Source organism: Flectobacillus roseus (assembly GCF_030056595.1).
Taxonomy (GTDB): domain Bacteria; phylum Bacteroidota; class Bacteroidia; order Cytophagales; family Spirosomataceae; genus Flectobacillus; species Flectobacillus roseus.
In genome coordinates this window covers 230,687-346,029 of the sequence record NZ_JASHIF010000010.1, presented here as the reverse complement: position 1 = coordinate 346,029, position 115,343 = coordinate 230,687, and the positions used below count along the sequence as shown (strand labels likewise).

The 115,343-nt window shown below is 38.1% G+C and carries 85 protein-coding genes and 2 tRNA genes (1 of these 87 cut by a window edge); 37 read left to right on the top strand and 50 right to left on the bottom strand.

Features of this window, described 5'->3' with window-relative positions:
* The 12 genes from QM524_RS13895 to QM524_RS13840 all read right to left on the bottom strand — a co-directional run.
* Positions 1-91, bottom strand: the 5' portion of a protein-coding gene (locus QM524_RS13895; RefSeq protein ID WP_166576963.1) for a quinol:cytochrome C oxidoreductase. The gene continues 1,244 nt to the left of window position 1, outside the view; only the first 91 of its 1,335 coding nucleotides appear in the window; its start codon is at positions 89-91; its stop codon lies off the left edge, out of view.
* Between the two features lie 90 nt (positions 92-181).
* On the bottom strand, positions 182-799 hold the full coding sequence (locus QM524_RS13890; protein WP_095161135.1) for a c-type cytochrome: 618 nt from the start codon (positions 797-799) through the stop codon (positions 182-184).
* Between the two features lie 58 nt (positions 800-857).
* Positions 858-1,382, bottom strand: a complete 525-nt coding sequence (locus QM524_RS13885) for a DUF3341 domain-containing protein (protein ID WP_095161134.1) — start codon at positions 1,380-1,382, stop codon at positions 858-860.
* A gap of 84 nt (positions 1,383-1,466) precedes the next feature.
* Positions 1,467-2,873 carry an NrfD/PsrC family molybdoenzyme membrane anchor subunit gene (gene nrfD / locus QM524_RS13880; protein ID WP_095161133.1) on the bottom strand — a complete coding sequence of 469 codons (1,407 nt, stop codon included), beginning with the start codon at positions 2,871-2,873 and terminating at the stop codon, positions 1,467-1,469.
* Positions 2,874-2,947: 74 nt separating this feature from the next.
* Complete coding sequence (locus QM524_RS13875) at positions 2,948-6,001, bottom strand: TAT-variant-translocated molybdopterin oxidoreductase (protein WP_283345055.1); 3,054 nt, start codon at positions 5,999-6,001, stop codon at positions 2,948-2,950.
* 103 nt (positions 6,002-6,104) lie between these two features.
* Complete coding sequence (locus QM524_RS13870; protein WP_283345054.1) at positions 6,105-7,307, bottom strand: c-type cytochrome; 1,203 nt, start codon at positions 7,305-7,307, stop codon at positions 6,105-6,107.
* Positions 7,308-8,361: 1,054 nt separating this feature from the next.
* Positions 8,362-8,435: transfer RNA gene (locus QM524_RS13865), tRNA-Cys, on the bottom strand.
* A gap of 221 nt (positions 8,436-8,656) precedes the next feature.
* Entirely contained in the window at positions 8,657-9,124 is a 468-nt protein-coding gene (gene rpsG / locus QM524_RS13860) for a 30S ribosomal protein S7 (RefSeq protein WP_095161130.1), read from the bottom strand.
* Positions 9,125-9,274: 150 nt separating this feature from the next.
* Positions 9,275-9,697 (bottom strand): 30S ribosomal protein S12, encoded by a 423-nt coding sequence (rpsL, locus tag QM524_RS13855; protein WP_095161129.1) that lies wholly within the window; start codon positions 9,695-9,697, stop codon positions 9,275-9,277.
* Positions 9,698-9,979: 282 nt separating this feature from the next.
* Complete coding sequence (locus QM524_RS13850) at positions 9,980-10,921, bottom strand: purple acid phosphatase family protein (RefSeq protein WP_095161128.1); 942 nt, start codon at positions 10,919-10,921, stop codon at positions 9,980-9,982.
* A 265-nt stretch (positions 10,922-11,186) separates the two neighbouring features.
* Positions 11,187-12,374 (bottom strand): mannonate dehydratase, encoded by a 1,188-nt coding sequence (uxuA, locus tag QM524_RS13845; protein ID WP_283345053.1) that lies wholly within the window; start codon positions 12,372-12,374, stop codon positions 11,187-11,189.
* 140 nt (positions 12,375-12,514) lie between these two features.
* Positions 12,515-13,159 carry a pyridoxamine 5'-phosphate oxidase family protein gene (locus QM524_RS13840; protein WP_283345052.1) on the bottom strand — a complete coding sequence of 215 codons (645 nt, stop codon included), beginning with the start codon at positions 13,157-13,159 and terminating at the stop codon, positions 12,515-12,517.
* 111 nt (positions 13,160-13,270) lie between these two features.
* Here QM524_RS13840 and QM524_RS13835 point away from each other — a divergent pair, with 111 nt between their 5' ends.
* Positions 13,271-14,722, top strand: a complete 1,452-nt coding sequence (locus QM524_RS13835) for an aminotransferase-like domain-containing protein (protein ID WP_283345051.1) — start codon at positions 13,271-13,273, stop codon at positions 14,720-14,722.
* On the opposite strand, the gene QM524_RS13830 is transcribed toward QM524_RS13835, so the two are convergent.
* The 6 genes from QM524_RS13830 to rpoB all read right to left on the bottom strand — a co-directional run bounded on the left by QM524_RS13830 (position 14,719) and on the right by rpoB (position 28,256).
* Complete coding sequence (locus QM524_RS13830) at positions 14,719-15,726, bottom strand: sugar kinase (protein ID WP_283345050.1); 1,008 nt, start codon at positions 15,724-15,726, stop codon at positions 14,719-14,721. The two genes, QM524_RS13835 and QM524_RS13830, sit on opposite strands and share 4 nt — an antisense overlap.
* 154 nt (positions 15,727-15,880) lie before the next feature.
* Positions 15,881-17,332 carry a tagaturonate reductase gene (locus QM524_RS13825; protein WP_283345085.1) on the bottom strand — a complete coding sequence of 484 codons (1,452 nt, stop codon included), beginning with the start codon at positions 17,330-17,332 and terminating at the stop codon, positions 15,881-15,883.
* Between the two features lie 284 nt (positions 17,333-17,616).
* Positions 17,617-17,937: a DUF3467 domain-containing protein gene (locus QM524_RS13820; protein ID WP_095161123.1), complete on the bottom strand. Its 321-nt coding sequence runs from the start codon at positions 17,935-17,937 to the stop codon at positions 17,617-17,619.
* A 334-nt stretch (positions 17,938-18,271) separates the two neighbouring features.
* Positions 18,272-22,600 (bottom strand): DNA-directed RNA polymerase subunit beta', encoded by a 4,329-nt coding sequence (gene rpoC, locus QM524_RS13815; protein WP_095161122.1) that lies wholly within the window; start codon positions 22,598-22,600, stop codon positions 18,272-18,274.
* Positions 22,601-22,745: 145 nt separating this feature from the next.
* The gene (locus QM524_RS13810) at positions 22,746-24,392 is read right to left on the bottom strand and encodes a hypothetical protein (RefSeq protein ID WP_283345049.1); all 1,647 of its coding nucleotides are present in this window, start codon (positions 24,390-24,392) and stop codon (positions 22,746-22,748) included.
* A 3-nt stretch (positions 24,393-24,395) separates the two neighbouring features.
* Positions 24,396-28,256 carry a DNA-directed RNA polymerase subunit beta gene (gene rpoB / locus QM524_RS13805; protein WP_283345048.1) on the bottom strand — a complete coding sequence of 1,287 codons (3,861 nt, stop codon included), beginning with the start codon at positions 28,254-28,256 and terminating at the stop codon, positions 24,396-24,398.
* A 454-nt stretch (positions 28,257-28,710) separates the two neighbouring features.
* On the opposite strand from rpoB, the gene QM524_RS13800 reads away from it, so the two are divergent.
* A complete protein-coding gene (locus tag QM524_RS13800; RefSeq protein ID WP_095161119.1) occupies positions 28,711-29,154 on the top strand; it encodes a DoxX family protein in 444 nt (147 codons plus the stop codon).
* 215 nt (positions 29,155-29,369) lie between these two features.
* On the opposite strand, the gene rplL is transcribed toward QM524_RS13800, so the two are convergent.
* The 5 genes from rplL to pbpC all read right to left on the bottom strand — a co-directional run bounded on the left by rplL (position 29,370) and on the right by pbpC (position 34,450).
* The gene (gene rplL / locus QM524_RS13795) at positions 29,370-29,750 is read right to left on the bottom strand and encodes a 50S ribosomal protein L7/L12 (RefSeq protein WP_026997920.1); all 381 of its coding nucleotides are present in this window, start codon (positions 29,748-29,750) and stop codon (positions 29,370-29,372) included.
* Between the two features lie 115 nt (positions 29,751-29,865).
* Complete coding sequence (rplJ, locus tag QM524_RS13790) at positions 29,866-30,399, bottom strand: 50S ribosomal protein L10 (protein ID WP_095161118.1); 534 nt, start codon at positions 30,397-30,399, stop codon at positions 29,866-29,868.
* Between the two features lie 2 nt (positions 30,400-30,401).
* Entirely contained in the window at positions 30,402-31,100 is a 699-nt protein-coding gene (gene rplA / locus QM524_RS13785) for a 50S ribosomal protein L1 (protein ID WP_095161117.1), read from the bottom strand.
* Between the two features lie 108 nt (positions 31,101-31,208).
* Positions 31,209-31,646 carry a 50S ribosomal protein L11 gene (gene rplK / locus QM524_RS13780; protein WP_166551587.1) on the bottom strand — a complete coding sequence of 146 codons (438 nt, stop codon included), beginning with the start codon at positions 31,644-31,646 and terminating at the stop codon, positions 31,209-31,211.
* A gap of 479 nt (positions 31,647-32,125) precedes the next feature.
* Complete coding sequence (pbpC, locus tag QM524_RS13775; protein ID WP_283345047.1) at positions 32,126-34,450, bottom strand: penicillin-binding protein 1C; 2,325 nt, start codon at positions 34,448-34,450, stop codon at positions 32,126-32,128.
* A gap of 83 nt (positions 34,451-34,533) precedes the next feature.
* Here pbpC and QM524_RS13770 point away from each other — a divergent pair, with 83 nt between their 5' ends.
* Positions 34,534-35,934, top strand: coding sequence for an MBL fold metallo-hydrolase RNA specificity domain-containing protein (locus QM524_RS13770; protein ID WP_283345046.1), 1,401 nt, complete (start codon positions 34,534-34,536; stop codon positions 35,932-35,934).
* Positions 35,935-36,047: 113 nt separating this feature from the next.
* Here QM524_RS13770 and QM524_RS13765 read toward each other — a convergent pair whose 3' ends face one another.
* Positions 36,048-37,166, bottom strand: coding sequence for a trans-sulfuration enzyme family protein (locus QM524_RS13765; RefSeq protein WP_283345045.1), 1,119 nt, complete (start codon positions 37,164-37,166; stop codon positions 36,048-36,050).
* Positions 37,167-37,401: 235 nt separating this feature from the next.
* On the opposite strand from QM524_RS13765, the gene QM524_RS13760 reads away from it, so the two are divergent.
* Complete coding sequence (locus tag QM524_RS13760) at positions 37,402-38,877, top strand: Gfo/Idh/MocA family protein (RefSeq protein WP_095161113.1); 1,476 nt, start codon at positions 37,402-37,404, stop codon at positions 38,875-38,877.
* 397 nt (positions 38,878-39,274) lie between these two features.
* Here the strand turns inward: QM524_RS13760 and QM524_RS13755 are convergent, their stop codons facing one another.
* The gene (locus QM524_RS13755; RefSeq protein WP_095161112.1) at positions 39,275-39,574 is read right to left on the bottom strand and encodes a LytTR family DNA-binding domain-containing protein; all 300 of its coding nucleotides are present in this window, start codon (positions 39,572-39,574) and stop codon (positions 39,275-39,277) included.
* 306 nt (positions 39,575-39,880) lie between these two features.
* On the opposite strand from QM524_RS13755, the gene QM524_RS13750 reads away from it, so the two are divergent.
* The 5 genes from QM524_RS13750 to QM524_RS13730 all read left to right on the top strand — a co-directional run bounded on the left by QM524_RS13750 (position 39,881) and on the right by QM524_RS13730 (position 47,779).
* Positions 39,881-40,402 (top strand): cupin domain-containing protein, encoded by a 522-nt coding sequence (locus QM524_RS13750; protein WP_095161111.1) that lies wholly within the window; start codon positions 39,881-39,883, stop codon positions 40,400-40,402.
* Positions 40,403-41,009: 607 nt separating this feature from the next.
* A complete protein-coding gene (locus tag QM524_RS13745; RefSeq protein WP_283345044.1) occupies positions 41,010-41,612 on the top strand; it encodes a TetR/AcrR family transcriptional regulator in 603 nt (200 codons plus the stop codon).
* Positions 41,613-41,716: 104 nt separating this feature from the next.
* Positions 41,717-43,066, top strand: a complete 1,350-nt coding sequence (locus QM524_RS13740; RefSeq protein ID WP_283345043.1) for a TolC family protein — start codon at positions 41,717-41,719, stop codon at positions 43,064-43,066.
* A gap of 32 nt (positions 43,067-43,098) precedes the next feature.
* Positions 43,099-44,214, top strand: coding sequence for an efflux RND transporter periplasmic adaptor subunit (locus tag QM524_RS13735; protein WP_283345042.1), 1,116 nt, complete (start codon positions 43,099-43,101; stop codon positions 44,212-44,214).
* A gap of 208 nt (positions 44,215-44,422) precedes the next feature.
* Positions 44,423-47,779 (top strand): efflux RND transporter permease subunit, encoded by a 3,357-nt coding sequence (locus QM524_RS13730; RefSeq protein WP_283345084.1) that lies wholly within the window; start codon positions 44,423-44,425, stop codon positions 47,777-47,779.
* A gap of 465 nt (positions 47,780-48,244) precedes the next feature.
* Here the strand turns inward: QM524_RS13730 and QM524_RS13725 are convergent, their stop codons facing one another.
* Entirely contained in the window at positions 48,245-50,047 is a 1,803-nt protein-coding gene (locus QM524_RS13725; RefSeq protein WP_283345041.1) for a MutS-related protein, read from the bottom strand.
* A gap of 397 nt (positions 50,048-50,444) precedes the next feature.
* Between QM524_RS13725 and QM524_RS13720 the strand changes: the two genes are divergently transcribed.
* Positions 50,445-52,601, top strand: coding sequence for a glycosyltransferase family protein (locus tag QM524_RS13720; RefSeq protein WP_283345040.1), 2,157 nt, complete (start codon positions 50,445-50,447; stop codon positions 52,599-52,601).
* 251 nt (positions 52,602-52,852) lie between these two features.
* Here the strand turns inward: QM524_RS13720 and QM524_RS13715 are convergent, their stop codons facing one another.
* The 6 genes from QM524_RS13715 to QM524_RS13690 all read right to left on the bottom strand — a co-directional run bounded on the left by QM524_RS13715 (position 52,853) and on the right by QM524_RS13690 (position 64,150).
* Entirely contained in the window at positions 52,853-56,056 is a 3,204-nt protein-coding gene (locus QM524_RS13715; protein WP_283345039.1) for a S41 family peptidase, read from the bottom strand.
* A 230-nt stretch (positions 56,057-56,286) separates the two neighbouring features.
* On the bottom strand, positions 56,287-59,895 hold the full coding sequence (locus QM524_RS13710; protein ID WP_283345038.1) for a M4 family metallopeptidase: 3,609 nt from the start codon (positions 59,893-59,895) through the stop codon (positions 56,287-56,289).
* 73 nt (positions 59,896-59,968) lie between these two features.
* On the bottom strand, positions 59,969-60,721 hold the full coding sequence (locus QM524_RS13705) for a class I SAM-dependent methyltransferase (protein ID WP_283345037.1): 753 nt from the start codon (positions 60,719-60,721) through the stop codon (positions 59,969-59,971).
* A 44-nt stretch (positions 60,722-60,765) separates the two neighbouring features.
* Positions 60,766-61,167: a hypothetical protein gene (locus tag QM524_RS13700; protein ID WP_283345036.1), complete on the bottom strand. Its 402-nt coding sequence runs from the start codon at positions 61,165-61,167 to the stop codon at positions 60,766-60,768.
* A gap of 271 nt (positions 61,168-61,438) precedes the next feature.
* Complete coding sequence (locus QM524_RS13695) at positions 61,439-62,623, bottom strand: M20 metallopeptidase family protein (protein WP_283345035.1); 1,185 nt, start codon at positions 62,621-62,623, stop codon at positions 61,439-61,441.
* Positions 62,624-62,698: 75 nt separating this feature from the next.
* On the bottom strand, positions 62,699-64,150 hold the full coding sequence (locus QM524_RS13690) for a M61 family metallopeptidase (protein WP_283345034.1): 1,452 nt from the start codon (positions 64,148-64,150) through the stop codon (positions 62,699-62,701).
* Between the two features lie 272 nt (positions 64,151-64,422).
* Between QM524_RS13690 and rpmH the strand changes: the two genes are divergently transcribed.
* The 5 genes from rpmH to QM524_RS13665 all read left to right on the top strand — a co-directional run bounded on the left by rpmH (position 64,423) and on the right by QM524_RS13665 (position 68,285).
* A complete protein-coding gene (gene rpmH / locus QM524_RS13685) occupies positions 64,423-64,578 on the top strand; it encodes a 50S ribosomal protein L34 (RefSeq protein WP_095161102.1) in 156 nt (51 codons plus the stop codon).
* A gap of 84 nt (positions 64,579-64,662) precedes the next feature.
* Complete coding sequence (rnpA, locus tag QM524_RS13680; protein ID WP_283345033.1) at positions 64,663-65,049, top strand: ribonuclease P protein component; 387 nt, start codon at positions 64,663-64,665, stop codon at positions 65,047-65,049.
* Positions 65,050-65,240: 191 nt separating this feature from the next.
* Positions 65,241-66,905 (top strand): S41 family peptidase, encoded by a 1,665-nt coding sequence (locus tag QM524_RS13675; RefSeq protein WP_283345032.1) that lies wholly within the window; start codon positions 65,241-65,243, stop codon positions 66,903-66,905.
* A 137-nt stretch (positions 66,906-67,042) separates the two neighbouring features.
* A complete protein-coding gene (tsaB, locus tag QM524_RS13670; protein WP_283345031.1) occupies positions 67,043-67,738 on the top strand; it encodes a tRNA (adenosine(37)-N6)-threonylcarbamoyltransferase complex dimerization subunit type 1 TsaB in 696 nt (231 codons plus the stop codon).
* Between the two features lie 34 nt (positions 67,739-67,772).
* Entirely contained in the window at positions 67,773-68,285 is a 513-nt protein-coding gene (locus QM524_RS13665) for a DUF2480 family protein (protein ID WP_283345030.1), read from the top strand.
* Between the two features lie 145 nt (positions 68,286-68,430).
* On the opposite strand, the gene QM524_RS13660 is transcribed toward QM524_RS13665, so the two are convergent.
* Complete coding sequence (locus tag QM524_RS13660) at positions 68,431-68,946, bottom strand: HNH endonuclease (protein ID WP_095161099.1); 516 nt, start codon at positions 68,944-68,946, stop codon at positions 68,431-68,433.
* A gap of 538 nt (positions 68,947-69,484) precedes the next feature.
* A complete protein-coding gene (locus tag QM524_RS13655) occupies positions 69,485-69,703 on the bottom strand; it encodes a hypothetical protein (RefSeq protein ID WP_095161098.1) in 219 nt (72 codons plus the stop codon).
* A gap of 251 nt (positions 69,704-69,954) precedes the next feature.
* Between QM524_RS13655 and QM524_RS13650 the strand changes: the two genes are divergently transcribed.
* The 5 genes from QM524_RS13650 (at position 69,955) to QM524_RS13630 (ending at position 74,046) form a co-directional block, all read left to right on the top strand.
* Positions 69,955-71,403: a BatD family protein gene (locus tag QM524_RS13650; protein ID WP_283345029.1), complete on the top strand. Its 1,449-nt coding sequence runs from the start codon at positions 69,955-69,957 to the stop codon at positions 71,401-71,403.
* A gap of 56 nt (positions 71,404-71,459) precedes the next feature.
* On the top strand, positions 71,460-72,569 hold the full coding sequence (aroC, locus tag QM524_RS13645; protein WP_283345028.1) for a chorismate synthase: 1,110 nt from the start codon (positions 71,460-71,462) through the stop codon (positions 72,567-72,569).
* Positions 72,569-73,021 carry a nucleoside deaminase gene (locus QM524_RS13640; RefSeq protein ID WP_095161095.1) on the top strand — a complete coding sequence of 151 codons (453 nt, stop codon included), beginning with the start codon at positions 72,569-72,571 and terminating at the stop codon, positions 73,019-73,021. Before aroC ends, QM524_RS13640 begins: the two co-directional genes overlap by 1 nt.
* 231 nt (positions 73,022-73,252) lie before the next feature.
* The gene (locus QM524_RS13635) at positions 73,253-73,864 is read left to right on the top strand and encodes a superoxide dismutase (RefSeq protein ID WP_166552624.1); all 612 of its coding nucleotides are present in this window, start codon (positions 73,253-73,255) and stop codon (positions 73,862-73,864) included.
* A gap of 105 nt (positions 73,865-73,969) precedes the next feature.
* Positions 73,970-74,046: transfer RNA gene (locus QM524_RS13630), tRNA-His, on the top strand.
* Positions 74,047-74,087: 41 nt separating this feature from the next.
* Here the strand turns inward: QM524_RS13630 and QM524_RS13625 are convergent.
* The gene (locus QM524_RS13625) at positions 74,088-75,014 is read right to left on the bottom strand and encodes a serine hydrolase (protein ID WP_283345027.1); all 927 of its coding nucleotides are present in this window, start codon (positions 75,012-75,014) and stop codon (positions 74,088-74,090) included.
* A 97-nt stretch (positions 75,015-75,111) separates the two neighbouring features.
* Between QM524_RS13625 and QM524_RS13620 the strand changes: the two genes are divergently transcribed.
* From QM524_RS13620 to QM524_RS13585, 8 genes are all read left to right on the top strand, one after another.
* Positions 75,112-75,558: a DMT family transporter gene (locus QM524_RS13620; protein WP_283345026.1), complete on the top strand. Its 447-nt coding sequence runs from the start codon at positions 75,112-75,114 to the stop codon at positions 75,556-75,558.
* An 8-nt stretch (positions 75,559-75,566) separates the two neighbouring features.
* Complete coding sequence (locus tag QM524_RS13615; protein WP_283345025.1) at positions 75,567-76,079, top strand: NUDIX hydrolase; 513 nt, start codon at positions 75,567-75,569, stop codon at positions 76,077-76,079.
* Between the two features lie 132 nt (positions 76,080-76,211).
* The gene (locus QM524_RS13610) at positions 76,212-77,144 is read left to right on the top strand and encodes an SGNH/GDSL hydrolase family protein (RefSeq protein ID WP_283345024.1); all 933 of its coding nucleotides are present in this window, start codon (positions 76,212-76,214) and stop codon (positions 77,142-77,144) included.
* A gap of 96 nt (positions 77,145-77,240) precedes the next feature.
* On the top strand, positions 77,241-78,230 hold the full coding sequence (locus QM524_RS13605) for a sensor histidine kinase (protein ID WP_283345023.1): 990 nt from the start codon (positions 77,241-77,243) through the stop codon (positions 78,228-78,230).
* A 2-nt stretch (positions 78,231-78,232) separates the two neighbouring features.
* Positions 78,233-79,015, top strand: a complete 783-nt coding sequence (locus QM524_RS13600; RefSeq protein WP_283345022.1) for a LytR/AlgR family response regulator transcription factor — start codon at positions 78,233-78,235, stop codon at positions 79,013-79,015.
* Positions 79,016-79,163: 148 nt separating this feature from the next.
* Positions 79,164-80,735, top strand: coding sequence for a Na+/H+ antiporter (locus QM524_RS13595; RefSeq protein WP_166576928.1), 1,572 nt, complete (start codon positions 79,164-79,166; stop codon positions 80,733-80,735).
* Positions 80,736-80,804: 69 nt separating this feature from the next.
* Positions 80,805-81,044, top strand: coding sequence for a membrane protein insertion efficiency factor YidD (gene yidD / locus QM524_RS13590; protein WP_283345021.1), 240 nt, complete (start codon positions 80,805-80,807; stop codon positions 81,042-81,044).
* A gap of 189 nt (positions 81,045-81,233) precedes the next feature.
* The gene (locus QM524_RS13585; protein WP_283345020.1) at positions 81,234-82,313 is read left to right on the top strand and encodes a CobW family GTP-binding protein; all 1,080 of its coding nucleotides are present in this window, start codon (positions 81,234-81,236) and stop codon (positions 82,311-82,313) included.
* 199 nt (positions 82,314-82,512) lie between these two features.
* On the opposite strand, the gene QM524_RS13580 is transcribed toward QM524_RS13585, so the two are convergent.
* Complete coding sequence (locus QM524_RS13580) at positions 82,513-83,022, bottom strand: HPP family protein (RefSeq protein ID WP_283345019.1); 510 nt, start codon at positions 83,020-83,022, stop codon at positions 82,513-82,515.
* Positions 83,023-83,618: 596 nt separating this feature from the next.
* On the opposite strand from QM524_RS13580, the gene QM524_RS13575 reads away from it, so the two are divergent.
* From QM524_RS13575 to QM524_RS13555, 5 genes are all read left to right on the top strand, one after another.
* Positions 83,619-84,515 carry a glycerophosphodiester phosphodiesterase family protein gene (locus QM524_RS13575; protein WP_283345018.1) on the top strand — a complete coding sequence of 299 codons (897 nt, stop codon included), beginning with the start codon at positions 83,619-83,621 and terminating at the stop codon, positions 84,513-84,515.
* Positions 84,516-84,537: 22 nt separating this feature from the next.
* A complete protein-coding gene (locus QM524_RS13570; RefSeq protein WP_283345017.1) occupies positions 84,538-86,349 on the top strand; it encodes an alkaline phosphatase in 1,812 nt (603 codons plus the stop codon).
* Between the two features lie 286 nt (positions 86,350-86,635).
* The gene (locus tag QM524_RS13565; protein ID WP_283345016.1) at positions 86,636-87,325 is read left to right on the top strand and encodes an RNA ligase family protein; all 690 of its coding nucleotides are present in this window, start codon (positions 86,636-86,638) and stop codon (positions 87,323-87,325) included.
* Entirely contained in the window at positions 87,309-88,412 is a 1,104-nt protein-coding gene (locus QM524_RS13560; protein WP_283345015.1) for an AAA family ATPase, read from the top strand. Before QM524_RS13565 ends, QM524_RS13560 begins: the two co-directional genes overlap by 17 nt.
* A 96-nt stretch (positions 88,413-88,508) precedes the next feature.
* A complete protein-coding gene (locus QM524_RS13555; RefSeq protein ID WP_283345014.1) occupies positions 88,509-89,795 on the top strand; it encodes a sensor histidine kinase in 1,287 nt (428 codons plus the stop codon).
* Between the two features lie 173 nt (positions 89,796-89,968).
* Here the strand turns inward: QM524_RS13555 and QM524_RS13550 are convergent, their stop codons facing one another.
* Positions 89,969-91,111: an acyl-CoA dehydrogenase family protein gene (locus QM524_RS13550; RefSeq protein ID WP_095161079.1), complete on the bottom strand. Its 1,143-nt coding sequence runs from the start codon at positions 91,109-91,111 to the stop codon at positions 89,969-89,971.
* A gap of 172 nt (positions 91,112-91,283) precedes the next feature.
* Here QM524_RS13550 and QM524_RS13545 point away from each other — a divergent pair, with 172 nt between their 5' ends.
* From QM524_RS13545 to QM524_RS13535, 3 genes are all read left to right on the top strand, one after another.
* The gene (locus QM524_RS13545) at positions 91,284-92,045 is read left to right on the top strand and encodes an enoyl-CoA hydratase/isomerase family protein (RefSeq protein ID WP_283345013.1); all 762 of its coding nucleotides are present in this window, start codon (positions 91,284-91,286) and stop codon (positions 92,043-92,045) included.
* 151 nt (positions 92,046-92,196) lie between these two features.
* A complete protein-coding gene (locus QM524_RS13540) occupies positions 92,197-92,628 on the top strand; it encodes a hypothetical protein (protein ID WP_283345012.1) in 432 nt (143 codons plus the stop codon).
* Between the two features lie 240 nt (positions 92,629-92,868).
* Positions 92,869-94,986 (top strand): tetratricopeptide repeat protein, encoded by a 2,118-nt coding sequence (locus tag QM524_RS13535; RefSeq protein ID WP_283345011.1) that lies wholly within the window; start codon positions 92,869-92,871, stop codon positions 94,984-94,986.
* Positions 94,987-95,231: 245 nt separating this feature from the next.
* Here QM524_RS13535 and QM524_RS13530 read toward each other — a convergent pair whose 3' ends face one another.
* From QM524_RS13530 to QM524_RS13520, 3 genes are all read right to left on the bottom strand, one after another.
* Positions 95,232-95,441, bottom strand: coding sequence for a hypothetical protein (locus QM524_RS13530; RefSeq protein WP_095161076.1), 210 nt, complete (start codon positions 95,439-95,441; stop codon positions 95,232-95,234).
* Between the two features lie 191 nt (positions 95,442-95,632).
* Positions 95,633-96,736 carry a non-hydrolyzing UDP-N-acetylglucosamine 2-epimerase gene (wecB, locus tag QM524_RS13525; protein WP_310586452.1) on the bottom strand — a complete coding sequence of 368 codons (1,104 nt, stop codon included), beginning with the start codon at positions 96,734-96,736 and terminating at the stop codon, positions 95,633-95,635.
* Positions 96,737-96,842: 106 nt separating this feature from the next.
* Positions 96,843-97,979: a glycosyltransferase family 4 protein gene (locus QM524_RS13520; protein ID WP_283345010.1), complete on the bottom strand. Its 1,137-nt coding sequence runs from the start codon at positions 97,977-97,979 to the stop codon at positions 96,843-96,845.
* Positions 97,980-98,143: 164 nt separating this feature from the next.
* On the opposite strand from QM524_RS13520, the gene QM524_RS13515 reads away from it, so the two are divergent.
* Positions 98,144-101,146, top strand: a complete 3,003-nt coding sequence (locus QM524_RS13515; protein WP_283345009.1) for an ATP-binding protein — start codon at positions 98,144-98,146, stop codon at positions 101,144-101,146.
* Between the two features lie 6 nt (positions 101,147-101,152).
* Here the strand turns inward: QM524_RS13515 and asnB (QM524_RS13510) are convergent, their stop codons facing one another.
* The 10 genes from asnB (QM524_RS13510) to QM524_RS13465 form a co-directional block, all read right to left on the bottom strand.
* Positions 101,153-103,018, bottom strand: a complete 1,866-nt coding sequence (asnB, locus tag QM524_RS13510) for an asparagine synthase (glutamine-hydrolyzing) (RefSeq protein ID WP_283345008.1) — start codon at positions 103,016-103,018, stop codon at positions 101,153-101,155.
* Between the two features lie 3 nt (positions 103,019-103,021).
* The gene (locus tag QM524_RS13505; protein WP_283345007.1) at positions 103,022-104,122 is read right to left on the bottom strand and encodes a glycosyltransferase; all 1,101 of its coding nucleotides are present in this window, start codon (positions 104,120-104,122) and stop codon (positions 103,022-103,024) included.
* A gap of 24 nt (positions 104,123-104,146) precedes the next feature.
* Positions 104,147-105,214, bottom strand: coding sequence for a glycosyltransferase (locus tag QM524_RS13500; protein ID WP_283345006.1), 1,068 nt, complete (start codon positions 105,212-105,214; stop codon positions 104,147-104,149).
* On the bottom strand, positions 105,205-107,052 hold the full coding sequence (asnB, locus tag QM524_RS13495) for an asparagine synthase (glutamine-hydrolyzing) (protein WP_283345005.1): 1,848 nt from the start codon (positions 107,050-107,052) through the stop codon (positions 105,205-105,207). The genes QM524_RS13500 and asnB (QM524_RS13495) overlap by 10 nt, the downstream gene beginning before the upstream one ends.
* A 3-nt stretch (positions 107,053-107,055) precedes the next feature.
* Complete coding sequence (locus tag QM524_RS13490; protein ID WP_283345004.1) at positions 107,056-108,327, bottom strand: hypothetical protein; 1,272 nt, start codon at positions 108,325-108,327, stop codon at positions 107,056-107,058.
* Positions 108,300-109,586 carry an MATE family efflux transporter gene (locus QM524_RS13485; RefSeq protein WP_283345003.1) on the bottom strand — a complete coding sequence of 429 codons (1,287 nt, stop codon included), beginning with the start codon at positions 109,584-109,586 and terminating at the stop codon, positions 108,300-108,302. Before QM524_RS13485 ends, QM524_RS13490 begins: the two co-directional genes overlap by 28 nt.
* Positions 109,579-110,568: an NAD-dependent epimerase/dehydratase family protein gene (locus QM524_RS13480; protein WP_283345002.1), complete on the bottom strand. Its 990-nt coding sequence runs from the start codon at positions 110,566-110,568 to the stop codon at positions 109,579-109,581. Before QM524_RS13480 ends, QM524_RS13485 begins: the two co-directional genes overlap by 8 nt.
* 37 nt (positions 110,569-110,605) lie before the next feature.
* Entirely contained in the window at positions 110,606-111,541 is a 936-nt protein-coding gene (locus tag QM524_RS13475) for a glycosyltransferase (protein WP_283345001.1), read from the bottom strand.
* 271 nt (positions 111,542-111,812) lie between these two features.
* Complete coding sequence (locus QM524_RS13470; protein ID WP_283345000.1) at positions 111,813-112,865, bottom strand: Wzz/FepE/Etk N-terminal domain-containing protein; 1,053 nt, start codon at positions 112,863-112,865, stop codon at positions 111,813-111,815.
* Between the two features lie 100 nt (positions 112,866-112,965).
* Positions 112,966-115,251: an SLBB domain-containing protein gene (locus QM524_RS13465; RefSeq protein WP_283344999.1), complete on the bottom strand. Its 2,286-nt coding sequence runs from the start codon at positions 115,249-115,251 to the stop codon at positions 112,966-112,968.
* Between the last annotated feature and the right edge of the window lie 92 nt (positions 115,252-115,343).

Here is a 115,343-nt window from a genome sequence, read left to right as displayed (position 1 = left end):
TCATCGCAGTGATCACTCTCTTGCGTGCCTCCGGAGTAAATTCATAAAACTCCTCGACGTTTGCTGGGGAAAAATGTGAATGTCCCGCCATTATACTTATAAGTTTGTAAGTTTAATAGTATGAAAGATTGCATCAACATTGATGCTTTTTTGACTATGCGCAATAATTACAAATTGTAAATTACTGCTTTTGCAATTCGTGTACGTAAAGTACAATTTTCCAACGGTCTGCTGATGAAATTTGAGAAGCGTGTGACCACATACGTCCTTTACCATGAGTAATTGTATGGTAAATATGACCGTCGTTTACACTTTTCAAGGCATCCGATGAATAAACTGGAACCCCTTTGTACATTTTTGCTACTAAGCCATCGCCTTTACCAGCTTCACCATGGCAGTGTTGGCAATATCTTTCATATTGAGTCTTACCTGCTTCAATGTTTTCGGGGGTTGCTGGATATGGGTTTGACAACAACGCTTCAGAAGAAGCCATATCGTCTTTACCGATATTACGAGCAATCATATCCATTTTCATTAATTTGCTGTTTACTGTGTCTCCATCAGCAGCAGCAAATTTTTCGCGTGGTACTGTCCCTTTAACAGGAGTACGCATGTTCATACCGTAAGGGTTGATTGTATTCAACTCACCCTCAGTTTGAGTCATTGGTTCGTATGCAACCGAGTGATACATGTTTGGCGCAAACTCTGTCCCTGTATCATTATGGCTATCTTTACAAGAAGTTGCAGATAAAGCAACAACTCCCGATAAAAACAGACCTATGTATTTATTAGTTAACATATTTTTGATTTTAATTAGTCGTTGGACATTGCTTTAGGGTATTCCTAAGGTTCAATGCTTAGAATTGCTTTACATTCACTTCGATAGCACCAGAAGCCTTTAAAATTTCTTCGATCTCAGCTTCAGATTTCTTGTTAGTTCCCATGTTAATGGTCATGATGAACTTATCGTCAGTACTTCTTAAATCAAATGTTTTTGGCTTTTTACCTGGCCACAAGCTATTTGATACAAAGAAGGTAAATACCATACCAAATGCAGTGAACAATACCGTACCTTCGAAAGTAACTGGAATCCAGTCTGGTAATGCGAAGAAGTCTTTACCACCGATAATCATTGGCCAGTCAAAAACCATTGTATAGTTAATCAAGAACTGAGCACAAGTCAAACCTGTTAAACCAAACAAGAATGCAGCGATAGGAATTCTTGTACGCGGGTGACCGATAGCAGTATCAAGTCCGTGGATTGGGAAAGGAGTATATACTTCCTCAATTTTCACGCCTTTTCCTTTTACTTCAGTTACTGCGTGTAATACCTCGTCCTCATCGTCGTAAACTCCAACCAAGTATTTTTCTGTTGTATTCATTTTAATATTCGTTATGTCTTGATATTGATTTCAAAAGCTAGAATTGGTGCAGATTTGCACTGCACCATCTCTTTTGAATAATTATTAATGAGTAACTGATTCTTTTCCTCCTTCAGACTTCTTCTTGAATGGGTAGTTTGAAGAAACACCTTTCATTACAGATTTCACTTCTGCCATGTTGATTACTGGCAAAAACTTAGCGAATAAGAAGAATAATGTAAAGAATAAACCGAATGAGAAAATATAGTCACCAATATCGTACATCGTAGGAGAGAACATTGCCCATGAAGATGGAATATAGTCACGGTGCAATGAAGAAACGATGATTACAAAACGTTCGAACCACATACCTACGTTCACAACTACCGAAAGGATAAATGAGATAAGGATGTTTGTACGAATACTTTTGAACCAGAATAATTGTGGAGAGATTACGTTACATGTCATCATCATCCAATAAGCCCACCAGTAAGGACCAAATGCACGGTTAATGAAACAATAGCTTTCGTATTCTACACCTGAGTACCAAGCAATGAAAAACTCAGTTAAGTAAGCAATACCTACAACAGAACCTGTTACAGTGATAATGATATTCATCATTTCAATGTGTTCCATTGTGATGTAATCTTCCAACTTAAATACTACACGTGTTACCAACAACAAGGTTTGTACCATGGCAAAACCAGAGAAGATAGCACCAGCTACGAAGTATGGAGGGAAAATTGTCGTGTGCCATCCCGGAATAACCGAAGTAGCAAAGTCCATTGATACAATCGTGTGTACAGAAAGTACAAGTGGAGTAGAAATACCAGCCAAAATCAAAGACACATATTCGTAACGAGCCCAAGTTTTAGCAGAACCAGTCCAACCCACAGAGAACAAACCATACCAGAATTTAGAAGCCTTAGTTTGAGCACGGTCACGAATTGTAGCCAAGTCAGGAATAAGACCTAAGTACCAGAACACTAACGAAACAGAAAGGTAAGTTGAGATAGCAAATACGTCCCAAACCAATGGTGAGTTGAAGTTAACCCAAAGTGAACCAAAAGTATTTGGAAGTGGTAATGCCCAGTGAGCCAACCAAGGGCGACCCATGTGAGCCAAGATAAATGAAGCAGCACATAATACGGCGAAAATCGTCATCGCTTCTGCTGCACGGTTAATTGAAGTTCTCCATTTTTGACGGAACAATAACAATACAGCTGAGATAAGTGTACCAGCGTGACCGATACCTACCCACCATACGAAGTTTGTAATATCCCAAGCCCAACCTACGGTCTTGTTCAAACCCCAAACTCCAATTCCTTGCCACCATGTGTAACCTAAACAATAGGCACCATAGGCGAAAATCACACAAGACACAGAAAAGGCAATTTTCCACTCTTTCGTTGGTTCACCTTCAACTTGCTTGCAGATGTCTTGTGTTACATCGTGATAAGATCTACCACCTCCTACGAGGGTTTCTCTTATTGGTGATACTACGTGCGACATATTTTAAGATTTAATAGTTTTAAATTCGTTATTTTCTAATAGGAGAGGGCTTTCACCCTCTCTAAATTTCTTACTTATGCGTGTTCTTTCGCTTCGCCCTCAGCTTTTTTTCCTTCTCTTTCTTTGTTACGTACTTTTACTAAGTAAGAGATATTTGGCTTAACGTTAATTTCTTCAATCACACCGAACGAACGACCAGTTTTCTCAGCAGCAAGTACTTGTGAGATTTCTGATTCTGGATCATTCATGTCACCGAACGTAATAGCGTTTGTTGGACAAGATTGAGCACAAGCCACTTGGATTTCTCCATCTTTTGGTCTTCTCTTCTCTTTCTTAGCTTCCAATTTACCAGCTTGAATACGCTGAACACACATTGAACATTTTTCCATTACACCACGTGAACGAACTGTTACGTCTGGGTTCAACACCATACGACCTAAGTCATTGTTCAAATGGAAATCGAAATCGTCAGTTTGGAAATAACGGAACCAGTTAAAACGACGTACTTTATATGGACAGTTGTTTGCACAATAACGTGTACCGATACAACGGTTGTAAGTCATTTGGTTCAAGCCCTCTGTAGAGTGTGTAGTAGCCAATACTGGACATACAGTTTCACAAGGAGCATTGTTACAGTGTTGACACAACATTGGTTGGAATACAACTTCTGGGTTTTCAGAAGCTACTTCCAATCCTTTTAAGTCTTCAACATCTGCATCAGAAGAATAATAACGGTCGATACGCATCCAGTGCATTTCACGACGGTTAATAACTTCTTGACGACCTACAACTGGAACGTTGTTTTCTGCAGAACAAGACACAACACATGCACTACATCCAGTACAAGTGTTAAGGTCAATCACCATACCCCAAGCGTGGTTGTTGTATTTGTGACCATTCCACAATGAAATATCAGTTGCAGTTTTCTTGCCTTCAGCTGTTAAGATTTCTGGCTTGAAACGTCCTGCTTCTACATTCTTTTTGTATTCAGACAATACTGTTTCTTGAACAACAGCCTCACGAGCCATTACAGTATTGTGTGTTTGTGTTTGAGCAATTTTAACCTCTTCTCCAGTTGATTTGATAGCTACATCTCCAGTATTGAAGAATGCTAACGTACCATTAACAGTTGAGATGAAAGGATAAGCATTAGCACCTACTCCATCAGCTGATTTACCAGCTTTTGTACGTCCGTAACCGATAGCTACAGCGATAGTACCATTTGCCTGACCTGGTTGAACCAATACTGGCAATTTGATAGACTTACCACCAATAGTCAATTCAGCTTCTTTGTCTTGTTCTAATTTCAATTCAGCAGCTGTTTTTTGAGAAACTGCCAAATAGTTTGTCCAACAAGCTTTAGAAACTGGCTCAGGCAATTCTTGCAACCAAGGGTTATTTGCTTGAGAACCTGTACCCATACTTACTTTCTCATACACTGCTAATTCTAATTTATCAGAAGAAGCTTTGTAGTTCTTTGAGATAGCAGCGGTAGCATCAGCCAAGTTTACAGCAGGAGCAGCAGCACTAGCTGTTGAACCAAACTCATAAACGCCATCATGCAATACTTGTGACCATTGTACTTTACCAGCTTTTAAGATATTGCTAGTCCAGTTAGATTCCAAGTAAGCAGCATAATCAGCATTCAAACCAGCCCATGTTAATAAGCTAGATTGTGTTTGACGTGTTGCGTAAATAGTTGAAATAGTTGGCTGAGTCAATGAAAAATACCCTTTTTTAGGCTCAGCATCATTCCAAGACTCCAAGAAGTGAGAGTCAGGAGTGTTATATTTTACTAATGAAGCTGTTTCGTCAGCTCTATCGTTTGTTGCAATTGTTAAAGCAATCTTAGGAAGTGCTTCAGCCAATTCAGCACCACGAGGGTGGTTATAAACTGGGTTTGCGTTGTAGAAAATAACCGCAGCGATTGCACCAGACTTAGCTTCGTTGATGAACTGATTCATTTCAGCATCAGAACCTTGACGGTAGTTTGCTGGAGTTCCTAAATCAATTGTTGTACCATAAGCACCAACCAATCCATTGATTGCAGCTACCACAGCTTGAACTGAGGCGTCATTTGAACCAGATACTACGATTGAAGCACCTTTTGATGCAACTAAATCAGCAGCAGCTTTCTCCAAATACTCAACTTTTACAGCTGAAGTTGACAATGCAGGAGCACCTACTTTCGCAGCAACTGCATTGTAAAGAGCTGTTGCAACTAAACCTTCTTGAGATGGCTTGTATGTTGCACGGTAATCAGCGTTAGCACCAGTGTTAGACATAATTGTCTCAAACTGATAGTGACGAGACATTTCTTTGTTACCATCTTTTGCAGAAGATACACGACGAGTTTTAGCCCATTGTGCAGCAAATTCAGATGGAGAAATCCAAGTTCCTAAGAAGTCAGCACCCAAAGAAACGATTGTCTTTGCTTTACTGAAATCAAAACTTGGTAATACACCGTTAGCTGCTACTAAACCTGACAATGAGTTTGCATCGTAAGTAACAACCTTAGTAGTTGGGTATTTAGCGATAAAATCACCAATAACTTTCTTTGTAGTAGGAGACAAAATAGAGTTTGTTACAATTCTGATTTGTCCACCTTTAGCTAATCCAGAGATGATTTCTTTATCTATAGAAGCCCAATTAGCAGATTTACCTGCAATTTGAGGCCCTTTTAATTTTTCGTTATCATAAAGACTCAATACTGATGCTTGAGCACGTGCCGAAAGAGCACCTTTTGATACAGAAGAAGCTTTGTTACCTTCAATTTTGATAGGACGACCTTCACGAGTCTTTACCAAGATAGAAGCGTATTCTCCGCCATCAACAAAAGTTGAAGCATACCAGTTAGCGATAGTAGGCTCAACATCTTCTGGCTTATTTAAGTACGGAATCGTATTCTTAACTGGAGCTTCGCAAGCTGCCAACGCTACCGCTGACATACCGAATCCTAACACTTTTAAGAAATCACGACGATGAGATCCTGTACCATCAAAGATAGCACCTTCTTTTTCGTCTGCTGACGGGGCATCACCGAACTCACGGTCTGCATATTTAACGAACTCAGCATCGTTAGTTAACTCCTCAATTCCTCTCCAATACCTTTTTGTAGTATTTTCCATATATATTATAATAGTATAAACAGAAACTATTGAATATTAAAATGAAGTAACAAGTCAGAAGCAAGAAAAACGTTTTTGTTTTTTGCTTCTGACATTTGACTTCTTAGTAGTGACATTTTGAACACTCCAAACCTCCGATGTTAGCAACTTTCAAAGGCTCTTTGTTTTCTTTATTGTGAATTTCAACAAGCTTATCATAGTATGCGTTGCCTTTTGTATTTACGTCAGTTTTTCTGTGACAGTCAATACACCAACCCATAGTCAATGTTGAGCGTTGTTCAACTACTTCCATTTTCTGAATTTCACCGTGACAGTTTTGACATTCCAAATCAGCTACGTTTGTATGCTGTGCGTGGTTGAAGTATGCCAAATCAGGCAAGTTGTGAACACGAATCCATTGGATTGGCTCATCTTTCTCGATAGCACGGTAAATTTTTTGAATTTCTGGAGACTCACGCTTAATTGTGTTGTGACAGTTCATACAGATGTTTGGAGAAGGAACGTTAGCACCTTTACCTTTGTAAACACCTGTGTGGCAGTATCCACAATTGATTTGATAATCACCAGCATGAAGTTTGTGAGAGAAATGGATCGGTTGTTCAGGAGCATAGCCTTGGTGAATACCTACACCATAAGCTGCATCAATTGTAGCTTTACCAATCAATAAAGTAATCAAAAGCGCTGCACCTGTCTTGAAAGCATTATTTGCCGCTAATTTTTTACCATTTTCAGCAATTCTTTGTAACAATGGAATACTTTCAGCTTCCTCAGCCGACACTGATGCCAATTTAGAAAGCGTAGTAACAATTGACAACAAAGCAACCAATACCAACACCATCACGCCAAGAAGTGCGATTAGGATATACTGTAACATGCCGCCGTTAGATTCAGCTGCTGGAGCTGCTGCACCTGCCGCTGGAGCTGCACCTGCTGCTGGAGCCGCTGGAGCTGCGTTTTGTGCCTCGATGTAAGCAAGTACACTCTTAATTTGGGCTTCCGAATAATTCGGGTATGCCGTCATCTGAGCCTTACCAAACTTGTTGTAAAGATCGTTAGCATATTTATCACCACTGGCGATAACTGCCTGAGGGTTGTGAACCCACTTTACAATCCAATCCAACGGTCTTCTCTGACCTACACCTTGAAGGCCTGGCCCCACTAAAGGTTCTGCACTTGTATTGTGACAAGCCGCACAGTTGTTTTTGAAAATTTGCTCTCCTTCTGCTACATCCTGAGCATTTACTCTTACAACCGAGGCAAACATTCCCAGTAGCATTGTCAAAGCAACAATTTTCAAGCGTTTCATGGTTATCATAAGAATCTATAAACTAATTTTAATAATTAAGTACTACGCCAAACTATTTACCTAATAATCTGAGACTTCCATTTATTTTTAAACTTTTCAATCTAAAAACTAAGGCAAAAAACTAGAAGAAACACACTATTTCGGGTCACAAAAGTACAATCGGAATAATTACGAACCAATTTATTTATTATTGATTTTCAGCAAAATTAGTATAGTTGTGAACTATTTAGAATAATTCTAAGTTATTTACAATTTTGTTGAATATACGGCTTCAAAATATCCTACATAATTTCCACAAAATCAGCTAGTTCATTTTAATTCATTCAGCCTTACTTATTCGGCATTTATAAGACCATTTATCTTATAAATAAAACCTTCGAATTTAGCTCATTTTTTTGAATTCACCATCCTTGTCACTGTTCAATTTGTGTACTTCAGCATGATTTTTATCATTTTTTTTCTCGAATTTTATTCAAATGAAATAGCATAGTAATATGATAGATTTGATAATCTTTATGAAATACCAATTCTTGGAAAAATACTAAAACTACTTACTAATTGACATAGAAGAATTTAACGTTCGTTATGAAAAATAATGCCAATGAGGAAAGATAAAACTAAGCTTTTTTTACTCTTTGTACACGCTCGCTCTAAATTGGGAGAATTTCATGCAAGCGTTAAAAAGCTAGGCTTCTAGCTAAATTCATCGATGTTAGCTAACCATTTACAGAAGAGGCTAATGAGAGGAAGTACTTAGAAAGAAAGATGATTAAGTAATCGAGCAGAATAATATTTAAGTTATGTGTTTAGGGACAAGGCAACAGGCACAAGGCACAGAGTGTTAAAATGTTTTTATTAACCACAGCTATGCTTTTTTCCAAAGCCCACCGCCGAAAGCTGATACCTGAATGCCTTAGGCACAAAAATTAAATTCTATTTTGCCCACTAACTTAAGTATTAAATTGTTTTTCCAATCTACAATTTGACTTATCTGTTTTCTACTTTAGAAATCGTAGAACAAAAAAAGCGCAACTAGAATTACTAGTTACGCTTTTGGAGGTCTCGAGCGGATTCGAACCGCTGTACAAGCTTTTGCAGAGCTCTGCCTAGCCACTCGGCCACAAGACCCTTTTGTTTGGAATGCAAAATTAGGTATTCATAAGGCATTTACCAAACTTTTGAAGCAAAAAATCGCAAATACTTTATAAAACACTGATTTTCAAACAGTAATTACACCTAATACGATACTAGGTTTTTAAAAATTTAGCTTTATAACAAAAGCAAAGGCAAACCCATTGCTGAGTTTGCCTTCGTGTGTGTATCTCTGAGTGTTGTTAACTTGATTAGAATTAGAAACGGAAGTGTGAGAACGCTTTGTTCGCTTCCGCCATGCGGTGTGTATCGTCTTTTTTCTTAACAGCAGCACCTTCACCTTTAGCAGCAGCGATGATTTCACCAGCTAAACGATCTACCATTGTTTTTTCTCCACGCTTACGAGCATAAAGAATCAACCACTTCATACCTACTGACAATTTACGATCTGCACGTACTTCTGTTGGTACTTGGAATGTAGCACCACCTACACGACGGCTTTTTACTTCTACAGCTGGCATTACGTTGTTCAAAGCTTTTTTGAACGTTTCCAAACCGTTTTCTTTTGTTCTATCTTCAACTTTGTCTAATGCACCGTAAAAAATGTTGAATGCCGTTGATTTTTTACCATCGTACATCAAGTTGTTAACAAACTTAGTTACCATTACATCTCTAAATTTAGGATCAGGTAACACGTATCTTTTCTTTGGTTTTGCCTTTCTCATTGGATTTGTTAAGTTTTTTAATGATAGCCCAAGCTTCTGCTCTTAACTTAGCATACTGGACTGGTTGTTGAATTTGGAAATATGATAATCAGAAAAATTTGAAAACGAATTTTTCACATTCTCAAATTGACGAATTTTCAAATTTTCAAATTACTTTTTCTTACCGCCTTTTCCGCCTTTTACTGGAGCTTGAACCTGACCTGGCTTAGGACGTTTAGCACCGTATTTAGAACGACGCTGACGACGACCGTTAACACCTGCAGTATCCAATGCACCACGGATAATGTGGTAACGAACCCCTGGTAAGTCTTTCACACGACCACCACGAATCAATACGATTGAGTGCTCTTGCAAGTTGTGACCTTCACCTGGAATGTATGCGTTTACTTCTTTACCATTTGTCAAACGTACACGGGCTACTTTACGCATCGCAGAGTTTGGTTTCTTTGGCGTTGTAGTATATACCCTTGTACAAACGCCACGACGTTGTGGACAAGAATCTAAGGCTGGAGATTTTGACTTCCAAGTCATTTGCTCTCTACCTTTACGTACTAACTGTTGTATAGTTGGCATTTTGTCTTGTTGTTATTGAGAGATACACTTTCCTAATTTGAATGATTTCAACTGCACTTTTCTAAGAAATTCATTTGATAGTCGCTCAAATCAGGGGTGCAAAATTACGTAAAGTCTCTGATAAACAAAAGGTTTGATACAATTATTTTCTCAATACGTTTAATAATTATCTCAGAATTAGGGCTTTGTAACAATTAGCACATTTTCGTCATAAAAAAGCAAGGGGATTTTGTGACAATTGTAGCACAAAATCCCCTTGCTTTTGATTTAATCTTTTGAAGCTTATTTGGTAAGTTCTGTTGTGTAAATGACTTTCCCGTCTTGATTTACTACTTGAACGTTGAGTTTATTACTGGTCACCGAAAACACCATAAAGCCATATTCGTTGCTAGCTAACTTACTAATAGGTAATGTCCCAATAGCGGTACTTTCTGAAGCCGACCCTGACACAAAATAGTGTGTTTTATTGGGTGGTGGTAATAAATGTTGTAAGTCATGATCATGTCCACAGATATAGGCATCTACTTGATGCTTATCCAAAACACTTTTCAAAGATGCTCTTACGGCCTTGGTATCGTAACTTTCTCTTCGTTTTTCAGTAGCCGTGAACAAAGGATGATGCCCTACTACCAATTTCCATTTTACTTTTGGAGAATTTGTTGACAATACCTTATCCAACCATTTTTTTTGAGCTGTACTATCTTGGCTGATTACATTGGGACCATAATCTTTATTTTTATAAAAATCTGGAATCAATGGGTTCGTGTCTATAAATGCTACTAATACTTCGTTGCCTCCATCTATCTGAAAGGTTTTAGTATAGTAACGGGCTGGCATTCGCCAACGACGACTAATTTTTGAATAGGCAACTTGAGCATCTGGATTGCCACCGTAGTCATGGTTTCCCAAAACAGGATACCAGTCCCACTGCAAGGAGAAAGCTGTGTAGATATCCTCAAAAGAATATTTCCATAATGGGTCAAACTCACTTTGAACACCTCTTGGGTAAAAATTGTCACCCGTAGAAATGACAAACTCACTACCGATTTGTTTTGCAACTTTTCCCATCTGATCAGCCACAGGCTTTTGGTGGTCTTCACCAACACGTCCCCAATCGCCCATCACCAAAAACTTCAAAGCGCCATCAATCTTCTGCACTTCTTGTGCTTCTGCATTGGTAGCCAACAAACATATACTGGCTAGTAGGTAAAATACTTTTTTCATAATTTTTCAGAAAATTAAGTTTATGTACCTCGACAATCTACTTGAGAAAACACTAATATTCAAGCATTCTCACTGTCAATTGTCGATAGTACACAGATAATCTTAAAGTTGTACTCAATAGTCTATCAAAATTAGACTTCTATTGAGGATATTCTATGACTATCTGCAAGGATTTAACAATACAATATTATTAGAGTAATACAAATAGAGTTTTTCCCTAAATTTAGAATAAAAAAGCCTATGCTTTGGGCATAGGCTTAAGATTTTATAAACTTCTAGCGATTCCTAATTCTAATCCTCGAAGCTCAGCTAATCCTCGCAAACGACCAATGGCAGTATAACCTGGGTTGGTACGTTTTTCAGGATTTAAGTCATCTAACATACGATGCCCATGGTCTGGACGGAAAGGCAAACGATAATCTGTTCTACCTTCTGAAATGCGTTTGCGTTGTTCTAAAACCAGACCTTTCATGACACCATACATATCTACATCGCCATCGAGGTGGTCTGCTTCATAGAAATTGCCTTCGGCATCACGTTTGGTAGCACGTAAGTGAATAAAGTTGATACGACTTCCCAAGCGTTCAACCATACCCGCTAAATCATTATCTTCACGAACACCATAACTTCCTGTACAGAAACAAAGACCATTATTAGTACTTTCATAAGCTGCTAATAATTGTTGTGCATCGCTTTCGGTACTTACCACTCTTGGCAAGCCCAAAATAGGATAAGGAGGATCATCAGGGTGAATGGCAAGATTAATGCCTGCCTCTTCTGCTGCTGGAGTGATAGCTCTGATAAATTCATAAAGATTGGCACGCAACTCTGCATCTCCAACTTCATTGTAGGTTCCTAATACAGCAGCAAATTCCTCTACGGTAAAGCTTTCTTCACTTCCTGGCAAACCTGCAATAATATTACGAATAAGCTTGGTTTTGGCTGCTTCACTTGCTTGATTATACCAAGTGTGGGCTTTTTGCAATTGCGTTTCTGTATAACTTTCTTCTGCACCCTTTCTTTTTAGAATAAATACTTCAAAAGCTGCAAATTCGGTAGCATCAAAGCGTAGGGCGGTCGAACCATCAGCCAACGGATAATCCAAGTCGGTACGAGTCCAGTCCAATACAGGCATAAAATTGTAACACACAGTATCAATGCCTGCTTTGCCAAGGTTTAGCAAACTTTGTTTGTAATTTTCGATGTATTGCAAATAATTACCAGAACGCTTTTTAATGTCTTCGTGTACAGGAACGCTTTCGACTACAGAAAAATTAAGTCCTGCTTTTTCTATCTCGGCTTTACGAGTTAAAATTTCTTCCAAAGACCATACTACGCCATTGGGTAGATGGTGAAGTGCTGTTACGATACCTGTAGCTCCTGCCTGACGAATATGCGCCAATGATACAGGGTCTTTTGGACCAAACCAACGAAATGTTTGTTCTAAGGGCATTTTAAGATTGATTAGGATGAAAAGATGCGATTAATTTATAAAGGCAATCTTTGTTTTTTTTTACCCAATCATTCCCAAGAAAGATTTAAAGAATAGGAAAGAGGGCAACAAGTTGCCCTCTTTGATTTAGAGATTAAAGCTTATTTTTCACGAGAATAATTTGCTACATAATCAGGCACTGGTGTTTGATGACGCATAAGTGGATCTGTAATTGGGGCTTGCGCAACTTGCTTTAATGGTAAAACTCCCGCCCAAACTGGTAACTCATAATCTTCTTCATCGTCACTTGGATTCCCTACTCGTACTTTAGCCGAAGCTTTTTCCAACGAAAAGGCCAAAACCATAGTTTTCTTCATTTCGGAAGCATCTGGCTCACGAACTTCTGCCCAGCGACCTTTGATAACGTGTTCAGTAAAGGCTTCTAAAGCATCCCATGCTTCTTGTGCATCGGTGATAAGTTCAGCTTGTGCAAATACCACCACAGAGCGATAATTGACCGAATGATGAAAAGCCGAGCGAGCTAATACCAAACCATCCAACAATGAAACCGATAGGCACACCTCTCGACCATCTGCGAGACTTCGCATAAAATGACTCCCAACCGAGCCATGGATATAAAGTTTATTGCCTATTCGACAATATCCTGTTGGTATCATCATTGGTTTGCCATTTTCTACGTAAGCTACTTGACAAACCAATCCTTCGTCGAGGATACTGTAAATTTGATCGGAGTCATAGCTGGCTCTTTTTGCTAATCGACTTGGTTTTAAATTAACCTCTTCCATAAGTTCTTGTAAATGTGGATTGTTAACAGATATGTTGATAAATCATGTTACAAATTTCTATCTTTACTGGCTTAGTTCATTAGTCCAGTTATAAATAGCAAAACAGTCCAGATGCAAATTCCATATAAGTCAATTTTGGTGTTAGAGCGCAGTTCGGCAGTGCCTTTGTATGTACAGCTTGCCAATGCTTTTATTCAGCATATTCAAAGTGGTATTATTCCAAAAGGGTATAAACTTTTGGGTTCTCGTCCATTGGCTGATTTATTAGAAATAAATCGTCAGACCGTAATTCAGGCTTATGAAGATATACAATCGCAAGGATGGATTGAAATCTTACCGAAAAGGGGCGTTTTTGTGAGTAATCAACTTCCAATTGTTCAAGCAAAAGGATTTATTTCTACTCAAATAAGTGAAGCGAGCGAAAAGGATAGTATCCTGACCAACCGAGCTTCGGGATTATTTTTACCTAAATTAATTCAACATCGTCTTGCCTTCAACGATGGCTTGCCCGATCCACGTTTGGCGCCTCGAGAGGCATTGGCCAAACGTTATGCACATTATATAAACTACGCCGAACCAGCTCTATTAAATTATACAGAGGTTTATGGATTACGCCGTTTTCGAGAAAATTTGGCAGCATTACTCAATCAAACCAGAGGGCTTTCCATCACTGCCGAACATATCCTAAGCACACGAGGAAGTCAAATGGGAATTTATTTGGTGGCTCATGCTTTTATCCGTTCAGGCGACTTGGTTATGGTTGGTGAGCTAAGTTATCAAGCAACCAACTTGACTTTTGAGCATTTTGGGGCAACAGTGATGACAATCCCTGTGGATGAAGATGGTTTAGATACTATTGCCTTAGAAAAACTCTGTCAGAAGCATCCAATTCGGATGGTATATGTTACCTCACACCACTATCATCCGACTACTGTTACGCTCAAACCTGAACGTCGTTTGCATTTATTGCAACTCGCTGAAACGTATCATTTTTGGATTATCGAAGATGACTATGATTATGATTTTCATTATGCCAATCGCCCAGTGTTACCATTGGCAAGTGCTAATACACATGGAAGAGTTATTTATATTGGTTCGTTTACTAAGTTAATAGCACCAACTTTTAGAGTAGGATATGTAGTTGCTAACCCCGAAACTATAGAAGAATTAGGTAAAATAAGACGAATTATTGACCGACAAGGAGATACTATACTTGAAGCATGCTTGGCTGACTTATTGGAAAATGGCACACTCCGACGCCACGTAACCAAGGCGCTCAAAGAATATCGTGTGCGTCGAGATTTTACCTGTGAGTTATTTGAAAAAGAGCTTGGAGAAAAAGTCTCCTTCGAAAAACCGCAAGGTGGAATGGCAATCTGGATGAAGTTCTCGGAAAAATATCCTTTAGCGTTATTATCGGATAAAGCCCATAAAAAAGGCTTATACTTACCAAATGGAGGCGCATATAAGCCTTTAAATGCCTGTAGAATTGGTTTTGCCTCTATGAATCTTTCTGAGATTGAAGAATCTATGTCAATTCTAAAAAAAATAATGTCAGATTAACGTTTGAGTTTACCACTCACATCGCCTTTCACGACCATTTCAATTTCTTGTAAAGTAGCCAAATTAAAATCACCTTCCACAGTATGTTTCAAGGCTGATGCTGCCACACCATACTCTAATGCTTTTTGAATATCTTGAAATGTAATATAAGCATAAATAAAACCTGCCATAAAGGCGTCGCCACCGCCGATTCGATCTACAATATTCGGTATATCGATAGTTTTTGTTTTGATCATTTCGGTACCATTCCAACACTGCCCCGAAAGGGTATTATGCGAAGCTGAAATTTGACCTCTTTTGGTATTCAATACAAATTTTGCTTGAGGAAATTGGGTTAAAATCTGCTGACAAATAGATTTAAAACTACCCTTTTCATCATTTGGCGTAATCCCAAACATATCGTTGGCATCGCCTTTACTACAAATAATCACATCGCAATGCGAGATTAGCTCAGGCATTACCTCACTTGGCTTTTTACCCCACTGCCAAAGATTTTTACGATAACCAACATCGGCTGAAATAGTCAAACCCATCCGACGAGCTACCTTGACAGCCTGTAAGCACGCTTCAGCAGCCGAGGCAGATATAGCAGGAGATATTCCTGTAAAGTGAAACCATTGTGCATCAGCAAAGATTGTTTCCCAATCAAAATCAGCAGGATTTAATAGTGCAAAAGCAGAATCAAAACGGTCGTATATTACTTTTGATGGGCGCATAGCGGCACCATTTTCTACAAAATAGATCCCTATACGATTTCCTTTCATTTGCATAAACTCAGTACCAACACCGTATTTGAGATAGGTGGTGCGAGCAGCATAACCAAGGTCGTTATCAGGAAAAACTGTTACATGACTTGCAGGAATACCCATAATTGCAAGAGAAGATGACACATTGGCCTCGCCACCACCAAAGTTGATATTGAAAGCATCTGACTGTGAAAATCTTGCAAAATTAGGCGTAGTTAATCTCATCAAAACTTCGCCAAAGGTGATTACTTTTTTCATGATTCCAGATTCCTTAATGGTTATTAGACATAGCTTTCCGAAAGATAACAAATACGTTTCAGAAATCTTATTTTTAGGAATGTAAAAAGGCGTTCTAAACTCTTGATGAGATAGAACGCCTCTTTTATTTTAATATATGATAAACAAACAGTGCTTACAAGTATTTAGATACTGATTCTTCAAAGCCTGCTAGTTGAGTCAAATCTTCGCCCCAAAGGCTACGATTAGACAATACTTTGTGCAAATCAAAATTATCCCAAGCTTCGTAGAAATACGATGCATAGTTACAGTTAATCTGATAGTGCTCACCGTTACATTCTCCGTAATAGTTGCCATTTACCTCTTTTACAGCATGCATAAACTGCAAGTAAGCAGCAAAACCCATAGCAAATAGCTCTGGCGCACGACCAAATTCACGGTAATACTCCATCAAGATTGGTACATTACGCATACGCATTTTAGCAGAATACTGTACTGTAATATCCAATAACTTATGATTGATATATGGATTACGGAAACGATCCAAAACCATACGACCAAAACGATCTGCTGTCTTTGAATCTACTTTATATGGAATCGCCAACGACAACTCACCTAACATCAGATTGGTAATAATACGACTCATATAGCCATTAGCCATAACGTCTTTTACGTATTTAAAACCTAACAAATACGCCATCCCACACATAAGCGTGTGTGTACCATTGAGCAAGCGAAGTTTTAACTCACGATAAATTTCAATGTCTTTTTCAATAATAACACCTTCATCGACTTGAGCAAAACTCAATACCTTACGAACGTGCTCATCGCCTTGAATAGCCCACAAGCGATACACTTCAGACATAATTACTAGGTCATCTTGATAACCTAACTTTTGCAGGATTTCGGTTGCATTTTCTGGCTTTCCTGGTACAATTCTATCCACCAATGAATTACAGAAGCGATTATGCGTATCTATCCACTCTATAAACTCAGGCTCAAGTGCATTGCGGTGAGCTTGTTCTAAAACGATTTCTTGTAATTTATCACCATTACCAACAATCAGCTCAGTTGGAACAATCACCATTCCGCTTTCAGCAGAACCACCGAAGTGTTTCCATCTTTCATACAAGAATGCCAATAATTTTACAGGAAAAGATTGCGGTGGTGTCGACGTAACCTTGTCTGATTCAAGTAATGTAATACCTACCTCCGTTGTGTTCGAAATAATAATTTGCATTTCAGGGTTGCGTGCGCATTCCAAAATAGCACTCCATTCGTTACGAGCCGATAAGGTACGAGAAATAGCACTATTGATGATTGTTTCTTCAATCAACTTGCCATTTTCTAAGCCTTTTATACAGTGAGTATATAAGCCATCTTGTTCATTAAAGGCATCGGCATCTCCTTTATCAGTAGATTTTACCACAACGATTCTTCCGTTGAAAACACCTTGTTTGTTGGCTTTATCGATAAAATAATCGCATAAGCCTCTTAATAATACGCCTGTACCAAACTGTAATACTTTTTCAGGTAAAGAGAATAGCGTTTCATCAGGCACTTGTACTTGTCCTTTAAATTGGGCAGTAGCTGTCGACAAAAATGACTTGGTTAGTTTAAGATCCATCACACAACGAATATAATTTGTAAATACATACTTGACTAGAAAGTAAAATAAGGGGTTTATTCTACTCTATTTTAGAGATATTATTTCTTAAGGATGTTGATGTGTCCCAAACCTTTAGGTTGGAAAATTCGTGTACTACAGGTAGGAACTTGGTGCTCTCGGGTATGAGTTAAATAATCTGTAGAATAAACTCATTTGTTATTATATCTATCAATTGGCTCAAACCCGATAGATTTACCAAGCATATAGGATTATATTTTCATAGTAACTGGTCAAATCTCAGATTATGCCTCTCCGACTGGACCACTATAATTTGTTGGGAATTGGAAACCAATAGCGCCTTTCTCATCAGAAATGCTACCATAAGCATCCTCATATTTTGCGATGTTATCTTTCAATGCATTTAATAATCTGTAAGCATGATCAGGTGTCATTATTACACGTGATTTTACACGTGCTTTGGGTAATCCTGGCATCATTTTAATAAAATCAATTACAAATTCACTTTGTGAATGTGCAATCATTGCAAGGTTTACATACTCGCCTTCAGCCATTTCTTCTGTAAGCTCTACATTAATTTGTGTTTCGTCTTGTTGATTTGCCATAGTTTAAAAACGTAAAAGTTTGATTTTCAAATTTAATCAAAAACATTACCTATTCAATTATTCCAGCTTTTAATTAAAGTTTTTCTTTTGAAAAAATCATGCTAGTTAAGATATTTTAAAGTCATTCAAATCAAAAAATACACATTTTTTAAAAGAAAAACAGTAAAAAATACCCCACGAAAACTATAATTTAAAATCCTGTATATCAAATACTTACTGCCATAAAATCAACATTTATTCTATTTGAGATTTTGATATTTTTCATCAAAAAAGCCAAAGGCCCTTAGAACTGAATCTAAGAGCCTTTGAAAATATATTCAAAAAGAAGTTGGTACTAAACAATCCAACGAGCTTTACGATAGCCACCCACTTTTTGTTGAGCTTGCTGTTCTTTAGCTGTTTCGATTTGTTGTAACTCTTCTTTCGAAGTAATGATATAATCTTGGTATTTGCGAACACCTGTACCTGCTGGAATCAAGTGACCTACGATTACGTTTTCTTTCAAGCCATCTAAGCCATCTGATTTCGCTCTGATAGAAGCTTCAGATAATACTTTCGTTGTTTCTTGGAATGACGCAGCCGAGATAAATGATTCAGTACCCAATGACGCCTGAGTAATACCTTGCAAGTTTGGTTGAGATACCGCTGGTTGAGCGTCACGAACCTCTACTTTACGTAAGTCGCGACGTTTCAATGAAGAGTTTTCATCACGCAACGCACGAGTCGTTACAATCATACCAACCTTCATTTTGTCAGAGTCACCTGCATCTACAACAACTTTCTTGTCAAGAATATCATCATTTGCCAAACGAACTGCAAAACGATCTACATTCTGGTTGTTCAAGAACATGGTATCTCCAGAATCAACGATTTCAACTTTTTGCATCATCTGACGAACGATACATTCGATGTGTTTATCGTTGATTTTTACACCTTGCAAACGGTAAACGTCCTGAATCTCGTTTACTAAGTATTCTTGTACCGCTGTTGGTCCTTTGATAGCCAAAATATCTGATGGTGTAATTGCTCCATCTGAAAGAGGCACACCTGCACGAACAAAGTCATTGTTTTGTACAAGGATGTGTTTCGAAAGTGGAACTAAGTATTTACGTTCAGCACCATCTTTAGCTTTCACATAGATTTCACGGTTACCACGTTTGATACCACCCAATGTAATTACACCGTCGATTTCAGAAACTACGGCAGGGTTAGATGGATTACGAGCTTCGAACAACTCGGTTACACGTGGAAGACCACCCGTAATGTCACGAGTTTTACCAGCTGCACGAGGAATCTTAGCAAGAATCTGACCTGGTTTAATTACTGCACCGTTATCAACAGAAAGACGAGCAGCTACAGGTACGTTGAACGAAGTTTCTTCACCGTTTTTGTTAACAATTACGATTGAAGGGTTCTTAGTTTTATCCTTAGATTCGATGATAACTTTTTCTCTCAAACCAGTTTGCTCATCGGCTTCTTCCTTATAAGTGATATTTTCTTCGATTGAGTCGAATCTTGCAATACCATCTGCTTCAGAAAGGATTACGGCGTTGTATGGATCCCAAGCACAAATTTCTGCACCTTTAGTAATCGTTTGTCCATCTTTCACACGCAAGTAAGCACCATACGGAACGTTGTTGGTGATATAAACTTGGTTAGTAGCTGGATTCACAATTTGAACCTCACCCGAACGACCCATTACGATTTCTACTGGATTTCCTTCTGGATCTACAGAGGCTACAGTACGCATCTCTTCGAAACGGATGATACCATCAAATTTCGCTTTAATCGTCGCATCAAGGGTTACGTTTTGTGCAGTACCCCCAACGTGGAATGTACGAAGTGTCAACTGTGTACCTGGCTCACCGATTGACTGTGATGCAATTACACCTACAGCTTCACCAATACTTACCATACGACCTGTTGAAAGGTTACGTCCATAACACTTAGCACAAACACCATTACGAGTTTCACAAGTTAATACCGAACGAATCTCGATAGAATCGATAGCCGTATCATCTACACTTGTTGCCATCTCTTCAGTGATTTCTTCACCTGCAGGAATCAACAAATCTCCAGTAACAGGATCGTGTACATCGTGGATAGACACACGACCTAAGATACGCTCAGAAAGTGGTTCGATGATTTCTTCGTTATCTTTCAACGCAGCGATTTGGATACCACGTAATGTACCACAATCCTCTTCGTTTACGATAACATCTTGAGCAACGTCATGTAAACGACGAGTCAAGTAACCAGCATCGGCCGTTTTCAAGGCTGTATCGGCAAGACCTTTACGAGCACCGTGCGTTGAGATAAAGTACTCAAGTACGTCAAGACCTTCTTTAAAGTTAGAAAGGATTGGGTTTTCGATGATTTCACCTACCGAACCTTGTAAGTTCTTTTGAGGTTTTGCCATCAAACCACGCATACCACCTAACTGACGAATCTGCTCGCGAGAACCACGTGCACCAGAGTGCATCATCATAAAGATTGCGTTGAAGCCTTGCTGGTCATTTTCCATTTGCTTCATCAACGTATCCGTGATTTTCGAGTTTACTTTCGTCCAAATATCAATAACTGCGTTGTAACGCTCGTTATCGGTAATAAGACCCATCAAGTAGTTATCTGTTACAGATGCTACATCTTCAGTAGCTTTAGTAATCAAATCAGCCTTTTCTTCTGGTACGATAATATCACCGATACCCATTGAAAGACCACCTTTGAAGGCCATTTGGTAACCCAATTCTTTAATATCATCCAAGAATTTAGCTGTACGAGCTACTCCTGAAATTTTGAATACCTGAGAAATGATTTGTTGCAATTTTTTCTTAGTCAACAATTCATTGATATATCCTACTTCTTCAGGAACACAAAGGTTGAACAATACACGACCAGCAACAGTTTTCACCATTTCCTCAACCAATGTACCGTCTTCTTTACGAACCTTAGCTTTTACTTCGATATTAGCATGTTTCGAAACTCTACCTTCGTTCATACCAATTACTACTTCTTCAAAGCCGTAGAATTTCATTCCTTCACCTAGGATTGGGTACTCTGGTGTATGTCTACGTCCTTTTGTTACGTAGTACAAACCAAGAACCATGTCTTGTGAAGGTACAGTAATAGGAGCACCATTGGCAGGGTTCAAGATGTTGTGCGAAGCCAACATCAATAATGATGCCTCAAGGATAGCCTCTTGACCTAGTGGAACGTGTACCGCCATCTGGTCACCATCAAAGTCAGCGTTGAAGGCCGTACAAGTCAATGGGTGCAATTGGATAGCTTTACCTTCGATCAACTTAGGTTGGAAAGCTTGGATACCCAAACGGTGGAGAGTTGGGGCACGGTTAAGAAGAACAGGGTGTCCTTTCATTACGTTTTCCAAAATATCCCAAACCACAGGGTCTTTTCTATCAACGATTTTCTTAGCAGATTTTACCGTTTTAACGATACCACGCTCAATCAATTTGCGAATAACAAATGGTTTGAATAGCTCGGCAGCCATATCTTTTGGCAAACCACACTCGTGCATCTTCAATTCTGGACCTACTACAATTACCGAACGACCAGAGTAGTCAACACGTTTACCTAACAAGTTTTGACGGAAACGACCTTGCTTACCTTTCAACATATCAGAAAGAGATTTCAAAGCACGGTTACCTTCAGAACGAACAGCGTTAACTTTACGTGAGTTGTCAAACAATGAGTCAACAGCTTCTTGAAGCATACGTTTTTCGTTACGTAAGATTACTTCAGGAGCTTTGATTTCGATCAAACGCTTCAAACGGTTGTTACGAATAATTACACGACGGTAAAGATCGTTCAAATCGGAAGTTGCAAAACGACCACCATCAAGAGGCACTAATGGACGTAATTCTGGTGGAATTACTGGAACCATTTTAATTACCATCCATTCTGGTTTGTTCTCGATACGAGTACCCGCTTCACGGAATGCTTCAACTACTTTCAAACGTTTCAAAGCTTCAGCCTTACGCTGTTGAGAAGTATCATTAGCAGCCGAGTGACGAAGGCTATAAGAAAGGTCATCTAACGCAGTACGTTTCAACAACATTTCAAGTGCCTCTGCACCCATCTTAGCGATGAATTTTTGAGGATCTTCGTCAGGAAGCAATTGGTTTTCGCGAGGCAATTTGTCGATAATGTCCAAATACTCGTCTTCTGTTAAGAAGTCCATTTTGTTAACACCATCTTCCTCTTTGATACCCGGTTGAACTACCACGTATCTTTCGTAATAGATAACTTGATCCAATTTTTTCGTAGAAAGACCCAACAAATAACCAATTTTGTTAGGCAAACTACGGAAGTACCAGATATGCGCTACAGGCACCACCAATTCGATGTGTCCCATACGCTCACGACGTACTTTTTTCTCAGTAACCTCTACACCACAACGGTCACAGATGATACCTTTATAGCGAATACGCTTATATTTTCCACAGTGACATTCCCAGTCTTTCGTTGGACCGAAGATACGCTCGCAGAACAAACCACCCATTTCTGGTTTGTAAGTCCTATAGTTGATGGTTTCAGGTTGAGTAACCTCACCATGCGAACCTTCAAGAATTGACTCTGGCGATGCCAACGAGATTGTTACTCTCTGGAAGTCGCTATTTAATTTTCTATTTTTTTTGAATGACATTTTTAAATCTGTTTTTAATTTAAAATATCTAAGGGTTTGGAGAAATTAACACATGGCATTATTTCTCCTTGGTAATTGACTTTCAGAAAAACAACCTTATGATTTAGCGAGGATACTTAATCACTTATGAAAAAAGCTAATTATGTTATAAAACATTCCAAGTAAGATTTGTCTTATAATATTTTGCTTTTGACTCCTGATAATCACACAAGATTAACTCGTAAGATCCTTTGTACAGTTCGCTTTTTGATATAATCGTATTGTATTCTGAGCTTTGCAAATAAGGTTTTTTTGATGCCAACTGAACTCTACTTGGATTATATACAAATAAATGTTCTTTCGACTTCAACAGATAATAAGTTCCACTAAGTCCAGATTGCTCTAGATTATTACCGTCTAATGTCAATGTGGAATCTGTTACCACAGATTGCAAAGTCAAGGTTTCCTTCTCAAAAGTCGGTTTTTCAGCAAATGACTTCCATTCTTTGTGTAAAGGTGTTGCTGGAAAAACATAAGCTTTATAATGATTCATTAACGAATCGTTCGTCTTTTTGATAAAGTAGAATGGGTTATAATGTGGATGAGTAGGAGGAACACCATCATAATAATGATTAAATGTTACTGCAGCTAAAAGTTTGGCACGCGAGGACATTAGTCCCCAAAATTTTGCATATCCTAAAAAGAAGACTGCCATAGAAAATCCTAAAGCAATTTTAGCAAAATGTGCATACCTCACATTCATCACAAAATATCCATACACCAATGCCAGTGCCATGAAAGCATAATAACGATGATTGGAAACTAACATCGTAAATTCTGGATCACTTCCTGTTCGACCAAATGCGATTACACTGGTTGTGAAAAGCAGGTATCCAAGTGCATAAAATGTAAATGATGCTACAAAACGTTCAGTTTGGTCTTTTGCTCTCATATTGAGAAAAGACTTCCACAAAACAAAAAATACCAAAAGTAGAGTCAAAAACCCTGCTATACCTGGTACTGTAGCCTTCCAAAAACTCAATGCCGACAAGGATAAATCAGCCCATCCACCCCAAATGTACAAAAACCCTAAAGGAATATAAGTTGGATGCTCTTGAAACGTCTTAAGTCCTAATTCAATAAATGGTTGCTTTTGGTAACCATGAAAATAGAATCCGACTATTATCGCTGCATAAGCCAACCACGCTAATAGCAGCTTATATTTCTTTTCTACTAATAAAATGACAGCTCCCAGTGGTAGGGCAAAGATGCCACTACCAAAGGAAAAAATGCCCATTAATACAGTTCCAAATGCAAGATAATTCCACTTAGAATTTTTCTGTAACAATAGATATACTGTCCAAATGCTATAAAACAATGCCCATAAGTACTGACAAGAAGAGTTTGCCCAAGTAATAATGATATAAATATGTAAAGGAAACATAAGATATACCATTGGCAACAGCTTACTACTACTTTCAACTCTTCTGAAGGTACTATACACTACTAAATACAATCCTAACAATGAGAAGTCTCCTATATAAGGGTAATAGTTGAAATGAATCTGACCAAATACCTTGTATTGAAACATACTCATCAGCGTCAAAATAGGAAAACGATACTCATTGTGCTGTGCAAACAATGCGGTAAGTTTTTCGCTAAAAGTTGATGCTTTTAGTTCTCCTAAAAATGCTCCTGCAACCATCGTGTAGTCATCATATATCACAAGATTCTGTGTATGATAAAAACAGAAGTAGGCAAACATCAATGGAGGTATTATACCTAGTAACCAAACACCTAGTTTCCTTGTCATTTATTACTCTAACGTAATTTCGAGCGCTAAACCTCTTAGTTCGTGGATCAATACGTTGAATGATTCTGGAATACCTGGTTTTGGCATGTTTTCACCTTTAACGATAGCTTCGTATGCTTTTGCACGACCTACTACGTCATCGGATTTAACTGTCAAAATTTCTTGAAGGATATTAGCAGCACCAAATGCTTCGAGTGCCCAAACCTCCATTTCACCAAAACGCTGACCACCAAATTGTGCTTTACCACCAAGAGGTTGTTGCGTAATTAATGAGTATGGTCCGATTGAACGTGCGTGCATTTTGTCATCTACTAAGTGACCCAATTTCAGCATGTAAATAATACCTACTGTTACTGGTTGATCAAAACGCTCACCGCTAAGACCATTGTACAAGTATGTACGACCCCAAGCTGGTAATCCTGCTAATGTCAATTCGTGAGCAACTTCAGCTTCTGTAGCACCATCAAAGATTGGAGTAGCGTATTTCTTGTTCAATTTTTCACCTGCCCAAGCCAATACTGTCTCATAAATCTGACCGATGTTCATACGTGAAGGTACCCCTAGTGGGTTCAACACGATGTCTACTGGTGTTCCGTCTTCTAAGAATGGCATATCTTCGTCACGTACAATACGGGCTACAACCCCTTTGTTACCGTGTCGACCCGCCATTTTGTCACCCACTTTCAACTTACGTTTCTTAGCGATATATACTTTCGCCAATTTCACGATACCTGCTGGCAATTCGTCTCCAACTTCTAATACGAATCTTTCACGTTTGAAACGACCTACTAATTCGTTACGACGAACGTTGTAGTTTTTCACTAATTGTAACAACAATTTGTTGGCAGCATCATCATCGCTAGCTTCTTCCAAAATCAAGTCAGCCAATAAGTTAGCCTCTTCAGGAACGCTATATGAGCTATCGTCACGGTACAAGTTTTTAGCTGGGAACAATGCCTCTTCGATGTTACGAGCTGTAAACTTGATTCCTTTTTCAAGGATAACCGAACCGAATTTATGTTTGATACCGTTACAAGTTTTACCTTCTAACAATTCAACCATTTTGCCTATCATCGTAGCACGGATAGAAGTAAGGTCTCTTGACAATTGTTTTGACAAAATTGCCAATTCTTTCTTCGCTTTCTCACGCTCGTCTTTGTCTTTCTTAGGACGGCTAAACAATTTGGTATCGATAACAACACCTTTCAATGATGGTGGCGCTTTCTTAGAAGCATCCTTCACATCACCAGCTTTATCACCGAAGATAGCACGAAGTAGTTTTTCTTCTGGAGTTGGATCAGACTCTCCTTTTGGAGTGATTTTACCAATAAGGATATCTCCTTCTTTTACTTCAGAACCTACACGTACTACACCGTTTTCATCTAAGTTCTTCACAGTTTCTTCAGAAACGTTAGGAATCTCAGCTGTTAATTCTTCTTCTCCACGTTTTGTATCACGAACTTCTAGTTCGAATTCTTCAATGTGGATTGAAGTAAAGATATCATCACGAACAACTTTCTCAGAAATTACAATCGCATCCTCGAAGTTGTAACCTTGCCAAGGCATGAAGGCTACTTTCATGTTACGTCCAAGTGCCAATTCACCTTGTTGTGTTGCATAACCTTCACAAAGTGCTTCTCCTTTTTTCACACGTTGTCCTTTACGAACAATTGGCTTCAAGTTGATTGTTGTATCCTGGTTAGTTCTACGGAACTTAATCAATTTGTATTCTTTTGTATCACCTTCAAAGCTTACTAAATACTCATTAGGAGACATATCGTATTTCACAACGATTTTGATACTGTCTACATAAGCAATAACACCATCTGCTTCTGCCACAACCAATGTGCGAGAGTCAAGTGCTACACGTGCTTCAAGACCTGTACCTACGATAGGAGCTTCAGGGCGCAACAATGGCACGGCCTGACGTTGCATGTTTGAACCCATCAAGGCACGGTTGGCATCATCATGCTCCAAGAATGGAATCAAAGATGCTGCAACTGATACAATTTGATTTGGAGCAACGTCCATGAATTGAGCCTCTTGTGGGTCAACTCTTGGGAAGTCACCTTCAAAACGAGCTTTTACACGATCGCTTTCAAACAAACCATCATCACCATAAGAAGCATTTGCCTGAATGATGTTTTTACCATCTTCTTCTTCTGCTGTCAAATAATGAACTTGGTCTACCTGAACTTTACCTCCTTCAACAACACGGTAAGGTGTTTCAATAAAGCCCATCGAGTTGATTTTCGCGTGAACGCAAAGTGATGAAATCAAACCGATGTTTGGACCTTCAGGAGTTTCAATCGTACAAAGACGACCGTAGTGCGTATAGTGAACGTCACGAACCTCAAAACCTGCACGTTCGCGAGAGAGACCACCAGGTCCAAGGGCCGACAAACGACGCTTGTGAGTAATCTCAGCCAATGGGTTTGTTTGGTCCATGAACTGAGAAAGCTGGTTGGTTCCGAAGAACGAGTTGATTACTGATGAAAGCGTACGAGCGTTGATCAAATCAACTGGCTTGAAGTCTTCGTTATCACGAACGTTCATACGTTCTTTGATTGTACGAGCCATACGAGCCAAACCTACACCAAACTGAGCATATAATTGCTCACCTACAGTACGAACACGACGGTTTGATAAGTGGTCAATATCATCGACTACAGCTTTTGAGTTGATCAAACCGATTAAGTATTTAACGATTGAGATGATATCATCTTTCGTCAATACTTTTGTTTCCATCGGAATATCATGTCCCAATTTCTTGTTAATTCTATAACGACCAACCTCACCTAAATCGTAACGTTTGTCAGAGAAGAACAAGTTTTGGATAATATCACGAGCTGTTTGCTCATCAGGTGCTTCTGTGTTACGCAACTGACGGTAAATTTGCTCAACCGCTTCTTTTTCAGAGTTTGAAGAGTCTTTTTGTAACGTATTATAAATGATGTTATAATCGTTTACGTTCATATCTTCTTTGTGAAGAATGATTGTATCAAGACCTGCATCTAAAATTGTTTCGATGTCGTTAGCAGAAATAACAGAGTCACGTTCCAACAATACTTCGTTACGGTCGATAGATACTACTTCACCAGTATCCTCATCCACGAAGTCTTCTTGCCAAGTTCTTAATACCCTTGCAGCCAAGCGACGACCTACTGCTTTTTTCAAAGTAGCTTGGTCAGCTCTAACTTCTTCAGAAAGGCCAAACAAGTCTAAGATTTCTTTATCTGAACCGAAACCAATCGCACGTAAAAGAGTTGTTACAGGGAACTTTTTCTTACGGTCGATGTAAGCATACATTACGTTGTTTACGTCAGTAGCAAATTCAATCCAAGAACCTTTGAAAGGAATGATACGTGCTGAGTACAACTTTGTACCGTTTGTGTGACGGCTTTGAGAGAAGAATACCCCTGGAGAACGGTGCAATTGCGATACAATTACACGCTCAGCTCCGTTGATTACGAATGAACCACGCTCAGTCATGTAAGGAATATTTCCTAAGAATACTTCTTGCTCAATAGTTTCGAAATCTTCGTTGTCATCATCGTTACAAATCAAACGAAGTTTCGCTTTTAAAGGTACTGAGTAAGTAAGACCACGGTCGATACACTCATCTACCGAATATTTTGGAGGGTCAACCGAATAGTCAATAAATTCGAGAACAAAGTTTTCACGAGAATCCGCAATAGGGAAGTTCTCAGCAAAAACTTTAAATAGACCCTCGTCATTACGATTTTCAGCAGGAGTTTCCAATTGGAAAAACTCCTGAAATGACTTCACCTGAATATCCAAGAAATCTGGGTACTCAAGCAAATTCTTAACTTTGGCGAACGCGAGTCTGCCAGTGTTTGTCATGTGTGCCAAGGCTGTTACTGTTTTGAAGTTTACTGTAAAAGTTTACTGTTACCAGTTGGTATCAATGAGCAAAGAATGGTAAGCAAGGTTTTTCTTTGCAAAACTGATAAGTTTGGCTTTTGAGCCAAATGGAGCCTCGTAGATGTGAGTATCATTGTTTCCCTTTGCTAATCTTCCTACGAAAAAAGAAAAGTGTTTCGGAACCAAGTACTTATCAAATGGGATACAAAATCCGTAAAATCTTTGATAGCCTGCAAAATTATTAAATTAATCTTTGATTATCAAGTTTTTAGCAAGAAAATTTGGAGTTATGAGAAAAATGGATTATAACGCCAAAACTCGTTAAAAATGCCCTTGGTGACAGCTACCACCTGTTTGAAAGATTCATCTTCAGATATACTTGACATTATCATTTAATATATTTAACTTCCTCTAAATCAAACCTTTTACAACTATGTCAACTCTCGAACAAATTGAGCACTGGGGTGATACGCATCATCCAGCTTGGCTCGACATCGTACGTATTTTTTTGGGCGTTTTGCTTTTCATGAAAGGGGTCAGCTTTATAGGTGATACCACTTATCTTGCTACTTTAATTCAGGGATTACATTTTAATGCGTGGACAGTTGTAGCAGTGCATTATGTAGCATTTGCACACTTAGTAGGAGGGCTCATGATTATGCTCGGATGTCTTACCCGTACAGCATCAATCGCACAGCTTCCTATCATGATTGTAGCAGTTTTCTTCACTAACCTCAGAAATGGCTTTAGTTATTTAAACTCTGAGTTATGGTTATCGGTATTTGTTTTGATTATGCTTATGGTATTTTCAGTAATAGGTTCTGGAGGATTCTCTTTTGATGAGTTTGTCAAAAGGAATACACCCAAAAGGAATTAAAGATAAACACCAACATGAGAGATACCCGAATATTGGGGATATCGGATGTTTGATTTTAGATTAATCAGTTTTAGTGTACTAATCCAACATAATAGCAAACCTTTCTTACAAGTATTTCAAAATAGAAGCTAAAAGTCATCATTAAAAGTCTGTATAAAGCAAAAGAGCCATAACCTAAGGTTATGACTCTTTTTTTATACTGTATATTGTGTTAATTACTTAACTTCAACTTCAGCACCAGCTTCTTCTAAAGATTTTTTCAAGCCTTCAGCTTCTTCTTTAGAAACGCCTTCTTTGATAGCTTTAGGAGCGCCATCAACTACTTCTTTAGCTTCTTTCAAGCCAAGACCAGTTAAGTCTTTAACCAATTTAACTACTGCCAATTTGTTAGCACCAGCAGCTTTCAAGATTACGTCGAAAGAAGTTTTCTCAGCAGGAGCTTCAGCAGCATCACCAGCACCACCACCAGCTACAACAACTGCAGCAGCAGCAGCAGGTTCGATACCATACTCATCTTTCAAGATAGCTGCTAATTCATTAACTTCTTTAACTGTCAAGTTTACTAATTGTTCAGCGAATGCTTTTAAATCTGCCATTTTATTAATAGATTTTAATTGTTTACGATTTTGATTTACTAATATGCGTTATATTGTGCTTGGAAGCCTCTTTCAAAGAGTATGCCTTCAAGGAAGAATGACCAATGGTCGGTTATTATCCTTCTCTTTCTGACAAAGTTTTCAAGATACCTGCCAATTTGCCTCCACTGCTTTGAAGAGCAGAAACAACGTTTTTCGCAGGAGATTGCAACAATCCAATGATGTCGCCAATCATCTCTTGTTTTGACTTCACATTTTCAAGAGCTACTAATTGATCTTCTCCGATGAACAAACCACCTTCGATAGATGCTCCTTTGAAACGGATTTTATCTTTACCAGCTTCTTTTTTGAAGTCTTTGATTAATTTAGCTGGAGTTTTAGGGTTTTCTGGTGAGAAAATTACACCTGACAAACCTTTCAAAACTGTTCCATTGAAAGCACTGTAATCAACACCAGTTGTTTCAAGTGCTTTAGCAATCAAAGTATTTTTAACAACACGGTATTCTAAACCACGTTGAAAACAAAGTCTTCTGAATGCGTTTACTTCTGCAACGGTCAACCCGCCGGTATCAGTGATGTAGAAGTATGGAGTAGCAGCGAACTTTTCGCTCAACTCACCTATAATGACTGCTTTTTCTTCTCTCGTCATGATTACAAACCGTTAACTGTTGCTTTGTCAATTTGAACACCTGGAGACATCGTTGAAGACAAGTTGATTGACTGAACGTATGTACCTTTAGCTGAAGATGGCTTCAATTTCAACAAAGTGTTGATCAATTCTTGAGCGTTTTCAGCCAATTTAGAAGGTTCGAATGAAACCTTACCAATTGAAGTGTGGATAATACCAGTTTTGTCAACTTTGAAGTCGATTTTACCAGCTTTCACTTCTTTCACAGCTTGACCTACTTCCAAAGTCACAGTACCTGACTTAGGGTTTGGCATCAAACCACGTGGACCTAAAACACGACCTAAACGACCGATTTTAGCCATTACAGTTGGCATAGTAATGATTACATCAATGTCTGTCCAACCTTTTTCGATTTTTTGGATATATTCATCCAAACCAACGAAATCAGCACCAGCAGCTTTAGCTTCCTCTTCTTTGTCAGGAGTACAAAGTACTAATACACGTACATCTTTACCTGTACCGTGAGGCAACGCTACTACGCCACGTACCATTTGGTCGGCTTTACGAGGGTCAACCCCCAAACGAACGTCGATGTCTACTGAACTATCGAATTTCGTATATGAAATCTCTTTCAAAATCTGAGCCGCTTGCGTAAGTGAGTACGCTTGCGTCTTGTCGTATTTCGAAAGAGCCTCTTTTTGTTTCTTTGTTAACTTAGCCATTATTTCTTTTCAATTTGAAAATTTGAAAATGTGCTAATTTGAAAAAGTTTAGATTTTGAAATGACGTATTTTTCAATCTTCTCATTTCCAAATCATCAAACCTTCAAATTAGAAAGGTTTTTCTCCTGTAACTGTGATACCCATAGAACGAGCTGTACCTGCTACCATGCTCATTGCTGCTTCTACTGTAAAGCAGTTCAAGTCTGGCATTTTAGTTTCAGCAATTGTACGTACTTGGTCCCAAGTTACAGAACCAACTTTTTTCAAGTTTGGCTGAGCTGAACCAATTTTCACCTTAGCAGCTTCCAAAATCAAGATTGGAGCAGGAGGAGTTTTTACTACGAAATCAAATGATTTGTCTTTGTAGTAAGTAATTAATACAGGTAGGATAACACCTGGTTTATCTTGTGTTCTGGCATTGAACTGCTTACAGAACTCCATGATATTCAAACCCTTAGAACCCAAAGCAGGACCGATTGGAGGTGAAGGGTTTGCTGCACCACCCTTGCACTGCAACTTAACGTAGCCAGCTATTTCTTTTGCCATTTCTTTGTAATGTCTTTAAATGTTGGATTGTGACGCTAAACTTTTTCGCATAATTGCGAAATTTAATGCCAAGATTGACTCCTCTCTGCCAGTTGGGGTGGAAGCTTTCCCTACCTGATTGAAGTCGGGCGTTTGGGTAAGAAAATTTGTAACTGAACTTTCTGATTTACAGCATCTTGCTCTATCTCACAACAGGCAATCGTTGTGCTGCTACCGAAACGGACTGCAAAATTACGGCTTTCTTGTTAATATACAAATAGTTATAAAAAAAAATTAGAGGATTTAGCGTTTTTTCTTATTTCTGCGCCTTTTTTACTCAAATGATGTCTATTTAAAATTGTAAGTAAGTGTTAAGATTGGGTTGTTGAGCTTTAATATAGGCAATGTCATTAATCATGGTGTTGGGGAATATTCAAACTTGACTCGACTTTTAAGGAGTATTTAGTCTTGAATCATTGATACTGATTGGGCATGACAATCTAGCTCCTTTTAACTTGAATGTAGATATGCGAGGTACGCCCCTTGTCGTCGGTACATGAGATTTTTATTTTTCCTGCCTCTGGATAAAAAAACGTTTCTTGTTGAGGTGTACTTTTTTGATAGAGTTTATCATTGATGTACCAATAGATCACTTTTACGTCATTGCCCACTTGACAGCTCAGTTGTAGTTTTACCGCTTCATTGGGCTCTATCCAATATTCTGCACCATCATTAGGCGACGAAATGATAGGGGCGTTGTTATTGAAAACTCTGGTACATTGTGGATTATGAGGAGGTATTTGTTCGTATTGAATATGTCGTGTTTGATACCATGCAATTAACTCAGGGGCAAAAACAGGATATTGCTTTTGAATGGCTCCACTATCTGGCATACAAACAGCACAATAACTTATGGTAGCTGAGGGGTTTATCCAAACAGCTTTGGTATGCGCACAGCTTTGGGTATTAGATACCCCCATGATGTAATAATCTGTGATTTGATGATTGCAATGCTCGCTTGGAATAAAACCCGTTTCGGCACAAACTTTTCGCATAGCTAAGTTGGCACTTGGACTAAACCATTTGGCAGAAGAATTATAGTCAATCGTATTAAAAATATCGAGCAAAAGTGGCGTAGCAATGTTGGCACCCGAAAGCTCTGGAACGCCCTCGCCCGAAAAATTCCCAATCCATATTCCTAATGTATATTTGGCATTATACCCAACACTCCAAGCATCTTTTTTACCAAAAGAAGTCCCTGTTTTCCAAGCTATTTTGGGCATTCGATAAGTATATTCATAATTGTTGGGTAAATCAGGACGGGTGATTTGACTTAGAATTTGATTTATTAAAAAAGTAGCATCCTCAGACAGGATTTCAGTGGGTTTATTGGGATTTTCTTCTGCCAGTAAGGTAGCCTTAGTAAATGTTCCCTGATGGGCAAAACTGGCAAAAAGATTGGTTAATTCCTCCAAAGTAACACCACAACCTCCCAGTGCTAGCGACAAACCCAATTTCGACGCATTTTTCTTAATCGTTTGAAATTCAGCTTTCTTTAGTTTTTCAATCATACTAGCCGTAGAAATATCTTTCAACAGTTTTACCGCAGGAATATTCAGAGAATTAGCCAAGGCAAATTCGGCTGTAACTTTTCCATGAAATTGTTTGTCAAAATTTTCTGGTTCAAAGCCTCCAAAATTGCTTGGCACATCGTTTATGGCTGATTTTGGCGTAATAATTCCTTTGTCCAAAGCAATTCCATATAAAAGAGGTTTGAGCGTACTCCCAGGCGAGCGAATGGCTCGGATACCGTCTACTTGTCCTCCATCAATAGGATTATTAAAATCCGCTGACCCCACGTAGGCTTCTACTTGTTTGGTTTGGTTATTGATTAACAGCACTGCTGCATTGTGAATATTGATACCATATAATCGGTTAACGTAGTTTTGAACGATTTTTTCTAATGTTAGTTGTAAATTTCTCCGTAAACTAGAATGTATCGTTGGCTCATTAGGATAGGTAGTTTTGAGTCGATAGGCTAGATGTGGCGCTAATTTAGGCGCTTCGTGTCGTCGTACTTGCAAAGGCTCAGCCAAGGCATCGTCTATATCTTGGGACGCAAACAAATCTGCTTCCGCAAAACGCTGTAACCATTTATTTCTTTCCTGTAAAACATAGGTATTGTTTTTTCCCAATCGCAAGCTCGATGGTCGATTAGGAATAATGGTTAAGGCTGTCACTTCTGCCAAACTTAAAACATCAGGAGATTTTTGAAAATATAAAACAGAAGCAGACTTAAGTCCCTCGATATTAGACCCATAAGGTACAAGGCTCAAATACATTTGGAGAATTTCATCTTTAGAATAATGCAATTCAAGTTGTATGGCTCGAATCATTTCGGTGATTTTATGCCAATAGGTTCGCTCTTGTGGATAAAGTAAACGTACTACTTGCATCGTAATCGTACTAGCGCCAGAGGTACGTCTCCCCTTAATAATATTGTTGAAAAAAGCACGACCCACGGCTATAGGATTAATGCCAAAATGATAACGGAACCAACGGTCTTCTTTAAAGATAATGGCCTTTTCGAGAGTCGGTGTAATTTCCTTGAGTTCAGTTTGCATTCGCCATTTATCGTGGGGATTTAGGAAGGCATGCAATATTTTGCCATCAGAATCAGTAATTACTGTAGAATATTGAGGGTTAACTTTCACAGGAAAAGCAATATCTAATACCACCAATAGCAAAATTACCACAATGCTTATTCGCCCACTGCGTGATTGATAGAGGCGTTTTGCCCAATATTCTAGCTTTGATAGAGGCATTAAAAAAATGTTTTGATAAATTGTAAAAATAAGGCCTGTTTTATGAACAGCTAAGTAACTTAAAAATTCCTAGACTTGATAATATGAAAATTCAATTTCACGGAGCAGCACAACGAGTGACTGGCTCAAAGCACTTGCTAATTACTGAAAAAGGCACTAAAATTCTACTAGATTGTGGGTTATTTCAGGGTTTGAATACACAGGACATGAACCAAAAATTTGGTTTTGAGCCAGCCGAAATCGACTATGTCGTTTTATCGCATGCTCATATCGACCATACGGGCTTATTGCCTCGATTGGTTGCCAAAGGATTTCAAGGACCGATTTTTTGTACTTCTGCTACCAAAGATTTAGCTACCTTGTTGCTTGGAGACTCAGCAAGGATTCAAGAAAACGACTTGGCAAGAATCAATAAGCGTCGTGAAAAAAGGGGAGAAACTTTACTCGAAAATTTATATACGGAAGACGATGTGGCACAAACCATAGCGCAAATGCAGGCCGTCAATTTCCGTGAAGAAATTTCAATTTGTGAGGAAGTATCAGCCTTCTTTACCGATACGGGGCATATTCTTGGTTCGGCAGCCATTTCTTTAACAGTCAAAGAAGGTGAAAAATCCATTCATGTTTTCTTCTCAGGAGACATTGGTCGACCGCACGACAAAATTCTCAAAAGTCCAGAACCTTTTCCACAAGCTGACTATATCATTTGTGAGTCTACGTATGGTTCACGTTTGCATGAGCCCGAAGCTGATGTAAAGTCAAGCTTGCTCAAAATTGTAAAAAGAGTTTGTGTCGAACAAAAAGGCAAACTGATTATTCCTGCTTTTTCTATAGACCGTACTCAAGAGTTAGTTTATGCACTGGACCAACTCGAAGCAGAAGGGCATTTACCTAAAATCAAAGTATATGTAGACTCGCCACTTTCGGTGAGCGCTACAATGGTCATGAAAAATCATCCAGAATGTTTTAATCCTGAAATATTAGCTTATCTCGAAAAAGGCGATGGTGATGCCTTTGGCTTCCCAAATCTACACTACATAAGTTCAGTGGAAGAATCCAAAAAGTTGAATGATAGCCCAGAGCCTTGTATTATTATTTCGGCATCGGGTATGGCAGAAGCAGGACGTATCAAACACCATATCGCCAACCATATCAACGATGTACGTTGTTGTATCCTTTTGGTAGGATATACTTCTCCAGATAGTTTGGGAGGACAGTTAAAATCAGGGGCAAAACAGGTACATATTTTTGGAGAAAACCATGATGTTCGTGCAGAGGTTTTGGTGATGGACTCTTTCTCAGCTCATGCTGATTATCAAGAAATTATTTCTTATTTATCATGTCAAAACAAAGAAGAAGTCAAAACTATTTTCTTGGTTCATGGTGAACTAGATACTCAAGAAATATTCAAAGAAAAATTAGAAAAAGAGGGATATCAACACATCGAAATCCCTCAAATGCATCAAGAAATAGAGCTTAATTAAAAGTCTATTTCAAAAATAAGCTTTGAGCTATCAGCTATCGAGCAAAATCGATAAAATATCCTTTTTTGTTTTTATCTGAAAGTCGAATCCTGATAGCTCAAAGCTCTAATTGACTACTGAAGTGCCTGTGCCCAATCAGCTATCAAATCTTCAATATTTTCCAAGCCTACCGAAACTCGTAGCAAATTATCAGGAGTTGGACTTGTTGGACCTTCAACTGATTTGCGATGCTCGATTAAACTTTCGACTCCTCCCAAACTCGTTGCTGTAGTAAACAACTGTAATTTTCCCGTCACATTCATTGCATTGATGGCATCCCCTTTTACCTGTACTGACAACATGGCTCCAGCCTGTGACATTTGTTTTTGCGCAATAACATATTGCGGATGTGATGGCAAGCCAGGGTAATGCACCGCTTCTACTGCAGGATGTTGTGCTAGATATTCGGCTAATTGCTGAGCATTGGCCGTTTGCGCTTTTACACGCAACGACAATGTTTTGATTCCTCTTGCTACCAACCAACATTCGAACGGAGAAGGTACTCCTCCAGTCAACTTTTGGATTGTTCTGATTTTAGTTGCTAATTCTCCATCTTCTTTTAAAATTAAAGCTCCACCCAATACGTCGCCATGTCCACCAAAATATTTTGTAGTTGAATGCATGACAATATCAGCCCCTAACAACAAAGGGCGTTGTAGCACAGGCGTTGCCCAAGTATTATCTACAGCACACAACGCTCCGTGTTGGTGTGCTAAATCTGCAATAGCTGCAATATCCGAAACTTTTAGCTGAGGGTTAGAAGGTGTTTCGAGCCAGATCAGTTTGGTATTAGGCTGAATGGCATTTTTGACTGCCTCCAAATCGGTCGTATCTACTTTGGTAAGCGTAAGTCCCCAGTGCGAAAAAATTTCTTCAATCAATACATTTGTAGCAAAATAAGCATCGTCGGGTGTAATGATATGGTCACCTGACTTGAAAGACTGAAACAAGGCAGTTGTAGCCGCCATTCCCGAAGCAAAGGCTAATCCAACTTCTCCTGCTTCAAGAACAGCCAAGCTTTTCTCTAACAACTGACGATTGGGATTGTCATTGCGAGCATATATATAACCATGCGCATACGATCCATCCGTTTCTCTTTCGAAAGTAGTCGAAAGATATATAGGCGAAGCAACCGCACCAGCATTGGTGTCGGTCATTTGGGTGCTTTTTATGGCTAAAGTTTCAAAATTCATCGGGAATATTTTTATTTTAAAAGTTTGAGCTGAAGTAAGTGCCCAAAATGGCATTACAGTTGACACAAATTTAGTCTAGTATTTTGGATTTTGTAACAATTTACCGATGCCGACATAAAAGGACAACAAGTAATTCCTTTCATAATAGCTTTGAGTAAAGCACTTTTTAAGTATATTTATAAGTCCTTCAAAACGACCTATTACGTCTTCTTATTTAACCTAATTTTCTATTAAAATGACTGACTCAACAAAATTGCCATCGGGTAATGCTGGCAGTTCATCGAGAAGAGACTTTCTTAAAGCCGCTTCTTTGACACTCGGAAGTTTTTACATCGTTCCTCGTCATGTTCTTGGTAAGGGCTACACGGCACCTTCTGACAAGCTTAACATCGCAGCCATTGGTTGTGGTGGCAAAGGCTGGACAGACTTAAATGGCGCTTGGGATAATGGTCGTAACAATATTGCGACCTTGTGCGATGTAGACGACCGTCAGGCTGCTAATGCTATCAAAAAATTCCCTAATGCTAAGTATTACAAGGATTTTAGAAAACTTTTAGAAGCCGAAAAAAATAACATTGACGCCGTAACTGTGTCTACACCAGACCATACGCACTATGTAATTGCCATGGCTGCTATGCAAATGGGAAAACATGTTTACGTTCAAAAACCATTGGCTCACAACATTGCTGAGGTTCGTAAGATGACCATTGCCGCTCGTGAAAATAAAGTGGTAACACAAATGGGAAATCAAGGTTCATCGGGCGATGGAGTTCGTCGTATGATGGAATGGTATAAAGCTGGCTTAATTGGAGAAGTAAATCGTGTGCATGCTTGGACAAACCGTCCTGTGTGGCCACAAGGCTTAGCCAAACCTCAAGGCAAATTTGATGTACCAAGCGAATTGGATTGGGACTTGTGGTTGGGTCCAGCAGCCTATGAAGAATATAACCCTGGGTATCATCCGTTCAACTGGCGTGGTTGGGTTAACTTCGGTACAGGTTCACTAGGAGATATGGCTTGTCACATGATGGATCCTCCTTATCGAGTGTTAGGACTGGGATATCCTTCAGAAGTAGAGTGTAGCATTAGCGACGTATGGACAGGACCTTTCAAACAAGGCTATTTCCCTGAAAGTTTTCCAGCGTCTTCGATGATTCACCTCAAATTTCCAAGAAAAGGAAAAGAGCCTGTGAAAATGACTTGGTACGATGGCGGCTTAATGCCCGAACGTCCTGAAGAAATCCCTGCGGATGTAAAACTTGGAGACTGGAGTGGCGGTGTACTATTAATGGGTACAAAAGGTGTAATGATGTGTGGTGTTTATGGTGCAAACCCATCGCTTTGGCCAGAAGCCAAACTCAAGGAAAAAGGTGACAAACTTCCTATTTCTATTCCAAGAGTTGTGGGTGCTGACAACGAGGGGCATTACCAACAATGGCTACAGGCTTGCCGTGATGGATTTGGCAAACATCAGCCATTAAGTTCATCATTTGACTATGCAGGTCCTATGTCCGAAACCGTATTGATGGGTAATTTGGCCATTCGCAGTTATTTCTATCGTACTCCGAAAAAGGATAAGCAATGGTTACAAGACTATGAATATCCGGGACGCAAAAAGTTGTTGTGGGATGGTGAAAATATGCGTATTACCAATTTTGAAGAAGCAAATCAATTTGTAAAAAGAGAATATCGTCAAGGTTGGAGCATGTAAGTATTATTTCAGGTTTGGAATTAGGGTTGTACGAAGGATTCCAAACTATTGCGGATTTGGGATTTCTGATTTCGGAAATAAAGTAAAAGACTTTTATTTTTTTCAAAATATAGCAATTTACACTTCCGAAATCCAATATCTGATATCCGAAATAAATGGTTTTTATTATCCTTAGTACACTCCTAATTCGGGATTTTTGATTGAGGAAATAGAAAATTATCTCTTTACTTTCCGTAATCGGAAATCTCAAATCCGAAGTAGCCCCAACACTTTTATAAAATTCTAATTTTCAATACTTTACCTCATAAAAAAGGAGTGACTCTTATGAATCGCTCCTTTTGTGTTAAGTAAATCGTATAAATTTTCACATTAGTATCTCGTTATTTCCAATCAATTTCTAAAGATTACCTCGTCTACGACGGGCAATTGGTAAAATACTCTTATCGAGCAATTCAACATAGTCGCGGTGTACAACGCGAATGTACTGGCGATTGACGAGGTGTTTGCGGCTAATTCGCACAAAGCCTTCATCAGTTTTGGTAGCAACTCGTCCTATGGTCTGAGCCATAATGTCTTTTCTACCTGTTTGTAAATGCACGAAGGTATAGTTGATAGAGCCTTCGAAATACATAATATCTTGGGAAAAATAGAAATATTTTCTCCCAATACTCAAGTGGGACGGGCAATTGTTGTTCATAAGAGGGATGTTGAGCTATTAATTTTTAACATACAAGGTTATGCAAATATCAAATTAGAGGCTCTGGCATCAAATACTTAGCATTCAGTATTTTAACAAACGGCGCTAAAAATGAATTGGACAAAATGGAGATATTTTTTAAGGAAAAGTGAAATTATTTTAAGGTACTTAATCTGTAAGTAAAGGATTGTAACTTTGTATGTTTAATCATCCTATGTTGTATAACATGACGGCTCAATAGGGTATGTGTTTTGCGAAGTAATCTCTTTGTAATGAATACATGTCCATTCAATTAACTATTATCTTATGAACCTAAACATCTCTCCCAACTCAAGCAAAGAAGAAATTTTTGAACAAATCGCTGCGGAATTAAATACGCTTGGTTTTAATGTAGTTAAACAAGATCAAACCCGTCCTTGGGGTGGTTTTTTTGTGATTGACGAAACTCAAGCTCCAGCTTTTGCAAGTACGTATTTTCCTCATTTGGAAATGTCTGACATTCAGATTACTAATAAATTAAGTCCTAAAATTTTGGTTGTTGCTCCAGAAAAACGCCTTTCTTGGCAATACCATTTCCGTCGTGCTGAGATTTGGAAAGTTATTGCAGGAACAACTGTAGGCGTAAAAATCAGCCCAACTGACGAAGAAGGCGAGGATGTAAAAAGATTAGAATCAGGAAGCTTTATTCAAATGGATAAAGGCGAACGCCATAGATTAATCGGTTTGGAGTCATGGGGGGTAGTCGCTGAGATTTGGCAACATACTGACCCTGAAACACCATCTGACGAAGAAGATATTGTTCGTTTACAAGACGACTTCGGTAGATAAGAGTGAATGTAACGCTTTATGCAGTAAGCCGTAGGCATTAGGCAAAAAGCTTTCATTATTTTAAGAGAAACTATTTTCAACATTTAGCCTACGGCATAAAGCTTAATGCCTATTGCGGGTATTTGCCCACTAACTTAATTCTAGTTTCATCATTGATTGACTGTAAGTTTTCAGAAAAAATTGTTTATCTCAAGCGTACATAAGACTTCATCCCTTTGATTTTGAGTACCTTCTGATTAAATCCACATTTTTTGAAAATTTACAGTCTTTCTTATTAAAGTTACCCCCCATTGATCTTCTTTATCACCGCATAGCACTTTCCCTTCTTCAAGCAAGCCTAAATAAAATACAATTTGTTATAAAATTTCAGAATATAATTACATTACACAAAATCTTCTTTATCAACATTTTACCATTTATCCATACCCATTTCCACTCATCACACTGGTAGAACTTTTCTACAAAAAATCACAGAAAACTTTGAACCTTTTTAAAGTTTCCATAGTTTTGCCTTCAGAAACTTTGCAGAACATGAAAGTTTCCAACCTCTGATAAACTTGCAAAACCTACCATATAATCAGGTCATTAGCAATTTTACATATTAGAAATGAAGGAAAGAATTATTGAAACTAGCGGTCGTTTGTTTATGCGTTATGGGGTAAAGTCTATAACGATGGACGACATTGCCAAAGAGTTGGGGATTTCTAAGAAAACCATTTATCAACATTTTTCAGATAAAGACGAAATAGTTTTTCAGGTTGCAGTACATCAATTAGAAGAAGATAAGTGTGAGTTCCAAAACATGAATGACACTTCGAAGAATGTGGTCGAAAAAATGGTTAAAACGATTGAAATGCTGAAGAAATCGTTTTGTGAAATCAATCCGACGATGCTTTATGACATCAAGAAATATCACCCTCGTGCTTGGAATTTGTTCATGGAGCATAAGCAGAATTTTATTCTGACTCAAATGATTAGAGACCTTGAAAAAGGTATCTCTGACGGGTTGTTTAGACCAGAAATCAAAGTAGAAATTATAGCCAAAATACACCTAGAATCAATTTTTATTGCATTTGACATGCAAGTTTTTCCACCTGATAGATTTTCGTTTATTGAAGTTCAAATCGCCTTGATTGACCATTTTATTAGAGGTGTATTGTCGGACGAAGGTCTCAAATTATATAAAAACTACCTCAATCTTTTGAGTTAATGAGAGATTGCTATCCTTTTACCTCAGGCACATTGGCAATCTTTCTTTAACAGATACCCGTAGCATATATGTTCTTTAAAATTTTACTAATTATCTAGTCAAAAATGAAAACTAAACTTAAAAGTAGCTTACTGACTTTCAGTATATTGCTTACTTCGGTGGTAGCTCGTGCCCAACAAAGCTACACGCTCAAGGAAGCGATAGATTATGCAGTAAAAAACCATTCGAATGTAAAAACCGCACAACTTGATGTATTAAATGCCAGTGCTAAGGTAAATGAAATCAAAGCAATGGGATTGCCACAAGTAAACGCAAACATTGGTTACACAAACAACCTTATTATCCAAAGGGTTTTTATTCCAGCCAAAACATTTGACCCTAATGCTAAAGAAGGCGATGTTGTAGCTGCTGAGTTTGGAGTTCGTAACAGTGGTAATGCCGTTGCAAGCTTGAGCCAATTATTATTTGACGGTTCGTATACCTTAGGCTTAAAAGCTGCAGATGTTTACAAGGAATTATCGGCCAAGTCACTTACTCAAACCAAACAACAAATTGCTGAAAATGTTACAAAGGCCTATTATGGCATTCTTGTCAATGAAGAGCGTTTAGAAATTCTTAAGCTCAATATGGGTCGCCTTGATTCTCTTTTCAATCAAACCAAAGTATTAAATCTTCAAGGATTCGTTGAGAAACTTGACGTACAACGTTTAGAGGTACAAAAGAATAATCTTTCAATAGAGTACAAAAATGTAGAACGTTTGCAGGAATTGAGTTACAACTTGCTCAAATTTCAGATGGGTTTACCCCTAACTGAACCCGTGGTAGTTACCGACAAATTGAGCAGTGTCAACCTAAATGAGTTTTTACCAGAAAACGAAACTCCTTTTCAATATGGTGACCGTATAGAATACTCGATGTTGCAAACACAAGATCGTTTGGCTCAGCTAGATTTGAAAAACCAAAAAGCAGGCTATTTGCCAAAAGTATTCCTTACAAGTACGTATGGCTATTCGACGGGTCGTCCACAATTTGGCGATTTAATTACCAAACCTTGGTTTAACGCCGCTACACTTGGCTTCTCTATCCAAGTGCCAATCTTTGATGGTTTCGCAAAAAAATACAAAATTATTCAAGCTGCTAATAGTGTACAGAAGATCAAAGAAAACTTTACCTTCTTACAAAATAGTATTGACTTACAAATAAAACAAGGTCAAATTACCTTGAAAAATGCCTACGAAACCCTTCAGGAACAAAAGCATAATATGGATTTGGCCAAAGAAGTTGTTCGTGTGACTAAAATCAAATATGAACAAGGTGTTGGCACAAACTTAGAATTAGTCAATGCTGAGTCGTCTTACAAAGAAGCTCAAAACAATTATTTTGCTACTTTATATAATGTCCTAATTGCTAAAGTTGATCTTGACAAAGCCAAAGGCAAGTTATTTGTAGAATAATCCCTAATACTAAAAATCGCAAAAAAGAAATAATGAAAAAGCAATACTTAGCAATAGCCTCTGCCTTATTTTTATTGGCAGCCTGCAATAAATCAACTGATAAAAAAGCCGAGCTAGAAGCCCTGAAAGCTCAAAAACAAGAAATTGAAACCAAAATCAAAGGCTTAGAAAAAGAATTAGGTAAAACAGAGAAAAAAGAAGAACAAAAAATCGTAGCAGTATCTGTAAGCCCAATTCAAGCACAGAGCTTCAAGCACTTTGTTGAAGTTCAAGGTTTGGTAAGCTCTGAAAATATCGTGCAAGTTACCCCACAAATGAGTGGACAACTCACAAGCGTTTTAGTAAGTGTTGGTCAGGCTGTGAAAAAAGGTCAATTGGTAGCTACTGTCGACAATACCGTTTTGAAACAGTCAATGGCTGAAATCAAGCAACAACTAGACTTAGCCGTTACGCTTTTCAACAAACAAAAAGCACTTTGGGATCAACAAATAGGTACAGAGGTACAATACCTACAAGCAAAAGCAAATAAAGAAGCACTTGAAAAACGTATTGTAACAATGGAAGCTCAATTGGCAATGACCAAAGTATATGCGCCAATCGCTGGAACAGTTGAGGTAGTTCGTCAAAAAGTTGGTGAAATGGGTATGCCGGGTCAGCCTATTTTCCAACTAGTGAATGTGGGTAATTTGAAAGTTGTGGGTAAAGTAGCAGATACTTATTTGGGTTCTGTAAAACGTGGTGATGCCCTCAACGTAAAATTCCCTGATATTAATAAAGAATTGAACACTAAAGTAGGTGTGGTTGACGCCCTAGTTGATCCAGTTTCAAGAACTTTTGGCGTAGAAGCTAAAGTACCAAACTTGGGTGGTCAATTAAAGCCAAACCAAGTAGCTATCATGACTATCAATGACTTGGCAAAAGCTAATTCTATTGTAATTCTTCAAAACTTAATTCAGAATACCGAATTAGGCGATATCGTTTATGTAGCTGTTACCGAAAATGGTAAAAAAGTAGCACGTGGTCGTAAAGTAAAAACGGGTTTGAGCTATAATGGTAATATCGAAATCCTTGAAGGACTTTCGGCTGGTGAACTTTTGATTACGCAAGGATACCAAGACTTAGTAGATGGAACTCCTTTGAGTTACTAATCCACATGACGTATTTGGATTGTGGATAACTTATTGTTTTTCCACAATCCAATTTCAATCGCATCATTTCTAAGGATAAATAGGCAAGAAACACTTGCCAACAGACCATAGCATTAAAGCCAATGGCTGTATAACTATCTCTATTAAAATGGAAAATCAAGAAAAAGATATACAAGAATTACCTCATGGTAGTGGTGGAATCTATAATATGATTGGATGGCTTGCCTCCAATCAAACCACCGTTTACCTTTTCACCTTTATGGTGTTTTTGGCGGGTTTAGGTATCTACGGAAGCCTTCCCAAAGAACAATTCCCAGACATTAAAGTACCACAGATTTATGTGCAAACGGTCTATTTTGGTACAACGCCTGCGGATATTGAAAACGTAATCAACAAGCCTATTGAAAAGCAACTAAAGACGATTCAAGGGGTAAAACGTATCAAATCAAATGCCTTGCAAGATGTTTCGGTTATTTTGATTGAATTTAATCCAAATGTAAAGGTTGAAGATGCCTTACAGCGTGTGCGTGATGCAGTAGATAAATCCAAAAAAGATTTACCTCAAAAGCTAGATTCAGGACCAACAGCACAAGATGTAAACTTCTCGGAATTCCCGATTATGAACATCAACTTGGCGGGTAATTATCCTTTAGGAAAACTCAAAGAATATGCTGAAGAGTTACAAGACTTGATTGAAGGTTTACCAGAAATTACCCGTGTTGATATCGTTGGGGCTTTGAACCGTGAAATCCAAATCAACCTAGATTTATACAAAGCTCAGGCTTCAGGATTGTCTTTTACAGATATTCAAATGGCCGTTCAGGGGGAAAACATTAACATTTCGGGTGGTGACCTCAATGTCGATGGAGTACGTCGTACGCTTCGTGTAAAAGGTGAGTTCAAATCAGTTGACCAAATCGCCAACATTATGTTGCGTTCGTCTTCGGGTGCGATGATTCGTTTGGGTGATGTAGCAGAGGTTATAGATAGTCATGAAGAGCGTCAAGATTTTGCACGCTTAGACAACCGTTCGGTTATTACACTCAACGTAATTAAGCGTAGTGGAGCCAACTTGATTTCGGCTTCAGAGCAAATTGAAAAGATTTTGGACAAATACGAAGAAACTCGTTTGCCTCAAGGCGTAAAAGTACAAATCACTGCCGATACCTCAGAACGTACTAAATCTGATATTGATGACTTGGTAAATACCGTAATTCTAGGCTTTTTATTTGTAGTATTTGTATTGATGTTCTTCATGGGTGTGCGCGATGCCATCTTTGTAGGCTTGTCGGTACCATTATCAGCATTGATCGCCTTTATTCCTTTGTACTTCTCAGGCTTTACGCTCAATACGATTGTATTATTTGCTTTCTTACTAGGTTTGGGTATTGTGGTAGACGACGCCATTGTGGTAATCGAAAACTCACACCGTATTTTTAACCAGTTCCGTAAGTTGAGCATTGTTGAAGCCGTAAAATTAGCGGCATCAGAGGTATTCTTACCAGTATTGTCAGGTACGCTTACCACGATTGCACCATTTGTACCTTTATTGTTTTGGCCAGGTATTGTAGGTGAGTTTATGAAATTTTTACCTATTACCTTGATTTATACGTTGTTTGCTTCCTTGTTGGTTGCTTATGTAATGAACCCTGTTTTTGCAGTATCATTCATGAAACGCCACGACGAAGAAACACACCACGTAGAAGGTATTAAGTCTTTGCAAAAGCCTCTAATTGTTATGGGATTGTTGGCAGTAGTTGGTTATTTCATCAACTTTGGACTTGGTAACTTGTTTGTGTTTATCCTTGCATTATACCTTTTCAACCACTTTATCTTATCGCCAAAAATCATCGTGCCTTTCCAAGAAACAGCACTTCCTGCTTTCAAAAATCGCTATCGTGCGGTTGTAGCTTGGGTGATTCATGGCAAACGTCCGATTGGTGTTGTAATTGCTACTTTTGGTTTATTGATATTCACCTTCGTCATGATGGGTATTGTACAACCTAAGGTGATTTTCTTCCCGAGTGGTGATCCTGATTATGTGTATATCTACAACGTGATGCCTGTAGGTACAGATGCCCGTAAAACTGACTCTATCACGAAAATTATTGAGAAAAGAGTATTTAATATTATCAAGAAAAACAAAGCTGAAATAGCTGTTAACTCGGTAATCTCGAACGTCGGTAAAAACGCAGGTGACCCAACAAACCCAGACCGTTCGGCTACTCCACAAAAATCAAAAGTGACGGTAGCATTTGTGAAAAAGACAGAACGTGGTGAAATTTCGTCGGAAAGTATTTTGCAAGAAATTCGTGATGAGCTTAAGAAATCTCCTATTCCTGGCAGTGAGATTTCAGTAGAAAGAGAGCGTAATGGTCCTCCAACTGGTAAGCCTATTGCTATTGAAATTGCAGGGGATGACTTTACGGTTTTACAAAAACTTGAAAAAGACGTTAAAGAAAGAATTGAAAAGTCAGGGATCAAAGGTATTGATGAACTAAAAAGTGATTTGATTACCAACAAGCCTGAAATCATCGTTGATGTTGATAAGCAAAAAGCACAAAGAGAAGGGATTTCTTCTTCACAAGTAGCCTTGGCTATTCGTACAGCATTATTTGGTTCAGAGATTTCAAAATTCCGTGATGATAAAGACGAATATCCAATCCAGTTACGCATCAAACAAAGTGACCGTAATCAAATCGAGAAACTGTTGAGTTTGAATATCACTTATCGTGATATGACTATGGGAGGTGTTTTGCGCCAAGTTCCATTAAACTCTATTGCAACGATTAGTTATTCGACTACCTTTAGTCAAATCAACCGTAAGAATCAGCAACGTGTTGTAACACTTGGTTCGGATGTTGTAGCGGGTTATAATGCTAACCAAATTGTTGCTCAAATTACAGAATTGATTAAGGATATAGAAATTCCGAGTGGTTATACAGTAAAAATGGGTGGGGAGCAAGAAGAGCAAGCCGAAACTGCCAACTTCTTAGGAACGGCTTTTGGTGGTGCTATTTTGCTAATCTTCTTGATTTTGACAATTCAGTTTAACTCTATCTCAAAACCAATCATCATTTTCGGTACTATCTTGTTATCATTGATTGGTGTATTGTTAGGCTTTATGATATTCGGAATGACATTCTCTGTAATCATGTCGGGTGTAGGTATTATTGCCTTGGCGGGTATTGTAGTGAAAAACGGTATCCTCCTCATCGAATTTACCGATGAGCTACGAGGTCGTGGTTATGAGTTAAAAGAAGCCATTATCGAAGCTGGTAGCGTACGTTTGACGCCAGTATTGTTGACAGCCTCTGCCGCTATCTTGGGTCTAGTACCTTTAGCTGTAGGTTTGAGTATTGACTTTGTAACGATGTTTACCGAATTCAATCCACATATTGCTTTTGGTGGCGACAGTGCGGTATTCTGGGGTATTTTGGCATGGACCATTATCTTCGGTTTAAGTTTCTCTACAGTACTTACACTCGTAATCGTGCCATGTATGTACTACATCAACGAACGAGTTCGAATCAAGTACTTCCGTAAGAAACCAGCAGTAGAGTAAAATTGAGTGCATTGAGATGGAGAGAATGAGTGTTTATTTCTTCAATCTCAATGCACCAGTAGAGAAGCAGTGATTGCGTCTTATGCAGAGTTAAAATCAATCATAATAGCATCAAAAAAGGGGTTGGGAAATATTTTCCGACCCCTTTTTTGATGAATAGAAATAAGATAATTCGAAAGGAATTGTACTTCTCAAACTATAGAAAAGCAAAGACTTTTTATGAGATTTAGTCTATCCATAATCCACCGATGATTGATATTATCTGAATTTATCAATCATAAAATGCCGTATTTATGATTGATAAAAGTTATTTTATTCCTCATTTCCCTAAAAAGATACCCTTTATGCTGTAAGGCATTAGGCAAAAAAAGCTTAAATTCTATCAAAAAAACTATTTAACTTTTAGCTTACGGCGTATAGCTTAATGCCTATTGCGGGTAAAATCAATTTAATTTTACCCTTTCCTTACATCTTTATTCCAATCTGAGCCATCAGCTGACTTGCGTTGAAACTTCTACAAATTCCTTGTTTGAGGGTGTAATCAAAAACTAATTTCCCTTCTCTTACTTCTGACGAAAAACTGAAGTTCTTGACAAATCCTTTTTCACTAAACTCATCTCCCAAATCAACATCATGGGTCGAAATAAAGCCTGAGGCTTGAGCTTGATGCAATTGAAGCATCAAGGCTTTTGCACCATCATGACGGTCTTTGGAGTTAGTACCTTTTAAGATTTCGTCTAGGAAATAGAAAGTCGGTAAGCTTTGCTTTTCGTTAACCCAATCGATGAGTTGTTTTAAGCGTTTGAGTTCTGCATAGAATGAAGATGTATCTTCTTCCAAAGAATCTTGAGTACGCATACTAGTAAATACTTGCATCACTGAACACTCAAATTGTTGGGCACATACCACACTTCCAGCCAATGCCAAAATGGTATTGAGGGCTACTGTACGCTGAAAAGTACTTTTTCCAGACATATTCGAGCCAGTGATAATCACGCATTGTCCTAGCCCTTCTATCTGAATATCATTACAAACACGTTTCTCGGACTTAATTAAAGGGTGCCCCAATTGTGTAGCATGAATGATAAAATCTTTATTAGCAATTTGGGGTATAACATGAGATGGATTTGCAAAACTATGTCCCGCCACACTACTTAGCGCTTCAAATTCGCTCACAATAGCAATCCAATGCGCCAAATGATTTTGATGTTGGGCTCGCCAATTTTCCAAATGAATAAAATAACGTAAATCCCAAAGTGTCAACATACCAACGGATAGCGCAAAAATAGGATTTTGACGATTGCCAATTCTTTCCAGTAAAACACTCAATTCTTGAATATGAGCCGTTGCTTGGTTGACTTCTGTTTGTAGTCTCTGTAAATGAGCATGCTGAAATGCAGGGACTGCAATACTTTTACACAAATTCGCATAGGCTTTTAGGACATTAGCCACCGAAGAGGTTTTATCGAGATATAGCCCTAGCAATCCACTGACTTTTCTAAGAATAAAACCATGAATAATAAACACCGCCAAAATCCATTGTAATGGCAAAATATCTAAAATACAGGCCAATACCACAGGAATACTGAGATAGGGTAAGTAGAGCAAATATCGTAAAGATTTTTGCTTTAAAACCTCAAACGGAGCTAGTTGAAGCCACTCTAAGATAGGAGTAATAGGCTGATGTACATCTTCAATTTGCCAAGCATCTACTTCCAAATTCTGTCGCCAATCAATCATGTCTTTCAACTCAGAGGAACTCTCTTGACGTGTTAAAATAGTTGCATGATCGGCTGGACTTTGAAGCCAGTCAGCCAATACCTCCGCGCCTGTATAGGTACGGGTACGGTTGAGCAATTTGAAAATGGAATGCTTTCCAAAGATATCTAAGTCTGAAGCATAAAAATGTTGTGCCTTAATGTAAACTTCGCCTGTTTCCTGCCTCACAAATTTCCCTTGCAAACGGAGCGCTTCGTCTTCATTAAGGTTAGTCAATAGTTGATAGCGTAACTTTTGTGCTTTAATAGCCAAATGCTTGTTGATCATCCAAAGAAAGACGCCGAAACCAACAACCAAAATCCCTAAAAAAATCCAAGGAGATAATGCTTCGAACGCCCAGTAAGACAGGCCTCCCCAAGCGATAAAGTAGATAGCACGAGCGACAGCCCATTGGTTATATTGAGCTTGCGTTTGTGCTTGAAGGGTTTCAAAATGTTGTTGTCTTTTTTGAAAAAAGTCAATTTGTGTAGTGGATGAATTGAATGACATATTTTACGATTCTGATATTCAACAAAAATACGAGTTAAGTCGCCAATGTTCATCAAATAACCGTAAGCAAATATAGATTTGAGGATTTTCTTTAGTACCTGTGATAGCTTTAACGTAATCAATGGCAAAATTAATTTTACCAGCAATGCGCATTAAGCAAAAAGGTATGCTTGCCTAAACTCTACAGCTTGTAGCCGAGAGCGTATTAATACTTCACAACCACAATTGTACCTAAATTTAACATATAGACACCGACAAACAAGTGGTATTTCTACCTATCTTTGCACTCTATTTCTCTTTTACGCCATTAAACACCCAAAAATATCTTTTACCACTATCTCCTCTGTATCAAGGAGATAGTATTTTCATTTCAGTTTTCGCCATACAAACTACTTTAATGATTTACTTTTTTTTTCTCACCAGTAGCATATTTTTAATATTCTCGATAGTATTAAATAAATCTACACAGATCACACCAACGCTGACTAGTATCATCGAAGCATGGTTAAAATCATTACTAATAGCAACACTAGGCGTTTTTGCCTCTACAGAAATTCTGTCTGCTTTTGGTATCTTGTCTGAAGCCTCTATTCGTTATTGTTGGACAGGAATATTCGGGGGCTTACTGATTTACTGTATCAGTAAAAGGACTTATGTATCCCTCAATCCTAGTCCCATTAAAGAGAAATTCAAACAATTACCAAAATCTTACAAGATACTGGTCGGTGCGGTAATTGGGGTCTATTTATTACCCTTACTTTCGTTGGTCTTGTTGGCGGCTCCTAATAATATCGATTCAATCAATTATCATTTGACTAGGATTATTAGTTGGTTACAATTCCAAAATCTTTATCATTACCCAACACTTCATATTCAACAACTCTACCACAATATTCTAGGTGAATATTGGCAACTACATTTTCTATCTGTAAGTCCATCAGATTCATTGGTCAATTTCATCCAATTTACGGCCATGTGCAGCAGTGCCCTTACTGTAGGACTGATAGTACGTCATTTGGGCTATAAGCATAAAGTCCAAATCTTAAGTAGTATCTTATTGGTTTCGTTACCTGTGGGGATTTTTGAAAGTACAAGTACCCAAATTGACTATTTGGCGTGTTTCTATTTTTTAGTATTTGTGTATTTTGGACTATTGTACATCCAGAAATTACAGTTGAAAGATGCTACTTTTATGATGCTAGCATTAGTATTTGGGTGTTTTACAAAATATACCATCTTTTTCTTCGCGTTGCCTTTTTGTATCTGGTTTGGTGTCAGAATTATCATGAGTCAGTCTTTGATAAAATCAGGTTTAGTCTTAGGAATGATTATCACGGGTTATTGCATTGTATTTACGCCATTTTTTATCAGAAACTATCAACTGTTTGAGCATCCCGTTCATCCTCCTGTAAGCCATGTCTTACACGCTGAAAATCTAGCTACTGAGAAACATTCCATAAAATTTACACTTGGTAATACCATAAAAAACTTCTCACTACATTTAGGACTTCCCAACGAGCAGCATAATACTGCAGTGAGTAATCTTGTCAGTAAATTTCATCAGCTATTGGGAGTAAATGTTAATGACGCTCAACTTTCGGCAGATAAATTTCAAGTAAGGTTTGTGGTAACAGAGGATACGGTGAGCAATCTCTATTTACTCATTTTAATTATCGGGTCATTGATATCATACGTTTGGATAAAGCCTTCGCGAAATGAAGTAATTCTTTTTGCTTGTATGATTAGTGGTTTTTTGTTGTTTTGTTCATCTCTAAAGTTTCAGCTTTGGAGCACCCGCACACACATGCCATTTTTTGCATTAGGTTGTGTTATTATCTCTGTCGCTATTGATAAGATATCATCTAAACTTTTATACAATCTTACTTGGATTGGGTTAATTACCTCATTCCCTTTTTTGTTATTAAACCCCAATAAATCACTCGTTTCAGTTAGAAGTGTAGTAAAATACGTACTTGCTTATCCACCCAACTTTCTTTGTCTTGAAGAGAAACAAATCCCGATCTATCGTAAAAAGATAGAGGATATCTATGATTTTAACAATCCAATACCATGTTACAAACTTCAAAAACAATTGAGTTATTGGGAAAGAATGAAGCTAGTATCGAAACTAGATAAATTGGGATACTATGATGGAGAAAAACAAAGTGTATTTGATTTATCTCACCATGAGCAGTATTTCAAGGTTACAGGAGAGCAAAGTTATAGAGACTTTATGGCTATTTATCCACATATCTCCAAGCAAGAACAATCGATTGCTTACAAGTCGGGGCTAGGATATTATCATTACTGGGCTACCTATAAAACTTTGGCTAAAAAATCTATCGACTTTCATTATATCGGTTATTCTAAAGCGTTCCAAAAATTAGAGAATGAGAAAAAAGCTTTTGAGTACACCAGTATTTTAACCAATGATATGAATTGGATTAGGAAAAATATCCCTCAAGATTCTATTGCTTATGTCATAAGCAGACCAACCATTTGTCTGGTGAAACTCAAAAAGCCATCAACCAATAAATATGTAAGTTTCTACTAAATCATAAAGTTGATTATTACGAAAAATAGGAGTCATCCAAAATTTTAGGATTAGGAGGATTCTATAAACTTTATCAAAAAGGCGTTCGAAAAGCAATTTTCGAACGCCTTTTTGATAAAGCTCGTGATTAATCTTCGCTAGACACAATGCATTGCGTCTCTACTGACGAAAAATAATCACTCATTCAGTCAATCTCAATTCACTAAATTGGGATGACTCGTGTTTATTTTCATAAAACTTCTACTACCCCTCTATTTCAAAGATTTCAGAATCTCTTCAATCGCTTTATCTAATTGTGGATCTTTGTTTTCAAGACGATCAGTGAACGTTTGAGGAATCGAAATATCTGGACTTACGCCTTCTTTTTCCAAATCTTTACCATCTAAAGTATAACACCCCCAAGATGGTAAACGATAAAACGAACCATCCACCAGACCTTTGCCCGAAGTAAAGATAATCCAACGATAGGTTTCTGTACCGATGATTTTACCTAACTTCAATTGCTTGAAACCTTGCGCTGTCATTTCGGCATCACTCAAAGATTGTTCGTTGATTAATAACACAATTGGTTTGTCAGCTGGATTGAAGTTGGGCTGAATAGTAAACTGTCCTTCACGATATTTCCATTTCAAATAAGCACGCTGAGATAAGAAATTCAAGACCAAATCATGGACATTTCCCCCTCTGTTGTTACGAATATCAAAAATCAAACCTTCACGGTTATAGGCTTCCGAAGTAACATCAATCATAAATTTCTCAAACTCGCTACGTCCCATATCGCTCATGTGTACATAAGCGATACGCTTATTAGACTTGGTATCTACATACTGTTGGTTTTGGTCAATCCATTCGTCATATAGGCTACGAATCTGGGCATAACTACGCTGTGGATGTACTTTAGTCGTAAATGTTTTGCCACTACGCTCAAATGTCAAACTAATTTCGTCATCCAACGATGGTTTTGAGAAATAGAAATCACGATTGATATTAGTGTCAACGCTATCTGTATTTACCTTCATTAATCTATCTCCTGGGCGAATATCTTTATCAGCTTTATCCGAAATGGAGTTTTTGATTACGTATTTTACGACATAAGGATTTTCATTTTCGAAAACAATACCTACATTTTGAGAAACAGCTTTGTAGAAAGTAGCATCTTCGTCACCATCGGTCGAGAAACCTAAGTGTGAAGCATTCAGTTCGCCTAGCATGTCCATCAATAAAGTACGCAAGTCTGCTCTATTGTTGATAGCAGGTAAAAACTTCGCATATTTTTCTCTTGTTTTTACCCAATCCAACCCATTGAATTTTTCATCATAAAAATTCTCTTGTACACCCGCCCAAGCTTCATGGAACATTTGCTGAAACTCATTAGCTAAGTTTTTACGGAAAGTAAAATTCAAGTCAATTTTTTCAAGATTGTTTCCATCGAGGTTGAGTTTATAAATATCTCCTCTAACCAACGCAAAATATTTATCTTCAGCCACGGCAACTTCATAATCAGATACTGAAGCCCCTTCTATTTTTTCAGTTTTGTTTTTGGCAAAAGGAGCTATAGTTGTTTTGTATAATGCGCCATTTCCTCCTTCATGATTTGAAACAAAAAGTACCGATGTTTTATCGTCTTTCTGGAACACAACAGGGCTTTCGGCAGAACCAAAATCAGGACTAATTTGCTCGAATCGCTGCATCAATCCTTCCATATTGATAACAATTGGTACAATTTTAGGCGCTGGAGCAGGTTCTGGCTTTTTCTCTGGTTCTTTTTTGCCTTTAGCCTTCGCATTTTTAGGCTCTTCTTTTTTATCGTCCTTTTTCTCTTCTTTCTTTTCTTCTTTAAATAAGTCATTAAACTTATCAGATTTGAAAGGAGTATCTATTTTACTCAAGGCAATTCGGTAGATACGTCCATTAGTCAAACCAAATGGATAGCTTGCTTTGGTACGGTCAGATTCGAAATAAATATACTTGCTGTCTGGCGACCAATATGGATTGGTTTCGGTAATACCTGTATTGGTTAAATTAATGAGCTTTTTATCAGCCAAATGATACAAGAAAATGTCTTGTTCAAAATTGCGATATGCCGAAAACATGACATATTCACCATTGGGCGAAAAATAAGGTTTAGGGTTGTAGAGTGCCCAAAGCTCTTCTTTTACGACTGTATTTGAAATAAGCGTTTTGAGGTCTAATACACGAATTTCATTTTTGCCGCTGATATATACCGCCTGAGTTTTCTCCTTATTGAAGGTGATATTGCGGTTACTTTGCTCGTCCGAAGTAAGTTGTTTGGCCTTACCTTTTCCATCTGCCGAAATAGTAAAAAGGTTGTAGTAACCTTTTTCAGTAGTTTGTGTAAAAAGTAGGGTTTTATTGTCTGAAAGCCATTTTACTTCTACCACACGACCATGAGCATCTGTTGGAATTTGCGCAATGTATTTCCCTTCAACATCTGAAACAAATAATGCCCCACGTGATGAATATGCCAATTTTTTACCATCTGTCGACACATCAAACCCAGCGATATTTCCACTTACTTTAAAGTCTTGCTCGTGTGGCAAAACGTAATTGCGCAGTGGATTAGGGTTTATTTTCTGTGAAGTTTTACTAGCAACGTCATACACATACAATTGGTATTCTTTTTCAAAAACAACCTTTTGCCCGTTGGCACTCACTTGCGGACGTTTTATTGCCTCAGGGAATTGCGTCAAAGCAAGCTTTTGCCCATTCTGAAAAGTGTACAAGTTATATTGACCGTTGGCTTCGTCTGAAGCGAAATAGACATTACCACTGCGGTCAATGCTTGCCCAAAGGTCTTTACCGATGTAATTGGTATAGCGCTTATAGGCTTTAGTTTTAGGGTTGTAAGATTGAATATCTGGATTAAACGCCCCTTTATAGCCTTTACGAGTGCTTTGGTTATCGCTTTCCCAAGTATCATTGAAGAAAATCTCGCCCGTAGTTGGGTGTTCGGCTACGTTGTGGATACGATTGAAAAAGTGAGAAAATAAGCGTACGGGCGTTCCTCCATTGATAGCAAGTTTATAGGCAGTTCCGTCATTTTGCGCCCCCGAACTCAAGTAAATACTTTTTGAATCCCACGACCAAGATTCTACGTAGTCTTGGGTATCATGGAAGGTTAATTGACGAATGGCGCCGCCTTCGAGAGGCATCACATACACATCTGGATTGCCGTATTGCGAGCCAGTAAAAGCCAACCATTTTCCATCAGGAGAGATTTTTGGACGGCTTTCTGTACCTCGCATAGCTGTGAGGCGCGTGGAGACTTTGGTATTGAGGTCTGTTTTCCAAATATCTCCTTCAAAACAATACACAAGGGTTTGCGCATCAGGGCTGATTGAAGGAAAAGAAGCAAAATAGGTTTCAGTATTTTGCGCCACAATCGCCTGAGACACTAATCCCGCAGCAAGCGAGAATAAAGTAGTTTTTAACATAATTTCAGGTTTGAAATAAGATGATGAAATGAGTTTAGCATGAAGGCACAGAGTGAACAGGCACAAAGGGGCAAGTGAATTATTAAAAAACTTTGTGCCTCTGTGCCTGATGCCTATCCCCTTTTTTGTAAAACTAACCCAGTCTTGCTAAAAAACAAAAAGCGTTAGGATGAATGTATCCTAACGCCTTTGTACGGTAAGTCTATTGAGCAAAATAAAGTTTTTTGTGCTTACAATTTGACCACTTTTTGTCTTCCGTCTCCTTCCTTCGTTTTTACATCTAAAATATAATTACCTGCTGGAAGCGACTGAAGATTAATAAATTGCTCGTTTTGTCGGTTGCCTTCAAGGGTTTGTAAAATATTTCCTTCGGTATTAATAATATGGATAGACTCAATTCTGTTTTGAGTGCCAACTTGTACTTTCGTCATATCCTGTACTGGATTTGGAGATACCATAATACCTTTACTATCCAGTGGTTCAAAACCTAAAACTTTGCCAATTGGTGCGTCCTGACGAGCATCCGACATGACACTTTTACAACCATCAGTTGTTACGACCTGAACTGTAAAGCTAGCACCTGAGGTTACGGCAATTGAGCGTAGGCCAATTTGATCGCTCAAAACTGTACCATTTCTGTACCATACGTTTCCTGTGGTAGCACTTGAGGTATATTCCCAATAATCGCCATTGGCGTCAGTCTTTTTCACCACTGAAATGGAAGGCTTTACAGGATTGACACAGAATGAGTCTATCTGAGAAACAGCGTAATATTGTGTATTACCATCCTGATATGCACCATAGCGCACACGCCCTGCTGTTCCGCTCAAAGTAATTCTGTTGCTCGAAATAGAAGCTGGTCCTCCCAAAACAGACGTGATTACGCTTAATCCCGAATTAGAACTTGCGGTAATAGTAAAGGCAGCATCGCCAACGGTTTTATCTGGAACTTTGGTAATGGTCAGAGTTTGAGATTTCTTTTGCGGCAAAGTACGCGCCACGTTTGTGTACCAAACAGCAAAAGAGGATTCTTGCGTTAATGTCTTTTGCGTAGATGCAATACCTACACGTTTGTCGTTTTTATCTAATTGAATAATATCTGTATTCTCTTGTCCCGTTTTAGCATCTAGGGCATTAAAAATCACATAATCATCGCTTCTTGAGAACTCTGGATAACCAATGGTATTGTTGATGGCTGTAATTTGTAAGTCGGAAGGACGAGATAAGTTGACTCCCAAAACAGCATAATCATCACCTTGGCTATCTGAATAGAAATAATCAAAAGCCAACATATTGGTAGAGTTTTTAGAAAAAGCAGGACTACCAACATTTTCTCCTTCCACTAAATCGTTGATGAGTTTATTGACAACGCCCGTTCCGAAGGTATTCTTTTGATTACTCCAGACATTAATAAAACCTACATCCCAATATTCAATTTTGGTATTAGTTGCAGTTTTGTACTGGTTAAAGGCATCATAAACTAAGTTTTCGCCATCATAATCCCATTCAAACGAATCAGCATAAAGTACTTGCCCTGTTTTTACACCCGAATAGGTTGGATTATACAATCTAAACTTACGCCCAGAAATCGAACTCCCCGAAGCACTAAGGTCATAAACATAAATACTGGTATCGACTTTGGTTGTGATAGCCGCCAAGCGCTTACCATCTTTCGAAACTGCCACATTGTCCCAACCCGCAGCCGAGATCAGTTCTTGCTTGATGGTCGAGCTTTGGTCATTAGGCGAAAATGTTTTTACAGTACTCAAATCTATGCGATATATCCCATTATCTTGTTTTACGAAATAGGCATATTTGCCATCATCAGTAACGCTTGGTTTGTTTTTCAGTACAATATTTTTCGCAATCAAAACATAGGTACTCGTATTTACAACTGTATCTAACACATACAATGACTTGTCTTTAGGGTCATAACTTAAGATAAATGAAGAACCTTTTTTAGTCGGAACATCATTGGATGGCGCTGGCACAGGTGTTGTCGTTCCTGTGTTTGGTGTTGTATTTGGAGGGTTTGAGTCGGTAATACCTACGGCATCGAAAGCACTTTTAGCTGCATTTACTTCGGTACTGTTGGTTCCATACAAGTCTGTGGCAGACTGAATCACTGCACGACGCAAATCAAGGAATTTTGAACTACTAGTTAAGTATTTCGTTAAGGTACGATAATATACAGCTTCAGCTTTTTCTTTAGAATTGATAGATGTTGCAAAGCGATAATAAGCATAATTGACAATTCCTGAGTTGATATGCACCCCATAATTATCTTCTGAACCTGTATAATATTGGTTCATGCTGGCAGGCTGAAAACCATCATCTCGCAAGCTTGTACCTCCTTGATTAGGGTTCGATAAATCTCTTAATGGCTTTGAGCCTTTGACTACATCTTCGCCCATAAACCAATCATCTCTGTCAATCATGGCTCCAAAAATATCTGCCATCGATTCATTAATCGCACCAGATTGTCCACGATACACTAAGTTGGCTGTATTTTCTACTACTCCGTGAGTCATTTCATGTCCAGCTACGTCAAGTCCGCCTGCTAAAGGTTTAAACATCGTTGCTCCTCTGCCATATCCCATAAACTCACCATTCCAAAAAGCATTGTCCATGGCTTTTCCATCTTCATCAGTCAAGTTGATTAGGGAAATAATACTACCTCCTTTGCCATTTAAGGATTTTCTACCAAAAGTTTTTTCGTAATAATCATACGCCAAACTAGCATTATAATGTGCCGAAACAGATTCAGTATTACCCCAAGTATTATTAGTAGAAGATACCTGACGTACAGTTACATCATTTACTGACGAACCTGCCGCATTGAGCGTCCAAATAACGCCTTGTGGGTTTTCGACATTGATCGTTCCGCCTTTATACATACTTTTTGAGGCATCAATCATGTAATAATTTGAGCCAACCAAATAGGTATTGATAGCACGAGTTTTGCCATTCAAATCTACGGCATTGGCTTTTTGTGGCCCATCGAGCGTACAGGTATAGCTATATCTATCTAAAATTTCGCCCGAGTTGGCATCTATCATATAAATCCATCTTTCCAAAAAGTTAGGACGAACCACGACTTCGTATGCCAAATGCTGGTCGTTTACTGATTCATTTTTATGATAAACAAAAAGCTTTGACTGAGGCTTTTCGTATTTAAGCATGGCTTTTTCGGCAAAACTCAAAGTACGAAATTTGGTTTGTTGCTGAACATCCTGAAGAGCCACAGAAGCAATTTGCTCTGTCCCCATACTAGGTTCGGTCGAAGCCAAACTAGGTGTTGGGTAAAGCTTACCATTCATTACCTCCACGGCATCGTCTTTGGTATGCAACATGATTTGAGCACCATACACAGGAACGCCCCTATACATCTGTTGCACACGGATATGAGTTTGATTAAGATTGTCATTCTCAATCTGATTTACATCAAATTCCTCTTCTACATTCTTGAAATGTAAATATTTTTGAACAGCTGATAAATAGTTATAAGCTGCCGAGGCTTCAGAAGATCGTCCTGCTTTGGTTGTCGTATTAGAAGAAAGATTTTTAGGTTTACCCACGATAAACGATGGCATACCATTTTCATCTCTCGAAATACTCAAACCATCTTTTTTTGCCATTAAATTTTCCCGAAAAATACTATTCGAATACTGAAAATTATAACGAGAAAAAGAAGAAGGTTCTGCACTTTTCGAAAAATCAACAGTGGGCAAATTAGGACTAGTACCTTGCCCAGATTTAGATTTTTGTTTGAAAGTTTTTTGCGCTTGTGCCACAGACACACATCCGAGCAAGGCAATGAAAAGTAAAGTTTTTTTCATGAGACAAAAGAATTAACAGACTAACAGGCGGTATTTGTTGAAACACAGACAAACATATAAACGCTATTACTTTTTATCGCTCAATTTTGCCTGCTTTCAAGAATATTGGAAAGCTCACTTGGAACGTCAAATCTTCAGCGTATTTCTCTCTGCATTGCTGTACAAATTCCGTAACAGGATTATTTCCATTTTGCTGAATATATTTTTGGACGCTCGACCATGTATTTAGATACCCTTCCAACTGGTCAAAGTTCCAAAAATATTGCATCGAAAACTCAGGCGTTGGAATAGACTCAAATGGAAAAGGAATCGTAGTGTATTTTTGGTCGATATGACCACGTTCACCATCCCAGTATGAGCCAATTTGTTCTTGATAAAAGTGTTGAAAATCTTGATTCAAACTTGGATATTCTTCTATCAACAAGGTGCCATATCCCCAAAAAGCTAATAGGGCATTCGGCTTTGCAATTCGTTTGATTTCTTGGTAAAAGGCATCAAAATTAAACCAGTGAATGGCTTGTCCTACTGTGATTAAATCAAATGATGCATCTGCAAAAGGCGTTTTTTCAGCCTGCGAGATTTGATAATGGATATTGCTCGCCTGAAAAGCATTATCTAACTGCTTTTGACTAATATCAGTAGCTTCGACTTGTTGAAACTTTTGGGCTAAAACTCTTGCTACTTGACCATTACCTGTGGCACAATCCCAAGCATTTCCAAACTTATCCACATATTGAAAGATAAAATCATAAAGTTCCTGTGGATAAGTCGGGCGAAACTGGGCATATAAATTGGCTTGCGTCGAGAATCTGTCTTTAGGAAGCATAAATACTTTGAGATTGCTTAAATGTTTTTATCTATTTTTCAATCCTAATTTTTGATTTTATCCATCAGTGACTGATAAAATGTTTTGATAGAATCATTGACATTCTTAGAATTTGCCCATTGGGTTTTATAGGAAAACTTTTTACCCTCCGAAAAAACGAGATAATGATTCATATTACCCGCTTCACTCTGTGACAAACTATCCAGATGAAGCCCTTGTACAGCCTTGAATATTTTTTTGGTTTGAGCTTTTGTCAGCTTCTGAATAACCTTTACCGAGTCGCTTTTATTGGTTCGATAAAGAATTTCTCCGGAAGACTTAAGTGTATATGATTGCCATAAGTTGGCAAATCCACCACCCGAACCAACGGTAATTTCTTGTTCTTTCGGAATACTTTTGCAGGCAAATACGCCAAAAATGAAGCTAAAGAGTATGAGTTTTTTCATAGAATCCATGTTTAGGACTTAGTACTGTACGAAGGATTTCAAACTATTTCAGATTTGGGATTTCTGATTTCGGAAATATGAGAGATATGTCTTTATTTTTTACAAAATATATGTACTTACACTTCCGAAATCCAACATCCGATATCCGAAATAAACAGTTTTTATAATCCTTCGTACAGTCTTATTTAGGAATCGGGTATCTAAAAAAATATCGGGTAAAGTTATACACTCTACCCGATATTCATATAGTTGTATTTGAGAAAATTATAGCTTACAAGGTCTGTAACTCTTGAACGGTCAACCAGCTCATTAAGCCAGCGCCAATTTCTAGCGCATTTTCATCAATATCAAACGTTGGCGTATGTACTCCTGAAATAATTCCTCTTTCCTCGTTGCGAGTTCCTAAACGGTAAAAACAAGCATCTACATGATGTGTATAGAAGGCAAAATCCTCAGCAGCCAACCAAATATCCAAATCAATTACATTTTCCTGACCCATATAATCAATCGCAGCACCTTTCATACGGCGTGTTAATTCTGGTTCATTTTGCAAGAAAGGATATCCTTTTTGGATAAATACCTCACATGTTCCACCCATAGCTTCAGCAGTTAGCTCGGCAATTTTTCTGATTTTTTCTAAACCTTCGGCACGCCATTGCTCGTCCATTGCTCTGAAAGTACCTTCGATATATACCTCATTTGGAATAACATTGGTTGCTCCATTGGCAATTACCTTTCCAAAAGTCAATACCGAGGGATAGCGAGGATTACGGTTACGAGAAATGATTTGTTGCATTGACACAATGATATGAGAAGCAATCAAAACAGGGTCGATACAGTTTTCAGGCATAGCACCATGTCCACCTTTTCCTTTTACAGTTAAGTATAACTCATCTGCCGAAGCCATGTACATTCCTTCACGGAAACCGATTTTTCCTACAGGAATATTTGGAGCTACATGCTGTCCTAGCATTTTGTGAGGCGCAGGATTTTGTAATGCACCTTGCTCAATCATGATACTAGCACCACCTGGGGCTTTTTCTTCAGCAGGTTGGAATACCAATTTTACGGTTCCTTCAAAATCATTTTTGAGTTGACTCAAAATTCGTGAAGTTCCCAACAACGAAGCTGTGTGCACATCGTGCCCACACGCGTGCATGACGCCAGGATTTTGTGATTTATAAGGTACGTCATTGGCTTCAACAATCGGTAAAGCATCCATATCCGCACGCAAAGCCACTACTTTTGTACTAGGATTGCGCCCTTCGATAGTTGCCACCAAACCCGTGTTAGCAATTTCGGTAGGAGTAATCCCCATCGATTTGAGTTGCTCGGCTACGTATTTTTGTGTATTAAATTCTTGGAACGAAAGCTCAGGGTTTGTGTGCAAATAACGACGATTGGCCACAAACTCACCCGCCATGGATGCAGCTAATTGTTTAATTTTATCTTTCATTTTTCTAAATATTTCGAGTAGCAATAGGTCACTTACAGACCAATTTGGACGACAAAGTTACATCACAACTAGTCTTTAGCCCAACCAATTACGTAAATTCTCATTCTCATGATCTACTTGACCGATAGTTAAGCGAAGGTTTTCGTCAAAACTAGCTTCAATTCCGTACCATGCCAAGCGTGCTTTTACTTGTTCTTGTAAAGGAATACTTCCTGAAATGCATTCGGCAAAATAGGTTTCCAAACTACCTCCAAATACTTCCTCGGCTAGTTTTTTATAATCATTCAATGAATAACCCAAACCTGACTCTCCGAAATTTTCCCACATCAATCGCATAACATCATGAATAGATTTTTCATGTTGCGTTGCTTCACGAATCAATCCATCCAATAAAAAGGCAACAACTGCCCCTTTGTTATAGATTGATACACGACGATTAGGAATAGAAGGCACATAACCATCAAGCCACAAGTCAAACGAAGCCTCTACTAACGACATAGGTGATAGTCCATCTTCTTCAAAATGGCGGCGAATAGTAGTTGTAAATTCCTTTAGATAGGCATCAAGACTAAATACACCTGACTGTTTTAAGAAAACATCCCCTAAATACGTCGTAACACCTTCTGCCACAAAGCCTGTCGGAAAATAATTTTCTTTAGTAAAATCATAAGGCATCATTTCCACTGGACGAATCTTACAAATATTCCAAGCGTGGTACAGTTCATGAGAACTTACACCCAATAAATCGGTGTAAAGACCATCACCCTCTGTATCTGGACCTAATACAATCATGGTTGAGTTACGATGCTCAACACCATGATAGAAGGCTACAGGCAATATCCAGTTGATAAAATGGTAGTCTTTTTCAGGGAAATCTCCCATTATGTCAATTTGTTTTTCAGAAAAACTAGCAAAGTCTGAAAGAATTTTCTCCCAGTTTGGTTGATAATTTCCCAAAAACCAAACATAAAATTGAATACCCGCAGCCTTATACGTTTGGCACTGTAAATATGGACTAGCCAATACTGGCGAATCTACCAACTGATAATAATCTTGTGCCAATAAAGTCTTTCCTTCAATAGGCATTCCACAAGCGATTTTATACTCATCGGCCACTCCAAGTTCAACCGTACAAGGCTCATGCATGCGCCCACTTACATAAGGCAGACAGTTTACGAAGTTGACATACATAGTATTTTCGTCTACATACGAGCTACCCGCATTAGCAAAAACGCCTTTAGAATGTTGAATATAAGCGTAATAACGAAGTCTAATAGTTAATTTTGAGATATTTTTGGTATAGACTTTCCAGCGGTCTTTGTTTACTTTATGAAACTCCACGGGGTTTTGCTGTTCGTCAAAAATTTCGAACGTTTGAATATTTTTAGCAAAATTCTGTAGCTCATAACGTCCCGGACGCCAAGCAGGTAATTGAATTTTTATACGGTCAGATGTAATATTCTCCACCTCCAATTCTACAGTTAAGAAATGGTTTTGTGGATTTTCTGCATAAATTTTGTATCTCATATTTTATTGATATAGCTAAAGCCGCAAGGTACTATTATTCACAAAGAATCCAAAGTAACTCATAATCAACCTCCAAGCATTTAGAATCTTTTGTAAAAGTAGTTTGCAATTAAAAAATAATTGAGTACCTTTGCAGTCCTAATTTCGGGGCAAAAGATTTTTGTATTTTGAAAATTTTCACTGATACTTCAGACATCCTTTGATAATTTTTCAAAATATCTCTGAAAATCAGTCAGTTCATATTGTAAAAGGCATTTCAATTTTCAATAGCAATGAAAAGAACGTTTCAACCATCGGTAAGAAAGAGAAAAAACAAGCACGGATTCCGTGAAAGAATGTCAACTGCAAATGGTCGCCGTGTATTGGCAGCTCGCCGTGCAAGAGGAAGACACAAATTGACAGTTTCAGACGAGAAGAGAGGTAAATAATACAAAGTTTCTGCGTTTCGTGTTTCAAGTATCGTGTGAACAGTTGCTCAACGCGATTCCAGAGACACTTACATGAGACTTTGCATGAAAGCAACTTTAAAGAAATCTGAACGACTTTCCAGTAAGAAGGTAATTGGTTCCCTCTTTGATAAGGGTAGTGAAAACACCAAATCGGTTTTTCTCTACCCTTTTCGTGTTTCTTATTTTCTACAAGAATTATCTAACGAAAATACAGAACCTACACTTCCTCAGATGCTTATCTCTGTATCTAAGCGCTACTTTAAACATGCTGTTGATCGTAACTTAGTCAAACGTCGCACCAGAGAAGCTTATCGTCTCAACAAATCTATCCTGCTTCAAAAAAAAGACAGCCCTCTACCAGCATCCATCGCTTTTGTGTATATTGGTAAAAAAATCGAAGACTTCGCTAAAATCGAAAAGTCGATGAAGAGTATTTTGCATAAAATGTAATTTTACCCGCAATATGCTTTAAGCAATATGTCGTAAGCTAAAAGCTGTACTTACCTAATGCCTAAGCTTACAGCCTAGCGCATAATTATCCAGTTTTGCCTAGTTACTTAAGTTTTTTGTTATACAAAATAACACAATTGCTTTAGCTTCGTTATATTCTTATTGGTGTAGAAAGCTGAATTAATCCTATTATGAAATTAAAACGACCTTACCGAGCCCTTTTGGCGACTTCTGCTCTTGTTGGAAGTTTATCTCTCGCTTCATTTACCGACCAAGGAGAGCGTTTTTTTGAAATTGCCAAAAACCTTGATATTTATGCTACGCTTTTCAAGGAGCTCAATCGCTATTATGTCGACGAAATAAATCCAAATCGTACTATCAAAATGTCTATCGATGCTATGTTGAAGTCATTTGACCCATATACCGTGTTCTATGCCGAAGACGATATTGAGGATTACATGACCATGACCACTGGTAAGTACAATGGCATTGGCATTGTAACGGGCAATCGTTCGGGGCGTATTACTGTAATGGCTATCGACGAAGGAACACCAGCTGAAAAATCTGGCTTGCGTATTGGTGACGAAATTGTAAAAGTAGACGGCATCGAACTTAGTAAAAAAGGTATCGACCCCGGCAAACTCATCAAAGGTCAAACAGGTACTGTCGTAAAACTTACCGTAAAACGTTATGGTAGCAATAAACTTGAAGATATTAGCGTAACGCGTGATGTCGTGAAAATGAAAAATGTCACTTACTACGGCATGATCAACGACGAAGTGGGCTATATCGACCTGAAGGACTTTAATACCACCGCAGCCAAAGAAGTTCGTCAGGCATTTGCTGAATTGAAGGAAAAAGGCATGAAAAAACTTATCCTTGACCTGAGAGAAAACCCTGGTGGTCTCCTAAATATGGCAGTAGATATTTGTAATATTTTCTTACCGAAAGATTCAGAAATTGTTTCAACCAAAGGAAAAGTTGAAGAATGGAATAAAACCTATTCGGGGGTAAAAGCGGCTGTAGATGTAGATATGCCGATTTCGGTATTGACCAACTCGCGAAGTGCTTCGGCTGCTGAAATTGTCGCTGGTGTAATTCAAGACTACGATCGCGGAGTGTTGGTTGGACAAAGAAGTTATGGAAAAGGCTTGGTTCAAATCACACGTGATTTACCTTACAATACCAAACTCAAAGTAACTACTGCCAAATACTATATTCCAAGTGGTCGTTGTATTCAGGCGATTGACTATAGCCACCGCAACCCAGATGGTAGTGTAGGAAAAGTACCAGATTCGCTTATGACAGCTTTCAAAACTGTCCGTAGTGGTCGTACCGTTTATGATGGTGGAGGAATTTTACCTGATATTGAAGTTGAAAAGCCAATTCCTGCGGTAGTAACTCAATCTTTATCGGGTCGTTTGATTTTGTTTGATTATGCTATCAAATACCATTTCGAGCATCCGAGCATTAAGCCTGCCAAGGAGTTTTCTTTGAGTGATGCCGAATATCAAGACTTTGTTAAATGGGCAGCCACGCAAACTTTTGACTATACCACTCAGGCTGAAAAAGACTTGAATGAACTTGAAGCTTCTGCTAAAAAGGAAAGATATTACGACGCTGTAGCTGACCAATTGAAAGCTTTGCGCACAAAACTTTCACACAATAAAGAAGCGGATATGATGAAGTTTAAGGACGAAATCAAAACAGCTTTGGAGCAAGAAATTGTGGTACATTATTATTTGCAAAAAGGTACTCGCGAGCAATCATTTGCCAAAGACCCAGAAATACAAGCAGCACTCAAGTTATTTGGCGATATGAACCGCTATAACAATATCTTGAAAGGAAAGAAATAGTATTCTGACTATAAATATTTCGTAAATTTGTGTGCTTGGGGAGCAATTCTCAAGCACATTTTTGTTTAGATAGAGTGAGTTATCAATTTTACCCACTCACCAATAAAAACATTCGCAAAGCGAAATCTCAAATCATTATGTCTCTGATAGTTAGTATCGATACTTCGACCAAAGTTTGTTCTGTAGCATTACATAAAGAAGGCAAGCTGTTAGGTCTTTCTGAATTATTTACTGAAAAATCGCATTCAGGAATGTTGACTACATTGGTTGAAAATGTAGTTAAGCAAGCTGGATATGAACTTTCACAACTCGACGCCATTGCGGTTGCCAAAGGTCCAGGTTCTTATACTGGATTACGTATTGGGGTTTCTACAGCCAAAGGGCTTTCATTTGCCTTAGATAAGCCTTTATTATCTGTAAATACACTTGAGGCAATGGCAGCACAACTCAAAGATATGTACAGTGCCGACACGCTACTTTGCCCGATGATTGATGCACGTCGTATGGAGGTTTACTGTGGTGTTTGGAATGCTGCTATGGAAAATATCAGTGAAATTGAAGCCAAAATTATTGACGAAACTGCTTTTACTGAGTTATTAGAAAAACAGTCTATTGTATTTTTTGGTGATGGTGCAGCCAAATGCAAAAGCCAAATCTCTCATTCCAATGCTCTATTCCCTAATACAGATTTGTATCCTTCGGCTCGTACGGTAGGCGTATTAGCCTATAAGGCTTTTCAAGAACAGGCATTTGAAAATGTAGTAAGTTTTGAGCCTTTCTATTTAAAAGATTTTGTTGGAACAACACCCAAAGCTGCCCAAAACAAAGCCTAACATTTGTTGAGCATCAATCTTAAGTTTAATGATTATGGAACTAGACGACCCAATTATCAATAAAGTAGCCAGCAGTGGATTGGTTACGCTCGACCTTGAAGATTATTATCACCAAGGCGAAAGAGTCATTTATGACTTGAAAGATAACCTATTCATGGGAATGATTTTGAAAGAAAAGGATTTCCGTGAGTTTCTCAAAAATCATGATTGGTCTATTTATGAAGGCAAAAATGTAGCTATTATTTGCTCCGAAGATGCCATTATTCCGACATGGGCTTATATGCTTTTAGCACTTAAATTAAGTCCGTTTGCCAACGCGGTAGTATATGGAAATTTGGAGCAATTAGAAGATAAGTTGTATTTTGACGCTATTGCTAAAATCAATCCATTGGATTATGCCGATGCTAGAGTAGTGGTAAAGGGCTGCTCAAAAGTACCTGTTCCTACGTCTGCATACGTGGAAATAACGCAAAAACTCATGCCACATGTCAAAAGCCTCATGTTTGGTGAGCCATGCAGCACAGTACCTCTTTACAAGAAAAAATAAATATGATTGTGGGGATTTGAAGATCTGAGAATGATTTTATAAGACAGCACTTTCTGCGATTGCTACTTATTTATAATATTTTTGTTCGTGTATTCAAATACAAATACTATTTTCCAAATCCCCACATCTTCAAATCTTCAAATCATTAAAATATCGCTTTTTCTCTTTTTCCCAAAAACGGAATCCAACTTGATTCTAGACTACCACCTAAGTCACGCAGAAACATAATAAACGAAGGTTTGAAAGGCTTGCTTCTGAGTGGCATATTTGCCTCCTCTGGTGTTAAATCTCCTTTTTTTGAATTACATCTTCGACAGGCTGTCGTGAGGTTATCCCATGTAGTACGTCCACCACGTGATTTTGGCATGACGTGGTCGAGGGTAAGGTCATCTTTGGAGCCACAATATTGACATACGTTGTGGTCACGACGGAAGATATTTTGACGAGACAAAATAACACCCTTATAAGGCATATAGATATACTTGTGAAGGCGAATAACCGAAGGCATAGGAAAAGCCTGAGAAATACTATGTAATTGCTCGTTTTCGGATTCGGCCACCAAATCGGCCTTATTTAGGTACACTAACAAAAATGCTTTGGGAATAGAACAAACGGCTAATGCTGTGTAATCTTGATTCAATACTAAGACTTTCCGACCCATAACTAATTCAATTTTTAGTGAACAATATGGTCATCAGCCGAAGGTATTTTGTCAGTTACCTCTACTAATGACCTCTACGCTTGAGATGTTGGAATATATGGTTGTTATGAAACATGCTTATTATAGTAAAATTCAATCGCACAAGGCTAACAGAACGATGAAAACAAAATGGTAATAGCTATTCAAAAATGGTAGTTTTATGAAACCATTGAGTTTTCCACCTACTCGCAAATTAATGATAAATCTCAATAATACAACTCGTATATTCAAAAAATAGTTTTGCCGTAATTATTTGCTAATGAATTGGTTATATACGTAATACAAGTAGGTTAGTGAGCAAAATAAAAATTAAGTTATGTATTTAGGCACTAGGCAACAGGCACAAGGCAAAGAGTGTTAAAATGTTATTTAATACCCACAGCCATGCTTTTTCCAAAGTCCACCACCGAAAGTCCATAGCTTCAAATAAAAAGGTCTGTACCGAAGATATCATTCTTGGATACAGACCTTTTTATTATGTCATAAGATTGTATAGAAACTACGTTAGCCTCAGAGGTATCCTCCTTTTCAAACGATTAAAGCATTTAGTGATTAACTTTTCATACATCTTGCCATATCTTTCAAAACACCATTCATGCAAGAACTTAATTTCATCGATGGCTAAGTTTTTAATTGCCTTTCTTAGCTCTTTTTCAAATAACTTTGCATCAAAACTTACTTTCTCAAGTATCATTTTGACATAGTCTAAAGCTGTCATAGTTTAAATTAGATTTGATAATCTTGGTTTTTAAGTTATTAGGTTAAACGGTAATTTAAGTTTGAATAGTGTCTTCTTGAGGTAAAAGTCGTAAATTGCTCAACAATTAGCACTTCAGACACATAGGCATTTCTTCATCCCAAACTCAAAGTTTTCATTTTAGTGTGTCATATTCGCCAACGAATAAATCTAGAAATTGAAAACAGTAAATCATTCAAAACCCATAAAATAGTATCTATTGACGAAAAACGGTGAAATTTACAAATAAATATATCAATATTCCAATATTATTTTGTTTTTTATTCAGCTATTCGCTGATAGCTCAGGAAAACACGCCTACACTTGTTTTGGGTGAAAAGACCATCACAATGGATGGATTTTTTACCATAACAACTGTGGTAAAAACAAATCCTGACCAGCCATTTCCTGAATGTAAATTTCCAGAATTAATAGAATTTAATAAACGAGGATATTCAAAGTCTATTGCTCGTTCGGTTGTTAATGGACAGCCTACGGTTACCTATAATATTACCCAAAACTACCAGCCTAAAAAAGAAGGTACGTTAAAAATCAAACCATTTAAAGTACTGGTTAATGGCACCGAAATCAAAAACGAGGGAGTAGTTGTAATTGTCAATAAAGCAGTAGCAAGCCCTAATCCTGAAACGGAGAATGAGGAATCATTGGTATCAGTAGCTGAAGGCAATCAAAAAGACTTAGTAAATGTAAAAGAAAATGCATTTTTGGCCATCAGCACCAACAAATTAGCGCCTTATGTGGGAGAAAACTTTACCTTGACGCTAGCGTTTTATGTTGCCGAAAACAATACAGCCGCTTTAGAATTTGATCATAACGAAATACAGATTCCTGAAATTATCAAAAAGATAAAACCTGAAAGTTGCTGGGAAGAAAGCTTTGGACTTACCGAAACGCAAACTTCGACGGTAAAATTGAATGGTAGAACCTATACGCAATACAAGTTTTATCAGGCAACTTTTTATCCACTTAATAACAAGAAAATTAGTATCCCTTCTGCAAATCTTCGTTTGTTAAAAGACTTTGATGAAAAAGAATCTAAAAAACGTAATTATGTTACTTTTTTGAGTAAAGCTTTTACCATACAGCCGAGAGACTTACCACCGCACCCTCTGAAGCAACAAGTATCGGTGGGCAATTTTTCGCTTAAAGAGAATGTGAGTAATAGTAAAGCGCAAACAGGGCAATCTATCGACTATCAAATTCAAATTATTGGTGATGGGAATATCTCTGTAATTCGTTTACCCGAAGTCAAAAATGATAGTACTTTTGACTTTTTTCAACCTGATATTAACTCGATTGTATCGCCTCAAGGCAGTAAAATTATTGGCACAAAATCTTTTACTTTTCATATTATTCCCAAACAGGCTGGTAACTTTGCAATGTCAAAGTATTTCAATTGGGTATTTTTCAATCCAACTACAGCTCAATATGATACGCTAAAGCCCAAAGTGATAATCCATACCAAGGGTCGAACTATTAGCACGGTAGATACTCCTAATGCTGAAAATTCGACGATTTATGATGGACTAGAGAATATCTCGACACCCGAAGGAACAAGCAACTTGGTGAGACTTCTCAAGAACGAAGCAAATATCATCATTATCATTATGCTGGCAGGATTGATTTATCTGTTTTTACCAGGCAAGAGAACCAGACAATAACATCGACTCATGGGCAATTTGAAGTACCCCTTGCCACGAGTCAAATCATTCAAAAAATGAGCAGTACATACGGTAAATTATTTAAAATTAGCACTTTTGGTGAATCGCACGGACAAGCAGTTGGGGTAGTGGTAGATGGATGTCCAGCTGGAATTCCTTTTGATGCTGAATTTATTCAAAGTGAGTTAGACCGCCGTAAGCCAGGGCAGTCACGTATTACAACACAACGTCGCGAGGCCGATGAGTTTCAGGTAGTTTCGGGTGTATTTGAAGGAAAAACCACAGGTACACCAATAGCTATGTTGGTTTGGAATGGCGACCAACGTTCGAAAGACTATTCACATATTGCTCAACAATTTAGACCTTCGCACGCCGATTTTACTTATCAAGCCAAATATGGCGTCCGTGATTATCGTGGTGGTGGTCGTAGTTCGGCTCGTGAAACGGTGGCTCGTGTTGCAGCAGGTGCTTTGGCAAAGTTGGTATTAAAAAATATTGGTATAGATATCAAAGCTTACGTTTCGCAAGTAGGTAAGTTAAAATTAGAAAAATCATATCAGGAGCTCAACTTGGCATTGGCAGAAGAAAATGCCGTTCGTTGTCCAGAACCAGCCTTAGCACAAGAAATGTTCGACTATATTGATGAAACTCGTAAAAAGGGAGATTCAATTGGTGGAATCGTAGACTGCGTGGTAACAGGTACACCTGTAGGCTTAGGCGAACCTGTTTTTGATAAACTTCATGCCGAGCTAGGTAAAGCCATGTTAAGTATCAATGCTGTAAAAGGCTTTGAATATGGCAGTGGTTTTGCGGGTGTAGAAATGTACGGCTCTGAGCACAACGACGAGTTTTTTATCGAAGACGAACAAGTAAAAACCAAATCCAATCATTCTGGAGGTATCCAAGGTGGTATTTCAAATGGGGCAGATATTTACTTCAGAACAGCTTTCAAGCCAGTAGCAACCATCATGCAGGACCAAGCGAGCGTGGATCAAGAAGGTAATATTGTTACGGTATCTGGTAAAGGCCGCCACGATCCATGTGTAGTACCACGTGCTGTACCTATCGTAGAAGCAATGGCAGCTTTGGTTTTAGTAGATTTTTACCTTCGTAACCGTGCCACACAAGGATTGGCGTATGAACAAGAAGAAAAATTAGAGTTTTAATGCAAAAGAATAATTCCCTTTTTTCAGATGAGTACTTTATGCAATTGGCACTTTACCAAGCAGAGATGGCCATGGAAAAAGGGGAAATTCCAGTGGGAGCAGTGGTCGTTTGTCAAAATACCATTATTGCCAAAGCACATAATCAGACCGAACTATTGCAGGATGTGACCGCTCATGCCGAAATGTTGGCGCTAACGGCAGCAGCTAATACACTAGGAGCAAAATACCTTCGAGATTGTACCTTGTATGTGACACTCGAACCTTGTATTATGTGCGGCGGGGCTTTGTATTGGTCTCAAATAGGGAAAATCGTCATTGGTACCATGGACGATAAAAGGGGGTGTTCGAAAGTGAGTCCAAAAATTTATCACCCCAAAACACAAATTATCACTGGCGTATTGGAAGAGACTTGTGAAGCTATGCTGAAAAGCTTTTTCAAAAAACTACGTTAGCTTATTAGTCGTACCATTGGCTCATTCAGTTCTTAGATTTTCCTTAATAAACAAACTTTACAGGAACTTATAGCCTCTGAAGGCAGTTTTTTAGACAAAGACTCATAGTCAAAAACAAAGACGACTTGGTTATAGGTTGTTTTTATCAATCTACATGATTCATTGGACAGTCTATTTCTAAAGTACTTGACAGATATATTTTAAACTCAATTAACTTAATTAACTTAAAAAATGGCATTCGTATTAGACCCACTTCCATACGCTAACGACGCGTTGGAGCCGCATTTTGATGCATTGACAATGGAAATCCACCATGACCGTCACCACAATGCTTACGTAACAAACTTGAACGCTGCTGTAGCAGGTACAGAATTAGAAGGTAAGTCTTTGGAAGAACTTTTGGCTTCTATCAGCACGCTTTCACCAGCGGTTCGTAACAACGGCGGTGGTCACTTCAACCACAACTTGTTCTGGAATATTCTTTCTCCAAACGGTGGTGGTGCTCCAGTAGGTGCATTGGCTGAAGCTATCAATGCTAAATTTGGTTCTTTCGATGAGTTCAAAGCTGAATTCAAAAAAGCGGCTATCAGTCGTTTTGGTTCAGGCTGGGCTTGGTTAGTAGCTCAAAAAGATGGTTCTATCGCTATCTCTTCTACGCCAAACCAGGACAACCCATTGATGGACGTAGCTGATGTTAAAGGTTTTCCTGTAATCGGCTTAGACGTTTGGGAACACGCTTACTACTTGAAGTTCCAAAACAAACGCCCAGATTATATCGACGCATTCTGGAATGTAATTGACTGGAATATCGCTGAAGCTAGATACCAATCAGCTAAAGCCTAGATAATCAAAAACTTAGGCAATACTTTGATTTTTTTTGTAAAAAAAAGCCTCAAAGTATTGCCTAATAGTGATAAAATACCTAATTTTGCATCACTAAAAAACACGGAGAGTGTAGCTCAGTTGGTTAGAGCATCGGTTTGTGGTACCGAGGGTCGTGGGTTCGAGCCCCATCATTCTCCCCAAAAGGTTATCTGAAAAGATAACCTTTTTTATTTTACCCCAATCAGTACCATTTTTCTATTCCTGCTGGTGCTGTCCATTGGAATTTAGGCTCATAATGCTCCCAAACTATTTTTGAAACGTTTCTTAATAATTGATACCCTTCATTATTTCTCGTCCATGATTCGTCCTTTTGATTTTTAGTAGTAACACAAACTACATAGTCACCAGAAGGAGCATTTACTAAAAATACCTCAGATCTTGACTGATTTACAGCACCTTGTTTAGAGACCACCTGAATCGTTGGAGGAATTTGACTTAGTGCTTCGCCATCCCAATAAATCCTCACCATATTGCGGTAAATACGCTCGCTAGCAGCAGGATTAATTACTTCTCCTTTTCTAATTTTCACTAATAATTCAGCCATTTCTCTAGGCGTAGTTTGTCCCCAGCCATAAATTTTACGATAGAACTCACGACCAGCAGTACGCGAATTAACCCTAGTATTTTCAAAACCATTAGCAGCTAGCCATTCGTTGATAGCTGTGCCAGTAGCCATAGCCTGACACCAAAGACTGGCGGTGTTGTCAGAAGTAGTAATCATCAGCATAGCAACTTTGCTCAAAGCGATTTTTTCACCGTCCTTGAACGATCCTAAAATATCTTCTCCCGCATACAAAAGGGAGTCTCTGTAAGTCAGAATTGCATGATAGTCGAGTTCGCCCTTTTCGATTTTATTAAACAAACCAATGGTTATAGGCACCTTAATCATACTTGCTGTTGGAAAAATGGTATCTGCTTGAATAGCTACTCCCGTATTCTTTTTCAAATGTTTCACATAAATACCTGCTACACCCTGAAAGTCTTTTACGAGCATTTGAAGCTTTTTCTCCAGCGTTTTATCCGTTTTGAAAGAATTTGTGGGAGCTTGAGCAAAGAGTTGAGAAGAAAATAAAATGAACAGAATCTTGAGGTAAAATGTTTTTCTCATAGTTTTTGATGAAATTGTTAAAAGTTTACAAAAGGCAAACACCTTTCAACCAATTTACTATTTATCGAGCAATTACAATCTCTCTTGTACCTATAAAATGCAACAATTCATTTTTATTTTCTTAGCTTTTCTTTGTGGGGCGGTATTTCCAACACAAGCAGCATTTAATGGCAAAATGGCCTCAATTGTAGGTCATCCGATTTTAGCGGCTATTCTATCATTCATTACGGGGCTCATTGCCTTGATAGTTTATGCCATTGTTACCCAGATTCCCATGCAACAATTTACGGCGTTTCGTACAGCACCTTGGTATGTTTGGTTAGCGGGTATCTTAGGCGCTTTTTATGTAAGCACTATTGTGGTATTGATGCCTCGATTAGGAGTAGCATTAACTTTTGGTTTGGTGATAGCTGGGCAAATGACTATTTCGATACTGATGGACCATTTTGGTTTATTTAATCTTCCTGTACGTGAAATATCGGCAGGGCGCCTCTTAGGGGCACTTTTATTATTGGCAGGTGTTGTACTTATTCGTAAATTCTGATGACAAAGATGAAATTTTGTCCACAATGTGGAAAAGAACTCGTGTATAAAATCAAAGATGGCAGAGACAGACATTTTTGTCCCGACGAAAGTGAATGTGGATATGTCCACTGGAACAACCCTATTCCTGTGGTGGCCGCCATTGTCGAGCATGAAGGAGATATTATTTTGGCACGCAATGCCGCTTGGCCAGCTACTTGGTATGCACTTATTACGGGATTTTTAGAGTCTGGTGAAACGCCAGCTGGGGGCATTATTCGAGAAGTCAAAGAAGAACTAAATCTTGATGGCGAAATCGTAGAACTGGTAGGTTTGTACGAGTTTCATCGAATGAACCAATTGATTATTACTTACCATGTCAAAGCTACGGGAACAATCGAACTTTCTGAAGAACTAGTAGATTACAAACGTCTAAAGCCTGAAGAAATTAAGCCTTGGCCAGCAGGCACTGGACGAGCTGTACAAGATTGGCAAGCTAAAAGAGGTATTTTCAATGAAATGTTTGATTTTACAAAAAGCTAATTAACCACGGGTGAAATGATTCACCCGCTAGGTAGAATTGATGGTCTGTGACGAAACGTAACTTTAACACTAATCTCTTCAATGCAATAAAGTAAAAACCGCTTCTCGTACATTTATTTGCCTCTCATAACTATGAAAAACATCTCTCTTCGCTTTCTTTGGATTGCGTTTATGTTGCTGTGTCAACATAGCTTTAGCCAAAAGTTTTTTGATCCTTCGGTCAAAAAAGTATTATTTCTTGGAAATAGTATTACCTATTCGGGCGAATATATCCAGCTATTCGAAACGATTTATCGTTTACAAAATCCAGAAAGTAAGGTAGAGTTTTATAATTGTGGACTTCCGAGCGAGACAGTTTCTGGGCTTTCGGAAGAAGGGCACGCCAATGGCAGATTCCCTCGTCCAGTATTATTTGAGCGTCTTGATAGGGTTTTGAAAATGATTCATCCAGATATTGTTATTGCTACTTATGGTATCAACGATGGTATTTATCAGCCTTTTTCAGAAGAACGTTTTTTGAAGTTTCAGGAAGGTATCCAAAAGCTTCATCAACAAGTAGAAGCTATGGGAGCGAAAATTATCCATATAACTCCTTCGGTTTATGAAGAAAAGAAAAAAGAGGCAGCTTTCAGTTACGCCGAAGTCATGGATCGCTATGCTCAATGGCTTATTGCACAAAAAAAATGGGAGATAATCGATACCCATTTCCCAATGAAAAAGGCTTTGGAAGAAGCTAAAAAGAAAAACCCAGATGCTACATTCGCTTCTGATGGTGTGCATCCCAACTCGCAGGGACACTGGATAATCTGTAGAAATATGTTGACCTATTTTGGTTTGAAAAAAGCCAAAAATGCAGAAGTTTGGACAGAATTATACCCCAATCGCTCGGTAAGTAATTTGTTGTTACTTTTTCAGAAAATCCAAGCACGACATAATATCCTCAAAAATGCTTGGCTTCGCGCTACCCAACACACACGTCCAGAAATGCCAGAGGGTTTACCCATGGATGAAGCACTCACAAAAGCAAAAGCATTACAAGCAGAAATAGATAGCCTTTTAAGATAAGAACCTTTTCACCGACAAGCTTTTCCTATTCACCGATAAAGCTCAGTTAACTACCTATTTTTTTTGTAGATTTGATTGGTTTACGCTCAAGATTTCATGTTCAACAACTTCATATACAAGCGAGTGATAGGAGGGATGGCGCTATTGGCAGCCCTTTTGGTCAATTTACCTATTATCATTCTCAACTTAGAACATTTACACAATTGGCAAATTGCCTTAATTGATGTAACAGTACAGGTATTTTGCTGCTTTGTGCTTGGGATAAGTGTGGTCGGGGTTTTGATGGAGAAAACGCCCTATGCTTGGATAAATCGCAATAAAGCTCTTGTAATTTTTGGCTTATTGATCGGTTATTGCTTTATGCTGGCAGGGCTCAACAGCCTATTTCTTCCAGTGCGAATGGGCATGATTTCATCGATTATCATGCGTGGAGCGGTAGTGATAGTCATGATGTACCTATGGAGCAAAAATCTTATTGAGGCAGAAAGAAAAAATGCCCTATTACTCGAAAACCAACAATTGAAACATGACAACGTACTTTTTCAATTAAATGCCCTCAAAAATCAACTGAATCCTCATTTCTTATTCAATTCGCTCAATACGCTTAGCTGGTTAATAAACCAAGATACAGCCAAGAGTCAGGAATATTTACAAAAACTTTCTCAGGTATTACGCTATTCGTTGAGTATGCAAGAACAGCAATTGGTGAGTTTAAGAGATGAATTGGTCTTGGTAGAAAACTATGTTTTTTTGTTACAAATGCGTTTTGGCACTAATTTACAAATCAACCTTAGTCCAATAGAGCCTGCTCCGTATCAGATTTTACCACTGTCGATTCAGTTATTGATAGAAAATGCCATCAAACACAATGTGGTATCGTCGAGTAAGCCTTTGCAAATTGACATTTCATTTGAGGAAGAAAATATCATTGTTTCGAATAAAATTTCACCCAAACTTCACGCTGAAGGCACAGGCATAGGATTGGCCAATCTAGACAATCGATACAAACTTATGACAGGAAAAAGTATTTCGATTCAAAAAGACACATTATTCACCGTTCGATTACCCTTGATTAAGCATTCATAAAAATGGACCATCCACTAAAAATAGTTATTGTAGAGGACGAACCCGCAGCAGCAGGTCAATTGCAATTTTTGTTGGGACAATTAGAGACTCCTGTAGAGATTATCCACATCATAGAGGGTGTTGAAGAAGGTTTAGCATGGTTTCAGCAGAATACAATGCCCGATTTAATTTTATCGGATATACAGTTATCAGATGGTGTTTCTTTTGAGATTTATGAAAAAATTACATTGGAAACACCTATTATCTTTACCACAGCCTTCGACGAATATGCTATTCGGGCTTTCAAGCTTAATAGCATTGACTATCTGTTGAAACCTATCGATCAAGAAGCGCTAACGACTGCCATTCAAAAGTTCAAAAACCAACAACTCTATCATTATTCTCAGTTGCAATCGCTTCTTGCGCAACAGGCTTTTATGGCTAAGAATTATCGACAAAGTTTTTTAGTGAAATTTAGAGATAAACTTATTCCCATTAAAACCGACCATTTTGCTTTTTTCTACATTGATCAAGGCATCGTATATGGTCAATTATTGGATGGGAAAAAGTACAGTTTAGAGTTCAAATTAGAAGACTTAGAGCAGCAACTCGACCCCGCATATTTTGTGAGAGCCAATAGGCAGTTTATACTCAGCAGGGAAAGTGTCGTTACCATCGAGAGTTATCCACATAGTCGTGTGAATATCCAAACTCAGCCCAAAGCACCATCAGACATCGTTATTAGTAAAGAAAAAGTAACATGGTTTAAGAAATGGTTGGCGAATCAAGTAACAATAAAGGCGTAAGGAGAACATTTCCCTACGCCTTTATTGTTGTCTCAGTAAGCATTCTCATGAGTTTTTTGTAGATTGGAAAAAGATTTACATATCAATACTTTGATATTTGCCTGAATAACCTAATTCCAAACCTAAAAGTAAATCAAGCCCTACAAGCATGTTACATCATTTTCCGTTTTATTTATCCTTAATTTTACTCATTATCATTCTGATTATTGTCGCCGACCGAATCAGAGTGGCGTATCCTATTTTGCTGGTATTGGGCGGACTTGGTTTAAGTTTTATTCCAAGTGTTCCTGACATTGAAATTGACCCTGAGTTAATCTTTATTATCTTTTTACCACCGCTATTATCCGAAGCCGCATGGTCTATTTCGTGGAAAGAACTCTGGAAATGGAGGCGGATTATTACCAGTTTTGCCTTTCTGATTGTATTTCTGACAGCCTTTGTTGTGGCGCTTGTGGCCAATAGCTATATTCCAGGTTTTTCTTTGGCATTAGGCTTCTTGCTGGGTGGAATCGTATCGCCTCCTGATGCCGTAAGCGCAGGTGCTATAATGAAGTTTGTGCATGTTCCGAGCCGCTATCAGTCGATTATTGAAGGCGAAAGTTTATTAAACGACGCCTCAAGTTTGATTGTATTTCGCTTTGCTTTAATTGCTGTTGGTACAGGTCAATTCATTTGGCAGGATGCCATTTTGAGTTTCGGTTGGATGGTATTTGGAGGGATCGGTATTGGTTTGGCGGTAGCTTATGGCTTCTTTAAAGCACATCGTTTATTGCCAACCGATGTCAATATGGATATTGTCTTGACACTTGTAGCTCCTTATATGATGTATATCGCAGCTGAAACGGTACATAGCTCAGGAGTTATGGCGGTAGTAAGTGGAGGGCTATTTTTGGCACAACGCAAACACCTTTTCTTAAATAGTAGCGGGCGTATCAAAGGGTTTTCGGTATGGGAAAGTCTTTGTTTTGTGCTCAATGGACTGGTATTTATGATTATTGGTCTAGCACTTCCCACCATTACGAAGGGACTAGGAAACGTAAGTGTAAATGAAGCCATTGGTTATGGCGTATTAATTACCGTAGTGTTGATGGTAAGTAGAATTTTATCGGCGTATGGGGCCGTAGTTACCACCTTGATAGCTAGAAATTTTATTACAGTAGCCGAAAAACGAAACCCAGGTTATAAAGCACCGTTGGTCATTGGCTGGGCAGGGATGCGTGGCGTTGTATCATTGGCTGCGGCACTTTCAATTCCTGAAACGCTCGAAAATGGCGTGCCTTTTCCACAGCGTAATTTAATTTTGTTTATCACTTTCATTGTGATTTTGCTAACGCTATTAATTCAAGGATTGACTTTGCCTATTTTGATAAAAAAAATAAATCTTTTGCGAGATAACGAGGTATTACCAGGCGAATCGCATTATCAGGAGATGTATCGCAAGCTGACCAACCAAAGTCTGGAATATTTACACTCCAATTACGAAGAACAAATTACAAGACAGCCCATTTTGAAAAAGATTGTAGAAAAATGGGAAGAAGAAGGCAAAGAATTTGACAATATTCGCCTCGACCAAGAATGTAAACTGGTGTATGTAGATATGATCAATCATCAACGAGAGTGGCTTCGTGAGTGGAACAAAGACCATGAAGTAGACGAAAATATCGTTCGTCGCCACTTATACCGTTTGGACTTAGAGGAAGAGAAATTGAAGTATAGATAAGCTTTTTAACACATTCCTCGTTACTATTACCCGATTAACTCATTACATCTGCTCACAGCAGGAAAGCTCATGTATAAATTGTTTGCTCATTTTTTAATTGCCTTGGTACGTGTGTATCAGGCTATTATTTCTCCATATTTCCCTAATGCTTGTCGCTACAACCCCACGTGTTCGCAGTACATGATTGAGGCAATTCAAGAATGGGGAATCTGGAAAGGAACACGCCTAGGGCTGAAACGCATTGCCTCTTGTCATCCTTGGGGAGGCAGTGGGCATGATCCTGTACCTCGTAAAAATGAGCCACGCTAACTTTAGGTAGTTATAAGTTAAGTTAGTAGGCAAAATAAAATTCAATTTTGGGGCTTTCGACTTTCAGTAATGGGCTTTCGGCAATAATATTCCCAATGAATTCAAACAAGCTTTTGGGCTTAATTTCGAAATCAAAAATCCGCAATCCACAATCCCTTCTGTGTTTCTTGCCTAACCCCTTTTTATGTTATGGAAAAAAAGATTCTCAATAAAATTCCTACCAATATCATTACAGGTTTTTTAGGAGTTGGAAAAACAACTACTATTCTACATATTCTCAAACATAAACCTGCCGATGAGCGATGGCTCGTAATTGTCAACGAATTTGGGGATGTCTCTATCGACCATATCCCTATGGAAGGACAAAGCCAAGGCCAAGAAATGGCGGTTCGTTATGTTGCTGGTGGGTGTATTTGTTGTACTGCTAATTTGCCTTTACAGACTACGCTTACGCAAAGTATCCGTCAGGTAAAACCGCATCGAATTTTGATAGAACCCACAGGAATAGCGCATCCCGAAGCAATCATAGACTTATTACAAGGAGAGTTTTTATCAAAAGTAATTGACTTACGAGCGACTATCTGTTTGGTCAATCCTATTCAGTTAATGAATGATAAATACTTCGACGATGAGGTATATCAAGATCAAATTACCTTAGCAGATGTTTTGGTAGCCAATAAAGCAGATTTAGCGGGTGATGAATTACTCCAAAAGTTTGCTAAATGGGCACAAGCGCTTTTCCCTCCCAAGGTCATGATTGCAGCGGTGGAAAAGGGAGAAATTGACCTTGATTGGCTTGACATAGAACCTTATCCACATCGTAAAGCGGTGTATATGAATGCTCATTCAAATCAGCTAGAAAATGTACAAATTATTGAAAATCAAGAAGAAAGTCTTCAGCCCTTACCGAATAAGCCCATCAAACGTGAAGGACGAGCTTTGGGTACTTTTGGCTGTGGTTGGGTCTTTCATCCAGACGAAATTTTCTCAAAAAATCAATTATTAGCTTGGATTGACTCATTAAAAGGCTTCGAAAGAATAAAAGGTGTATTTAGAATAGGAGAAAAAAATTGGATTTTTATCAATAAAACTACCGATGAGCCAGCGAATGAATGCTCGATAGCTTATCGTAAAGACAGTAGAATTGAGATAATTTCCTTAAAACCAGCCACTTGGTCATTGATCGAAAAACAGTTATTGGATTGTCGTAAAAGTGACCCAAATCAAGTCGATATTCCAAGTTTTAAAATGCCTTTCAATCTAAAATGATAAATATTCTAAATTTAGTGAGTTGGGATTGAGTGAATGAGTGATTATTTTAAAAATCTGTATTCTAGCAGTAGAGACGCAATACAATTTTTTACATAATCACTCACTCGCTCAATCACTAAATCGCTAAATTATGGATGAATCCTATTTATAGCTTCATTTTCAAATCTTCAAATCCCCAAATTTTCAAATTTGAATCCTATCGCCAGTACTTGGGGTACTTTCGTGTTTTGTGAGCATTGTTAAAAATCAATGCCACCAAGACTAAGACAAGAGCCCCAGACAAGAGTGGAGTAAATAAAAACCCCCATGAGGCATGGCTTAGAATAATTACCATCACATCAGCGCCTGCTGGCGGGTGTACTGTTTTAGTGAGCTGCATCAAAGCGAGTGAAATTCCTACGCCTAAAGACATCGAAAAAATGCTATCACCTACCCAATACAGACAACATAAGCCCACAATTCCAGCAATTAAATGCCCTCCAATAATATTTCTCGGTTGTGCCAAAGAACTATCAGGAACGCCAAATGCTAAGATGCAAGTAGCACCAAAAGGAGCAATTAGCATGGGAGTTTTAGTCCATTCGGCTATCAACCCAATGCTTGCGATACCAATGAGCCCACCCAAGGCCGAACTAAAGGCATGCGTCCATTTAGGACGAGCGGGACTACGCTCGTTTGTCTTAAACTTCGATAAATAATTTTTCATGGTTTTGTTTCAGATGCTTAGCCTAAAGGTTAAGTCTTAGAATATTAAGACAAATTTACACAAGAAGGTTTCATTTACAATCGGAAAAGTACAAGTGCTTAACCACCTAGTAATCAACTCAAAAGAGCCTTAATAGGAAAAGTACAAGTTCAAACTATTTTCCATAGTATTTCAATGGTAAAATCTTAAGATATGGTGCTTTATATTTTCGATAAAAAAATCTGGAAAAAATGCAAGAATAAGTATGAATGCAAAATAAAATTTAAGTTGTGAGCTTTAGGCAGCAGGCACAAGGCAAAGAGTGTTAAAATGTTTTTAATAACCAAAGACATGCTATTTTCTAAAGCCCACCGCCGAAAGCCGATACCTGAAAGCTTAATGCCATACAAATTACTTTAACATAACCATAAAATAGGTTTAATACTCTAGCAAAAAGTAGAACCTACTTTTGTGGTTCTTTTATTGATAACTAACGATTCTAGTATGCGAAAAGCCATGAGTTAGGGATATGAATTGTCAAAAAAGCTTGTATCTTTTGAACAACTCTGAGCGGTTTGATATTCAGCGATTTGTCCAAAAACAAAACATCCAATTTTATGAAAAAACTCATTTTATCAGCATTACTGGCCTTTGCCTCTCTTAACACGCCCTTGTTGGCACAAACATTTGAGATAGAAGGACATAGAGGTTCAAGAGGATTGATGCCAGAAAATACCATAGAAGCATTTAAGAAAGCAATCGATTTGGGTGTCAATACACTCGAACTGGATGTTTGTATCACCAAAGATAACAAAGTAGTGGTTTCGCATGAGCCTTATATGCTGGCTCAATATATGTCAAAACCCGACGGTACTCCTGTGAGCAAGCAAGAAGAAAAATCACTGAATTTGTACCAAATGACTTATAAAGAAATCAAGAAATATGATTCTGGGATTCGTGGTAATGCGGGCTTTCCTGAGCAACAAAAGGTATCAACCTATAAGCCGCTTTTGAGCGAAATGATTAAGGCCTGTGAAGCATATATCAAAAAGAATGGTTTACCGCCTGTCAAGTATAATGTAGAAATCAAATCAGGCGAAAAGGAATACGGCATTTACCAACCTGCTACTATTGAGGAGTTTTCTGATTTAGTTCATAAAGAGTTGAAAAAACTCCTTCCTGCCGACCGCATTATTCTTCAAAGTTTTGACTTTGCTGTTTTAAAACACTGGAAAAAACAAATTGATGCTGGCAAATATATGCCAGTGCAATTATCAGCTCTTACGGGTGAACTAGGTCCAGAAGCAACATTCGATGCTTTAGGTTTTTTGCCAGTTTATTACAGTCCTTATTTTAAATTAGTTACACCAGAAAGAGTAAAGGCCTGCCATGACAAAAATGTAAAATTAATGCCGTGGACAGTCAATGAAATTTCGGATATGAAAAAGATGAAAGAACTCGGTACCGACGGACTCATTACAGATTATCCTAACCGAGTGAAAAGTATTCAATAACCCCAATTTCTCATAAAGATCAATGAAAAAAGTCCTTCTTTTTAGCATTTTATGTTGTTTAGGCAATGTTATTTTTGCCCAAAACTATACGCTCAAAAATGCTCATTCGCATAATGATTACGAACACCAACAACCTTTCTATCAGGCATTTGGTTTAGGGTTTGGCTCGATTGAGGCTGACGTCTATTTACAAAAAGACGAAATTTTTGTTTCGCATGAAGTAAAGGATATTCATCCTTCTCGTACGTTCCGTAAGCTTTATTTAGAACCCATTCTAAGAGAAGCGTCTATCAACCCAAATGGTATTAGGCCATTTCAGCTATTAATCGATTTAAAAACAGAGGGTGTGTCTACGTTGACTGCTTTGCAAAAACAGTTGCAGCCTTATCGTCAGTATTTTGATAGAAAAAATAACCCCAATGCGATTCAAATCGTGGTAAGTGGCGAGCGTCCTGCTCCTAGTACATGGGCACAATTTGATGAGATTTTTTACTTTGATGGCAGGGATAAAGAAGCCTATCCTACCGATTTGCAATGGCGAGTTCCGATGATTAGTGCCTCGTTTAGAGAGTTTTCAAAATGGAATGGCTTAGGACGCTTGCCTGCCAATGAATATAAGCGCTTAGAAGCATTTGTGAGCAAATGGCATGCTGCACAGAAAACAGTACGTTTCTGGGGAGCGCCCGACAATCGCACAGCCTATATCAGTTTCATCAAATTAGGAATGGATTGGATTGGCACTGACCATTTAGAACAATTGAGTGAGTATCTTCAAAAACTTCCTAATAATCTTTCTCTGGTAAAACCAACTCATGAGGCTTACTATCCTACCTTCAAGTCTGATGGTATTCAGAAAAAATCAAAAAATGTGATTTTGTTGATTGGCGATGGAATGGGTATTGCACAGATTTATGCGGGTTTCACTGGAAATAAAGGCGATTTGAATGTATTCAGAATGAAACAAATAGGTTTGTCAAAAACTAGTTCTGCTGATAATTACAATACTGATTCTGCTGCTGGTGCAACAGCTATGGCCACAGGACAAAAGACCAACAACCGCTATTTGTCGGTGGATGCTAAAGGCGATAGTATTGCAACATTGCCAGAGGTGCTTAATCGCTATAAGATTCCATCGGGCGTAGTCGTTGCGGAAGAAATTACGGGAGCAACTCCAGCAGGATTTTATGCGCATCAGCCAGAGCGTAGTTGGAGCAGTGAAATCATCAAAGATTTGTTGAAAAGCCCTATCAAATTGGCTATTGGAGGTGGAAGTACTTTGATTAGCGAAGCGCAGAAAAAGGCAAATCCTAGTACCTTGTTCTTAAATGATTTATCTCAATTGAATCCAGCAAATCCTAGCAAAGCCATTGTATTGGTTCAGGATTCATTGGTAAAGCCTAAACAAAAAGGTCGTGGAGAGTATTTGTCACAGGCTTTTGATAAAGCTATTGCACAACTTTCGACTTCGAAAGACGGCTTTTTCTTAATGGTAGAGGGCTCTCAAATCGACCACGGTGGTCATGCAAACCAATTGCCGTTTGTAGTAGACGAAATGATTGATTTCGATAAAGTAATTGGTAAAGCCATGGCTTTTGCTGATAAAAATGGCGAAACAACAATTATCGTTACTGCCGACCACGAGACAGGAGGCTTGACACTTCATGATGGCAATTTTACGACAGGAAAGCTCGAAGGAAGTTTTGCTACACCAGACCATACAGGTATTCCGGTAATGGTATTTTCGTATGGACCAAATTCTACCTTATTCCAAGGTTTTTACGAAAACAATACCATTTTCAATAAAATCTTACAGTGCTTTGGTAAAGGAAAGTAACCTTCTTGACCAGAAATAACCAAGCAATTTTTATCAACGCCGTAGGCGCGACAGAAAACCCATAAATTCTGTTGTTCCTACGGCGTTTATTATTACTAGCAAAAGGGATTTAGAAACTTTAAAAATAAATATTACTTTTGCACCAGCATTAAAAAGCTGATTTACAAATTATTCACTTCTATAACTCCTACGGTCATGTAATGCTTTTATAAAACACATTCAATGCTTTCTCTGCTTTATTGAGCAGGGACTATTGGTATTATGTTTTATGTAAAGTTTTTATATCATGACTATCTCACGAAAGTACAACCGTACTTATCATTATCCCTTTTCTCCTGGTACTAGTTCTGATGACCGAATTAATAAGAACTACTGGGATGATTTATCACAAATTACTCAAGTTATCCATACCGAAAAACTCGATGGTGAGAACAACTGTATTTCTCGTCATGGCGTATTTGCACGATCTCATGCTACTCCAACTCAATCGCCTTGGACAGCTCAATTGCGTCTCCGATGGTCATCCTTAAAACATGATTTAGGAGATTTAGAGATTTTTGGAGAAAATCTTTACGCTATCCATTCAATCGAGTATAAGCGTTTGGAAGATACATTTTTTGTGTTTGCTATCCGTGAAAACAACCATTGGTTTTCTTGGGAAGAGGTATGTTTCTATGCAGGAGTTTTGGACTTACCTACAGTTCCTGTACTGGCAAGGGTATCACTCAGTAATTACACACAACTGCTTTATGAGCAAGAGATATTGACCTTGACTGCCCAACCAAGCCAGTTTGGCTCTGTAGATGCCCAAACGCAGCTTTTATGCACCTGTGAGGGTATTGTCACTCGAAATATAGAGGCTTTTGAAGTAGATGACTTTCAACATCATGTGTTCAAATATGTGCGTAAAGGTCACGTAAAAACGGATGAACACTGGACTAAAAATTGGAAAAAAGCAAATGTTAACTATAGATAACCAAACATGGGAATATTTGAGTGCTCGATACGATTGGGTACGCCAAATGGACAATGTGCCACAAGATGCAATTCATCATGCAGAGGGCAATGTGGCAGTACATACTCAAATGGTATTAGAGGCATTGACCTCATTGCCAGAATACAAAGAATTGACACAAACTGAACAAAGTATTTTATGGTATGCTGCATTGATGCATGATATCGAAAAACGTTCGACTACTGTCGTAGATGAGCATGGGAGAATATCGTCGCCTGGGCATGCTAAGAAAGGCGAACGAACGGTGAGACAAATTCTTTATCAAAACTTTGTGATGCCATTTGAGTACCGAGAACAAATAGCCAAACTGGTACGCTATCACGGTTTACCTTTATGGATTTTTGAAAAAACTTCACCAGAGCAAACGCTCATCAAAGTTAGTTTGGAAGTAGATACTAAACTGCTGGCGATGTTGGCAAAGGCAGATGTATTGGGTCGTATTTGTGAGGATCAAAAACAATTTTTGGAAAAAGTAGCGCTATTTGAACTCCTTTGCCAAGAACTAGAATGTTGGGGAACTAAGCGAGTATTTCCCTCAAATTATAGCAGGTTTGAGTTTTTTCGTCAAGAATCTCTCTATCCTGATACCTTATTGTTTGATGAATCAAAAGTAAAAGTGATTCTTATGTCAGGCATAGCGGGCACAGGTAAAGATTACTGGATTCAAAAAAACTGTGGTGACTTACCCGTAATAAGCTTGGATGATTTGCGAAGAAAGCTGAAAATTTCTCCAACAGATACCAAGGGAAATGGAAAGGTAACTCAATTAGCAAAAGAACAAGCGAAGGAATATCTTAGAAACCAGCAGAGTTTTGTTTGGAACGCTACAAATATTACCATGCAAATGCGCGAACAGCTGATATCATTGTTTGTTATCTATAATGCTTTTGTAGAAATAGTGTATCTGGAAGTACCTTACAAAACCTTATTACAACAGAATTTGAAACGTGAGGCAGTCGTTCCAGAAAAAGTTATACAACGTATGATTGAAAAGTGGGAAGTGCCTAACCTTTGGGAAGCACACGAAGTAAAATATGTTTGTAAATAGATCATTAGTATTGTTTAACCTTTAGCAAAAGTTTACCGCTGTTAATGAAATGTTAAAGGATACGAACTTGTAGGTGATAAACGTTAATTTTGAACTATGAATTCAAAGACCTTACGCATATTTGTTGCGCTGTCAATCTTGCTAATGGCTGGCGTTATTGTAATCCAATATTTTTGGTTTAAGCAGGCTTATAATATCCAAGACCGAGATTTTGACCAGCGTGTGACTTCCGCTCTAAGAGTGGTAAGTCGTCGTATCCTTGATTTTAACCACAACCCCAATAATAAACTTTTGCAACCCGTCGAGCGTGTAACCTCCAACTATTACACTGTTCAGACTAATGATACCATCAATGCAAAAGTATTGGAAGAGTTCTTGAAGCAGGAATTTGCCAGAAGTGATATTCGTCTCAATTTTGAATACGGGATTTATGATTGTTTAAGCGACAGAATCAATTACAAATCTTTTGTTTGTCACTCTGAAAACTGCGATAGAAGCGATTCCACGGCGCATTATCGCTTTCCTGACCTTAATATCCATAATTACTATTTTGGGGTGTATTTTCCTGATAAAAAATTCTTTCTATTGGGCGATTTGGATAACTGGTTTATTTCATCGACCATTCTTTTGGTGGTAATGGCTTTCTTTGTGTATGCGCTCATGGTGATTTTTAAGCAAAAACGTCTTTCTGAAATTCAGAATGATTTTATCAACAATATGACCCATGAGTTCAAAACGCCTATTTCTACTATTTCTATTTCGTCCGAAGTGTTGATGAAACCTGAAATTATCAATACGCCAGAGCGATTACTCAGCTATGCGTCAATTATTAGAAAAGAAGCATCACGACTCAAAAAGAATGTAGATACGGTTCTTCAAACAGCCAATATCGATCAAAAAATAGATAAGTTGAATCTGGAAGAAATCGATGTTCATGAACTATTAGAAGATTTGAGTACCAACTGCGAGCCAATTTTTAAAGAAAGAAAAGGCGAATTATTGCTTGATTTACAAGCTTCATTACCAATAATTAAGGCCGACAAACTGCATATCAGCAATGTTATCCACAATTTGATTGATAATGGGCTAAAGTATTGTGAGATTATTCCAAAAGTGAAAATTAGTACTTATAACCAAGGGAATGATGTAGTAATTAGTATTCGCGATAACGGAATTGGTATTTCGGAGCGTGATCAAAAATATATCTTCAATAAATTTTTTAGAGTACACACAGGCGATGTCCACAATGTGAAAGGCTTTGGCTTAGGTTTGTATTATGTCAAAGAAATGGTAGAAGGACATAAAGGAAAAGTTGAACTCAAAAGTAAACTAGGCGAAGGCAGCGAGTTTCGCTTGTTTTTTCCGCAGGTAAAGAATATTTAGTGAATTGTGAATGAGTGATTTAGTGATTTGTGAGTAATTGTTGACTACTAATCAAAAATGGTGGTCGAAATTAGTTTTTCGACCACCATTCATTATAATTCAAAATCGTATTCTTATTGATGAAATTGGATTTAGAGGATAATCACTCAATCACAACCCACTCAATCACTAAATCACAAAGGATAGTCCTTCAAAAACTCTCGTGTGATAACGATTTTTTGGATTTCAGAAGTACCTTCTCCGATGGTACAAAGTTTGGCATCACGATAGAATTTTTCTACTGGAAAATCTTTGGTATAGCCATATCCTCCGAAGATTTGAACCGCATCAGTAGATACCTCTACCGCAATTTCAGAGGCATAATATTTAGCCATAGCGGCTTCTTTGGTCATACTTGTTCCTTCCATTTTGAGTTCGGCTGCATGGCGAGTCATCAGCTCGGCAGCATGAACTTTGGTAGCCATATCAGCCAATTTGAAACTGATTCCTTGAAACTGTACAATCGCCTGTCCAAATTGTTGACGTTCTTGTGCATATTTTGCGGCTGCAGCCAAAGCACCTTTGGCAATCCCTAGTGACAAAGCTGCAATGGAGATACGTCCCCCGTCCAAAATTTTCATGGCTTGTTTGAACCCATCTCCTTCTTCGCCCAAACGAGCAGATACAGGAATTCGACAGTCTTCTAAAATTACTTCGGCAGTTTCGGAGGCACGCATACCGAGTTTATTTTCTTTTTTCCCAAATTTTAAACCTGGGTTTCCTCTTTCTACAATAAAGGCTGTCGCATTATTTTTGGCCCCTAGCTCGCCAGTACGTGCCATAATTACCACAACATTTCCTGATTTTCCATGCGTAATCCAACACTTGGAGCCATTGAGCACATATTCATCACCGTCACGACGTGCCACGCAGGTCATTCGTGCAGAATCTGAACCTGTATTAGGTTCGGTTAAGCCCCAAGCACCAATCCATTCGCCAGAAGCCAATTTGGGAAGATAAGTTTGTTTTTGTTCTTCGCTCCCAAACTGTAGAATATGATTGGTACAAAGTGAGTTGTGCGCTGCCACCGAGAGACCAATTGAGCCACACACTTGGGCGATTTCTTCAATGATGCTCACATACTCTTGATAGCCCAAACCTGAGCCTCCGTATTGTTCAGGTACTAGAACTCCCAGAAAACCTTGTTGCCCTAATTGGTGCATTAGGTCGATAGGGAAGTGTTGTGCTTCGTCCCATTCCATCACGTGTGGAAGGATATGGCGCTCGGCAAATTCTTTGGCCGCAAGGCGGACTAAATCATTTTTTGAATTGTACATTTTATAGTTAAAGGTTTGTTGATGAAGTATAATTTTCAATTAAATAGTCTATAAAAAGTATTCAAAGACTATTAGGTTTATCGATTTTTTATCATCTTTATATTAACAAGATAACGAACTAAAGACGATATTTTGATGAAAAAGTCCTGAAATTTCTAAAAATATTTTAATTATGCAAAATTCTTCATCAGCAAACCTTGATATTTCTATTACCTCTTCTGGTGTTGCAACGCTCACTTTTTCACATCCACCAACCAATGCAATGCCAATTGTACTTTTGGAAGATTTAGCAAATACCATAGAAAAATTGGCAGAAGATTCTAAAGTGCAAATCATTATTTTGCAAAGTGGCGGAGAGAGAACTTTTTGTTCGGGAGCAGATTTTAATCAGTTACTCGCCATTGATAATTTGGAAGATGGTAAAATATTTTTTAGTGGTTTTGCCAAAGTGATTAATGCTTGCCGAAAATCTTCGAAAATTATCATCGGTCGCGTGCAAGGTAAAGCGGTTGGCGGAGGCGTTGGTTTGGCTGCTGCTACCGATTATTGCTTTGCTACTGAGACAGCAAGTGTCAAACTGAGCGAACTCCATATCGGAATTATTCCTGCTGTTATTGAGCCAGCCGTGAGCCGTAAAATTGGACTTTCCTCATTTTCCAAAATGTCCCTAAAACCTACCGAATTTTATTCGGCACAATGGGCTTTTGAGCAAGGATTGTTTTATGAAGTACACGAAACCATAGCCGAAATGGATGAGGCTATAGTACGAATGACCGAGCAGTTAGCTACTTATAATCCAGAAGGATTACAAGAACTAAAAAAAATCTTATGGCAGGATACAGCTCATTGGGATACCTTACTGTATGAAAGAGCAGAAATAAGTGGAAAATTGGTTTTAAGCGAGTTTACCAAACAGGCCTTACGCAAGATTTAGTTTACACTTTCTCAAAGTGTAAATATTAAGCAATCTGAACGAATTACTTCTTCGTATATATGGCAAATAAGTAGTTGATTAACAATTAGTAATAAAGGTATTATACTTCATAAAGCCTTTTATTACATCACCCCTTTAACCCATTATCAATATGAAGAAGTTTTTCGCTTTTGTAGTTTTGTTCACAGGTGCATCCTTTGGTCTAAAGGCACAAGTTTTACCACTTTCGCCCAATATTACAGCTTTGACAACACCTGTTGTTTCGCAGTCTGGTCTCAGTGCACCCGTTAATCTTTCAACAGTAAGTTACTCTCCATCACTTGGCGTAGCCAATAACCTTAGAAATTTAGTGAGTTTGAATAACAATGGAAACAACACCATCATTGTTCAATCTATCACTAATGGTATTACGACGCAAGGGGCTGTTATTGCCAACCAAGTAACTACTGCAACGGTACAAACAACTCCTAATTCGGCAACAACGGTAATCAATGCTCCAACAACAGCAACTACCACTTTGTTGAACAATACAGGAGTATCTGCAACACCAACGGTGATTATTCATTTACAAAAAAATAATTAGATATATCACTTTAGAGAGGCACACTCCCAAAAGTATTAATGATTGGAATTATTTCGAGCGAAGTACTGAAAAGCACTGGTTTTATATACCAGTGCTTTTTTAATGGTCAAAATGAGGTAGTATTCAATGTCATTTACTATTCTTGAAATAAATAATGGCAATTTCTCGCACAATTTTTGATGAGTAATTAATTTTACTAATACGCAATTAGCTAGTAGCAATTCAATTAATCAATTATTCATGGCAAAGAGTAAACCTTCGAGTACTGTAAAACCTCAGAGCGCCAAATCTGTGGAAACTCAGTCAACAAAATCCGCCTCAACCGTCAACTTTATCGCGCCGCCAATCGAAAATACACCTCGTAATTTCAAAATGCTTTTGGGTATCATCATAGGAGCCACTTTTGTCGCCTATCTACCAGGCTTTCAGAATGGATTTGTATGGGATGATATGTTTTATATTGTTAATGACGAAGATCTTCGCAAGGTTTCGTTTGATAATTTCTATAAGCTTATTAGTGATTTTTATTTAGGTAACTGGCATCCATTGACTATGCTTACCTATTATTTGGAGTATACTCTCGTGAAAGATACAGCTTGGGTATATCACCTCAACAATACCATTATCCACGTACTAAATAGCATTTTGGTATTTAAGGTTATAGAAAAACTGAGCAAAAACTTTTTAGTAGGGGCAGTTACGGCGGTTCTTTTTGCGATTCACCCATTACACGTGGAATCGGTAGTGTGGGCGGCAGAGCGAAAAGACGTCCTTTATACCTTATTCTTATTGCTTTCTTTTAGTCAGTATCTTAAATATAGTGATGCCCTTGAAGAATCAGGAAAAACTCAATGGAACAACAAGCATCTTTGGTTTGCGTTAATCTTGTTTGTTCTTTCATGTTTCTCGAAAGGTATGGCGGTAATTTTACCAGTTGTATTTTTGTTGACGGACTATTTCTTATTAAATCGTCGTAACCTGATTCAGATTGGTATCGAAAAAGCGCCTTTTTTTCTAATATCACTCATTTTTGGTTTGATTTCCATCAAAGCACAAAGTGAGGCTGGTGCCAATGCCACTAAGGTAATCAGTGCGTCCTATTCATTAGGAGAGCGTTTCTTTATGATAAATTATGGAATGCTCACCTACTGGCTCAAAATGCTTGTGCCTGCCAATATGTTAGCGTTTTATCCATATCCACAAAAGCCAACAGGCGTGATTCCTAGTTCGTATTATTCTTCGTTTGCAGGTATTATTGTCATTGCTCTTTTGGTGTATTTCTTGGGTCGTCGCAACAAACTGGTCTGGTGGGGAGGATTATATTTCTTGATCGTAATATTTCCTGTTTCGCAAGTATTGCCTGTAGGTAGTGCGTTGATGGCTGACCGTTATTTTTATGTGTCATCTATTGGGCCATTGGTGTTGATAGGTTTGTTTGCCAATTACCTCTATCAAAAAGCTTCCACCAACAAAGCGTTTCCGAGTATCGCCACCATTGTGTTATTGGCATTTACCTTTTTGTCTTTCCGCCAGTCTACCAAATGGAAAGATACGCTTACGCTATTTACACCTGTTTTTGAGAAATATCCTAATGACCCGATGGTTACAAGTAACTTGGGTTGGTATTGGTTTTTGAAAAAAGATAATGAAAAAGCAAAATTCTATTTTGAAGAAACGCATAAGACTAATTTCAAAACGGCGGATGTACATACTGCTTTGGGACAAATTTACTTTGATGAAAAGAAATATAAGCTTACGGTAGAAAACTTTGAAGCTGCCTTGAAATTAAAGCCAGAGGAAATGAAAAACCTTCATTGGATGCTTGGAGGAGCTTATTTCTATACAGGAGAATACGACAAGGCAATTGCCGAAAGCCAAATTGCTTTGGATAAATCTGACAACAAAAACCAGTTTGCCAACAATATCATGGGTTTGGCTTTGTGCAAAAAAGGTGACGAAGTAGAAGGACGAAAATATTATGAAAAAGCCTTGTCACTAGATCCAAAATTTGCCGACCCTTACGTCAATATCTCTACGATATACAACCATCAGGGCAACCATGAAAAGGAAATTGAAGTGCTACAAAAAGCTTTAAAAGTGGATAAAAAAGCCATGACTGCTTACAAAAATTTGGGTGTAGCCTATAAAACCCAAGGCAAATGGCAAGATGCTATCAAGATTTGGGAACAAGGCGCCCAAATGGATGCCAAAGATGGAAGTTTTTACTACAACATAGGCTTAGAATACGGTCAGCATGGCGATATTCCGAATGGGGTAAAAGCAATGCAAAGAGCTGTAGCGCGTGGCGATTCTAATGCTATTAGCTTCTTGACGGTACGAGGTATTCCATTAAAATAGGAAATAATACTTAATGTTAATACTCAAAATGAGTCATCCCGAATTTTAAGATTGGGGTTATTCTCCAAGTTTTCATCAAAAAGGGGTCGGAAAATATTTTCCGACCCCTTTTTGATACTACCATGCTAGATATGAACGACTTAAGACGCAATCATTGCGTCTCTACGGCTAGAATAAAAATTTTAACATAATCACTCATTCGCTCAATCACTCATTCACTAAACTAGGGATGACTCATGTTTAATTTAGTTGTTCGGTCTTGGAGTTCTTTTACCTTCTTTACGAATCAAAGAATCACGCTTTGGACGTCCTTGTCCGTCGCCACGAGGACCTCTTTGACGACCTGTTGAATCGGCTTTCCATTCTCTTTTTCCTTTTTTAGTAGGAACATCTTGAGCCAATGTAGTACCCAAAGTAAAGCTAAAAATAGCGGCAATCATCAATAATTTTTTCATGACTAAAAGTGTTCAAATTAGATTGTTAGACAACTAAAAATGAGAATTTTGGTTCTTGGATTATTCTTAAAAGATAAGGTTTAACCATGATGTACAAGATTATACGTCTCAAACCAATACCTAAAACAGAAAACCCTCGAATATGCTGATATTCGAGGATTTTGACTTTGTAGTCTTTATGAAGTCACGATTTATTTACCGAGTTTTTCTACTAAAATAGCTGCAATTCTTTCGGAGGTATGCCCATCCCACAGTGGAGGGATTGTTCCTTGCTTAGCTTTTCCTTCTAAAATTTCTACAAATTTTTCATGCACTGTAATAGGATTCAAGTCAGCCAACAACTGATTGGTACCAAGCTCTACTGTGACAGGACGCTCGGTGGTATCTCTAAAAGTTAAGCAAGGTACTTTCAAAAAGGTAGTTTCTTCCTGAATACCTCCTGAATCGGTGATAATCAAACTAGCATTTTGCATCAATTGCAAAAACTCTAAATAGCCTTGAGGTTCTGTCAAAACTAGGCCTTCAATCGCTTGAAGTCTATCCCAAAGTCCTAAGTTTTTGAGATTGTTCGCCGTACGTGGATGAATTGGGAATACTACTTTTTTGAATGGAACGGTATTTTCGATAATTGTCAAAATCGAAGAAAGACCTTCAGCCGTATCTACATTGGCAGGACGGTGCATGGTCATTACGACAAATTCATCTTTGCTCAAGCCTAATTCGTCAAGTACAGGCGTTTGCTGTGCTTTTTCCAGATAGTGCACCAAGGAATCAATCATGACATTTCCTACAAAAAATACTTTTTCGTCAGGAACACCCTCACTCTTAAGATTATCGATACCTGATTGTTCAGTAATAAATAAATAGTCGGATACGCTATCTGTCAAAATACGGTTAAGTTCTTCTGGCATTTTGCGGTCGCCACTACGAAGACCAGCCTCCACGTGCGCCACAGGAATATGTAATTTGATAGCGACCAAAGTGCAAGCCAAAGTAGCATTTACATCGCCTACCACTAATACTAAGTCTGGTTTTTCTTGAAGAATTACTTTTTCAAATTCCAACATTGTACGTGCTGTCACCTCTGTATGAGAGCCTCCTCCTACACCGAGGAAATAATGCGGTTTAGGCATTTGAAGCTGTTCAAAAAAAACATCACTCATCTTGGCATCAAAATGCTGTCCTGTATGAACAATCTTTGATTCGATAGCTGGGTGATTTTCAAAAGCACGATGTAATGGCGCTACTTTCATAAAGTTGGGACGAGCGCCAACGATGTTAAGAATTTTCAACATAGAGTATGTACAAAAAATGTTTGATGCTATTCATAATTATAGTTATCCACAATCAATTGTGGATAACTATGTGGGTAAATCCGATGCAAAGTTGGTTAAAATTGTCTTATTTACCGCATAGTAAACGATGATATAGTGCAATAAAAGCTTGATTGAGATGCTGCTCTGTGTAGTTATCCACAACGACTTGCCTAGCATTATATCCTAAAAGATATCTAACTTTAGGTTTTTCTATCAGATAATCAATCTGTTGTGCTAAAACTTCAATATGCCCAATTGGTACAATCAAGCCATTTTTATGATGCTCAATTAAGGCTTTACATCCATCACAATCACTGGCTACAATGGCTCTTCCAACCGCAGAAGCTTCCAAAAGTATGCGTGGAAAACCTTCATGATAGGATGGTAATACAATGATATGGGCTGTTTGTAAAAATGGTAGTATGGGGGATTGGGCTCCTTTCCACATAATGTAAAAGTTATCCACATTGGCTTCAAGCTCTTGTTGGGTCAATGCGCTGGGATTGGCATTGTCGATAGGACCAATAAGTTCAAAAGTAACTTTCCCTTCCCACTTACTCCGAAGAAGCTCTGCAGCTTTAATAAAATCCCATACACCTTTATCTTTCAACATTCTTGCAATAAGGCAAACCTTTAAAGGCGTTTGTATTGACTCTGACGTATATACAAAGTAATTAGTATCTATGCCTGTACCTTTTATAAAGTTGATTTGCAGGCTTTTTAAGTGGAGAAGTTGCTGGAAAAACTGAGCATTTTGTTCATTCTGAAAAAGAAAATGTTGATAACTTTTTCTAAACATGAAACCCATAAGAAAGAATATCCTTTTTAAAATACTTTCCTTGTTTTGAGATAACGCCGAACCTAAACCTGCAACAGCATTGAGAACAATACTATTACCCAATCCCAAACGAGCAATACTTCCAAGTAAGATGAGCTTAATACCAACGTGATGAATGAGGTCAGGATTGATTTGATGATACAATTTTCGAAGAAGCCATAATTCCTTCAAATTCTGCAAAGGAGACTTACTTCCACGATCTAATTGAAGATCATAAAAATCAATGCCAAGGGATTCTATGTAACTGCGTTGACCTGTATTTTTGGTAATGAGACTTACCCTAAACCCCTGTTCAATACATGCCAAAGCCATTGAAAGGCGATGTGACACAAAGAAGTAATCAGCATTAACGACAAAAAGTAGGTGTGAATTTGATTTTTTCATAGAAGAGTGACGTAAATGATGTAGAAGCGTTAAATAAAGAAATTAAAATATATTTTATAGTAATCCTATAAAAATGGATTGTTATTTGATAGAGTTTACCAGAAGACTTACCCTAAATTATTAAAATAGCTACATTCCACATCTGCAAGCTATTATTTGAAATTATGAAAAAAGAATATAATGTTTTAAGGTATAGTAATACTTTAAGATTTGCTATTTGGTGTATAAAGTATCTTTCGATTTTCTTGTTGCTAGAAAATGAAGCTATCTATGCTCAACCCCTTCCAAGTTTAGACAATCACTATAATATCGAGACGTTTGATGAATCAAAAGGTCTCTATAATAAAGATATATATGGGTTTGTCTTTGATCGAAATGGATTAGGATGGATAGGCAATAGTGACGGCTTGCATATTTTTGATGGCAAACGTGTGTACAAAATCAAAGACTATATACATATAGATAACCCACTACTTCATGAACCTGTAAAGGCATTAGTTTATGATAAAGAAAAACATAAGTTAATAGTTTTTAGCTTTGCCAAGGCTAAAACTAATATCTATGTCCTTCACCTGGATAGACTCAACCAGACGACATCACAGCCACCTCTCACGCTAATGCTATCAAGATTTGGCCCTTTGGTAAAGTGGCCTATATATGATGGACATCGAATTAATTGCATTATTAATAATACTCCAACTTTTTTGGATATCATAAACTTTAAAGTTGTAAAAATACAAGTGTGCAATATGATAGGAATGTTTTTTTTCAAAGACCATAAAGACCGATTGTACCTATGCGCTCGAGAGGGATATAATTATTTAGTTAAAAATGCCAATGAGAAAGTACATCTGAAGTTTGTTTTTAAATGTACAAGGTATGAGGTTGGAGTCATGATAAAAGGGGTTATGTTTTCACACCCTCTTAGTCCAATTAATACTACTTTAGCCAATAAAAAATTGCTTGATGATATTGTTCACCGAAATATCGATAAAAAATATCTAATTAGCTCATTTCAAGGAGTTGTAAATGATTCATTTGGAAATTCCTATCTATGTAGTCGTGATTGGGGGATTCAAAAATTGTCAGTAGATAGACCTCTTACAAAAAAGGTTAAATCTATTGTAGAAACAAGAACTATTTTCTATCAATCAAAACAAGATCAAGGGTGGGTCGCTACACCCTTTGGGATGCAAGCTTTCTCACTAAAAAAAGATACCATCCCGCTCCTAAATTGGCATAAAAGCGAAAGTAAAAGACTGTTTTACTATCAATGTTCAGTTGAAATCAATGATAGTTTAGTTTTATTTTTTCCGCTTTATCCACAAAATGATCCTCTGCATCGAGCAACATTATTGAATAAGAATACTAATAAAACAAAACTTGTTATACTTCAATATCCTAATGCAATACATAGCAGTGATTTTTATTTACAGTTTACTATTTCTACCTGTAAAAAAGCCGTAAATGGCATCGTTTATTTAGGTACAAACCGTGGTTTGTGTACAGCTCAATACAATGGCGAAAGTGTGACGATTAAACCTACGAATATTAGAAACAACGACGTTATTAATAGTATTTTAGATTCGACAAAACCCCATCATTTGATATTGGCGACAGATTTGGGATTGTATGAAGTAGACTTACTTACCAAAACAGAAATACAACTCCAAAAAGGTAGTTTTCTTAGCCTTTTTCGCTACCCTATTGGATGGGTGGCAGGTAGCAGACAAGCTGGAGCGTATTTTTTTGATAATAATAATCGACTTCTTAGGCAATTAAATACTGATAACGGGCTCAACTCAAATACAGTATATAGTATTCTGTATGACCACAAATTTTATACAATCTGGTTAGGTACAGGAAATGGTTTGACGATGTATCATCTTAAAAACAATTTACTTAAAACCTATTTTGAAAAAGATGGTCTGGTACATAACGAGTTTAATCGTGAAAGTGCCTTTATGACACAGGGTGATAGTCTTATGCTTATGGGAGGTATTGCGGGTATTTCTGCCATCTATAATCGCAACTATTTTTTTTCAGAATTAGATAAAATAAAACCTCTAGTTTGGGGAGTAGATGCCACCTACGATAGCAATCAGCATCGCTTTTCTTATATTTCTTCTGGTGAAATGGTGTCATCATTTGCACCAAAACTTCGAAAACTTGTATTTCATGTTGCCAACTTTGCCTCTGAGCAACAGCTTTATGGTGTACTTTATAGAGTAGATGATGGCGAGTGGCTAAATCTAAAACAAGGAGAAGATATCGAAATGCTGGAAGTAGATGCGGGTGCGCACAAGTTAGAAATAAAAGGAATGACAGCAGATGGCAAAACAAGCCCCATTAGCATCATTGAATATGAGGTGTCTCAAATATGGTACAAATCTTGGTGGGGAATTTCTCTTTTTACGCTACTAGGAGCATTATCAATGATTCCTTTGTTTTTGATTCGAAATAGAATCGTTCAAGTAAAAGCAAAAGAGGAGTTATATAAAAACCGAGAAAAACTCTTTGGAATGATTGCTCATGATTTACGCAGCCCACTAAGTGCTTATCAGGGCTTAGCTGGAGTAGTTAATTATCTTATTAGTAAGCAAGAATGGGCTCAATTACAAAAAATAGGACAAGAAATAGATGATACGGGTCGTCACTTGGATTTAATGCTGAACAATCTGCTTAATTGGAGTTTAGTTCAACAAAAGAGCCTCAAGCCTATATATACTTCTACTTCAATTGATGCAATTGTCAATGAAATCTTACCAGTTTACAAAACAGTTGCTGGTAGTAAAGATATTAGCTTAGATAAAAAAATCGATAGAGAAAAGATAATTAATACCGATGCCAATTTATCTGCTTTAATTATTAGAAACCTTTTGGATAATGCTGTGAAAAATGCTCCTGAAAAAAGTACGATCAAAATAGACATTACGCAAAAGGATAAAAAACTCACGCTATTAATCGAAAATGATTTCCATGAACATAAACTACCTGTTGTTACTGATATTGTTGCCAACATCAATAATCCTGAATGGGAACTTAAAAGAGGCGTTGGTTTAAAATTTGTGATGCAAACCTTGAAACTACTTAAAGCCTCTATTCAAGTTTCGATTTTGAACAACAAAAACCGAATTAGATGGTATGTTGAAATACCAGAACCTTAAACTCAACTAATTCCTCACTGAGTCATACCATTTTTGGAAACAGTAAATACTCCATAGTTGAAACTTATATCTATGAGGTTTTTGAAGGAAAAAACGAACTTGCTCCGACATTTTTGAAGCGTTGAAAATGCCTTGTTTTTTTAGGAAGTCAACACTGGTCAGCATCAAAAGCTCCTTTTTAAGACTTGTACTAAGCCAGCTTGCTATTGGAACTTCAAAACCTTGTTTTTTCCCTTGCTGAAAGCTTTCTGGGAAAAGCGTTGAATGATAGGCTTTCAATACATATTTAGTAGTTCCCTTCTGGATGAGTAATGAATTGGGAAGTTTTTGTGAAAACTCCCAAAGGTTTTTCGACAAAAAAGGCGTTCTGTATTCGATAGAAGTACGCATACTCATGCGGTCTGTCTTAACAAGCATATCTCCTTCCAACGCGATTTGTTTGTCCCAAAGTCTCGCCAAAGTCAGTGGATTATCTTGTGGAAATGTCTGAAATAGTCTTTGTAATGTATTAGGCTGGTATTGCCAATGGGGTAACAATAATCCATTTAGCATAGAGTTCTGCATACCCATTTGACTAATATTCCATATATCTTCGGAAGGATTTGAGCCTATTTTTTCGAAAAACTTAAGGAAGGTATTTACTTGAGTACTATCTGGTAAGTGATGCAAGGACAGATGACTAATACTTTTCAAAAAAGGTGTATGTTTCCTGATTTTTTCAGCCCAAAATGGCATCAAATATCGCTGATAACCCCCAAATACTTCGTCAGCACCATCGCCACCATACATGAGTTTTATATCATTTTTGACCCATTGATGGACGGTATCGCTAGCAATCGCTGAAGAGTCGGCATAAGGCTCGTCAAAATAGCAAAGTGTTTCGCTAAGTCGTTTTTGTACTTGTGCAAAATCTAATGGAATAATCTCATGCTTTAACCCTAAATATTGAGCTATTTTTTGCGCTGCAAAACTTTCATCATTCCTATCTGAATGTGTTTGTAAAGAAAAACAACAAACATTTGGGTTCATCTCTTTAAACCAATACGCCAAAATACTCGAGTCGATTCCTCCGCTGAGTAATAGCCCTGAGGCATGATTGGTACATATCTGTTGTTGTACACTTCCTTGAATCAATCTATCCAAAATGAGTAGGGCTTCGTGATGATTGCAGTGTGGAGTATATTCTGGCATTTTCCAAAAATCGACTGTGCTAACCTGAAGTGTTGATAAGTCTATACTCAAATATTGCGCTGGCATTACTTTCAAGATAGATTGATAAATACTTAATGGCGCAGGAATAAAGCCTAGTCTGAAATACCAATTAAGTGCTTCTGGACTAATGGATACTCGTTCTTTGTTAAGTACTTCCAAGCTCGTCAAAAGTCCTTTTAGTTCGCTCGACCAAATCGCAGATTGTTGATTGATAAAGTAATACAGCGGCTTTTCTCCGTTAATATCTCTCGCCAAAAAAAGTTTGTTAAGCTTGAAATCTATAATCGCAATGGCAAACATTCCTTCGAGGTACTCAAAACATGATGTCCCCCAATGTAGATAGGCTTTCGCCAGCACTTCGGTATCTGACTTGGTACTAAACTGATACCCCAAGTCCATTAATGTTTGTTTGAGAGTTTGATAATTATAAATTTCTCCATTAAAACATAAGCAAAAGTCTTTCTCATGCCAAGGTTGTTTGGCAAAGTCAGCATCTACAATCGCTAAGCGACGCATTCCCATTCCCATAGTCGATTCTGTATTTATCCAAATACTGTCATCATCAGGACCTCGTCGAAATAATTGCTGATTCATATTTTTTATTAACCTAGGCATAGACTCGATAGGTTGTAGCGCTATAATTCCATTAATTCCACACATATTTTATTCGGGATAAAGTAATGACAAATGCCAATCATCGTATTGCTGGGTAATTTTGGTAATATGAAAATGCGCCAAAACTCGTTCTCGTAAGTCTAATCCAAGTTCAATACGCTTTTCTAAAGGCATAGATAATACCGAAAGCCAAGCCTCCGCTAGTGCTTCAGGACTTTGAATTGGCACAATCAATTCAGACTTTCCTACAAGTATTTGTGCATCGCCTGCATCAGTACATACACAAGGAATACCCTTCATCATGGCTTCTCCAACTACATTTGGAAAACCCTCAGAATGGGAACTCAGTGTGAAAATATCAAAGGTTTCAAGAATTTCGTCAAGGGTGCTTTGAGCTTCATGCAGTTCGATATACTCGTTTATTTCAAACTGATCAATCCATTCCTGTAGTCTCAGATTTGCAGCATTACAGCCTTTTCCCACTAATACAAATCGACAATTGGTATTTTTTTGTAAGAAAAGATATGCAGCTTTTAGAAAAGTGTAATGGTCTTTTTCAGGCGTAAATCGTGCTATCATTCCAACACGCATGACAACATGATTTGGGAGCGCGACAAGGCTATTATCCACAAAGCCATTGTGGATAACTTTGATTTCCTGACAAAATCCAGCCTGATGATGTTCTTCTGCTCCTCGTTGAGAGCAACTCAGCAAATAATCGGGGATAAAACGAGAGGCTATTTTGATGAGTAGGAAGAAAGTTTTTTGAGACCAAGATGTCACCCCACTCAAAGTATTTCGAATATTCCACACAATGACAGGGCGATAAGGTAAAAAAAAGGCTGCTATTCCGCCTAGTAGGTTGGCATGATATAACCAAGTATGAACAATGTCAGGACGAAGTTGACGAAGGACACGATGGCATTCAAATGTGATAAAGAGGAGATTATACCAACGATTTTGAAAGGGTAAAACAACGACCTCTATATCCAATGCTTGAATAGAGGCTAACAAGTCAGCCTCCGAAGTCAAGCATATTACCGATGGAGTAAACTCTTTACGATTAGAATATTTCAGCAATTTATAGAGCATATTTTCGGCACCGCCTATGCCTAAACTCGTAATAATATAGGTGATTTTAATGGACATAAGTTGATTCAGCAGCTTTAGGTGTCACTTATTATTTTCAGTAAATAACTTTTCATAAATAGACATAACCGTGTTTAATTCAAATGGAGGCAGATTTTGCAAGAGTTTTTGAGCCGAAATTGGATTTGCTAAAACCTCTAAAATTGATTTTGTAAAACTAGTTACATCATTTGCCAGAAAACCATTTTCCCCTGAATGAATAATCTCAGAAGTTCCTCCAGAAATAGCAAAGGCAATAGGAGTTATTCCCAAACATAGTGCTTCTAAAATGACATTCGGAAAAGCCTCCGAATATGAACCTTGCAGGTATATATGCGCGCTTTTGAGTAAGGGAAAAGGATTTTTTAGTTCTCCTGTCAAAACAACTTTCGATTCAAGTTGATGCTGTTTAATATACGCTTCAATGGTCTCTCTCTCTTGTCCTTCTCCCACAATAAAGTAACAAAAAGGGAAATCGAGCAAGGTTAATGCCTCCAAAATTCGTAGATGTCCTTTGATGGTATCTAACCTTGCAATAGTAATAAAAACAGGGCAATTAGGAAGGTTATACTCCAATGGCATCTGAGCAAGTTTTCTGACCAAAGCGGTATCAATGGGATTGGGGATAACTAAAGTTCTCGGGGCAATTTCGGGTAAATATTGGATAATATGTTGCTCCATCAAAGCCGATTGCACAACCAATAAATCGATATTGCTGTATAAATATTGAGATAACATCTTCTGTGGAGTATTTAACCATTCGAACAGGTAATTTGACTCACGAGCGATAAGCTTACAAGAAGTTGGGATAAGTGGTTTTAGCAAAATCATTAATCTTGTAAAATCTAACACACTAAAAATATAATCAGGTCGCTCTTCCCAAATCAGTTTCAGAAGCATTATCCAAGTATATCTAACTCTACTTTTACCAAAAATGGTAATAGAGACAGCTGTATTGGTAATAGGATAAAATGGGATTTCTTTTGAATTGACACCCAGCAGTATATCAAACTTCTCGCCATCCCAATGATTAATGAGTGTACTGATAACCTTTTCGGTACCTCCACAAGCCAGACTGGGAATCAAAAACAATATTTTAGGTTTTATAGCCATCGATTATACCAAAGTTGAAATTGCAATAGGTGCCAAAGTGTAGTGGTGTAGCTATCCGATCCACTATAAAAATGCTTGATATAGCGATTCACAGTCGCTGTATTGAGGATTCTATGTTGCTCAAGTGCAGAGGTTGTCAAGGTATCCAGAACAAGCTCTTTCAATGGACCTCGTAGCCATTTACTCAAAGGAACGCCAAAGCCTTTTTTAGGTCTGTCCAAAAGTGCTTGAGGAATTTTTTGATGCGCTAATTTTTTCAATAAATACTTTTGTTCAGAACCTTCGATTTTGTAATGACTTGGCAAACTCGATACCCACTCTACCCAAGGATGATGCAACATGGGTTCACGTATTTCGAGCCCAACAGCCATACCTGTTCGGTCAGCTTTGACCATCAAATCATCTACGAGATACTGAGAATAATCCCAATACAACATCGCATGAATGGGGTCACTGGGAAAAGCCTTCCTAAAAGTATTTTCTGAATTTGGACTAAAATCTTGTACTAATGACGTCACCAAATTGCTACTAAGTGTCTGACTCACGGCATCGAGTACCCAAACGGGATTTTGAGGATTTGCTAAAATATGCCTCAATTTGGCATATTTGCGATGTTTAAACGGTTTTAGCAATAACCTAACAACTGAACTTGGAGAATATTTTAATCCCTGAAAAAGCCTTAAACTTTGTACATAACGGGGATATCCCGCCCAAAGCTCGTCGCCACCCTCAGCAGATACCACCGCTTTGACCGATGACCTCACTCGCTGACTTAGTGCCAAACATGCAGCCGCTGAACTATCACCAAAGGGCTCATCGAATACTTCGGGCAATTGTGTTGTGAGATATAAAGATTCTCGGTTTTCTAGGATAAATCCCTCAAATGGGATATTCAAATATTGAGCAATTTGTTGCGCAAATGGAACCTCACTATATTCATTTTCTTCAAAACCTAAACAATAGGCTTTGTGAAAATTGTTATGCTTGCGAGCATAATACGCTACCAACGAACTATCATAACCACCGCTCAAATACAAACCTATAGGATGATCGGCTGTCATTCGGGTTTGGCAAGCGACATCGAGTCTTTGGTCTAATTCATGAAGTAAGCATGATTCGGGGTGATATTGCTTTACAGTTGGTTGACTAAAAGAATCCAAAATCGACCAATACGTTTGATAACGTGAGGTATTTTGTGGCAAATCAATCACTAAAATCTGCCCTGCTCGTACTTTATGGGTTTGTTCAAAAATACAATGTGAACTAGGAATATAGCCATACTGAAAATATAGTCCCACACTTTGATTTTGTATTGTTCTTGGAAAATCAGGATGTGCCATTAAGGCTTTGAGTTCGGAGCCAAATAAGATTACATTTTTTGATTGATACACATATAATGGCTTTGTGCCAGCCCTATCTCTTACCAACATCAATTGTTGATTTTCCTGATTATATAAGCCAAAAGCAAACATACCAGTCAATTGTTGAACTGCCATTTCGCCCCAATAATCAAAAGCTTTGACTAGGACTTCTGTATCAGATTCACTTTCAAAAAAGTAACCTTTTTGTTGAAGAGTATGTCTGATTTCTCTAAAATTGTATATTTCTCCATTAAATACCAATACCCAATGCTTCCATCGGTAGGGTTGCGAAGCCAAAGTACTATCGTCCAATAGCGACAAACGCGTATGTCCCAAACCTATCTGATATAAAGGCATAGATTTCCAGTATTCTCCAACGGCATCAGGACCACGATGACTCAAAGATGAATACATTTGTTGGAGTATTTGACGAGAACTTTTGTATCTAAAGTCAACAAGTCCAGTTATTCCGCACATATTTTAGTTTGATTTAGGATGAGAACTATTCCATCGAATTTTAATCAGCGAAAAAAGCCAAGGCACTACGGCAAAAATCAAAACTCGTTTTTGTAAGTATAGTTGAAACAAAAGATTATTTCGATGAATATAAAAAGCCCATATCGAGAAAAATAAAGCGATAATGACCAAAGAATAGCCCGTTGAGCGCTTGATAAGAAGATTCCCAAGTACCAAAATGATATGGTAAAAAAAGATAAAAACGATTAAGGTAATCCAACCTCCACTTGCCCATATATCTCCCCAAATATTATATGCCAAACCATATTCAAGTTGTGGAAACAAATCTTTTTGGCTCAAATAGTGGCTATTAGACTGCATTCCTAGCCAATCGCCACCAATTATCAATTGTCCTACAATATCCACAGGATGATACCAATCTACCTCTATTCCTTTACGCAAGGTTTCTGACAAATTTGCCTGAATAGCGGCGGGTTCGCTTACTACAAAAGCATGAAATAATACGTCTTGCCAAGAAGGATAAATTTCCTCAAATAAATCCATGCGATTGGCTTGTAATAGAGGTAATATCAGTTTCGAAATAAAAAAGATAACTCCCAAACTGATGAGCAACATCGTTTTGCCTAAATATCTCCAATGGCTAATATAGCTTACTAATCGTTTGGGTTCATGCTGAGTTGATAACACTAATAATGCCAACACCACAAAAGCTGAAGAAGAGCGATTGCCTCCCCAAAACAAATCCAAACCTAAGAGTACAACTGCTAGTATTTGGTAAAATCGATACCCAGCCTTGAACGCTATCATGGCCAGTAAACTTGCACCCATCGCCCAGAGCACGCTCCAGCGGTCGGCTTGATGACTAAGAATTTCTTGAAGTTCGCCTTTACTTACCTCAGCACGATTCAAATACAAATCAGGAAACTGAATCAATGAACCAGCCAAACCCAATACGCCCATCATAAGTGCTCCTAACGCTAGACTAGGCTTAAAATCCCCTTTAAGACTGATAGATTTATCTTGTAAAAAACTATCATTAATCAATACCGTAAATAAGTTAATGCCCAAAACCAAGTCATAAACCCAATAACAGGGTGGATAAATGGACGTAGTTTCGTCGGTATCGTAAGGATTAATGATTAAGCCCGAAAAACCTGGAATAAAATAAACCAAGGAACTAAAGAAGGACAAACTCAAAAAATCAAATAGGCGTTTCGTAAAAATGTAGTAACAAGTTCCGATAAAACTTAAGCCATAAAATAAGGTTTCGACCATATCAGGGAAGGTATAAAACGTGTTTCTCGAAAAATATAATTACTCAACCAACATTGCCATATTCCTGTAATCCAAGCGCTCAAGATTGCACCATATATTCCCCAATGAGGTACTAAAAGATAACTAAAACAGACTCCCAATAGGCACGAAATTACCTGAATGGGTATCATCAAATGGGTCAAATTATTGGTAAACAAAAAGCTTGAACGAGCCATGTCTAACATATAAAATACCAGATTGCCAGAGATACCCACAATGAGCCAAGTCAACTGTTTTACCCCTAAAATTCTTTCCAACATAGGTGCACCAATCCACATCATTACAACCAAAACAATACTCGTTCCCAAACTTATTTGAAAGTATTGACGCATTTGTTTTAAGAATAGCGTTTCTGACATTCGTTTCGCCTCAATCATGCGCGGGTACTGGTGGGTAAATAACAATACTGGGACAAAATAGCTGGCTTCAACCAGACGTAAAGCGGAACTATATCTACCTGTATCAGCTAAGTTCAACAAGCTTGCTAGTAATAATACATCCATTTTGGACTGGACTAGCCCAATGATTTTACTCACAAATACAGACCATGCTCCTTTGCACATTTCTTGTACTAATTGCCAATGAATTTGCCATTTTCGCAAACCGAGTCCTTCGCTTTTGACCAACCAACAGTAGACCATTGCCAAACCCAAACTACAACCGAGTTGAAGCCACAGAAAAACAGAAAATGAAAATGGTTTTATCTCTACACAAATGACCTTACAAATTCCTGCACAAATGGCATAATACGCATTTACTTGGTTGATTAGGTAGGGCTTTTTAATAGCATCAAAATAAAAGTAAACCACATGAAAGGGCGTTGTCAACAAATTGCTCGCTTGTACCCATATGAGATTTTTCAAGAATGAATATTGTGGAAAAAATCCCCTAAAGCTCAGTCCACAAACAACAAACCCTAATACAGACAATAACACCGCCATAAATGCCACGCTTCCCAAAATCGGTTCTACCTTTCGCCCTTCTACGATGGCTTTGATGGTCCAATCTTTTAACCATATTCCTGAAAAAACACTAAACAACCCATGATAGGATACCAACAAACTAATACTTCCCCAATGTGAGTTATCCAAATGCCGAATAAGCCAAAGGATGCTGACAAAAGTCACGCCCAATTGTATCACATACCAACCTAGCTGACTCGAAAGTCCTGTTAGTTGTAGCTTGTACAAGCTTTGTAGTTTTGGGAAAAAGCTAAACATGGATTTTCTGTGCTTGATACCAAGAAACTGTTCGACGAATTCCCTCATTGAAATACACCAAGGGTTGATAATTCAAGTATTTCTTCGCTCGACTTATATCGGCTTTGCTATGCAAAATATCTCCTTGACGAGGGTTTTCATACTGAATTGGCAATGTTGCCTCACAGCAAATATTAACAGCATTCCACACTTGATTTAAAGAAATGGACTGTCCACAGGCTATATTAAAAAAACGATAGTCTTGAGAATTAGTCAAAAGTGCCAAGATATTGGCATATACCACATTGTCGATATAAGTAAAGTCTCGACTTTGCTCACCGTCTCCAAAAATAATCCCAGCTTTATCCTCCAAAACTGCTTGAATAAATTTGGGAATAACAGCGGCGTAAGGACCATTGGGATTTTGTCGTGGACCAAATACATTGAAATAGCGCAAGCCAATTAAATCTTGTTGGTAGGTATGGGCAAAAATGTCTGCATAAATTTCATTGATACGCTTGGTTGCAGCATACGGAGAGAGAGGTTCACCAACTGTAATTTCTTGTTTGACATCATCAAGCAAACTCCCATAAACGGAGGAAGAAGAGGCAAAAACCATTTTTTTGACTTGAGCTTTTTGCATAGCTACTAATAAATTCACAAAACTATTAACATTGGCCTGATGTGTACTAATAGGGTCGTGAATAGAACGTGGCACTGAGCCAAGGGCAGCCTGATGAAAAACAAAATCAATGCCTTCACAGGCTCTTTCGCAGATAAGCCGATTTTGTAAATCACCTTCAATTAACTGACAATTGGCAAACCTCAAGGCTGTTTGAATATTTTCAAAAGAGCCTGTTGAAAAGTTATCCACAATGACAACTTTTTGGGCATGGTGTTTTAGTAAAAAATCCACCAAATGAGAACCAATAAATCCAGCGCCACCCGTAACTAAAAAGCTACTTTGCTGAATCAGTGCAGAAAGGGGTTGTGATAGAGTCATAGAACAATTTTTATGATATAAATAGATGTTGTAAAAATTACTTGAACAGGCGATATAAACGTATTAAGCTACGGAGACCTATTTTTCGTTTAATCCAATAGGTAATTATTTTTCCCAAAATTGGACTTGACAATAGATGAGCAAAACGTAGTGCCGTCTCAAATTGCTGAGAAGTAAAGGCTCTGAGACAATAGTTTAAAATGCGTTTGTCCAAAGCCTTATATTCTTTCCTGTAATCAAGTGTTAGCTGTGTACTCAAACAAACCCTATATGCCGACTCTAACAAGCCTTTTTCGGCATAGTCAAAACCAGAAGTAGCGGAAGTTGGCACACGCCTTACTTGCATGAGTACTTGAGTCAAATATGCATAATGACATATTCGGGATGACCTTAGCCAGAAGTCCAAATCTTCATAAGCTAGTTGTTCGTTATATCCGCCTATTTGCAAGAGTAAACTTCTTCGTATCATCATCGAAGGGGCAGGGATAAATGATTTTGACAGAAGTTGGAGCCAAATATTTCCGCTTGGAGGAGGCAAATTACCAAAGGCTTTACCCTTACTTTTTCCTTGTTCATTAATCCATTCGATGTTTGAATAAATGACGCCAACTTCTTCTGTTTGTTTCTCGAAAAACTGAACTTGTTGACTTACACAGTGTGGCAACAAAATATCATCAGCCGAAAGGTCTATTATGTATTTTCCTGCGGCTTGTGCAAAGGCTCGATTAAAAGCTTTACAAATACCTAAGTTTTCGGGATGATAAGTGACTTGAAAATGATGCGTATTGTTTTGACAAAAGTCCTGTATGCGACGAGCACTATCGTCGGAACTTCCATTATCTGACACAAAAACTTCGAGATAGGGGTAATCTTGAGACATAATAGAGCTCAACGTCTGTTCGACAAACGCAGCCTGATTGTAACATGTGCAAATGATTGAGACAAGGGGTAAATTATTAGGTATAGTATTCATGCGTTTCTCCAATTTTCAAATAAATAACAATGGAGTTTTCGCAGTAGAGCAGGTCTGATAAGATATTATAGGTGTGTTATCTAATGATTGGGCTTTCGGCTTTCAGCCATGAGCATTCGGTAAAAAGTTTCTGTGGAAGCTTGTATTAGTACCATAATCATAACCTTTGGTAATACTATTCTGATTATGAGCATATTCTAATAACTAACCTACTATTGACTGATTATCTTAATATTAAGACTTTATTCTGAAAAAGTCAAATGGGCAATACCTAAGAAAATAAAGTTGGTACCTTAAAATGTTTAAAAATCAGGATGAAACAAGCAATCATTCCTCCCAAAATCATGAAGGCTAGTACCATAACGGTACGTTTAGGTTCGCTTTTTTTAAGAGGTACTTGTGCTGGTTCGAGTACCTGAAAAACAGGGGTATCATGTTGAACTTTCACCCTTGATTCTTCGAGTTTTTTACTCAATTCAGAAAATAAAGAACAAGTGAGTTCTGACTCCTGCTGAAGCTTCTGTTCTTGCTGTTTGGCCGTATTCAAAAACAAACCTCGGTGACTATCCTGATAAGAGGAATAGCGCTGTAGGGCAAGTTGGTATCGTATTTGAGCTTCCTCAACTCTTTTTTCTAGAAATACCACCTCTTTTTGCGTTTTCTCAAGGCGATACTTTTTTACATATTCGTTCAAATAATCTTGAGCATATTTTACCACGATAGTAGCCACCAAAGGGTCTGGCATTTTAGCACTAATGCTTATTACGCCTGATTTTTTATCTAAAGAAGCAATAATATTTTCTTTTAAATCCTTCAAAATAGCCACTTCTTGCTTGTTCAATAATAGCGAACTTTCGGGTGCTTGTTTAGCCGAAACACCCATAGTTTCTGAGGAGCTTTCTCCAAAAATCCGATAGGATATTTTTTGTTTACGAAGACTATTTAGGTACTCAAACAAAGACGTTTTCTCTTGTGTTTTTGCCACTAATACAGGCGTTTTGAATGTACTCAATAAAAAAGGAGTGCTTTGCAAAATAGGAGGATACAAATCTGGTCTGATGGCCTCGGTGCTATTCAAATTATCCAAATCAATGCCTGCTAAGCCTGCCAAAGACTTAAACTTATCAAGGCTCTCGATATTTTTGGTATCAATTTCTGGTAAAATTTTGACTTCGGAAGTATAAAGATTAGGCAAGGAAATTGCATATAAAGCCCCTAAAATTCCGAATGAAAGGCTCATGAGCAAGATAAAACGTTTGCCCTGAACCAACCCCGAAATAAGGTCTTTGATTGATATGGTTATATGTCTTTTATTCGTGTCCAAATGAAAAAGAGAACAAAAGGTGAATGATTTTTAGGCATTATGCTTTGCACTATTTGGTAGAATACCTTGCTGAAGGCTGATAGCCTATAGCCAATAACTCCTACTTTATGGCATTTGTGATACTAATAATCACATACACCAAAGAACTAATTCCGCTCATGATAGCGATGCGCTCACCTACACTGAGTTTAGATTGGGTTTCTTTGTCTTGTTCGGGTACCACTACTTCCGACCCTGGCAATACTTTAGGGTATTTTCTGAAAAACAAAAAATGATTGGTTTTATCAGACATCCCATTGGCATATTTCACATAAATGCGATTTCGTTGCGCCAGAGGACTAAGTCCGCCCGCTTGTGACAAATAGGTCTGTAAGCTTTGTCCCTCACGATAAGCCACTGCAACTGGATTGAGCAAACCACCAGTTAATTTGACTGTTTCGACCAACCGTGGAATCGTAATTTTATCGCCTGCCAACAATAACAAATTTTCAGATTGCTGTGGATTTGCCAAAATCAAGGATAAATCAATCGCCACTACCGACGAATCTCGCTGAAAAACGGCACCTTGTGGATATGCTCCTTTTTTGAGCCCACCTGCCAATTGAACCAAATCACTAATTCGCTGTGCCTTGTCTTTGATAGTGTACGAACCAGGATACGCCACTTCTCCATCAATATAGACCGATTTTTGGGCTTCATAATTAGGAGCAGTTCGAATATAGACTTTATCGAAAGGCATCAAAAACATAGAGGCTTCTTTGGATTCAAGACTTAGTTTTTTATCTAAATCAAAAAATAAAATCTCAACACTGTGGTCGTTATCTGCTGAATATTGCTCTGTTTTGACCCTTCTCGACAATTCCACTTTCGAAGCACTGGCCCCTTCGGTAAATCCTTTGGCTTGTAAAATCAAATCGCCCAGAGTCATGCCGTCGATATATTCATAAGTTCCTGCTTGGTTGACTTCTCCCTCGATTTTTACCACACGTTTTTCCTGTAAATCATGTGAAGAATAAACTGTCAGAAAATCCTCTCGCTTCAAAGGAATATCTGGGTTTTGTCCACTCAGGATTTTCCCTAAATCAAGATTCACTAGCTCATATTGGTCGTTACTTTTCAAACGACGCAGACTTGCACGATTCGTAAATGCCTCTGGTTTGAGTCCTTCGGCTATTTGGAGTAATTCTTTTACGGTAGAAGTCCCTTTTTCGATGGCATATTCACCCGGACGAAAGACAGCTCCTGCGATTTTTACTCGATTTTCAAAACGCTCTAAAATTGTCCCAATGGTATATTTATCGCCACTTTTAGGAATAAAACTCGCTACTTCTTCTTGGGCAACATTAATGAGTTTTAATTCTTTTGCAGTATTACGTTTCAACTGAATCGAATAGGTATAAGCTTTGTCCGTAAAACCACCTGCAAAGCGTAAAACATCTTGAAGTGTCTCTGTTTTTTCTACTTCAAAAATCATAGGACGCTTCACTTCTCCTTGTAACTCAACTCTTGTAGTATAGTCTCCAATTCGGATAATATCTTGATCTTGCAAACGCACATTATCCTTTTGGTCGGCACGAAGCAAGAAGTCATATAAGTCTAATATGCGATAAACCTTGTTGTTGCGGATCAAACGGATATTTCGAAAAGAACCATTTTCTGAGGGTCCACCCGCCGCATACAAGGCATTGAATATCGTTGCCAATGACGAAACAGTGTAAGTGCCTGGGCGGCTAACTTCGCCCGTAAGTGTTACCTTAATACTTCGAACATTGCCCAAAGTCACTTGTGCCGATACGCCACTTCCTGCCACGTTGAGCCCTTGGTATAACTGTCGCAAACGCGAAACGATGCGTTGCGAGGCACTTTCTACACTGATTCCGTTGACATAAATCGGGCTTAGATTCAGTATTTTGACAGTTCCTTCTGGACTTACTTTTACATGAAAGTTATCTAAAGCTGCCCCGTAAATATCCACAATCAGCTCGTCGTCGGGACCTAATTGATAATTTTGAGGCGTGGCAATACGTAGGTTAGGCTCAAAACTTAACCCTTCTTTGGTAAAAAGAGCTTTACCAAAAACAGCTGAAGCAATATTGGATGGCTGAGGTTCGGAAAGTTGCCCTAATTGCGTTCTGGAAGTGTTTTCGGGAGGAGTGACGTTTGTCAAAACCTTATTTTGTTCGGTTCTAACTTTTTCAACTCTTTCTTTAATCCTTGCTATTTCGGCAGGACTATATCCCTGTTGTTGCGCTACTTTCTCGATTTGACTAATAGACAAACCACTAGTTTGCGCTTTTTGGATAAAGAGCTGAATTTGTTCGTCTGAGACCGTTTCTACAGATTTTTTTTGAGAAAAACCATTGATAGAAATTGAAAAGCAGATCAAGATTATAGGTGTACAAAGCAACAAACTTCGGCGACTGATGGAAAAATAACCTCGCCAAAAAGCCGTAGCTATTGGTAGAAAAACTTGTAAGG

Bases quoted from the DNA above. Each gene is read 5' to 3' on its own strand.
- QM524_RS13890 (WP_095161135.1), bottom strand. From the start codon at position 799: ATGTTAACTAATAAATACATAGGTCTGTTTTTATCGGGAGTTGTTGCT.
- QM524_RS13885 (WP_095161134.1), bottom strand. From the start codon at position 1,382: ATGAATACAACAGAAAAATACTTGGTTGGAGTTTACGACGATGAGGAC.
- nrfD (WP_095161133.1), bottom strand. From the start codon at position 2,873: ATGTCGCACGTAGTATCACCAATAAGAGAAACCCTCGTAGGAGGTGGT.
- QM524_RS13875 (WP_283345055.1), bottom strand. From the start codon at position 6,001: ATGGAAAATACTACAAAAAGGTATTGGAGAGGAATTGAGGAGTTAACT.
- QM524_RS13870 (WP_283345054.1), bottom strand. From the start codon at position 7,307: ATGAAACGCTTGAAAATTGTTGCTTTGACAATGCTACTGGGAATGTTT.
- rpsG (WP_095161130.1), bottom strand. From the start codon at position 9,124: ATGAGAAAGGCAAAACCAAAGAAAAGATACGTGTTACCTGATCCTAAA.
- rpsL (WP_095161129.1), bottom strand. From the start codon at position 9,697: ATGCCAACTATACAACAGTTAGTACGTAAAGGTAGAGAGCAAATGACT.
- QM524_RS13850 (WP_095161128.1), bottom strand. From the start codon at position 10,921: ATGAAAAAAGTATTTTACCTACTAGCCAGTATATGTTTGTTGGCTACC.
- uxuA (WP_283345053.1), bottom strand. From the start codon at position 12,374: ATGCCCTTAGAACAAACATTTCGTTGGTTTGGTCCAAAAGACCCTGTA.
- QM524_RS13840 (WP_283345052.1), bottom strand. From the start codon at position 13,159: ATGGAAGAGGTTAATTTAAAACCAAGTCGATTAGCAAAAAGAGCCAGC.
- QM524_RS13835 (WP_283345051.1), top strand. From the start codon at position 13,271: ATGCAAATTCCATATAAGTCAATTTTGGTGTTAGAGCGCAGTTCGGCA.
- QM524_RS13830 (WP_283345050.1), bottom strand. From the start codon at position 15,726: ATGAAAAAAGTAATCACCTTTGGCGAAGTTTTGATGAGATTAACTACG.
- QM524_RS13825 (WP_283345085.1), bottom strand. From the start codon at position 17,332: ATGGATCTTAAACTAACCAAGTCATTTTTGTCGACAGCTACTGCCCAA.
- QM524_RS13820 (WP_095161123.1), bottom strand. From the start codon at position 17,937: ATGGCAAATCAACAAGACGAAACACAAATTAATGTAGAGCTTACAGAA.
- rpoC (WP_095161122.1), bottom strand. From the start codon at position 22,600: ATGTCATTCAAAAAAAATAGAAAATTAAATAGCGACTTCCAGAGAGTA.
- QM524_RS13810 (WP_283345049.1), bottom strand. From the start codon at position 24,392: ATGACAAGGAAACTAGGTGTTTGGTTACTAGGTATAATACCTCCATTG.
- rpoB (WP_283345048.1), bottom strand. From the start codon at position 28,256: ATGACAAACACTGGCAGACTCGCGTTCGCCAAAGTTAAGAATTTGCTT.
- QM524_RS13800 (WP_095161119.1), top strand. From the start codon at position 28,711: ATGTCAACTCTCGAACAAATTGAGCACTGGGGTGATACGCATCATCCA.
- rplL (WP_026997920.1), bottom strand. From the start codon at position 29,750: ATGGCAGATTTAAAAGCATTCGCTGAACAATTAGTAAACTTGACAGTT.
- rplJ (WP_095161118.1), bottom strand. From the start codon at position 30,399: ATGACGAGAGAAGAAAAAGCAGTCATTATAGGTGAGTTGAGCGAAAAG.
- rplA (WP_095161117.1), bottom strand. From the start codon at position 31,100: ATGGCTAAGTTAACAAAGAAACAAAAAGAGGCTCTTTCGAAATACGAC.
- rplK (WP_166551587.1), bottom strand. From the start codon at position 31,646: ATGGCAAAAGAAATAGCTGGCTACGTTAAGTTGCAGTGCAAGGGTGGT.
- pbpC (WP_283345047.1), bottom strand. From the start codon at position 34,450: ATGCCTCTATCAAAGCTAGAATATTGGGCAAAACGCCTCTATCAATCA.
- QM524_RS13770 (WP_283345046.1), top strand. From the start codon at position 34,534: ATGAAAATTCAATTTCACGGAGCAGCACAACGAGTGACTGGCTCAAAG.
- QM524_RS13765 (WP_283345045.1), bottom strand. From the start codon at position 37,166: ATGAATTTTGAAACTTTAGCCATAAAAAGCACCCAAATGACCGACACC.
- QM524_RS13760 (WP_095161113.1), top strand. From the start codon at position 37,402: ATGACTGACTCAACAAAATTGCCATCGGGTAATGCTGGCAGTTCATCG.
- QM524_RS13755 (WP_095161112.1), bottom strand. From the start codon at position 39,574: ATGAACAACAATTGCCCGTCCCACTTGAGTATTGGGAGAAAATATTTC.
- QM524_RS13750 (WP_095161111.1), top strand. From the start codon at position 39,881: ATGAACCTAAACATCTCTCCCAACTCAAGCAAAGAAGAAATTTTTGAA.
- QM524_RS13745 (WP_283345044.1), top strand. From the start codon at position 41,010: ATGAAGGAAAGAATTATTGAAACTAGCGGTCGTTTGTTTATGCGTTAT.
- QM524_RS13740 (WP_283345043.1), top strand. From the start codon at position 41,717: ATGAAAACTAAACTTAAAAGTAGCTTACTGACTTTCAGTATATTGCTT.
- QM524_RS13735 (WP_283345042.1), top strand. From the start codon at position 43,099: ATGAAAAAGCAATACTTAGCAATAGCCTCTGCCTTATTTTTATTGGCA.
- QM524_RS13730 (WP_283345084.1), top strand. From the start codon at position 44,423: ATGATTGGATGGCTTGCCTCCAATCAAACCACCGTTTACCTTTTCACC.
- QM524_RS13725 (WP_283345041.1), bottom strand. From the start codon at position 50,047: ATGTCATTCAATTCATCCACTACACAAATTGACTTTTTTCAAAAAAGA.
- QM524_RS13720 (WP_283345040.1), top strand. From the start codon at position 50,445: ATGATTTACTTTTTTTTTCTCACCAGTAGCATATTTTTAATATTCTCG.
- QM524_RS13715 (WP_283345039.1), bottom strand. From the start codon at position 56,056: ATGTTAAAAACTACTTTATTCTCGCTTGCTGCGGGATTAGTGTCTCAG.
- QM524_RS13710 (WP_283345038.1), bottom strand. From the start codon at position 59,895: ATGAAAAAAACTTTACTTTTCATTGCCTTGCTCGGATGTGTGTCTGTG.
- QM524_RS13705 (WP_283345037.1), bottom strand. From the start codon at position 60,721: ATGCTTCCTAAAGACAGATTCTCGACGCAAGCCAATTTATATGCCCAG.
- QM524_RS13700 (WP_283345036.1), bottom strand. From the start codon at position 61,167: ATGAAAAAACTCATACTCTTTAGCTTCATTTTTGGCGTATTTGCCTGC.
- QM524_RS13695 (WP_283345035.1), bottom strand. From the start codon at position 62,623: ATGAAAGATAAAATTAAACAATTAGCTGCATCCATGGCGGGTGAGTTT.
- QM524_RS13690 (WP_283345034.1), bottom strand. From the start codon at position 64,150: ATGAGATACAAAATTTATGCAGAAAATCCACAAAACCATTTCTTAACT.
- rpmH (WP_095161102.1), top strand. From the start codon at position 64,423: ATGAAAAGAACGTTTCAACCATCGGTAAGAAAGAGAAAAAACAAGCAC.
- rnpA (WP_283345033.1), top strand. From the start codon at position 64,663: ATGAAAGCAACTTTAAAGAAATCTGAACGACTTTCCAGTAAGAAGGTA.
- QM524_RS13675 (WP_283345032.1), top strand. From the start codon at position 65,241: ATGAAATTAAAACGACCTTACCGAGCCCTTTTGGCGACTTCTGCTCTT.
- tsaB (WP_283345031.1), top strand. From the start codon at position 67,043: ATGTCTCTGATAGTTAGTATCGATACTTCGACCAAAGTTTGTTCTGTA.
- QM524_RS13665 (WP_283345030.1), top strand. From the start codon at position 67,773: ATGGAACTAGACGACCCAATTATCAATAAAGTAGCCAGCAGTGGATTG.
- QM524_RS13660 (WP_095161099.1), bottom strand. From the start codon at position 68,946: ATGGGTCGGAAAGTCTTAGTATTGAATCAAGATTACACAGCATTAGCC.
- QM524_RS13655 (WP_095161098.1), bottom strand. From the start codon at position 69,703: ATGACAGCTTTAGACTATGTCAAAATGATACTTGAGAAAGTAAGTTTT.
- aroC (WP_283345028.1), top strand. From the start codon at position 71,460: ATGAGCAGTACATACGGTAAATTATTTAAAATTAGCACTTTTGGTGAA.
- QM524_RS13640 (WP_095161095.1), top strand. From the start codon at position 72,569: ATGCAAAAGAATAATTCCCTTTTTTCAGATGAGTACTTTATGCAATTG.
- QM524_RS13635 (WP_166552624.1), top strand. From the start codon at position 73,253: ATGGCATTCGTATTAGACCCACTTCCATACGCTAACGACGCGTTGGAG.
- QM524_RS13625 (WP_283345027.1), bottom strand. From the start codon at position 75,014: ATGAGAAAAACATTTTACCTCAAGATTCTGTTCATTTTATTTTCTTCT.
- QM524_RS13620 (WP_283345026.1), top strand. From the start codon at position 75,112: ATGCAACAATTCATTTTTATTTTCTTAGCTTTTCTTTGTGGGGCGGTA.
- QM524_RS13615 (WP_283345025.1), top strand. From the start codon at position 75,567: ATGAAATTTTGTCCACAATGTGGAAAAGAACTCGTGTATAAAATCAAA.
- QM524_RS13610 (WP_283345024.1), top strand. From the start codon at position 76,212: ATGAAAAACATCTCTCTTCGCTTTCTTTGGATTGCGTTTATGTTGCTG.
- QM524_RS13605 (WP_283345023.1), top strand. From the start codon at position 77,241: ATGTTCAACAACTTCATATACAAGCGAGTGATAGGAGGGATGGCGCTA.
- QM524_RS13600 (WP_283345022.1), top strand. From the start codon at position 78,233: ATGGACCATCCACTAAAAATAGTTATTGTAGAGGACGAACCCGCAGCA.
- QM524_RS13595 (WP_166576928.1), top strand. From the start codon at position 79,164: ATGTTACATCATTTTCCGTTTTATTTATCCTTAATTTTACTCATTATC.
- yidD (WP_283345021.1), top strand. From the start codon at position 80,805: ATGTATAAATTGTTTGCTCATTTTTTAATTGCCTTGGTACGTGTGTAT.
- QM524_RS13585 (WP_283345020.1), top strand. From the start codon at position 81,234: ATGGAAAAAAAGATTCTCAATAAAATTCCTACCAATATCATTACAGGT.
- QM524_RS13580 (WP_283345019.1), bottom strand. From the start codon at position 83,022: ATGAAAAATTATTTATCGAAGTTTAAGACAAACGAGCGTAGTCCCGCT.
- QM524_RS13575 (WP_283345018.1), top strand. From the start codon at position 83,619: ATGAAAAAACTCATTTTATCAGCATTACTGGCCTTTGCCTCTCTTAAC.
- QM524_RS13570 (WP_283345017.1), top strand. From the start codon at position 84,538: ATGAAAAAAGTCCTTCTTTTTAGCATTTTATGTTGTTTAGGCAATGTT.
- QM524_RS13565 (WP_283345016.1), top strand. From the start codon at position 86,636: ATGACTATCTCACGAAAGTACAACCGTACTTATCATTATCCCTTTTCT.
- QM524_RS13560 (WP_283345015.1), top strand. From the start codon at position 87,309: ATGTTAACTATAGATAACCAAACATGGGAATATTTGAGTGCTCGATAC.
- QM524_RS13555 (WP_283345014.1), top strand. From the start codon at position 88,509: ATGAATTCAAAGACCTTACGCATATTTGTTGCGCTGTCAATCTTGCTA.
- QM524_RS13550 (WP_095161079.1), bottom strand. From the start codon at position 91,111: ATGTACAATTCAAAAAATGATTTAGTCCGCCTTGCGGCCAAAGAATTT.
- QM524_RS13545 (WP_283345013.1), top strand. From the start codon at position 91,284: ATGCAAAATTCTTCATCAGCAAACCTTGATATTTCTATTACCTCTTCT.
- QM524_RS13540 (WP_283345012.1), top strand. From the start codon at position 92,197: ATGAAGAAGTTTTTCGCTTTTGTAGTTTTGTTCACAGGTGCATCCTTT.
- QM524_RS13535 (WP_283345011.1), top strand. From the start codon at position 92,869: ATGGCAAAGAGTAAACCTTCGAGTACTGTAAAACCTCAGAGCGCCAAA.
- QM524_RS13530 (WP_095161076.1), bottom strand. From the start codon at position 95,441: ATGAAAAAATTATTGATGATTGCCGCTATTTTTAGCTTTACTTTGGGT.
- wecB (WP_310586452.1), bottom strand. From the start codon at position 96,736: ATGTTGAAAATTCTTAACATCGTTGGCGCTCGTCCCAACTTTATGAAA.
- QM524_RS13520 (WP_283345010.1), bottom strand. From the start codon at position 97,979: ATGAAAAAATCAAATTCACACCTACTTTTTGTCGTTAATGCTGATTAC.
- QM524_RS13515 (WP_283345009.1), top strand. From the start codon at position 98,144: ATGAAAAAAGAATATAATGTTTTAAGGTATAGTAATACTTTAAGATTT.
- asnB (WP_283345008.1), bottom strand. From the start codon at position 103,018: ATGTGTGGAATTAATGGAATTATAGCGCTACAACCTATCGAGTCTATG.
- QM524_RS13505 (WP_283345007.1), bottom strand. From the start codon at position 104,122: ATGTCCATTAAAATCACCTATATTATTACGAGTTTAGGCATAGGCGGT.
- QM524_RS13500 (WP_283345006.1), bottom strand. From the start codon at position 105,214: ATGGCTATAAAACCTAAAATATTGTTTTTGATTCCCAGTCTGGCTTGT.
- asnB (WP_283345005.1), bottom strand. From the start codon at position 107,052: ATGTGCGGAATAACTGGACTTGTTGACTTTAGATACAAAAGTTCTCGT.
- QM524_RS13490 (WP_283345004.1), bottom strand. From the start codon at position 108,327: ATGGTCGAAACCTTATTTTATGGCTTAAGTTTTATCGGAACTTGTTAC.
- QM524_RS13485 (WP_283345003.1), bottom strand. From the start codon at position 109,586: ATGTTTAGCTTTTTCCCAAAACTACAAAGCTTGTACAAGCTACAACTA.
- QM524_RS13480 (WP_283345002.1), bottom strand. From the start codon at position 110,568: ATGACTCTATCACAACCCCTTTCTGCACTGATTCAGCAAAGTAGCTTT.
- QM524_RS13475 (WP_283345001.1), bottom strand. From the start codon at position 111,541: ATGAATACTATACCTAATAATTTACCCCTTGTCTCAATCATTTGCACA.